Origin of the sequence: Sagittula sp. NFXS13 (assembly GCF_040148795.1) — a bacterium.
In the GTDB taxonomy this organism is placed as follows: Bacteria; Pseudomonadota; Alphaproteobacteria; order Rhodobacterales; family Rhodobacteraceae; genus Sagittula; species Sagittula marina.
This window is the reverse complement of record NZ_JAGEMH010000002.1, coordinates 565,596-677,537: the sequence shown is the minus strand read 5'-3', so window position 1 is coordinate 677,537 and position 111,942 is coordinate 565,596. Positions and strand designations below refer to the sequence as shown.

Sequence of the window (111,942 nt, the reverse complement as noted above, 5' to 3'; positions counted from 1 at the left end):
TGGATTTTCTCGGAAGCGACGCAATCAGTTTGGTGTGCAGCGCAGGACGCTTTTCGGACCCTTCCGGGTCGCCACTGTTGTGTAACGCAGACCTTTATACGGATCGGCGCAGGCCAACGAATTGTAATGCGCTGTGGCATATGGCTCGTAGGCTGTGAAACAGTTGGAATAGGTCGTGCGGCCCTGCTTGAAATTCTCGACGCAGCCGGTGGACGTCAGGTCCATTGGACGGCCCAATGTAGTGTGGCCAGCCGACGCCGCCGTGCCGAGCAGCGTTACTGCTATGGCGATACCACCCGAAATGCTAAAAATCTTCATATCAATCTCCAAAATGGGTTCGTATAAAAATAAAGCCCGATTCGGAGATTTCTGTCTTGGAAAAAGACCGACAGTCACAGAAAATTAACGCACTCTCGCCTTGGTCCCGGCGGCATTAGGCGCGAGGCCCATCGTTCAGGGGCAATGTTTGGCATTTGACCGGACGCGCCATTGCCTCGCAAGATCACATTAATCCGCGCCGCAACAAGTTCAGCCCAGCAACCAGCAATACAAACAAGGTCGCCCTACGAAAAGCGACTTGATCAATGCTGTCCTGGATACGCGTGCCGATCAACATCCCCAGCACGGCAGGGGGCAAGAGCGCGAGGCTGAACCAGACGGTGCGCCCATTCAACACGCCAGAGCCCGTGTGCGCCAGCGTCAGCGCCACCGCACCCAGACCGTAAATGACCCCCTGGACCCGCATCTGCTCACGTTTCTCTGTACCCAACGCGGTGAGATACGCCACCGTCGGCGGCCCCCAGACGCCGGACATACCACCGATGAACCCGGCAAAGGCGCCAATCCCGAGCTCCGCCCTCTTGCGGTTGCCCGGCGCGATGCGCAACTGCCAGCCGGCAAGCTGAGAACAGGCAAACAGAACGACCGGGCCGCCGATCAACACAAGCAGGGCAGAGGCGCTGAGCACGGCCACCAACTGAGCCGAGACCATCAGCATCACCAATACCACGCCCAAAAACAGACGGAAGCGCTTGACCGACCCCCAAGCCGCCGTGGCCCCTTGACGCAGGGCCTGCATCCCATTGGTGACAAGTGTCGGCAAAATCAGCCCCGCTAGTGCCAGTTCTGGTGGCAAAAAGGATGATAACCCCGAAATAAGGATCATCGGCATGGCGAAGCCCACCATCCCTTTGACGACCCCCGCCAGAAAACCGATGGCGAGGCTGGCGAAAAGCAGTGGCACACCCAGATCAGCAACCAACATATCCATGGCGAAGGCCTAACATGTGTCGAATTTCTGCGCTTGCAAAAAATCAATACGCAATAAATGAACACAAAGAGATGGCCTTTGGTATTTTTGTTGCGCTGCAGTTGCAAAGTGTATACGACCGGGGCCAACCTGAAAAAGGAGATGAGTCATGGCGCATGACGGACAAGACCTGGGCCTCGGTACTGTAATTATGCCCGATCTTCTGAAGACAACTGGCGCGGCTGTCGGTCCGGTGGAAACCGTGTTTGAGGCCGCCAAACAGCGCGTGCGTGCGTTGGTCACCGTTGATGGCCGCGTATCCTCCAAAGCGGTCGAAGACCATCAGACTGCCTCCCATGGTCTGGCTTGGTTCGCCACCTATGTCGAATCTCTGCGCCAGATGCAGGGCTGGGCCGAAAGGCTGCAGGCCGAAGGCACCTTTGGTGAGGTCGAACAGCTTTTGCATCAGATCGCGTTTGGCGAATACCTCGCGCAGATCATGGGCGGCATCCAGATGAACCAGGGCGAGATCATCCGTCTTGCGGATTTGGGCCTTACCCCGGCAGACGCACAGCCGCTGGCCGATGAGGCCATCGTGACACTGACGTTGAACGCCAACTCACCCGCCGCGCGCAGCCGTCTGGTTGCGCTGATGCAGGAACGCTCTGCCGAGATCACCGTCGGAAAGACAGGCCTCGACGAAGAGCTCGAGATGATCCGTGAGCAGTTCCGCCGCTATGCTGTCGACAAGGTCCTGCCCCATGCTCACGAATGGCACCTCAAGGATGAGCTCATCCCGATGGAGATCATCGAGGAATTGGCCGAAATGGGCGTCTTTGGCCTGACCATACCCGAAGAGCACGGTGGCTTTGGCCTGTCCAAAGCGTCGATGTGCGTTGTCTCTGAAGAATTGTCGCGCGGCTACATCGGTGTCGGGTCGCTGGGAACGCGTTCTGAAATCGCGGCAGAGTTGATCATCGCAGGCGGAACGGATGAGCAGAAAGCCAAATGGCTGCCCAAACTTGCCTCCGGTGAGATCCTCCCGACTGCAGTTTTCACCGAACCGAACACCGGGTCTGACCTCGGGTCCCTGCGGACACGCGCAGTCAAGGACGAGAACGGCGATTACCGCGTCACCGGAAACAAGACATGGATCACCCACGCCGCGCGTACACACATCATGACCCTACTGGCCCGCACAGATCCGTCGACCGACAACTACAAGGGCCTGTCGATGTTCATTGCGGAAAAGACCCCCGGTGACGATGCCAACCCCTTCCCCACAGAAGGTATGACCGGTGGAGAAATTGAGGTTCTGGGCTACCGCGGCATGAAGGAATACGAGCTTGGCTTCGACAACTTCAAGGTCAAGGGCGAAAATCTGTTGGGCGGTGAGGAAGGCAAGGGCTTCAAGCAATTGATGGAAACGTTTGAATCCGCGCGCATTCAAACCGCTGCCCGCGCCATTGGCGTGGCCCAGGCGGCAATGGACGTGGGCATGAGCTATGCGCAGGACCGCAAGCAATTTGGCAAGTCCTTGATTGATTTCCCGCGCGTGTCAGGGAAGCTGGCGATGATGGCCGTGGAGATCATGATAGCGCGCCAGCTTACCTACTATTCGGCCCGCGAGAAGGACGAAGGCCGCCGATGCGACTTGGAAGCAGGCATGGCAAAACTTCTGGGCGCGCGCGTGGCGTGGGCAGCTGCCGACAACGCTTTGCAAATCCACGGTGGCAACGGCTTTGCGCTGGAATACAGTGTGTCTCGCATTCTGTGCGACGCTCGCATTCTGAACATTTTTGAAGGCGCTGCTGAAATTCAGGCTCAGGTCATCGCCCGCCGCCTGCTGGCGTGATGGTGCAACCACCACGAATAGGTGGATGACCCGTGGTTTTGTGATGCGATCCGTTCAAGGGGTCGGAAGCACGCACTATGGAGCAAGATCATACTGCTAGCGCCAAGTTCACTCCCTCCCGGCACGCTCATGCGCAGCATGATCCCGGGAGGGGAAAGCGTAACGCGCGCATCTGAGCAAGGACAAGGGCATGAATCCGCGAGCCGTCGCGAAGGGGCGAAAGCGCGCAACGGTTGAAAACCTGAAGACCGGAGCAAGGAGCTGCGCTCCACAGCTTTCAAGGCGGCGGACATGCCAAAGCCACAGCGGATCAAGCGATATCTAGTGGGCTTGCTTACCCATTATTATCCCTTCGAGTCATCGCCAGCGGCAACAGCGCCGATCTCTAGCAGCGTTTGTTTACATCTGCGAAAGTCACCGGAACGGGCACCGTCTGCTCCCCGGATTCGCGCACCCAGACACCGTCCCAAACCACTTGGCCACCAGGCTCTTTTTTTGTTTTTGTCAGCGCTCGAAGAAAACGGCGCGGCTCCCTATGAACACACGCCGTTCCTGTTCTGTAAAATCGGGCGGATAGGCCGCGATGACGAGAGCGTCAGGCCAAGCCGTACTGCATCCGTGCTTCGCGGAAGGACAGCAGCTTTTGCTGCGCTTCGTCCCACAGGTGAAGCCGCGCTGTGGCGATGCTCTCACGAATTGTCATGCGCTGCGCCTCGGCCAGCTCTGCATGTTGACGGATGACCTCGGGCAAGCGGTAGAACGGAATCCGCGAGTACAGATGATGCACATGGTGGATCCCGATATTCCCCGACAGCCACCGCAACGGCTGCGGCAGCACATAGTGGGAGGATCCCTCCAGCGCCGCATGATGCAATTGCCAGTCCTCGTCGTTGACCCAATGGGTATCCTCGAACTGGTGCTGAACATAGAACAGCCACACGCCGATGGACGCCGCCACGATGCCCGTGGGCAACCATATCAACAGAACGGGCTGCCACCCCCCAAAGTACCAGATCGCGGCCACGATCAGCGCGATCATGACATTGGTGCCCATTGCGGAGACCCAATAGCGCCATCCAGAGCGCATCAACCATACTGGCAGCCGGTGTTGCAGCAGGAACATATAGGCTGGGCCGACCACAAACAGCACGATCGGATTACGATAAATGCGGTAGATCAGACGACCCATCGGACTGCGTGCGCGGTATTCTTCAACTGTCAGAGTGGTGACGTCGCCGATACCTCTTTGATCGAGATTGCCGTGATGTGAATGGTGGATGGCGTGAGTACGCTTCCAAACGTCATACGGTGTCAGTGTCAGCACCCCCAGAGCACGGCCAAGCCAGTCCTGCACGCTTCGATTCGGGAGGTAAGCCCCATGCCCACAGTCGTGCTGAATGATGAACAAACGTATCAGAAACATACCGTTCACTGCGGCCAGCGCCAAGGACAGCCAAGGGCTGATCGACAGCGCGGCCCAGGCAAGCGCCCAGATCCCCAGGAACGGGACCAAAGTGACCACCAGTTCAAAAATGCTACGACCAACGGAAGGGTCACGGTACTGGGCAAGGATCTTAAGCCAGTCGCGCGCCGAACGGGGTGTCATGGTGGTGTCTGTCATAAAGCCTGTCACTGCGTTGCGCCGACCCGAAGGCGGCATGTCATTGGCCTTGCCAGAAAACCCCTAAGAAAGCGCTCCGATCAGGCTGCATACAGCTACGTCCCACGGCGCTTTTTTTCAACATGTTTAACTGCGCATCAGAAAATTCCCGCCATAGCGGTACTAAGACACAGATTGCAACCGAGCGCTATCACGCAGGCTTCGCTTATTCAAGGTATAGCGCGTGTCAAAAGCTGGCAGAGAGGCCCGGCCGACGGCTTCGCGACGAGAGCATCAAAAACACGTTATGCCGTTAGCGCCTTGTCGGAGACGAATGCTGGCGCGCAGAAGTTCTCTTAAACTCCCAGCCGAACCGTCTTTAGAGCAGCTCAACGACACGCGGCAGCGCCAAGATAAATGCCATCCCGCCGGCCAGCGCGTAGGCGCCCACGTTTAGCACCGACAGCAACCAAATCCATAGAGCGCCACCGATGAACCGGGCTGCGATCTGGTTGGCGGTAAATATCAGCAAGACGCAGGTGATTTCTGCAGGCATGCGATAGACGCTGTCGGCCAGCGGACCCAATTGGATCAGCGCCGACAATAAAAGCGGCCATGCGAGGTTGATCCCCAGCACCCAGGCCCACCACGCCCGGCCACAGGGACGCACGCGGGGGCTGGTATGCTCGGTGTCAGCCACGCAACTGACCGCCGGTGGCCTTGGAGACCTTCTCGACAATTTTGGCGGCGACCGCCTCGATGTCCTTTTCCTTCAGCGTCTTGTCCGTCGGCTGCAGGCGCACTGTGATGGCAAGGGATTTTTTCCCCTCCCCCAGCGAACCACCGATGAATTCGTCAAAAACGCGTACTTCGGAAATCATCGCCTTGTCTGCGCCCTGTGCCGCGTTAACCAGCGTCAGCGCCTCCACATCGGCGTCCACGACGAAGGCAAAGTCACGCTCCACCGGCTGCAAGTCGTTCAGCACCAGCGCAGGCCGGGTCGCGCCCTTCTTTTTCGGCAGCGGAATGTCAGCGGGGTAGATGACGAACGCCACGGCAGGCCCCTTGATGTCCATTTCCGCCAGCACTTTGGGGTGCAGCTCGCCGAATGTGCCCAGCACCTTTTTCGGGCCAAGGCAGAAGCGTCCATGGCGCCCCGGGTGCCACCAGTCTTCGCCGCCGCGCATGATCTGCATCTTGGCCGGCGCGCCGATGGCCGCCAGCACCGCCTCTGCATCCGCTTTGGCGTCGTAGATATCTACAGATCGTGACGCGCCATGCACGTCCTTGGGACCGGAGCGGCCCACAAGAATACCTGCGATCATCAGGGACTGTTCTTCTGGCTCGCCGCCGTGGAAGGCCTGACCGATCTCGAACAGCGCCAGATCGGTGAACCCGCGCGCTTGGTTCCGCGCGGCGGCGCGCAACAGGCCGGGCAGCAATTGCGGACGCATATGCGACATGTCCGAGCTTATCGGATTCGCCAGCATGGTCGCATCGTCACCCCCGCCGAACAGCGTTGCCGCCTTTTGGTCAATGAAGCTGTAGGTGACGCATTCGTTGTAGCCCAGCGCGGCGGCGGTCCGGCGCGCTTGCTGCTCTCGCTTTTGCAAGGGCGACAGAATCGCCTTGGGCACGCCCGGCAGTTTGGGCAGCGGCTGCCCCTGCAGCTTGGTCAGGGAGGCGATGCGCGCCACCTCTTCGACCAGATCAGCCTCGCCCAGCACGTCGTGGCGCCATGACGGCACATGCGCCATGTTGCCTTCGAACCGGAAGCCAAGCGCCTCCAAGGATCGACGTTGCTCCGCCTCCGGGATATCCATGCCGACCAGCGAGATCACGCGAGCAGGTTTCAGTTCGTAGGCGCGCGAGGTGTCGGGCACCTCCCCTGCGACGACAACCTCGGACGCCTCTCCACCACAGAGATCGAGGATCATCTGTGTCGCATCGTCCAAGCCCTGCATGTTGTACTCGGGGTCGATGCCGCGCTCGTTACGGTAACGCGCATCGGAGTTGATCTTCAGCGCGCGACCGGTGTGGGCGATCTGGATGCGATCCCAGACGGCAGCTTCGAGGAAGACATTGGTGGTCGCTTCGGTGCAGCCTGTAGACAGGCCGCCCATGACGCCGCCGATAGATTCCACTCCATTGTCGTCGGAAATCACCACCTGCCCGCCGGGGAAGGTGTACTCCTTCTCGTCCAGCCCGGTGAGGGTCGCGCCCTCTGCCGCGCGATGGATTCGCAGGTTGCCGGTCACCTTGTCCGCATCAAAGACGTGCAGCGGACGGTTGCGGTCAAAGGTGAAGAAGTTGGTCACATCCACCAATGTCGAAATCGGGCGGAGGCCAATGGCGCGCAGGCGGTCCTGCAACCACTGCGGCGAAGGGCCGTTCTTGACGCCCTTGATAAGACGCCCTGCAAAGACCTCGCAGCCGTCGGTTTTCGCATCCTCGTCGATGGTGACGGCGATCGGGCACGCGCCCTGCCCCGTGATTGTCGCCTTTGCGAGCGGTTTCAACGTACCAAGGCCCCGCGCCGCAAGGTCACGGGCAATGCCGTGCACGCCAAGCGCGTCCTGACGGTTCGGCGTGATGGCGATCTCGATCATCGGATCGACCTTGGCGGGATCATTCTCCTCCAGCCAGTCGGTGAATTTCTGACCCACCTCGCCGGAGGGCAGCTCGATTATGCCGTTGTGCTCGTCCGACAGCTCCAGCTCCCGCTCGGAGGCCATCATGCCGTGGCTCTCGACGCCCCGAATGTTGCCAATCGACAGCGTCGTATCGATGCCGGGAACATAGTCGCCGGGCTTGGCCAGCACGACGGTGATGCCCTCACGCGCGTTTGGCGCGCCGCAGACGATCTGCTTTTCGCCCTCGTTGGTCATCACCTTGCAGACGCGCAGGCGGTCAGCATCGGGATGTTGTTCGGCATGGACAACCTTGGCCAGCGTAAAGCTCTTGAGCTTGTCGGCGGGATTCACCACCTCCTCGACCTCAAGGCCAAGGTCGGTGAGCGTCTCCGCGATCTCATCGACGGAGGCGGTGGTGTCCAGGTGTTCTTTCAGCCAGGAAAGCGTGAACTTCATGGATTGTCTCCAGTGTGGAGTTGGGCGCATCGATCTAGCATCGAATGCGCAAATTCAGGAAAATAGGGGCACGTCCACGAAGGCGAAAGAACATTGTTGAACAAAAACCAGATCGCAATTGCTAACGCGACCAGCCAACCCCAAGCTGATTTCTTTTGAGCGACAACTCTATGCCAAGACCAGCTCCATTTTCGCCCGTGATTGAGATTGGTGTCAGCCTCGTATTTTTCGCACCCCTTAACGGTAGCGAGAAAATTTGCGCCATCTTTAGTCGCCAATTTGCGGCGGACAAGACCGGCCTCTTCCATCTGATCCAAGTGATATTCCGTCACCTCATCAGCAACGTGATCTTCTTCATGATGGCTTCCTGCCCATGAGAACGGCACCCCAAGAGGATCACTCGAAGCTACCAGCAGAGCCAGTAACTCTCGCTCCTTTTGGGGTGAATAAGTCACCGGCTCAAACCGCCGTGCAGCGTCGGCACGTCGAGGCTTGCGAAACCGTAATGGCGCAGCCAGCGCAGGTCGCTGTCAAAGAAGGCGCGCAGGTCGGGGATGCCGTATTTCAGCATCGCGATGCGGTCGATGCCCATGCCGAAGGCAAAGCCCTGCCATTCGTTCGGATCGACGCCTGCGGCGGCCAGCACCTTGGGGTGCACCATGCCAGAGCCGAGCACTTCGAGCCAGCCATCGCCCTCGCCGATCTTCAACTGACCATCTACCCAGGAACACTGGATGTCGACCTCTGCCGACGGCTCGGTGAAGGGGAAGTGCGAGGCGCGGAACCGCGTCTTGATGCCGTCGATCTCGAAGAAGGCGGAGAAGAATTCCTCCAAAACCCACTTCAGGTTTGCCATGGAGATGTCCTTGTCGATGGCAAGGCCCTCGACCTGGTTGAACATCGGCGTGTGCGTCTGGTCGTAGTCGGCACGGTAAACACGGCCCGGCGCGATGATGCGGCAAGGCGCGCCGTGCTTTTCCATATAGCGGATTTGCACCGGCGAGGTGTGGGTGCGCAGCACATGCGGCGGGCGGTCGTCGCCCTCGGCGCGGTGCATGTAGAAGGTGTCCATCTCGGCGCGGGCCGGGTGGTGGCCGGGGATGTTCAGCGCGTCGAAGTTGTACCAGTCGGTGTCGATCTGCGGCCCTTCGGCCACGGCAAAGCCCATGTCCGCAAAGATCGCCGTAATTTCCTCGGTCACTTGGCTGATCGGGTGGATGGTGCCCTGACGCATGGCGCGCGTCGGCAGCGTCACGTCGAGCCATTCGCCCTTGAGGCGTTCGTTCAGCGCGGCATCGGCCAGACCGGCCTTCTTTGCGGCGAGCGCGGCGTTGATCTCATCCTTGAGCGCGTTGAGCGCAGGGCCAGCGGTCTGGCGTTCCTCGGGCGTCATCTTGCCCAGCTCGCGCATTTTCAGGCTGATCTCGCCCTTCTTGCCCACGGCCTGCACGCGCAGGTCCTCCAGCGTGCCCTCGTCAGAGGCGCCGGCGATGAGGTCGATATACTTGTTGCGCAGGTCGTCCATGAGCTTCCCCTCGGCTGTCGCGGCTGGGTTTAGAGGCGGCGGGGAGGCTTTGCAACAGGGGCGCTTGATCCTTGGGCGGCCTGCGCCATTTCGTAAGGCATGAAACAGCTTTTTGTAATCCTGGGTTTGACCCTGATGGCCGCCTGCGGGCGCGGTGTGCCGGACGCGGCGCGCGTGGTGGTGGCGGGCGACTCCGTCTTGGCGTGGAACCGGATCGAGGGCGCATCCGTCGCGGACGGCTTGCGTGCACGACTGGGCGAACCTGTGGGCGATGTCTCCCTGCCCCTTGCACAAGTGGCAGGCGGGCGCGGCGCGTTGAACATTCCCACGCAATTGGAAGGCGTCCAGGCGGACTGGATCGTGCTGAACGGCGGTGCAAACGATCTGGGGGTCGGCTGCGGCCGCGACGATACCGCGGCGGTGCTTGACCGGCTGATCTCAAGCGATGGCGCGCGCGGCGCGATTCCGGCGCTGGTGGCGGATCTGCGCGGACGTGGATCTCGGGTGATATGGGCGGACTACTACACGTCGCCGCGCTACGCGGGCACGCCCTGTGCTGCGTCCTATCAAGTTCTTGAGACTCGTCTCACTGTGATGGCTGCTCGGGACGATGGTGTGACCTTGGTCGATATGGAGGACGTCATTGCGCCATCCGAGTTGAACATGTTCGACACGGACCGCACGCACCCCTCGCCAGCCGGGTCTGACCGGATCGCCGGGTTGATCGCACGGGCTCTGCCGCCGCGCTGACGTTACCCCCCATCTAAATTAATAAAATGAGGGTGTCCGCAAATCGTGTCGGTCAGTTAAATGCAGTGACGCGCGCTTCTATAAGCGCTTCGAACAAAGCGCGGCATCGCCGGGCACCATTGACCTCATTGCGGCTCGAGCATTACGGCCTCGGTCAGCGACCGCGAGGATAGGGAGCTGTGGAGAGCCCCCGCATCATCTTCAGCCCTTTCGTCGTGTACTCCTCCCACTTGGGACGGAGCGGCGACGCGGCATTCTTCGGATTCGCGAAGTGACGAACCCATCCGCGAGAATCCTTGCGCGACTCCCGCTGGCAGATTTCGTCTGCCTCGATTATTCCCGAGAAACTCGCCGCCACGCTGCTGTTCCCGATGATCGAGAATACGAGTATCCGCGAGCGCCGGACCCTGCATTTTTCAAGCCGAAGTCGCCGCGAGCTTGCGCACCGACTGCGGCGCTGAGATGCCCAGCATATCCCGCAGCGCCACCATGAACAGGTCCGGACGATGAATGCGGCCAAGTGCGCTGCCAGCGCGGCCGAAATAGGTCTTCTTGCAACCTGAGCATTGGTAGCGCTGGATCCTGGACCGTGTGCGGCCCCATTTCTGGCGCCGCTCGTCGCTTCAGAAGGGGCACTTGCGTTCTTGTTGGTCCATGCCTCGATCTTCGAGATCACTTCCGTCTTGCGCCGGAGATTCCGAATCTTTGGTTGGGCCTCCTCGACCTGGGCCGAGTTCAGGCGATCAAGGGCGTCGAGAAAACGGCGAAAGTCATGGTGTAGCCAAGGGCATCCTCCGCGGAAAAAGCGGAGGGATAAAAGCCATTTGAAAAGATCTCGAAGCGCACCAACACGTTTTGCGGACACCCCAATAAAAAAAGGCCGCCCCAACGGGACGGCCCTGACAACATCGGGTTCAAAAGAGGCTTACGCCGCTTCCAACGCGCCTTTGGCTTGAGCAGCGATGGCGTTGAACGCATCGGGCTCGTGCACGGCCAGATCGGCCAAAACCTTACGGTCCACCTCGATACCAGCCTTGGCCAGACCGTTGATGAAGCGGGAATAGGTCATCTGATCGTCGAACGCACGGACAGCCGCGTTGATCCGCTGGATCCAAAGCGCGCGGAACTGGCGCTTGCGGTTCTTGCGGTCACGGGTCTTGTACTGGTTGGCCTTGTCGACGGCCTGCGCTGCCACCTTGAAGGTGTTCTTGCGGCGACCGTAGTAACCTTTGGCCTGATCCGTGATTTTCTTGTGGCGCGCGTGGGTGACGGTACCGCCTTTTACTCGGGACATATCGTATCTCCTCTAGCTGGCGATTAGCGATCGTAGGGCATAAAGCCCTTGATGATCTTGGCGTCGGGCGCCGAAAGAGTTGTCGTGCCGCGCGCGTCACGGATGAATTTCTTGTGGCGCTTGATCATGCCGTGGCGTTTGCCCGCCTGACCTGCCAGCACCTTACCAGTGCCGGTCACCTTGAAGCGCTTCTTGGCGCTCGACTTCGTCTTCATCTTGGGCATTTCGGATCTCCGTTCTTGGCGCGACTCGGCATGCCTAAGAAGGCCGGACGCGCGGTTAGAGCGGGCCGTATAGGTGGATGGCCGGCTTTTGTCCAGAGGAAAGCTGGGGGCGCCTAGCCCTACCCCATCATATTGCCGATGACCCGGTATAGCACATCGGGCAGCGCCGCGGGGCTGTACCCCCCGGCCATGCGCCAAGCAAAAGCGATCATTGCGCAGCCGCCGAACAGCAAGAGCGTGCCCACCACGGGCTTGTGCTGATCCGCCCAGGCCGCGATCAAGGCGGGAACGGCCAATGCCACAAACAGGGCGCCGACGACGAGGGTGGTATCTGCATCCATTGAGCGCTCTCCAGCTGGCTGTGGAAAACACTGCGCCAGACTCAAGGCAGAGGCAACTTTGCTGTGCGGTCAAGCGCTGCGAAGCTGGTCGGAGGAAACGGTTTCCGACCGGAAGTCAGCGATGCGCTGATTGATCTGGCCAACGGTTTCCTCGAAGGCCCGCACCTGCGTGTTAGCGGCCCCGACACCGGCGGCATTTGCCTGATTGGCCTGGTCGAGATGCCGCTGATTGGTGGCCACCTGCACGATTGCGTCACTTTGCTCCTGCGCGGCGGCGTCGATCCGCGCTACACTGTCAGACGCCTCACCAATACCCTGCACCAAGTCGGTCAATCGCGCGGTCAGCGCATCCGAACGTACATCAATGGCGGTCATGCCGGCGAGGATCGTCTTCACCACAGCAGCGACTTCGGCGGCGGATTTGGCACTTTGGTCCGCGAGGGCACGTACCTCTGTCGCCACGATGGAGAAGCCGCGCCCATGCTCGCCAGCGCGCGCCGCCTCTACCGACGCATTCAGCGCCAGAAGCTTGGTTTGCAGCGCAATCTGGTCGACCATATCAATGAAGCGGCGGATTTCTTCGGTTTTGGTCACCACGTCGCGCACGGACTCACGCGTTTGCGCCACCTCGTGGCGTGCATCTCTGGCGCGTGTGTTGGCCTCGGCCGTCTGAAGCGCTGCGCCTTTTGCATCATTGGCAGTAGCAGCGATCTGCGTCTCGAGCTGCGTCAGGGCCGCGCTGTTTTGCTCCAGCGCCGCAGCCTGCGTTTCGGCCCGATGACTGAGCGAGTCGAAAGTGCCCCGCAGCTCGGAAGAGGAGAACTCCAACGCCTGCGTATCCTCGCCGATCTGCGAAAACAGTCGATCCAAAAGTTGTTTTCTCTGCTCCTGCGCGCGCCGATCAAGATCTTCAAAGAAATAGCCCAAAGTGATGGTCGCGTCACACATGGCCGCCACCTGCACAATGCGCGTTGCTTCCTTCAAAGGCATGGGCAGCTTGGCTTGGGCGTCGATGACCAGGTCCACCAGCGTCGCCTGATAAAATGAATATCCAACCATGTAGGTTTGATAATCCGTGCCCATCCCGAGGATGTTTTGCACGATCCCCTCCTGAAGCCGAACATAGTCGGGACCAAAATCGCCCGAGAGGATCAGGCGCAATTTCTTCGTTTCAGTCTGCACCAACTCCTGAGGGAGATCCTCCGGAGCGATACCGAGTGCGACGGAATAGACCTGCCGGATGCCAGCATCGAACCCCGGCAAAATGAGCTCGACAATACCCCGCCCCTTGGAGCGCTGCGTTTCGGTCCAATAGCCCGTTATGGCCGCATGCATGAAAAACCCTTCCCTGCTCTCTGCAGGGAAGGGTGTAGTACAGATTTGCTAACGCAAGCTTGCCGCGCGGCGTATCACTCTGGATCTGTGCGGAAAATAAGTCGTTCGTCACAGGGCGCAACGCGTAGAATGTTCGTCGTGCCTGCCTGATTAAAGGGCACACCTGCGGTGACAACGATCTGGTCGTTTTCGGTCGCAAAGCCCAGCGCGCGGGCGGCACGGGCCGAATTCACAACAGCCTGTTTGAAGCGCTCCAATTCGCCGGCGATCACGCACTGCACGCCCCAGTGCAGCGTCAGACGGCGCGCGGTGCCGCGTTGCGGGGTCATGGCGATGATTGGGACTCGAGGACGTTCGCGTGAGGTCAGCGCAGCGGTTGTTCCCGATGACGTAAAGCAGCAGATCGCCTTGATGTCGGTGGTTTCGGCGATTTCGCGGGCGGCGGCAACGATCCCGTCAGCGATGGTGTGACGGGCCGCGCTGCGCGACGCCTCGATCACTTCACGGTAGGTCGGATCATTTTCGACGGACACAGCCACGTTGTGCATCGTGCTGACCGCTTCGATGGGATATTGGCCCGCCGCAGATTCTGCCGAAAGCATGACCGCGTCGGTGCCTTCGTAAATTGCCCCGGACACGTCCGATACCTCTGCCCGCGTCGGCATCGGGCTTTCGATCATCGATTCGAGCATCTGTGTCGCAACGATCACCGGCTTTGCAGCGGCGCGACACTTACGCACAAGACGCTTCTGGATCGGAGGGACGGAGTGCACGGGCAACTCAACGCCGAGGTCGCCGCGTGCAACCATGATGCCGTCAGAAGCCGCCAGAATCGCATCAAAGTGTTCCACGGCCGAAGGTTTCTCGATCTTGGCAAGGATAGCGGCGCGACCACCCGCCAATTCGCGGGCTTCCTCTACGTCCTCTGCGCGCTGCACAAAGGACAGCGCAAGCCAGTCGATGCCCAGCGCACAGGAGAATTCCAGATCCTTACGGTCCTTTTCCGACAGCGCCGCCAGCGGAAGCACCACGTCGGGCACGTTCACACCCTTACGGTTGGAAATGGTGCCACCGGCTTCGACCGTGCAATCGGCATGCTCTTTGGAGCAGTCCGTGACGCGCAGGCGAATTTTACCGTCGTTGACCAAAAGGTGCGAACCGGGTTCCAGCGCTGCGAAGATCTCAGGATGTGGCAGTTGCACACGCTTCTGGGTCCCCGGTGTCTCGTCAAGGTCGAGGCGGAAGCTCGTGCCCCATTCCAGCTCTTCCGAGCCGTTCTCGAACTCGCCCACCCGGAGTTTGGGTCCCTGGAGATCGGCGAGGATGCCGATCGGGCTGTCGAGATCTCTTTCCACCTGGCGAATGATCTTGTGACGTTCCTCGATTTCCTCATGCGTCCCATGCGACATGTTCAGACGGAACACATCTGCGCCCGCCTCGTGCAGGGCACGAATCATCTCGTAGGTGGAGGACGCAGGCCCCAGTGTGGCCACGATCTTTACATTGCGGTCGCGTTTCATCAGTCCCAGCCTTCCTGTCGTCGTTGGCGTCGCTTAAAATAGGCGCCGTCACAAACATGTTTCGGTGCGGTCGCCACTGCGCAAGGGCGTTACCGCTAACACGTCCAGCTTATCGCGTATTTCTTTGCAGCACGCAACGCAGGCGATGATTTTCTTCGTGCATTTTCATCTCGGCGCGCCTCGCCTAAATGTAAGGGGGCGGAGGTTACGACATTATGACTTATCAGCCATACACTGTTATGGGCGCAGAGCGCGACAGTCGGTTCCTGATCACATGCGATCACGCGACCAACGTGGTCCCGCCGGAACTTGGCGGCTCACTTGGCCTGCCAGAGGCCGACATGCTCCGCCATATCGCGTTTGATCCCGGCGCCGAGGGTGTGGCACGCGCACTGGCAGACACGCTTGGTGCCCCTGCAATCCTTTCAAATTTTTCGCGCCTGGTCATTGATCCGAACCGCGGCGAAGATGATCCCACGGTCCTGATGCGGCTATACGACGGGTCCGTCATTCCCGGCAATCGCCCATCGGACGGGGCAGAAAAGGCACGCCGCCTGAACGCCTATCACCGTCCCTACCATGATGCACTTGAACAGCTCGCCACACGTCGCAATGACACGGTGCTGGTGTCGGTCCACAGCTTCACACCGCAATTGCGAGGACGCCGCCCGCGTCCTTGGCACGTGGGCATTCTGCACGCTTGGGATGCGCGGTTATCGGACCCGCTGATTGCCGCCCTCGAACGCGAACGCGATATCGTCGTGGGCCGCAACGAACCCTACCCAGGCCACCTGCCCGGCGATTCCATGGATCGTCACGCCTTGAAACATGGTCGCCCGAACACGCTTATCGAGCTGCGCCAGGACATCATCGCAACCCCCGAACAGCAACAGGCGTGGGGCGACCGCCTTGCACCGCTGCTGGTCGAGGCCCTGACCAACGTCACAGACTGATCCATTGAAGGAGAACACCATGGACGACCAGACCCGCATCGAGCTGGAAGCTGCTGCCTTTCGCCGCCTGCAAAAACACCTGATGGAAGACCGTACTGATGTGCAGAACATCGACATGATGAACTTAACGGGCTTTTGCCGCAATTGTCTGAGCCGCTGGTATCAGGAGGCCGCCAATGAGCGCGGCATCGAGATGTCCAAAGATGAGGGCCGCGAGGCATTTTACGGCATGACCATGGACGAGTGGAAAGCCAACTATCAGACAGACGCAGGAGCCGATACGCAGAAAGCATTCGAGACTGCGTTCAAAGAAAACGTAACCGACAAGGGCTGAGACCTTCACACCGCTGGCCCTTCGTGTGCGCCTTTGCCTCACCGAAGATTAGCCCGGAAAGCGAATAGTGCGCATGGGAAGGGAGGCAGGCCTTTTACGTGCCATCGAACAGCAGTTGTTGGCCTGATGCGTTTTACTGCACATATCAAAAAGCGGATTGCCGCGGTGCTGCATTGGAGATTGGCGAAATCGACACCAATTCCATGGTCAACTGCGGCCCGCCATATGAGCCAGCCGGACAAAAGCCCGCTCCACCAATGCCATGGCCGGGGCCTTCTGGCCCGCCGAACGGAGCGTCAGGTCGGTGTCCATCAGCAGCGTCAGCGCGTCCTCGAGGCGCGCTGTGCTCCATTTCTGGGCTTGGCGTAGAACGCGGTCGCGGCGCGGGCCAAAGATCGGCGGACGCAGGCGCCCAATACCAGCCGCAGGCCCACCTGGCGCGGCGGACAGCGCGTACAGCGTCCGAAAGTGTCGCGCACCCATGATCATCAGCGTCACAGGCGCGACCCCCTGCCCCCCCAAGCGCTGCATCACCGGGGCAATCTCGCCGGTGCGGCCCTCGGCAACAATGTTGAACACGTCATCCATTGCGGCCTCGACTGACGCGGGGGCGTTCAGTTCAACCTCGTCGACAGACAGCGGGCTGTTGTCGCCCAGCTTGTAGAGCGCGATCTTCTCCAGCGTTTGGCGAAAATCTCCGGGCGTCAGCTCCCGACCCAAAACTTCCAAAGCGCCCATGGCGTCGCGCCCAACCTCGGCGATCCCGGCGCGCTTGAGCTCATCTTCGATCTCGGAGCGGGTCATCGGATTGGCATACAGCGCGGCAGCCAAGGCGGTGCGATGCCCCTCAAACGCCTTGCGCAACGAGGATTTCGCGGTCAGCGACCCGGCGGTGGCGATGATCGTCGCGTCGCCATCACGCCAATCCTGCAAAGCCGCCTTCATCGCGTCGGCGCATCCGTCAGTGGCTTCCTCGACCAGAACCGCGCGCGCACCGGGGAAGAAGCCAACTGCCTTTACAGCGTCGAGCAGCGCAGCCTTATCCTTGCGCAGATCGGCACCGTTCATCCGGGTAAAGCGCATCTCCGTCTCGCCTTCCGGCCCGATCAGGGCGGCGACCACCTGCTGGCGTTTCATCGCCACGCGCATCGTATCCTCGCCAAAGATCAGAAGGCCCGGCACCTTTGGATCGGGCTTGCGAAAGAAATCCTCGGCCGCGCGTCCGGCAAGTTTCATGGGATGGACCCGGCAGTGGGCACGTTGGAAACATGCAAGACGAGGTCGTCGATCACCTGATCGGCCAGAAGGGTCATCAAACGTTCCTGCGCATCGCGTTGCGCCGCACTCGTGGCGACGGTGGCCCCGGTGGTCGAATAGCCGGTAAAGGCATTGGTCCGCGCGTCGCGCACGACCTCACCCGTCGCCGTGTCGGTGAGGGTAAAGAACACGCGCCCGATCAAGCGTACCCGCGTCACAGAGCCGGCAGAGGTCGCGCCAATATCCTGATCGTCGGTCTGAACGCGCGTCGTCAGCCTGTAGGGCGCAGCCCCCCCGCCCCGTCCCATGCGCTCCTCGAACCGGCGGTTGAAAACGTATTGGGAATCATCGGTCGGCTCGGGCAGGTCAATGGCATTAACCAGCGCCGTCCCACCCCCTTGTGGCCCGTACACCGGGGTGAAACCGCAGGCCGCCACGCTGCCAATCAAGGCCAGCACGGCCGCGCGTCGGGTCATCCCCGCCGCGCGCCAGACTTTGTTATTCGTCTCAGACGACCACATTCACGATCCGCCCCGGCACCACGATCAGCTTTTTCGGTTGGCCCCCGTCGAGGGCCCTCACCACAGCTTCGTGCGCCAGCACCAGCTTTTCAACCTCTTCCTTTGGCATGTCCGCCGGCACGTCGATTTCGCCGCGCCGCTTGCCATTGACCTGAATAGGAAGCGTGACCGTATCCTCGACCAACATGGCCGCATCGGCCACAGGCCACGGCGCATTGGCGATCAGCCCTTCGCCACCCAGCAATTGCCAGATTTCTTCGGACAGGTGCGGGGTCATGGGGGACATCAGCTGCGCCAGCGTCTTGGCGGCAAAGCGCTTTGTCTCGCTCCCGGCACGGGATTTCGAAAGCGCGTTGGTGAAGCCGTAGAGCTTTGCAATCGCCGCGTTGAAGCCAAACGCCTCCACTCCCAGCGTTATGTCCTGAATAGCCTTGTGCGTTTCCTTGAGCAGCGCCGGGTCCTCACGTGTCTCTGGCACGTCGCCAGCTGCGATTTCGGAGGCGATGCGATACACGCGGGTGAGGTGTTTGCTCGCCGCCTCTGCGCCGGATGCGGTCCATTCGACATCCCGCTCGGGAGGCGAATCGGACAGCACGAACCAGCGCGCCGTATCCGCACCATAGGTGGCGATGATGTTCATGGGGTCGACGACGTTGTTCTTGGACTTCGACATCTTGGCCGAGGGGATGATCTCCACCTCGGTGCCATCAGCCAGGAAGCCTTTGCCATCCTTCAGCGCCACATCTTCGGGATAATGATAGACTGGGCGGCCTTCGGCAGTCTTGGTCTGATAGATCGCGTGGGTGACCATACCTTGTGTGAACAACGCGTTGAACGGCTCTGCCGCGCTGTCGGGCAGGTGGCCGGTCTTGATCATCGCGCGGGCGAAGAAGCGTGAATACAGCAAGTGCAGGATCGCGTGTTCAATGCCGCCGATGTATTGATCGACGTTCATCCAGTATTCGGCGTCGGCCTTGTCAGTCGGCGTTGCGGCGCGCGGCGCGGTGAAGCGGGCGAAATACCAGGACGAATCGACGAAGGTGTCCATCGTGTCGGTCTCACGCTTGGCGGGCGCACCGCAGGACGGGCAGTCGCAGTCGCGCCATGTGGGGTGGCGGTCCAGCGGGTTGCCCGGAATGTCGAAGGACACGTCATCGGGCAATTCAATCGGCAAGTTCTCTTTCTTCTCGGGCACCACGCCGCACTGATCACAATGCACGACCGGAATCGGGCACCCCCAGTAGCGCTGGCGGGACAGGCCCCAATCGCGCAGGCGGTACTTGGTCACGCCCTGGCCGACGCCGTTTTCCTCGCAGAAGTCCACGGCCGCATCGACAGCGGCCTCGCCGGTCTGCGCTTCCTGGCCTGCGAAACCGCGCAGGTAGCGCACGGTTTCCTGTTTGGCCGGAACATAGGCAGGGCCGCCGTCCTCTGGTGTGATGAACGTTCCCTCTTCGCCCATGGCCGGGACAAAGACGGTCCGCACCTCGAGGTCGTATTTGCGCGCAAAATCAAGGTCGCGCTGGTCATGCGCCGGGCAGCCAAAGATCGCGCCGGTGCCGTAATCCATCAAGATGAAGTTGGCGATGTAGACCGGCAGTTCCCACGCGGTGTCAAAGGGATGGCGCACACGGATGCCGGTGTCAAAGCCGAGCTTCTCGGCCTTTTCCAGCGCTTCCTCGGTCGTGCCGCCCTTGCGCATTTCTGCAACGGCAGCGGCCAGTTCGGGGTTGTCCTGCTCCAGCGCGCGGGTCAGCGGGTGATCCGGGCTCAAGCCAACGAAAGACGCGCCCATCAGCGTGTCGGGACGCGTGGTGTAAACGTCGATGCGGTCGAAATCCTCCGGGGCATCCACGGTTGAGAAGGCGAATTGCAGCCCGCGCGAGCGACCGATCCAGTTGGCCTGCATGGTCTTTACCTTGGCGGGCCACTCGTCCAGCCCGTCAAGCGCGTCCAGAAGCTCTCCGGACATGTCGGAGATCTTGAAGAACCACTGCGTGAGTTCCTTACGCTCCACCGCGGCACCGGAGCGCCAGCCACAACCGTCAATGACCTGTTCGTTGGCCAGAACGGTCATGTCCACCGGGTCCCAGTTCACCACGGCGTTCTTGCGATAGACCAGGCCTTCGGAGAGCATGTCGATGAAAAGTGCCTGTTGCTGGCCGTAATATTCCGGGTCGCAGGTCGCAAACATGCGCGTCCAGTCAAGACCAAAGCCCAGCGGCTTCATCTGCTCGACCATCGTGTCGATGTTGGAATAGGTCCACGCCTTGGGATGGCCGCCGGAGGCCATGGCGGCGTTTTCGGCGGGCATGCCAAAGGCGTCAAATCCCATGGGATGCAACACGTTATGGCCCGTGGACAACTTATATCGCGCGATCACGTCACCCATGGTGTAGTTGCGCACGTGGCCGATATGGATGCGCCCCGAAGGATAGGGGAACATCTCCAAAACGTAATATTTCGGCTTGTCTTGGTCGCGGGCGGCGACAAACGTTCCAGCCTGTTCCCAGGCCTGCTGCCATTTCGGTTCGATGCTGGCGGGGTCGTAACGCGACATGCGGGCCTCCGGAAGATTAACGGTGCGGGTATCGCGTCGGGTGATAGGTGTTGACGCGCAAATGGTCCAGAGGCCGCATGGCATTGCGGCTTGAAACTCGCGCTAGGTTCCCGTCATGCGGCGCGCCTTGCGCAGGATTGCCGTCTTGGTGTCGCGGACAAAGCCGTCGCGCAGACCAGATCGATTAAGGGCAAGGAAGACTTCCTCCAGCCCCAGATCCGGGCGGGCATTGGCGTGTTGGGGCGGCAGCCTTTCAGCCAGGTGCGCCAGATCGGCGGCGCGCAGGATCGGGAGCACAGGCTGAGCCGAGCAGTCCTCCAGCGCGGTTACGGAAACGGTGGCCTGCGGCACTGCGCTGCGCACGGCTGCAACCACGCGGTCGAGGTGCGCGGCTTCTGCCATCTCTTGCGCATAGACATCGGCGGAGGCCGTCAGCCGCGTGCTTCGTAGATTCTGCCACCAAAGACTGATGAGCCACGCCTCCGCCCCCCTCGTCGAGAAATGCAGGTGCACGTCAGCATTAAGCGCGGTGTGCGCGGCACGTGTCAGGGCGCCCATCAACTCAGGTGTACGGGTGTAATGTGTGATGCCCCGGCGCCCCGGTAGGGCTCCGGCAAGGTCTTCTGCCGAGATGATAAGCAGCGACGCCGCCTGCCCCAGCAAAGCGAACCGCTCCGTTGCCAGTCGCTCCACCTCGTCGAGCGGAACCTCCGGCGACACCGACACCTCGCGGCATATGTCACACAGGTCGGCCAGTTCGGCCTGAAGCGCCACGATGATCCCCTTCGGCAGATCCGGGCGCAGCGTTTCCAGTGCGAGTTGAACACTTTTCGTTCCGGTCTTGTGAAACCCGGGATGGATCAGAACACGCATCAGCTTTCCTTGCTTCTGATACTGGGAACCGTAGAGGGCTGCGGTGCGGGTGCAACCCCGGCGAGCTAATCGCGCGGGCATGTCTTGGCCTGTGCTGCCCCGCATGGCAGAACCGATGCATCCCATATCGTCGAGAGCCACCATGAAAATCCTGTTGATCCACCAGAACTTCCCCGGTCAGTACAAACATCTGGCTCCGGCACTGGTCAAGCAGGGACACGAGGTCGTGGCACTGACCTGCAAGGTGAAGGAGCCTCAGATCTGGCAGGGCGTTCGCATCGTCCCCTACAAGATCCAAGGCCAGAGCACGCCCAATGTTCACCCGTGGCTCGCAGATTTCGAAACCAAGCTGGTGCGCGCCACGTCGTGCTACCGCGGCGCCAAGGGGCTGAAGCAGCAGGGGTTCGAGCCGGATGTCATATGTGCTCACCACGGCTGGGGCGAATCCCTATTCCTCAAGGATGTCTGGCCGAATGCGCGTCTGGGCCTGTATTGCGAGTTGTATCACCTGACCGCGCATCCCTTCCTCAACTTCGACCCGGAGTTTCCCTCGAAGTCACCGGAAGCCGACATTCTGCGTATTCGCATGAAAAACATGAACAACCGTCTGCATGAGGAGATCATGGATGCGGGGCTTTCTCCGACCCGGTTTCAAGCCTCGACCTTTCCCGACCACTGGCAAAAACGCATAACCGTGGCGCATGACGGGGTCGATACCGAACTGGTCCGTCCCAACGCGGGCGCATCTTTGCAGATCGGTGATCTGACCCTGACACGGGATGATGAGGTCATCACCTTCATCAACCGTAACCTGGAGCCCTATCGCGGCTATCACATCTTCATGCGGGCCCTTCCCGCAATCCTCAAGGAACGTCCCAACGCCCAAGTGGTGATTCTGGGCGGAGATGAAACATCCTATGGGGCAAAGCCGCCCAAAGGGCAGACGTGGAAGCAGATCTTCATCGACGAGGTGCGGGGCCGCATCCCCACGCCGCATTGGAACCGCGTGCATTTCCTCGGGCGCGTCCCCTACGATCGGTTCCTAGCCATGATGCAGATCAGCACCGCGCATGTCTACCTGACCTACCCCTTCGTTTTATCGTGGTCATTGCTGGAGGCCATGAGCGCCGGATGCGCGATCCTCGCCAGCGACACCGCCCCCGTCAAAGAGGTCATGACCGAAGGAGAAAACGGCTTGATGGTCGATTTCTTTGACACGGAAGCATTGGTGGAACGCTTGGGCACCCTTCTGGACGATGCCGACCTGCGCAAACGCCTGGGAACGACGGCGAGAGAGTTCGTAAGGGAAAAATACGACCTCGCCGGTGTCTGTCTGCCTCAGCATCTGGAATGGGTGGCAGGCCTGGAGACGCTCGATCCTCGGCCGATCATGGACTGATCCTCAAACATGGTAACCGGACCGGCCTCCTGCTCACGCAGTCCGCCCTTTGTCACCGAAACCGCCGCTTACCCAGTCTCGCGTCGCAGCCGTTTTTGACCCAGTGGTCAGATCAAGTTACATGCGGACAGCAACGAGGCGACGATGTCCCGCCGCACCAGCGGGCGGAAAACGCGGCTCCACTCACACAACGCCCACCACCATAGGCAGACAGCCACGGGATGCCCGAAGTTGACGCAGTTCGGATAGCGGACGTGCAGATACTTCTGCTTGCTGCTCCTCAGGCGGCGCTCAACCCTGGAACCGCTTCGATAGCCTGCCGCGCCTCGGCGACGGGCTACTGAGGCGGCTATGTCTCAGAGGGCAGATTGCGCCAGTAGAACCAAGAGCCTCTCGTTATATACCGCGCTCAAAGGCGCGCGTCGCGTGCCCGGATCTGACGTGCGCGGGTCAGGATCGCATCCTCGATGGCCCGCACGGTCGAGGCAGAGGCCGGACCATTGGGTGTCAGCAGCGCCAGGTTCAAAGACCGCGCATCCAACGCCGGATCATTGATCAGAATCGTCGCTCGATAAGCGCGCCCCCCACCCGGAGGCGTTCCGTAGCCTGTGGTTATGACACCGGTAAACGGATCGACTGTTTCGATCGGCAGGAAATTCAGCACTTCGAGCGAGGCGTTCCACAGGTATTTGTTCACCTGCCCGACCTGCCCCTGATCGCCGCGCGACTTGAAGATATCCAACACCGACGATTTGGAGCGTCCCCGCGCGCCTTCACGATCCTTGATCTCTCCAAGGATCTCGTCGGACGACGGCGTTACAACCGGCTCACGCTCGGTCCGGTCCCCCATCATGCCACAGGACGCTGTCGCCGAAAGCGCCACGGCGATGCCGATCCCCAGCCATACCCGCGATGGCGCGCTGCGCTGTGTCATGTCGATATACTCCCACGAGAATGCCTGTTTCACCCTCATTACTGCGACCGCCCTCAACCGGCAACCCATCAGGTATCGGCAGTATTTTGCCAATTTCGCGCCGAAAACCCCTGCCACCCCCGAACCTTGTGGCAATCGTGCATCACAAAATCGGTTTGGGCGCGACGGCATTTCGGGCGGGTTGCAATGAAAGGGTCTGCGGGCGCATAGAAACGTCATCACAGCCGGCAACGGCTTGGTACGTGCCTTTGAACACATGAGGGAAACAATGAAAAACATCTTGCTCGCGTCCACCGCTCTGGTCGCATTCGCAGGCGCAGCGGCTGCTCAAGTCGAAGTGTCCGGCACCGCAGAAGTCGGTATCGTCGGTGGCGATTTCCGCTACGCAGGTACAGACGGCGACGGCGTCAGCCAGCTCTGGACCGATATCGAAATCGACTTCATCGCGACCGGTGAAGCAGACAACGGCCTGACCTTCGGTGCAGAAATCGATCTGGACGAAGCTGCAAACGGCAACGGCACCGATGATGGTGGCGCAACTTGGTTCGTCGCATTCGGCAACGCACGTCTCGACATGGGCGACACCGACGGCGCGGTTGACTGGGCTCTGCAAGAAGTTGCACTGGCCGGTGGCTCCATCGACGACGCTGAAACCGAGCACCTCGGTTACAACGGCAACTACGGCGCAGACGGCGACTACGACGGCCAGATCGCTCGTGTGACCTACACATACGGTGCTTTCGCAGCTGCTCTGTCGACCGAAATCGACGACGGTGGCGACTTCGACCCGATCTGGGGTGTTGGCTTCCAGTACAACGCTGACTTCGCTGGCACAGCAGTTGGCTTCGGCATCGGTTACCAGAAAGGCGACGAAGACAACTCTGACGCCACTCTGATCGCCGCTGGTCCCGCACTGGCTGCTGCAACTTCTCTCGAAGCTGCTTATGCCGCAGTAGACGACATCGAAGCCTACGAAGTTATCGCCGCGTCTGTTGACGTGACGCTGAACTCCGGCATCATGTTTGGCCTGAACTACGCAGAGTCCAAGTACGGCGACGCGGGTGTAGCTGGCGCCGGTGAGACCGAGCAGTACATGGGCGTTGGCATCGGCTACGAAATGAACGCTCTGGCAATCGGCCTGAACTACGGTGAGTACGACGACCGTTACGGCATCGACGGTCTGGAAACTTCCGGCTACGGCCTGGCAGTGGCATACGATCTGGGCGGCGGTCTTGCTGTTCAGGCGGGCTACGGCTTGTCCGAAGTTGAAGGCGGCGGCGACGACTACGACCGCGACAACTACTCCTTGGGTCTGGCAATGTCCTTCTAAGGACACCAGCCTCACGGCTTAAGGGAAGAGCGGGCGCTTGCGTCCGCTCTTTTCTTTTGATTCAAGCGCAGAGATCCCAAACAGGCACACCAGCATGACCCCGGCCCAGATCAAGGCGCAGTTCAACGAGGCTCAGGCCTGCATCCGCAATCAGAAGCCGGAACAGGCAGCCCGTCTTCTGCGCGCCCTGCTGATCCCCACCGCGCAGGCCCCGGAGGTCAATTACCAACTGGCCCGCGCGCTTGACCGCTTGGGCGACACGCAAGGCGCGGCTCGGGCGCTGCATGCCGCACTGCAAAAGCGTCCCGGCGATCCGGTCCTGTCCGACGCTGCCCTGCCGATCTTTACCCGTGCAGGTGACAGTCAGGCGGTTCTGGCGATCCACGACGCGCGTATCGCCGCCCAGCCGAACAAGATCGCCCCCCGCGCGGACAAGGCGACCTATCTGCAAAACATCGGTGAATTTGGAAAAGCGTCGATCATTCTGCGCCGCCTTGTCAAACGCCATCCCGATGAGACCGACCTCTACCGGCTGATCTTCTTTGCCGAAAAGGCGCGCAAGGGCGATCCGCTGATCCGCGAGATGAAACGCCTTTGGGCGCACCCGAAGCTCAACGATGCAGGGCGCATGGCGCTCGGTTTTACCTTGGCCAAGGTGCATGAGGACATCGGCGAACCCGATCAGGTCTTTGCCTATCTCAACGCTGCAAACGCCGCCCAAGCGCGCCAATACCGCCATGACCCGGATGCACGTCGCAGCCGCTGGGCCGCCTACAAGCAGGGTCAGCAGGCCCTTGATCTGACACCACGCGATGGCACGGCACCGATCCAGCCCATCTTTGTCACCGGCACGCCGCGCTCCGGCACGACGCTGGTGGAACAGATCCTGTCCGCACATTCGGCTGTCACCGCTGGCGGCGAACTGGCCCACGCCGAGCAGCTGGCCAATGCGGTCTTTGGCGGCAACCAGACCTTTGCCGATCTGTCCAAGGCTGCGCCCGAGGCTTTCACCGACTTCGCCGACAAATATGCCGTGTTGGTGCGCCGGGATACCGGCGTCGACAGTGGACGCGTCACCGACAAATCCATCCAGCTTCAGAACATCTATGGCCTGCTGGCGCACGCCCTGCCCGGCGCACGGTTTATCGTCGTGCATCGTGATCCGCGTGATGTGGCCCTGTCGATCTACAAGAACTTCTTCCGGCCCGGCGCCCACCGTTACGCCAACGACTTGGCCGCCATTGCCGACATGATACAAGCCTTTCGCGATCAGGTGACTTATTGGAAAACCCGCATGCCCGAGCGCATTCACGAGGTTCATTACGAGGATCTGGTGGCTGACCCGGAGCCGCAGACACACCTTCTGATCGCCGCCGCCGGATTGGACTGGGAGGAGGCCTGCCTTTCCCCGCACACGCAGACAAACCGGGTCAAAACCCTCAGCCTCGCGCAGGTGCGCCAGCCGATTCACACCGGGCGCCGGGATTCCTGGCGGCGATACGAGGCGGAACTGAAACCATTTATAGACGCATGGGGCGACCGGCCCTTCGACGCAAAGGAGTGGGACGCATGAGCTTGCAAGACATCGAAACCCGTGTAGCCAAAGCCTGTTCAGAGGCCGGGCGTGACCGCGGGGACGTAAATTTGATCGCCGTCAGCAAGGTACAACCGGCCGAGCGGGTGCAGGCCGTGCTGGACGAGGGCCATCGGCTCTATGGTGAAAACCGCGTGCAAGAGGCTCAAGACCGCTGGACGCCGTTCAAGGATCAATATGATGGTGTTTCGGTTCATCTGATCGGCCCGTTGCAAAGCAACAAGGCGCGCGTGGCGATGGAGTTTTTTGACGCCATCCATTCCGTTGACCGCCCCAAGCTCGCAAACACGATTGCCCGACTGGCCGACGAAATCGGGCGTTGCCCCGACCTGTTCTTGCAGGTCAACACCGGCGAAGAGGACCAAAAGGCCGGCGTTATGCCTTCCGAGGCGGACGGTTTCATAGCGGAGTGTCGCGCGCTGGATCTGCCTGTCAAAGGGCTGATGTGCATTCCCCCGGTGGATGAAACGCCGTCGCTGCATTTTGCCTTGCTTGCAAAAATCGCCGCTCGCAACGGTCTGACAGGTCTGTCCATGGGCATGAGCAGCGATTTCGAACAGGCCATCGCGCTGGGGGCCACACACATCCGCGTCGGCTCTGCAATCTTTGGCGAACGCGACTATGGCTAAGGTTCACTAACCTTCGACGCCAAGGCTGTTTGACAAAGCCGCTTTGGCGTCGGTCCAGATTGCGCCCACCATCAGTCCAGAATACGGTCGCGTCATGGCCATTCCGGTAGAGACATTTCATCTTGCATCGCGTGCCCAGGGCACCTTGCAAGCGCGCATCCAGCAGATGGTGGCGGACGGAATTCTGTCAGGACGCTTTCGGCGCGGTGAGAAACTGCCCTCCACCCGAGCCCTCGCGCGCCACCTCAATGTCAGCCGGATCACGGTGACACTCGCCTATACGGAGATGCTCGCCAACGATTACCTGACCTCGCGCGGGCGGTCAGGGTATTTCGTTTCCGACAACGCACCTGAGCCGCCTGATTTCGCCCCAACGCCGCAATCGCAGGACACCGTGAATTGGGATGAAATGCTCGCGCGGCGCTACACCGGAGGCCCTGCGTTCAACATGGGGCGGCCAGCGGATTGGGCGAGCTACAGCTTCCCCTTTATCTACGGGCAAACCGACCCGGCTTTGTTCGACCACGCCAACTGGCGGCTTTGCGCGACACAGGCCCTTGGGCAGCGGCATTTCAATGCACTTACCCAGGATCAATTCGACGCCGACGACCCTGAGCTGGTGCGCTTCATCGCGCATCATACCCTGCCACGGCGCGGCATCCTTGCAAGACCTGAGGAAATCCTGATCACGCTGGGGGCGCAGAACGCGCTCTGGCTGGCCACCCAGCTGTTGGCCGTCACGCGGGAGGTGGTGGTCGAAAACCCATGCTATCCGGCTCTCCGACAGCTCTTGGCGCACGCGGACGCGCAGGTCACACCGATTTCGGTGGATGATGATGGGCTGCCGCCAGAGACAATCCCCGATGGCACGCGCGTGATATTTACCACGCCGAGCCATCAATGCCCGACCTCCGCCACCCTGCCTTTGGTACGGCGGGAGGCATTGCTGCGGCGGGCCGCCGACCTCGACGCGGTGATTGTCGAAGACGATTACGAGTTCGAGATGGCCTATCTCAGCGCCCCCTCCCCCGCGCTCAAAAGCCTCGATGAGGACGGGCGCGTAATCTATGTCGGCAGCTTCTCCAAATCACTCTTTCCGGGGTTGAGGCTGGGCTATCTCGTCGGCTCCGCGGAGTTCATCCGCGAAGCGCGGGCGCTGCGGGCTTCCGTACTGCGTCATCCACCGGGCCACATCCAGCGCACTGCGGCGCATTTCCTGTCGCTTGGACATTATGATGCCTTGGTTCGGCGCATCGGGCGGGCTTTGGCTGCGCGGCGCGAAGTGATGGAACACGCCACCGCGCGCTACGGCCTGGAGGTCGCGGGCGAAGGCGCGCATGGAGGCTCCGGCCTGTGGATGCGCGCCCCAGAAGATCGGGACATGCGCGACGTCGCGCGGTCCTTGCAGTCACAAAGTGTTTTGATTGAACCGGGCACGGCCTTTTTTGCGGGCGACAAGCCACCCCATAACTTCTACCGGCTGGGGTACAGTTCGATACCAAGCGAACGAATCGAAGAGGGTATCGCCAGAATCGCCGCGGTCCTGAAAGCCTAGCAGCTTGTGCCAAGCCCGAGACGGCCAATGACGCAGCGCGCATCGTCGCAGTCGATGATGTGGCGCGGATGATTGCTGCCGCGATATTTACCCAAAGTCGACACGGCGTCGTACAAGGCCCAGCCGCGTGCCCGCCGCCAAAGGTCATCGCCCGCGCTCAGGGCGCTTTGAAAGCTGCCCATTTCAAGCTCTGGCACCCAGCGCCACGCCACGGCCACGTCCACAGCCGGGTCGCCGACAGCCACATGACCCCAATCGACCACGCCCGCCAGTTTTCCGTCGCGGACGATCATGTTGGAGGCTTTCAGATTTCCGTGCAGCCAGCGCATTTTTCGCGGCGGGGCCGCCTCCAAGGCGTTCATCCAAACCTCGCGCGACAGCGCCACATCCAGATCTTCACGCAGCGTTCCAATTTCGGTCAGCACAGTGTCGGTCAATTGGTGCAGCGGCACACCACGCATCCGGTTTTCCGGCCCGGCCGCCGGTCCACCCTTCAGCGACCGCTTCCACAGCGCACGCAGAAAACGCGCCAAAAGCGCCACCTCCTGCGACCAGTCCCTGACCGTGCTTTCCTGAGCTTCGGTGCCGCCGATCCAATCCAAAACGATGAAGGGCCAGTTAAACCGCGGCGTCGCTTCCCCCCGCAGACGAAGAGAAGGCATGGCCAGCGGCAAGCCCGAGAGATGCGGCAGCCACCGAGCCTCGCGTTCGATCAGGGAAACAGCGTCTGGATGGCGCGGCATACGCACCGCAAAATCTGACCCGACGCGATACATCGCGCGCTCGCCCTCGGCCTCTTCGACAGAGGTGATCTCTTGGCCGGCCCAATCGCCACCTTGCGCCTGCATCAGCGCTGCGACGAGCCGCTCGTCGGTAAGGATCACAACATCGTTCATTTGTCCTTCCTATGCCCCGTGAAACAAGGTTCTGCCAAGGCTGTCGCTACGTCAACCGCCCAACCTGCAAGCAAAAGACAAAAGCGGTTTATCCCTGCCAATGAATGCTCTAACTCCCAGCATATGCGGATCGTCAGAGACTACCAATATACACAAACCGGGGACCGTGGCGCCAGCGCGGCCATCGGGAATTTCGACGGGGTGCACCGGGGCCACCAACAGGTGATCGACCTCGCACGCCGCGCCATGCCAGATTCGCCGCTGGGCGTTCTGACGTTTGAACCCCATCCACGTGAGTATTTTGCCGCCAACGCGCCCGCTTTTCGACTGATGAGCGCAGAGGCCCGCGCCGCGCGTCTGGAAAAGCTTGGCGTCGATGTGCTTTATCAACTTAACTTCAACAAGTCGTTGGCCTCGCTCTCGCCACGAGACTTTGCAAGTCGCGTTATCTGCGAGGGCTTGGGCCTGCGAAATGTGGTGGTGGGCGCAGACTTCTGCTTTGGGCAGGGGCGCGCCGGAACCGTCGAAGATCTGAAGACCTTTGGCGCTGAAATGGGATTCGAGGTGACTGTGGCTGAACTCATGCAAACCGATGGGCTTGTGGTGTCCTCCACCGCGATCCGCGAAGCTCTGACCGAAGGACGCCCGCGCGACGCAGCCGAGTTGCTGGGCCACTGGCACCGGATCGAGGGCGAGGTGATCGGCGGCGAACAGCGCGGTCGAGAGCTGGGCTACCCCACGGCCAACATGTCCATCGAGGGACTGCATCCGCCAAAGTTCGGCGTCTACGCCGTTTTGGTGGATGTGCGCGACGGCCCCCACAAGGGAAGCTATCACGGTGCGGCCTCTATCGGCGTCCGCCCGATGTTCGACGGCGATGTGCCAAATATCGAAACCTTCCTGTTCGATTTCACCGGCGACCTTTACGGTGCCACCCTGTCGGTCGCTCTGGTCGATTACCTTCGCCCGGAGCTGAAATTCGACGGGCTGGATGCTCTGATCACCCAGATGGACGCAGATTGCGCCAAGGCGCGCGACATCTTGGAGGCGCTTTGACCGACCCCATCGCGCGCCCCGACCTTGCCCCTCGATTCTGGGAAAAAAAGCGACTCACTGACCTGTCCAAGGATGAGTGGGAGGCGCTGTGCGATGGCTGCGGCAAGTGCTGCATGAACAAGCTCGAAGACGAGGACACGGGTGAGGTCGCTTTGACCCGGATAGCCTGCCGCCTTTTCGACAACGAAAGCTGTCGCTGCGCGCAATACCCGATTCGCCATCAGTTCGTGCCGGAGTGCATCGTGCTCTCGCCGTCCAACATGGCGAAAAACCTCTATTGGATGCCGGAAACCTGCGCCTACAAGCTGCTTTGGAACGGCAACCCCCTGCCGAAATGGCACCCGCTCGAGACCGGCGATCCCGATAGCGTGTATCGCGCTGGTGTGTCGATGCAGGGCATGACGGTGCCGGAATTTGACGTCGACGATGACGACTGGGAAGACCATATCATCGACGAACCCCGCTAGCTTCAGGAGGCTCCCATGTATCTCGCGTCCGACAACACCGGCCCGGTCCACCCTCAGGTCATGCAGGCGCTGACAGAGGCAAACGAGGGATATGTTCACGGCTACGGCAACGATGTGCACACCGAAGCCGCCAAGTCCGCACTGCGCGACCTGTTCGAGGCTCCGGATGCAGAAGTTTTCCTCATGCCCGGGGGCACGGCGTCGAACGCACTGGCACTTGGGACATTGGTGCAACCCTATCAGGCGGTGTACTGTTCCGGCCTCGCGCATATCCATGTCGACGAATGTGGCGCGCCGGAATTCTACACCGGCGGGGCCAAGCTGGTCGGCGTGTGCGAGGGCGACAAAATCACGCCGGAGGCTCTGACCAAGGCTTTGACCTTTTGGAACACCGGCGATGTGCACCAGTTTGATCGGGGCGCGCTGTCGCTGACCAACACCACCGAACGCGGCAACATCTACACGCTTGATGAACTGACGGCACTGGCGACTTTGGCGCATGAAAACGGGCTGTTTGTGCATTTTGACGGCGCCCGCTTTGCCAATGCCTGCGCCATGCTGGGCTGCACTCCCGCAGAGATGTCGTGGAAAGCCGGCGCCGATGTGGCGGTCTTTGGCGGAACCAAGAATGGCTGTATGGGCGTCGAGGCAGTGATCTTTTTTGATCCTGACAAAGCACGCGGTCTGCCGTTCCGGCGGATGCGTTCGGGGCATTTACTGTCGAAACACCGCTATCTGGCGGCGCAGATGAACGGCTATCTCAAGGATGGCCTGTGGCTTGAACTGGCACAAAAGGCCAACGCCACATGTGCCAGGCTGGTGGACGGTCTTCGCGCGTTGGACGTTAAAGTCCTGACAGATACGCCTGCGAACCTGCTTTATTTTGAGATCCCCCTGCGCGCTCATGATGCCGTACAGGCGGCCGGTGCAATGTATTACGACATGCGCGCAGCGGATGCACAGCCCGAAGACATGACGCGTGGACGTCTGGTCGTCGATTGGGCGCTGGAGCACGCGCACGTTGACGAGTTCCTGCAAAAGCTGAAGGCGGCCCTGTAAGGAACCGCCTTCAGCCTCACGGAGCGTGAGAGAGAGTCTGTTGTCAGCTGATCAATTCAGCTGGAAGTGCAGTTCATAACTGCCATCGGTAAACGCACCGAAAAGATCCGGAATATCCGGATGGTCGACCGGCTCGCCGGAATAATCCGCCATCAGGTTTTGCTCTGACACATAGGCCACGTAAAAGCTCTGATCGTTTTCCGCGAGCAGGTGATAAAACGGCTGCCCTTTGGCGGGGCGAGCTTCTTCGGGAATGGATTCGTACCATTCCTCTGTGTTGCTGAATTCAGGGTCCACATCGAACACCACGCCGCGGAATGGGTGTTTGCGATGCCGAACGACCTGTCCCAGGTGATATTTTGCGCGCTTCTTCAGCATATGCTCCACCTTTGTCATACTCACCTTGTAGCCAAGCTTGGCCCCGGTTGTCCAACTATTGACACGGATTTGCCAGAAACACTCTGTGGAAAGCGACCGAACAGTCGTCTTCGCACACGAAACATTCCCTCCTCTCAGGCCATGGTGATCTCCCCGGCGGCTGACCGCCCTCCGCGTGAATTATCATTTCAAAGCGCCGCGTTTTCGGTTATTTTGATGATAATGAAAAAAATGTAATACGCGTGAGGCAGATGAGCAGATTCTTTCGCGCGCTGGTGATTCTACTTTTGGTGGCGTCTTGTGGAGGCGGCGGCGGCTCTGGCACGTCCCCCGACAACTTGGACAACGCCTGTTCGATTCTCCAGCAGCGCCCGACATACTACCGCGCCTTCAAGGCTGCAGAACGCCGTTGGGGCGTGCCTGTGCACGTCCAAATGGCAACGATCTATCAGGAATCGAAATTCGATTCCGATGCGCGCACACCATTGCGCTACTCGCTGGGGGTGATCCCCGTGGGTCGACAAAGCTCTGCCTTTGGCTACAGTCAGGCGTTGGACGGAACCTGGAAGGAATACCTCGTCTCGTCCACTGCGCGGCGTAACGCCAGACGCGATGACATTCGGGACGCCACCGATTTCATGGGGTGGTACATGAAGCAGTCGCATGACCAGCTGAATCTGCCGATGTGGGACGCCCGCAACCATTATCTTGCTTACCACGAAGGGCGCACAGGCTACCGTCGCGGATCTTACAACAGCAAGGCCTGGTTGCTTCGTGTCTCTTCCGAGGTTGGCGAACGCGCCGTGGTCTACAGCCAGCAATTGCGCAACTGCCGCCACGCGCGCTGATCAAATCGAGGGGATGGCCCAGCTGTCGCCCGGAGCCATGGCGCGGAACCTTTCAGGGGCCACGCTATGACGCTTCAGCCCCTCTGACAACGCATCACGGGGCGCTTCGCGCGCCTCGTCCGTCAATTGGATCGTGCCCCAATGGTGGCCGATCGCATGAGCCGCACCCAACATTTTGAACCCGCGCACGGCTTCGTCCGGGTTTTGGTGTTGGTCCTGCATGAACCAACGCGGCGCATACGCCCCGATAGGCAGAATCGCCAACCGCAACGGGCCGAAACGCTGCAGTCCTTGATATGGTCGCCCCTCATCAAAGCCAGTGTCGCCGATGAACAGCAGAGCGCCCACAGGCCCCGTCAGCACAAAGCCACCCCAAAGCGCCATGCTCCGGTCGCCCATGCCGCGGGCGGACCAATGTTGGCTAGGCACGCCATGAACCTGCAACGGACCGAAGTCCGTACTCTCCCCCCAATCAATCGCCTGCGTCTGCAGCCCCGTCGGCGCGATCAAGGTATCATTGCCCAGCAGTGTGATCACCTGTGGCGCGTGCACGGCCTGCACCCGGTGCAATGTGTCGATATCGAGATGGTCGTAGTGATTGTGTGACAGCAGAATCAGGTCGATGGGCGGCAGATCCGCAAACGCAATTCCCGGCGGCGCTGTCCGCGTTGGCCCTGCGAACCTCACCGGAGACGCCCTGTCCGACCAAAACGGATCTGTGAGAATGTTCAGACCCGCCATTTGAACCAACAGCGTCGCGTGCCCCACCATAGTGACGGTCAGATCATCGATTCGCGTGGCAGGTTTGGCGGGAGTAACTGCGACCTTCTCTGGCCAAGCGGCGGGCTTCGGCCCAAAGCGCCACCGCATCAAATCGCGAAACCCTTTCGGAGGCTTGCCTTCTGGATTGAAGAAACGAACCCCGTCAAAGTGATCGCTGACCGGCCCCTCATAATACGGATTTCGCCCGCGACGTCGGGTGGCCACTACCCCACCCCCCCCCCAATGCCAACGGTGGCGGCGAGGGTCTTGAACATGGTGCGACGGTTCATCGCGAACACTCCTGCATGAGATACTAAACAGGTAAGCCCGCCGGTCCTTGAGAACCAGCGGGCTTGGCAAATAGGATCCGGCGAAAGGCGACTAAAGGGGCGCCCTGCCGCTTTATCGGTTCAGCTCTGTATCAATCAGGAATTCGCTCGTCGGGATAGAAGCCTTTTCCAGCCCCCCCAGGACAACGGTGGTCTTGGTACCGTCACCATCGGTGATGATCCACTGACGCAATTCGACCGGGTTTCCGGTGAACTTCATCTGAATGGACCCGTACTCCGGGCGCTTTGGGTCCTGTGCGGTGACAGTCGTCGCGGTGCCATCATAGCCGTGCCCCGTCACCATACCTGCGCGTGCCAGATCGACGTTGCGCGCAAGAATAATCGACAGCGGTGTCTGGTTCAGCGGATAGGTCTCCGGGTTGCCACCCAGCTTGCGATCCATGACATAGACCGCACCAGAGGACACAAGCACCAGCCCGCGTTCTGGTGGATTGTAGTCGAAACGCGCCTTGCCAGGGCGCTTGATCCAGATTTCTCCAGTCGAGATCGTGCCGTCGGCATTGATCTGGGTGAAGGGGCTTTTAACGGTCTGAAGGGTGTTCAGGTACTGCGAAACCTGACCAAGCGACAGTTGCTGTGCCATTGCGGGCAGCGCGGCCAGGCTCAGGGCGATTGCAGCGAGAAACGTGCGGAACATACGGGTCCTTTCCGGTGTCTGTTGACCCACATATGGCATGGGCGGAACGGTCATGCGATATCCGAGGCCGTTCAATACGATATCAACAGCCAAACCCCGCCGATCAAGCCCGCGGCCCCCGCGATCAAACCGAGCGCCATCAAAAGTCCGTCACGCACTGTGATCGCCAAGCCCAGAAGCGCTATGGCGGACATCGGCATGAGAGAGGCGAAGGGTAAGATTTCAGTGGAAGGCACGGTCAGGCACAGCAAAACCACCATCACAGCTGCAACCCGGGGCGCGGGTCGACGTGTTAGGGCCGTCAGACGTTCTGAGGTGTGGCTATCCAGCCAACTGGCAACAGGACGCGCCTTCTGCGTCGCCTTGTGAATGCTATCGTTTTCGACGGATCGATTGCGGATCGCATGCGGCAGCCACAGGCTGTCCCGCCCCAAAGCCACCTGGACGGCAAATATCAGGATGGTTATGGCGAACAGCGTGGGCACACCCGGAACACCGCCAATTGGCGTTATCACCAATAGTGCCGGCAACAAGATCAAGGGGCCGAAACTGCGGTTGCCTATCTCGTCCATCGCACCGGCGACGGACACGGTGCTCTGTTGACCCGCGCGATCGTCGAGCCGATTCAGGATACTCTCCACCTTACCCGCGCACATTCCTGCCTCACATATTCGTATACAACTCCTTAACGCGTCGAACCCTGCCTTTGGTTCCCGTGTGGACCTAAAGGATGTCATGCATGGTACCACGCGAGCATCGCAATGCGAGACAGACCCACTTTATTGCGTTACAGTCAGCAAGATATGGTAGGATACGCCGTTGGACGATATTGCTCATCATCTTCCGAAAATGTCGCGGATCCTCCGCCAGAAGGTTCTTTTGTGGGCTGGCTATCGTGATGTTGAAGGTCTGCCGCCACGCCTGTCCCATCTGCCGCTGGAGGAATTTACGGGCATCGACCTGCCCGTAGCGATCAGCGAAGCGATCCGCACCGAAAAAGCGTCGGCGCCGACGGACTTTCAAACGATTTATCTGAATCCACAGCTGCGGATACTCAAGACCGGGGCGCGCGAGGGCGGCCTCCACTCCGAGATGCCGATCTCCCGCCCCGGCACCCGTAGCTTTTCGGCCTACATGAATGCCGTAAATCTAGGCCGCGCTCAATTTATCGAACTCACGCCTGAGCACGACGGCACCCAGTCTGCCCGCGTCCAAGCCCTGCTCGTTCCTCTGCGTGGCGACAATGGTGAGACCAATCATGTGCTGGGCATCTTTGATTTGTCTGAGCCACACACTTACGGATGAAGCGCACCGGCACATAAAAAGACCCGCATCGCAAGGGACGCGACGCGGGCCTTGTGTGCATTGCGCGAAAGGGATTACGCCTGCTCTGGCACCAGGATTTCGCGTTTACCCACGTGATTGGCGGCAGAGACGACGCTTTCGTCTTCCATCTGCTCCACCAGTCGCGCGGCCTTGTTGTAACCAATGCCAAGCTTGCGCTGGATGTACGATGTCGAGCATTTGCGATCCTTGATGACAATTGCCACCGCCTGATCGTAAAGCGCATCCTCGCCACCTGTGTTGCCACCGGTGTTCAGGCCCAGCACGGCGTCGATGTTGTCTGCCTTCTCCTCAGCCGGCCCTTCGACCACGCCACCGACATAATCGGGAGGACCGAACGCCTTGAGGTGGTTAACGATCTCCTCGACCTCTTCGTCCGAAACGAATGGACCGTGACAGCGCGTGATCTTTGCCCCGCCTGCCATGAACAGCATGTCACCCATGCCCAGCAGTTGCTCTGCGCCCATTTCCCCAAGGATCGTGCGCGAGTCGATTTTCGAGGTGACCTGAAACGAGATCCGGGTGGGAAAGTTCGCTTTGATCGTGCCGGTGATGACGTCCACGGACGGACGCTGCGTCGCCATGATCAGGTGGATGCCCGAGGCACGGGCCATCTGCGCCAGACGTTGAATGCAGGCTTCGATCTCCTTGCCCGCCACCATCATCAGGTCGGCCATCTCGTCGACGATGACCACGATGTAGGGCATTTTCTTGGGCTCGAATTCATCCGTCTCGAACACCGGCTCGCCGCTTTCCTCGTCAAAGCCCGTCTGAACGGTGCGCGAGAACATTTCGCCCTTGGACAACGCATCGGCCACACGACTGTTGTAGCCGTCGATGTTGCGAACGCCCATCTTTGACATCTTGCGATAGCGGTCTTCCATCTCCCCCACGACCCATTTCAGCGCCACAACGGCCTTCTTCGGGTCGGTCACAACGGGCGACAGCAGGTGCGGGATGCCGTCGTAAACCGACAGTTCCAACATCTTCGGGTCGATCATCACCAGACGCAGATCCTCGGGCGTCAGCTTGTACAGCAAGGACAGGATCATGGTGTTGATGGCCACAGATTTACCGGAACCGGTCGTCCCCGCGATCAGCAGGTGAGGCATCTTGGCCAGGTTGGCCACGACCGGATCACCGCCGATGTCCTTGCCCAGCGCCAGCGGCAGTTTCTGGTTTCCATCGCCGAAGTCGCGCCCGGCGAGGATCTCGCGGAAGCAGACCATCTCACGCTTGTCGTTGGGCAGTTCGATCCCGATGACCGAGCGCCCCGGCACAGTGGACACACGCGCGGACAAAGCCGACATCGAGCGCGCGATATCGTCGGACAGACCGATGACGCGGCTCGCCTTGAGGCCCGGCGCAGGTTCCAGTTCGTACATCGTGACCACAGGGCCGGGGCGGACAGAGACGATCTCCCCCTTCACGCCGTAGTCATCCAGCACGGATTCAAGCATACGCGCGTTTTCTTCCAGCGCTTCATCGGACAGGTGGTGGCGTTCGACAGCTTCCGGCGACATCAACAGATTGAGCGGCGGCAGTTCGTATTCAGTGTGTTTCTTCTCATCAAACGCGAGCGAGGGCTGGGCCTCCAGCTTGGCGCGCGTCGACAATTGCACCGGCTTTCGGATCGGTTGCTGCACGACCTTCTTGGCCTCGGGCATGAGATCGTGCGTTCCGTTGCCGCCACGCTGGATCGGCGGCGCAGAGCTGGACGACGCCGGGGCTGATGGCTCATCACCATACGTTTGCACCTCGTCATAATCGCCAGCGTCATAGTCGTCACCGTAATCGTCGAAATCCGTCATCTCGCCGTAGGCATCGTCCATGCCGGCATTGATGCGCGGCGAAGCGGGAGCAGGCATTTCTGCATAGGCGGTGGCGTCCGGACCATTGCGGGTCGGCGCGGCATCATATGTCGGAGCTTCATGCGCAAGGTCATCATACGGTGCGTCGTCAAAGGGCGCGTCGTAGGCATCGTCATAGACTGGAGCCGATGCCGCCTTGGCCGCAGGCGGCATGGTGGATACGGCAGCACCCACAGCTGGAGCCGTCAAACTGCGCACCGCATCCCGTGCCGTCACCGGCGGTTCCGGCGGAAGCGTTGCGGGGCCGGCGGTCAAAGGCGGCTCTGGCGGCAGGCCGTTGGTTCGCGGCGCAGGAGAGAAAATCAGCGGCTTGGGACCATGGCCGCGCCCACGCGTCAACGGCTTGGTCGGATCATCTCGACGGGCGGCGACAGGGGCGGCGTAGGGGTGCCGCGCCTTCACCGCATGGGCAATCTTGGCGCTGATCCGGTCAGGTTCCGGCGCATCCACATCGTGATCCATCAGGTTGTCCACCAATTCCGGCTGCGGCATGACTTGCGGCTCAGAGCGGCGCATCAAAGACGGCATACGGGACAGGAAACCGCCCTTCTCGGCCTTTTCCTCGGCGGCCGCAGCCTCGTACCGTGCCATCTCTTCGTCATCGAGCAGAGGCACGTCGAGGTCATCTTCCATTGCGCGCATCGGCGGCACGGCGCGCTGCACCCGCGGCGCAGCGACGGCCACATGATCTCGCGCAGCCTCGGCTTGCACGGTGCGATTTGCCCGGCGGTCCGCCTGCTTTTCTTGCAACTTGCGCGCCGCGCCCATCGCGCCAGACGCGCCAACCCCGGTCAGCCGCACGATCTGCGCATAGGTCATGATGACGCCCACCAGAAGGAAACGACCAAGGAACTTCAGCTCCGCCTTGGTGAAACCCAGCACGAAGATGCCAAGCCCAAGGATCGCCCCCCCCAGCATCAGCATCATGAACTTCAGGCCCGTCGCCGGGGACACGCCCAAACCGTCCAGGGCCGTCAGCGCGGAACCCATGACCATGTCGCCAAACAAACCGCCAAGGCCAAAGTGATGCGACCAGTCGTTGCCGTGCGGCAGGCCAGAGGCATAGACCGCACAGACAGCAATCCAGATCGGCGCAAAGATCAGGCAGCCAAAGGCACGCCCTTGCGCTTTGTTCATCGCGAACCGTGCGCCCCAAACCACCAAAACCGCAGCCAAGGCCCAGGCGCCAGTGCCCACAATCATGAACAGCGGGGCCGCAACAAAGGCCCCCAAGCGGCCCATCCAGTTTTCCGCCGGGGCGTCGGTGGCCGACAGCCAGCTGGGATCATCCGGCGAATAGGAGGCGATCATTGCCGCCGCCATCAGGCCCAGCAAGACCAGCACCAAGCCCACCAGTTCACGACCGCGCTTTTCCAGCACCTCCGTGGTGCCGGAATCGAGCAGAGGGTCGCGCCGCCGGTTCGTCTGGTTGACCTGATATGATGCCATTGTTCCGCCTCGTCTTTTTATCTTTATCAGTACAGGGTGTCCCGGATCAGGGTCAGCCCGTCCCGTGTCTCTTCCAGTGGGGCAACAATCGCCACGCGGATATAGCCCGCACCGGGATTGGTTTGCCCACTTATGTCCTTTGACAGGTAGGCCCCCGGCAGCACGCGCACGCCGGTCTCCTGCCACAGCCGCAGCGTTGCGGCCTCTCCGTCTTCGACTGGCAACCACAGGAACATGCCCGCCTGCGGGCTGAGATAGCCCGGCACATGCCCCAGTATCTCATCCGCCAGTTCGTATTTCTCCGCGTAAAGCGCGCGATTCTGCGTCACATGCGTTTCTTCGGCCCACAGCTTTTCGCTCGCCCGTTGGATCGGCAGCGGCACAGGGGCTCCTGCATAGGCGCGCAGCTGCTTCATCCGCGCGATGCTGTCCGGCCCGCCCGTTACGAAGCCAGAGCGCAGCCCCGGCAGGTTCGACCGTTTCGACAGCGAATGAAAGGACACAACGCGCTCCGGATCAGCGCCCATCGCCTTGGCCACCTCCAGCGCGCCCACAGGGGGCGTGTCGCGGTAGATCTCTGCGTAACACTCGTCCGCGAGGATCTGAAAATCATATTGTTCTGCCAGCCCGATGAGCCCGCGCCAATACGCCTCATCCGCCATCACGCCTTGCGGGTTTGCAGGGGAGCAAATGTAGACAGCAGCGGTGCGGTTCAGCACCTCCGGATCGACGGCCGCGAAGTCAGGCAAATGACCCGTCTCTGCGGTTGCCGGGACAAAGCGCGGCTCCGCCCCCACCGAGATCGCCGAGATCATGTAGACCTGATAGAACGGGTTCGGCATCAGCACCACGGGGCGCGCGCCGTTCTTGTGTTCCGGGATCAGCGCCATGCCGGCATTGTACAACCCCTCGCGCGACCCATTCAGCGCCATGACCTGCGTGTCCGGGTCAACCATCACGTCATAGCGACGATACAGCCAGTCACGGATCGCGCCGCGCAGCTCCGGCGTGCCTTCATTGGCGGGGTACTTCCCAAACTCATGCGCATGGGTCGCAATGGTCTCGGAGACCCATTGCGGAAAGGCGTGCTTTGGCTCGCCGATGCTCATGTGGCGTATATCACCACCGGGTTCATGCACGTCCAACAGGGCGCGCAGACGCGGGAATGCATATGCCGGTAGGTTCGAGAACCGTTCGGGGGACATGGGTCTAGCTCTGATCTGCCTCGTGCGGGGTCGTTGTTCGCCCCGCGATTGCCCGCAGGATACGGAACAAAGGGGGGCGCTGTCCACAATGATGACGCCGCAGAGAGGGCCTGTGGCGCGAAAGTCGCAATGGGATCGGTATCTTGCCGGAACCGAAGCTCAAGCTCCGCCTGTATCGCAGGCATTTTTGATAGGAGCCCAAAGGGATTCGCTCCCCGCTTCTGCCGCTTATGCCTTCAGCGCCGCCTCCGCAGCATGGGCCAGCCGCAGCAGGCGATGCTCTGCCATTGGCGGGGCCATCAGCGACACGCCACAGGACGGCACGCCCGTGGGGAGCGTCACAATCGCGCCGCCCAGAAGGTTACCGATGCGCGTGTTGCGCAGCGTGCGCAGGTTCTCGGTGACGTAATAATCGCCCTGCTCCATCAACTTGGCCTCTTTGGCGGGCAGGTTCGGCGCCGTCGGGCAAATCACAGCGTCAAAGCTGGCCGTCTTGGGCCACCATGCGCGCCGCACGTCCTCCAGATGCTGCCAAGCGGCCTTGTAGGTCGCCGCATCATGGGTGGCCCCGGATTCGAACCGCTCCCGAATCGGGGCGAACATGGCTTTGGGATTGGCCTTGATCGCCTCCCCCCATGTGGCCCAAGCCTCGACCGTATACAGCATCCCGCTGTCCCGGTGCGGGCCCTCGATCTGAGGAAAGCCCAGGTCCACAACTTCGGCCCCAGCGTCCCGGAGCCGCGCCACCGCATCGGCATAGGCGCGCGCCGGTGCCTCGTCCAGATCGTCCATCACCACGGTCTGCAACATTGCAAACCGTCGACCTTTCAGCGAGGCCCCGCGCAGATCCGGCGCGGGCTTGCCCTCCATCGCGGACAGCAACAGCGCCGCATCCTCGACCGAACGCGCCAGCGGCCCCACCGTGTCAAAGCTGGTGATCAATGGCACCGCGCCCTCCAGCGACAGCCGACCGGAGCTGGTTTTCAATCCCACAAGGTCGTTCCAGCAAGCAGGCAAACGCACTGATCCGCCCGTGTCCGACCCGACCCCCGCCGCCGCCAGCCCAAACGCCACAGAGGCTGCCGCGCCAGAGGACGACCCACCGGCGACCGCCTCCGCATCGTTCACACAAGGCGCAGTGGCTGTCACCGGGTTCAGACCAAGCCCCGAAAACGCCAGCTCCGACATATGTGTCTTGCCCAGACAAACCGTGCCCGCCAGCGTCGCGGCGCGCAGCACCTTTGCATCGCGGTCTGGCACACGCCTGGCGAGCAGGCCTGACCCAGCCTCCGTCACCACGCCGGCGGTGTCATACAAATCCTTCCAAGAGATCGGCACCCCGTCCAACGGATGCCGCCGCACACCGTCCTTGGCGCGCTTTGACGCGGCCAGAGCTTCCGCCATGGCGCGCTCTTCGGTCAGGCGCGCGTAGATCCGGTCGGACGCCGGCTCTGCCGCGATGGCGTCATAAAACCCTTGCGTCAGATCGACCGGATCGACCTCCCCCCGTCCGATGGCGCGGCCCATTTCTGCGGCGGTGGCTTTGGTCCAGTCGATCATCTCGGGCACTCCTTCTTTGCGCGCGACGCTAGCGCCACAAAGGCGCATGGACAATCCCGCGCGCGCGGCCATATTCAGCCCCATGAAACACGATCTGATCATCGTAGGCGGCGGCCTGAATGGCACCGCCCTCGCGTTGGCGGCGGCGCAATGCGGCCTCACCAGCGTGGTGCTGGACGCCCTGCCCGCCCCAACCCGGACGCAGGACGATTTCGACGGCCGCAGCTACGCGCTGGCTCTGTCCTCGCAACGCATGCTGGACAGGCTGGGTCTGTGGGACGGGCTCGAAGACGACGCTCAGCCCATGCTCCAGATCAAGGTATCCGACGGGCGCGTTGGCGATGCCCGCGTGTTCCTCGGGTTGCACTTCGACTCCGCCGAGATCGAAGAAGGCCCCATGGGGTATATGGTCGAGGATCGCTACCTGCGCCGTGCCCTGATGGATGCCATGGAACACAGCCCGCAGATCACAACCCACTCCGCCTGTCGGGTGATCGCCCAAGACACCGACCAAAACGGCGTCACCGTGACGCTGGAAGGCGGCGAGACCGTAAGCGCACGATTGCTTGTGGGCGCAGATGGGCGCAGCTCCGGCACCGCTCAGCGCGCAGGCATCCGACGCACCGGCTGGGGCTACGGTCAAACCGCCCTTGTCTGCGCAATAGCGCACGAAAAGCCGCATGAGGGCACAGCGCATCAACTGTTCATGCCAGCCGGACCATTGGCGATCCTGCCGCTGACCGGCAACCGCTCCTCCATCGTCTGGAGCGAGAAGCAAGACCGCGCCCAAGCCATCAATGATCTGAGCGAAGATGACTACCTCGCCGTCCTCCGCCCCCGTTTCGGCGACTTTCTCGGCGATATCGCCCTGGCAGGAACCCGTTTCACCTACCCGCTGGGCCTGACGCTCGCGAACAGCTTTATCGACACGCGTCTGGCGCTGGTGGGTGATGCGGCACATGGGATGCATCCCATCGCGGGCCAGGGGCTGAACGCCGGGCTGCGCGACGTGGCCGCGCTGGCGCATGTGCTGTCTCATGCGTCGCGTCGGGGCGAAGACATTGCCTCCGACTTCACTCTGGCCCGCTACCAGCAATGGCGGCGATGGGACACGGCGACGCTTGCGGCCAGCACGGACCTTTTCAACAGATTGTTTTCAAATGACAATCCGCTGCTCCGCGCGGCCCGCGACATCGGCATGGCTGCAATCAACGCCGCTCCCGGTCTCCGCCGCGGCTTCATTCGTGAAGCGGCCGGCCTCAACGGCGACCTCCCCGACTTGATGCGCTAGGGCCTCCCTGTCGTCGCGCCTACGGCACATCCACGGCCGCCGTGATCCAACTGACCAAGCAGCATGCAGCGGAGCTGGGTGACTATGACATCCGGGTGAGCTGTGCCGCGCCGGGGTCCGGTGCGCACCGAACTCGCCATGGCCGTCCACTATCGCCGCATACCACGACGCCCTGCTGCTGAACCGCTACGGATCATAACGCGAACTGGCCGGACCCAAGTGCTTCCTGTGCCCGGACAAAGCCGCATATATCACCGGTCAAGTGGTCGCAGTGGACGGCGGATATGCCTCGCCGGGCGTCGGCCTTCCGGAGCTGCGGTCATAACGTCTAGGCGTTCCAAGTACTTCGCTGGAAGGCCGGGGCAGCCCCTTCAGGGGCAAGATATGTCGCGCCGCAGGGCGTGCCCCTGAATTCCCGCAGACATGCATAGGGCGGGGAACTTCCCCGCCCTATGCAAACACTCAATCGTTAGATCACTTGATTCGCTGACCGTTTGCCAGCACGTGACCCTGATCGTTCACCAGAATGGTCGAAGTCGCCGTATCCGGCTCTGCCCCCGGTACGGTGAACATGCCCAGCATCATCCGAGCGCCCATTGCGTCTTGCTCCTGGACAAAGCCCATCTCGATCAGCTTGTCGATCACGCCATTCACGCCGGAAATGGTCAGATCAATCTGGCCCTCTGGGCGCGGCATCCCGTCAAAGGTTTCTGTATCGGTGTTGTCGAAGGTGAATTCACCCTCGCCAAGAATCTCAGCCCCGATGGCACGCACCACCAGATCTGTCAGGGTAACCTTGTTCAGTTCGCCGGGCAGTTCTTCACCTTCTTCCACAGCCTCCATCGCATCTTCGTCGATGATACTGACAAAGGGCGTGACCTCCGCCTCCAGGTTCGCGCCGATCGTCGCGGGATCACGCGGCAGCACGCCCTGCGGGTCAAAGATGCCCCACAGCATATCCGCCATCTCGAAATCAGACAGCAGCACCGACAGGCTTGCAGGAACCGGCTCTTCTGACGCCGCGAGCGGCATCTCGAAGGAGAACCCCGCCTCACCAAACTTACCCTCGATCGGGAACGGCATGTCCGGCACCATCATCGACACGCTCTGGCCCAGGGCGGACAGCACATAGACCATCTTTTCCTGTGACATGGCAAAGCCCAGTTCGCCACCGTCAGACGACAATTGCCCCGTCACACGATCCGACCCGTCCTGAAAGTCAAAGCTGGTCTCGCCGCCTTGATGCGTGATCGACGCATCGACCTCAAACCCCGAAGCCAGCATGGCAGGGGCGTCGGACATATCGGCCCCATCGGGCACCACCGTCGTCCCCTTCCCCGCGAGGCCCCGCAGCGTCCCGCTGAAAAGACCCTTGGTTTCATCATCTTCCGGCGCGGTGAAGGCGAAGTCATAGGTGATGTCGCCGTAAGTCATGTCCTGCGATACGCTGCGCAGACCGTCCTCTATGCTGACAACAGACGTCCCCGCCACAGGCCCCATGGAAAGCGATGTTTTCAGGGCCTCCTTCGGCAGAAGTTCGCCCTCGTCCGTCACGCTGTCCAACACCATCCGGATCTCTTCGGCCCGCGACTCGTAGGTCATCTCTTCCGGGGTGCCCGATGCGTTCACCAGCAGACCACTGTGCGACAGCGCCACCGCCACCACGGTTGGCGAAGCATCTTCGCCCTCGGGTGTGATGGTCACCTCCATCATGCCGCTTTCCGGCATCGTCATATCGACGGTACCATCGCCAACATCGGTGTAGATCATGTCCGGCAGCGTCACGACCATGGTGCCACCGTCCTCCGGCAGAGGCGCAGTATAGCTGATGTCAGACACCTCCAGCCCGTTGTCCGTGGCGGTCTCTGTCGCCGAAATCTCGTAACCGAAATCGGACAGGTAGGACTCGAGGTTGTTCCAGACCTCTTCACTCGTAACGTCCGCGAAGGACGGGCTGGCCATGGCGGAAAGCGCCAGAATGGAAACTGCGGAAACCCGTGTCATATCAATGTGCCTCTTTGGTACGTTCATAAAATTCTTGGCCGTAGTGTTGCAGGCCTGCCCTTGGGGTCAAGGGGCTGGATTCCATACTTAGTTGTCTTTACCAGTTTTGCGAGACGACCCAGCGCAAACGAGATGGAGCACGAGATGAGTCTGACAGGCAAAGTGGTTCTGATCACCGGAGCAAGCCGTGGCATAGGTGCACAAGCCGCCCGCGCCTTTGCCGCCGCGGGGGCCAAAGTCGCGCTGGTGGCGCGCGGCTCTGACGCTATCGCGGAACTGGCCGGGGAAATCGGCGCTTCTGCTGTTGCGATTCCCTGCGACATTTCGCGCTACTGGGAGATGGAGCAAGCCGTGGCCAACTGTGTGATCGCGCATGGCGGGCTGGACATCGTGGTGAACAACGCAGGTGTGATCGAACCCATCGCCCATCTGGCGGACGCCGACCCGGACGCATGGGGCACAGTGATCGACATCAACCTCAAGGGCGTGTTTCACGGTCTGCGCGCGGCGCTGCCCGGCATGTTGTCACAAGGCCACGGCACGGTTTTGACCATCGGCTCTGGCGCGGCGCATGGCCCGGTAGAGGCATGGTCGCATTACTGCGCCTCAAAGGCCGGCGCTTTTATGCTGACCAAGATGGCGCATAAGGAATATGGCGACAAAGGCATCCGCGCCATATCTCTCTCACCCGGCACTGTTGCGACCCAGATGCAAAAGGAAATCAAGGCGTCTGGCGTGAACCCCATCAGCCAACTGGACTGGTCCGACCACATCCCGCCGGAATGGGTGGCGCAGACACTGGTCTGGATGTGCGGCGCCGAGGCCGATGCCTATCTGGGCGACGAAATCTCTCTGCGGGATCCCGACGTCCGCGCCAAGGTTGGCCTTGCATGATCCGGCTGGACAAGGACGGTGACTATTGGACCGCCACCATCGACCGCCCGGAGAAGGCAAATTCGCTGACGCAGGACATGCTGGAGCAGCTTTGCCAGATCGCAGAGGACGCCCGAACCGCCCGCGTTCTGGTGTTGACGGGCACGGGCAAGGTCTTCTCCGCCGGGGCCGACCTTGATGCGGCCAAAGCTGGGCTTGCCACATCCCCCTTGTGGGAGCGATTGTCAGCCGCAATTGCACGCCATCGCGGTCTGACGATCTGCGCCCTTAACGGCACAGTTGCCGGTGGCGCAATGGGGATGTTCCTCGCCTGCGACCTGCGGCTGTCCGTCCCCAACGCCAAACTGTTCTATCCAGTGATGAAACTCGGCTTTCTGCCGCAGCCCTCCGACCCAAAACGCCTCGCTGCGCTTGCCGGTCCCAGCCGTGCCAAGATGATCTTCATGGGCGGTGCAAAAGTCACAGTCGAGGAGGCGCAGACCTGGGGCCTCATCGACCGCATCATCGACGATCCATTGGCCGAGGCGCGCTTGCTGGCAACCGACACGCTCGCCGCCACGTCAGACCACGCCGCGGGGATCAAAGCCCTGATTGGTTAACCGCTTCAACGCGCAGCAGCCACTCTGGGCTCCGTTGCCCACCGACAAAACGCCGCCCGCTACCGTGCTTTATAAATACTCCGGGGGCTGGGGGCTGGCCCCGCTTCGCATATCAAGGCAGCGAAACGCCATTCACCGTTTTCGCGCTTTGCGGATCAGTATGTCGCGCTTCACTTTGGACAGATGGTCGAAAAACATCTTGCCGTTCAGGTGATCCACCTGATGCTGCAATGACGTGGCCCAAAGCCCAACCAAGTCCTTTTCAACACGGGTTCCGGTCTCATCCAAATAGGCCACAGTCACCGCACGGGGGCGCGATATTTTGGACCAGACGCCCGGCAAATTGGGGCTGCCTTCCTCGTGCTCGCGCATGTGCACCGAGGCATGCAGAATCTCCGGGTTGGCCATGCGGATCGCCTGGCCGCGCGTATCCGATGCATCCACAACCGCCACACGCAGCATCACGCCGATCTGCGGCGCGGCAAGGCCGACCCCCGGCATGGCGTCCATCGTTTCGATCATATCATCCCAAAGCGTGCGGATCTCGTCCGTCACCTCGGAAACCGGGTCCGCCACCGATCGCAAGCGTTTGTCCGGCCATGCCACAAAGGGGCGAACAGTCACGTGCGCGCGCCCCATTCTGCCATGACATCTGCCAGTGACGCACTGTCGATGCGGTGAAAGTGCATTCTCCCGTCGAGGTGATCCGCCTCGTGCTGCGCGATGCGCGCCTCTGCGCCTGTCAGGATCAGTTCCTGCCGCTCGCCTTGCAGGTCGCTGAAACGCAGGCAGATATGCTCCACCCGCGGAACCGTCACCGACACACCCGGCATGGACAGGCAGCCCTCTTCGCCATCGACTTCCGGGCCGTCGAGCACTTCGATTTCCGGGTTCAGGCAGGCGAGCGGCGTCTTCTCCCCTGATTTCCAGCCCGCATCCATGACGAAAACTCGCGCGTCCACGCCGATCTGCGGCGCAGCCAACCCGCGGCCCTGCGTGTCATACATGGTGTCGAACAAATCCGCGACCAGTGCCGTCACATCATCAGAGACCGCCACCGGACGGCAGCGCAATTTCAGCGCCGCATCCGGCCATTTTACAATCGGGTGCACACTCATACAGAATCCCTCGCACGTTCTTTTTTCAGTTTGACCATCTTGCGGGTGATCATGTTGCGCTTCAGCGGCTTGAGATAATCGATAAAAAGCTTGCCATCGAGGTGGTCGATCTCGTGCTGTACGCAGGTGGCCCAGAGCCCGTCAAAGGTTTCGGTCTGCAAGACACCATTCACGTCGAGCCAGGCCACATCCACCACCTTCGGGCGCTCCACATCTGCATATTGGTCAGGAATAGACAGACACCCCTCCTCATAGACGTTCAGATCGTCCGAGGACGCAATCACTCGCGGATTGAACATCACCAGCGGTCGCGGCTCTTCGCCATTATCAGGCTTGGCACAATCCATCACGATCAGGCGGTCCATGACACCTATCTGCGGGGCGGCCAAGCCGATCCCCGGCGCATCGTACATGGTTTCCAGCATGTCGTCGGCCAGGACGCGCAGGTCGTCCGACAGGTCGGGCACCTCTGCACAGACCTTCTTCAGACGCGGGTCGGGGTGGATCAGGATCGAACGCTTCATCCGCACGATTTAGGCGCAGGCGCGATGAATCGCAATATCACGCAAGGGCACAAGCGCACCGTATTTCAGCTCAAATGGCCCGCGAGACGTCACAAAGCCCGCAAATTTTGGCCTTGCGCCTGCGCGCACCTCTTGGGAGGACTCTTACACCATCACAGGAGACCTTGCATGAGCCGCTTTGACGAAGAGATCGACCGCACTGGCACCCACTCGGCCAAGTGGGACATGATGGAGACGCTCTATAACGTGCCCGCGGATGACGGGCTGGCCATGTGGGTCGCCGACATGGACTTCCGCCCGCCGAATTGCGTTCAGGCTGCGGTGCAGAAAATGGCCGACCACGGCGTGTACGGCTACTACGGAGATGACAGCAGCTACCGCGAGGCGATCCGCTGGTGGATGGACACGCGCCACGGCTGGTCCATCGACACGGGTGCGATCTTTACCACACACGGTCTGGTGAATGGCACGGCCATGTGCCTCGAATCCTTCACGGCCCCCGGCGACGGCGTCGTTCTTTTCACACCTGTCTACCACGCTTTTGCCCGCGTCATTCAGGCCTCCGGTCGCAAGGTCGTGGAATGTGAAATGCCCGTGGTCGAAGGCCAGTACCGCATGGATTTCGACGCATGGGACGCACAGATGACCGGGTCGGAGACCATGCTGGTGCTCTGTTCGCCACACAACCCCGGTGGCCGCGTCTGGACCCGCGCCGAACTCGAAGGCGTCGCGGCATTCGCGAAGCGCCACGACCTTGTGCTTATCTCTGACGAGATTCACCACGATCTGGTCATGCCCGGCGCAACGCATACGCCCATGGCGCTGATCGAAGGCATTGCGGACCGTTTGGTGATGATGACCGCCACGACCAAGACCTTTAACATCGCTGGTGCGCACATCGGCAACGTCATCATCCATGACGAGGCTCTGCGGGCCAAATTCGCCGCGCGCATGGCTGGCTTTGGCATGTCGCCAAACTCCTTTGGATTGTTCATGGCAGAAGCGGCCTACTCCCCCGAAGGCGCGGCCTGGGTAGATGATTTGACCGATTATCTGGACGGAAACCGCCGTCTGTTTGACGAAGCAGTGAACGCCATCCCCGGCCTCGAAAGCATGTCCATGCAGTCCACCTATCTCGCATGGGTCGACTTCTCCGGCACCGGGATGCCGCGCGCGGACTACGTCAAGCGTGTCGAACAGGACGCCAAGATCGCGGCCAACCACGGGCCGACCTTTGGCAAAGGCGGGGAAAGCTTCTTGCGCTTCAACTTCGCGACACCGCGTGCGCGCGTCGAACAGGCGGTGCAACGGCTGCAACAGGCCTTCGGGGATCTGCAATGACCACGGCGCTGCTCGCCATCCTCGTCATCGCCGCGCTCGCGCTTTGGTCGTGGCGCACCCGCGGCGGCAGTCGCGGCATGAGCATGGGCGGCGGCGGGGCCGCCCGTCCGGCGAAAAAGAACTGCAAGTGGGTGCCGGATGGGGAGGCAAAGGGCCGTCTGCGCCCCTTCCGTTGCAAGACCTGCGGCGTCACGGCTTTTTCGCAGCATGAATCAGGTCCGGAGCTGTGCAAGCGCGGCCTGACCGACGGAAAGATGAACTAGGGTTTGGTGCGCGGCGGACGCCCTTTGTAGACTGGCAACCGCCAGCCAAAGGCCATGCTGCCCGCCCGCGCCACAAACGTCACCGCGGCACAGGCCAGACCCGCCTCTGCCGCGCCATAGTCTGAGACCAGAACCGTGGCCAGCCCGCCGAAAAACGCGCATGTCACATAGAGTTCGCCCTGTTTCAGGACCAATGGCAGCTCGTTTGCGACCACGTCGCGCATCAAGCCCCCCGCACAGCCTGTCACCACCCCCATGACCAACACGATGGGCGCAGGCTGTCCTTGGGCCACCGCAATTCCCGACCCAGCCGCGACAGCAACGGCCAGCGCCGCCGCATCCAGCCAAAGGATCGCGGAATAGCGGCTTTCCAGAAGATGCGCGGTGAAGAACACCAGCAGCGCCGCGCCACTTGCAACAGCCAGTATGGTTGGGTCCGCGATCCAGAAGATCGGATTGCGGTCCAGCATCAGATCGCGCAGCGTCCCACCCCCGACCGCCGTCAGGCAGGCCATGAAGACAAATCCCACAACGTCCAACTGCGCGCGGCTTGCCACCAGCGCGCCGGTCAGCGCAAAGATCAGAACGCTCGCGTAGTCGAGCAGGTTCAAAGCGGTCATGACACCTCCCCTCGTGCGGACCTGATATCTATCGACGCGAAAGACATCTCTCTTCCGGCGTATCCCGACGCGCGCTTATTTCTTGAACGGCGCCATGCCAGCCCGAGCCAGCTCATCCGCCTTTTCGTTTTCCGGGTGGCCGGCGTGCCCCTTCACCCATTGCCATGTCACATCATGGGTCGCTTGCGCCGCGTCCAACCGCTGCCACAGCTCAACATTCTTCACCGGCTTCTTGGCAGCGGTTTTCCAGCCGTTTTTCTTCCAGCCAAAGATCCAGCCGGTTACGCCATTCTTGACGTATTGGCTATCCGTCACCACAACGATTTTCGACGGGCGGCTGAGCGATTCCAGCGCGGAAATTGCCGCCATCAGTTCCATCTGGTTGTTGGTGGTATGCGCATCGCCGCCGTTCAGCTCACGCTCCTTGACGACCGCGCCGCCTTCTTTGGCTTGCATCAGCACGCCCCAGCCTCCGGGCCCCGGATTGCCGGAGCAAGCCCCGTCAGTATAGGCGTAAAGGTCGGGCATGGGTCACTCCTGCTGCGGTTTGCGAGCGGTCAGGGTGAACCAGCCCGCCACCACCCCGTCAAGCCCCTTGTCCGCACCTTCGCGAAGATCGCCGACGGACAAGCCCAGCGCCTCCAGCAGGCCGGTCATCTCGGTCACCGTATAATAGGTGTAGAAACGCCCCAACCGGTCGCGCGCAGCCCCACGACCCGTTTTCAGGCCGATGTGCATCAAGCCTCCGGGCTTTAACGCCAGATGCAGCCGCGCCAGATGACCCGGCATATCGTCACGCGGGGCATGCAACAGCGAAAAATTCGCCCAGATCCCGTCGTAGACATGAACCGCGTAAATCTCGTCAAAACTGGCCTGCCGAACCTGCAAGCCGGGCACGTTCCGCGCCTGCGCCACCATCCCGGCAGAGGCATCAACGGCATCGACCTCCAACCCCTCCGCCAGCATAGCCGCCGCCCAACTGCCCGGACCGCAGCCGAGGTCCAGAACCTTGGCGCCGTCAGGCAGCGCGTCGATGAAAGCGCGCAACGACGGGTCTGACGCGTGATCTTTGCCAAAGCTCTCTGCGTACTCCGCCGCGCGTGCGTCATAGACCGAAAGCGTTTCGCGATCGTTCACAGAACCACGCTCACGGCGAGGCAGGCCACCACCAATGTCGTCAGCAACACGCGCAGTTTCATCCACCACGCGGGCGCCAGCCCCCACCTGGCAAAGGCCGCGTCGATCATCAAAAGCCCTATGAACCCCACGATCAACGAAACGCCCGAGGCCTTTGTCCCGATCCCGGTCATGAAAAACGCCCAAAGCGCCGGGATGACCGACAACACATAGCCTGTCGTTGCCTGCTCGCCTGTCGCCTTTGTGGCAAAGCCCCAAAGCACGCCGGACATGAAGGCCAGGATGACGACCCCGTAATACAGCTGGACGTATGGCCCGGTGAAGCGACCGCCAAGTGTGCCAGCGCCCAGTCGCCCAATGCAGGCGATAACAACGTCAGCGCCCCCCAGACGAAGGGCAGAACGCCCGCAAGGCCAAGCAGCAAGGCAGAGCGTGGAATCTGTGTCATTGTGTGTCTCCGGTCCTTTAAGGATGACAGGGGCAGCCCGTCATCCACCTCGAACCATTGTAGCCGGGACATCTCCCAACGCCAGTGTCTGCCGGATGCGTCACTCGTGCGGGGGGTTACGGCCGGCCTGCATGATCTGGATTTCTTCAGGCCATTGCGACCTGATGTAGGCGAGCACATCCCAGATGTCGTCGTCGGACAAAGTGTCACCAAATCCGGGCATTCCGCTGGTGAAGTCGGTGACATTGAGCCGCTTCATCAGCTGTGCCCCACCGTATTTCACGTAGTCAAAATTCTGCGCATTGGAGTGATGCCATGTGTGGCCCGTTTCGTCATGCGGCGGCGCAGGCAAGCTGCCATCTGCATTGGGGATTTGCCAATCCGGCTGGCCTTCGAGCGCTGCACCATGGCACATAGCACAGCTCTCGGCATAGACGGCTTGCCCATTTTGCAGATCTCGCGCGTCAAGTTCATGGGTTGCGCAAGCAGGCCCCGCGACGCAAATCGCCGCGAGTGCAGCGATCCGCATCATTCCTTGTATTTGCTGTGGCATGCTTTGCAGGCGTCGCCCAACTGGCCCATTGCCGGGCCGAGATCAGCAGCGGCGGTGATCGTGATCCCTTCCGCAGTGGTTTGAAGCGCCTCTGCCTTGGTCACGAAGTCATCCCAGTTGTCCCAGATGGCTGGCAGCGCCTCGGATTCCGGGTCGGTTTCCTTTGGCTCGAACAACTCGGGCGCCGCCTCTGCCCGCGCAGCAACCGTATCCACTGCCGCCTGAGCGGCCATGGCGTCGAAATCCGTCTCGCCCTTGACCATCTTGCCCAGTGTTTTCATCGATGCGCCGATGTCGCTCATGGCGGCCATGCGCGCCTTGACGACCGGGTTTGCCACTTCTGAATGCGCCAATGTGGTCATGGAGGCAAAGCTGGTGGCGGTGATAAAGATCATGGAAAAAAGACGCATTTGGCAAACTCCGGGCTAATGACAATCAACCCTGACCCTACCTCAACCGTGACACTTGTCCAGTCACGACCCTGTGCCATCGAGCACGGCATGTGTCGCCAGAACCGGGCCGGTCCGAAAATAGCTCACGTCGTTGGTGAAAAGCGATTCAGGCACCAGACGGATCAGCCGCCCCGACGGCGCGTCGATCTGTGCGACCGTTTCAACGAACCATGGGTTCCATGTTTCAGGCGTGCCGAGGTAACGCGTCAGCAACCGCCGGAAGAGGGCCGCATCCATCGGCTCCACCGTGGCGCTGCCGCGCAGCCCCAGATGACGCAAAAGCCCGTCTTCGTTGTCGTAATCCACGATCTCGACACTGACGCGCGGGTCACTGGCCACCCTGCGCGCAGAACTGGCAGCTTCGTCGGACAACATCCAAAGCGCACCGCCCTCCCAGGAAAACCAGACCGGCGCCGTACGCGGCGCGCCTGTGTCGTCAAGCGTCGCCAGAAAGGCCATCAGAGGCTGAGAAAGCACCTCCTGCGGATCGAACGGGTGCGGCATCAGGCGGTCTCTCGCAGCACGCGCGGCACCTTGAACTCCACATTTTCCTGCGCCGTTTCCACCACCCTTTCGGACACGTCGAACCGGTCACGGAAGGCCTGCGTGACCTCCTCGATCAGCACTTCGGGCGCGGAGGCTCCGGCGGTAATGCCCACGGATCTGGCCCCCTCCAGCGCGCGCCAGTCAATGTCTTCGGCGCGCTGCACAAGCTGCGCATAGGCGCAGCCCGCCTTGCGCCCCACCTCCACCAACCGCCGAGAGTTCGACGAATTCGGTGCACCCACGACCATGAGGGCGTCAATCTTTGACGCGATGGCCTTTACCGCCTCCTGACGGTTTGTTGTGGCGTAGCAAATATCTTCCTTATGCGGGCCGACGATGGCAGGGAACCGCTTCTGCAACGCCGCCACGATGTCCGCCGTATCGTCCACAGACAAGGTTGTCTGCGTAACGAACGCCAGCCGCTCGGGGTCGCGCACCTCCACATGGGCGACGTCGTCAGGGGTCTCCACCAACAGCACTTCGCCTTGCGGCAGCTGGCCCATGGTACCGACCGTCTCCGGATGGCCCGCATGGCCGATCATGATCATCTGAAGCCCGTTTTCCGCGTGGCGGGCCGCTTCGATATGGACCTTGGACACCAACGGACAGGTGGCATCCACAAAGACCATTTCACGCTTCGCCGCCTCTGCCGGGACCGCCTTGGGCACCCCGTGGGCGGAGAAGATCACAGGACGGTCGTCAGGGCATTCTTCGAGCTCTTCGACAAAGACCGCGCCCTTTGCCCGCAGATCATCCACAACGTACTTGTTGTGCACGATCTCGTGGCGCACGTAGACAGGTGCCCCCCATTTTTCCAAGGCCATCTCGACGATCTTGATGGCGCGATCCACGCCAGCGCAAAACCCGCGCGGCGCGGCAAGGTATACGTCGAGGGGGCGCAGAGCAGTGTCGGTCATTACGGGTCTCCTTTGGCACTTCACCTAGTCACCCGGTGAGCATTCGTCCAGTGATCGACGGTGACGTCCGTCAGCGAAGGTGGTCAAACGCGCCCACGGTCGACATGCGCTAGAACATTCTGCTTTCGATACGACGCAGACATGACCTTTCGGCCATCATCACCCCAAGCAGCTAGCCGAGGATAAACGCCGCGCTCCATGCGAAGGCAATATATCTCACCGTCTTGGCAAATCCGACCAAAAGCACGAATTGCCACAATGGCGTGCGCATGATCCCTGCGGCCAGCGTAATCGCATCGCCCAGTGGCGCCCAAGACAATAACAATGACCACAAGCCCCATTTGGCATACCAGCGCTGCGCTTTATCCAGTTGTTCCTCGTTGGCGGGAAACCAGCGCTTGTGGCGGAAACGCTCCAGCCCCACGCCCATGCCGTAATTCACAACGGACCCAAGCGTATTGCCGATGCTGGCCACAACAACCAGCACCCACAGGGGCCACTGCCCGGTGGCTTGCAAACCGGCAAAGACGATTTCCGATTGAAATGGCAGAACAGTCGCAGCGCCGAAGGCAGCTACAAAAAGGCCGCCCAATCCAAGCGACGAGGCGGCCAAATCTGTCAGCATAATGACTGCATGTCCTATCGCCCCCGGTGATGGCGCGGCCCCATCCGCGCCGCCCTCGGGATGTGGCGTTTCAGGTCGAGGAAGCAACCTCGAAATTGCGTTCAACCGGCGTTTCGCGCGGCGGGCGTCCGATCACGTCGCGCAGTTCATCCAGCTCGATGAAGTTGTCTGCCTGACGGCGCAGTTCATCCGCAATCATCGGAGGCTGGCTGCGAATGGTGGACACCACCGATACGCGCACGCCCTGACGTTGCAACGATTCCACCAGCGGGCGGAAATCACCGTCGCCGGAGAACAGCACGATGTGATCGACACGTGGTGCCAGCTCCATCGCATCGACCGTAAGCTCGATATCCATGTTGCCTTTGACCTTCCGACGGCCTTGGCTGTCAGTGTACTCCTTCGCAGGCTTCGTCACCATGGTGAAGCCGTTGTAATGGAGCCAGTCGACCAGCGGGCGGATCGGCGAATACTCGTCATTTTCCAAAAGCGCTGTATAGTAAAAGGCGCGCACCATTTTGCCGCGTCGCGCGAATTCCTGCCGCAATAGCTTATAATCGATGTCGAAGCCGAGAGCCTTTGCCGCAGCGTATAGGTTCGACCCATCGATGAACAGCGCAAGCCGTTCGTCCTTGTAAAACATGAAAAGTCCTTTCTTTAAATTTGCCCGCGCAACAGATTGAGTGTGAGTGAGTGAGTGTTTGCAGGCGTAGGGCAGAAGAATAATGCTTTGAGCACGTATCGCAAGGCGGCGACATATCTCTTTAGAATAGATTGGGGGCATAATTGACACAAGAATACCTGATTGCATTAGGGTCTAACCTAGGGTCATCCGCTGGTGACCCGGCCCAGACGGTGCGCGCCGCACTTGACGCGATGCCAGCCAAGGGCATCACACCTCTGCGGGTAAGCCGACTTTATGCAACGCCCTGCTTTCCCGCCGGAAGCGGGCCTGACTACGTCAATGCCTGCTGCGCCGCCCGATTTGATCTGGATCGAACAGAAATTGCGACCTTCCTGCATAAGTTGCATGAAATTGAAGCTGATTTCGGACGAGCCCGGCTTCAGCGGTGGGGCAGTCGCACGCTTGATCTGGACCTGTTGGCCGTCGGCGATACAGTTTTGCCAGACCCGGAAACCTATGACACATGGCAGCGTTTGACACCGCGGGAGCAGACATGCCAAACCCCGGATCAGCTGATCCTGCCGCATCCCCGCTTGCAGGACCGCGCCTTTGTTCTCGTGCCGCTTCTGGATGTCGCCCCGACTTGGCAGCACCCCGTGCTGCGACAATCAACCGCAGGTCTATGTGCCGCCCTGCCCGATCATTTGCGGGCTGAACCAGTCGCATTGTGATGGCCCATCCCTTGTATCTCGGCCCGTCTCGCGGTAAGTGGGATTTTCTCGAGAAGAATCCACCATAGGATTGGAGCGTTCACATGGCCCGCGTGACGGTAGAAGATTGCGTCGATAAGGTTCCCAACCGGTTTGATCTGGTGATGCTCGCAGCGCACCGCGCCCGCGAAATCGCCTCCGGTGCGGCGATCACCGTCGACCGAGACAACGACAAGAACCCGGTTGTTGCCCTGCGTGAAATCGCTGAGGAAACCCAGTCCACCGACGAGCTCCGCGAACGCCTGATCGAGTCCAACCAGTCTCAGATCGAAGTGGACGAGCCGGAAGACGACGCGATGGCATTGCTCATGGGGGCAGAACAGGACAAACCTCAGGAAGACGATATGTCTGAGGAAAAGCTCCTGCGCGCTCTGATGGAAGCACAGGGCCAGAGCTGAGACCGGCAAAGGGTTGGAAGGATGAGGCAGCATGATCGCCGCTGATGATCTTGTTGCACTCGTTCGCAACTACAACCCGCGCACCAACGAAAAGCTGATCAAAGCGGCCTATGAATACGGGCGCGAGATGCATGATGGGCAACTCCGCAAGTCGGGGGAGCCTTATTTTACGCATCCCGTCGCCGTCGCCGCGATCCTGACCGAACAGCAGCTGGATGATGCCACCATCATCACGGCCTTGCTGCATGACACGATCGAAGACACCCGCTCCACCTACTCCGAGGTCACTGAAAAGTTCGGCAAGGACGTGGCGGAGTTGGTCGATGGTGTGACCAAGCTGACCAACCTCCAGCTTTCCAGTTCAGAGACCAAGCAGGCGGAAAACTTCCGCAAGCTGTTCATGGCCATGTCCAAGGATCTTCGCGTGATCCTTGTGAAGCTCGCCGACCGTCTGCACAACATGCGCACAATCAAGGCGATGAAGCCTGAAAAGCAGATGCAGAAAGCGCGCGAAACCATGGATATCTTCGCGCCTCTCGCCGGACGCATGGGGATGCAGTCCATGCGCGAAGAGCTCGAAGATCTGGCTTTCCGCGTCCTGAATCCGCAGGGCCGCGAATCAATCATCCGCCGCTTCATCACGCTGCAGAAGGAAACCGGGGATGTCATCCACCGGATCACCTCGGACATGCGCAAGGAACTGGAAAAGGCAGGCATCGACGCCGAAGTTTACGGGCGCGCGAAAAAGCCCTACTCGATCTGGCGCAAGATGCAGGAAAAGAAGATCGGGTTTTCCCGTCTTTCCGACATCTACGGCTTCCGCGTGATCACCCGGTCAGAGGCCGATTGTTACGCCGTGCTGGGGGCGATTCACCAGCGCTGGAAATCCGTCCCCGGCCGGTTCAAGGACTACATAAGCCAGCCGAAATCGAACGGCTACCGCTCCATCCACACGACCGTGTCGGGCCGCGACGGCAAGCGCGTCGAAGTGCAGATCCGGACCCGTGAAATGCACGAGGTCGCCGAAACCGGCGTCGCGGCCCATTGGTCTTACCGCGATGGTGCCCCCGCCGCGAACCGCTTTGCTGTCGATCCTGCCAAGTGGATCGCCCAGATGACGGAGCAATTCGATCAGGAAGAAGACCACGACGCCTTCTTGGAGGCCGTCAAGCTGGAAATGTACTCGGACAAGGTCTTCTGCTTCACGCCCAAGGGCGACGTTGTGAAGCTGCCCAAAGGGGCGACGCCTCTGGATTACGCCTATCAGATTCACACGCGCATCGGGTCCAAATGCGTCGGCGCGAAGGTGGACGGCATCCGCGTCCCGCTCTGGACCCGGCTGAAAAATGGCCAGTCGATCGAGATCATCACCGCCGAGGGGCAGGCCCCGCAGGCCACATGGCTCGACATCGCCACCACCGGCAAGGCCAAGACCGCGATCCGCCGCGCCCTGCGCGAGGCGAACAAGGAACGCTTTGCCAAGCTGGGAATGGAGCTGGCCCGCGCGGCCTTTGAATCCCATGGCAAGAAGGCCACCGACAAGGCGCTGGAAAAAGCCGCAACCACGCTGCGCCTTGGCGACGTGGAAACCTTGCTTGCGCGGCTTGGCAGCGCCGAACTGACCACGCGAGAGGTGGTGGAAACCGTCTACCCCAACCTTGTCATCGCTGCCGAAAACGAGGTGGAGATGAAGCGCGCCGTGGTCGGCCTTGGCGGTCAGGGGTTCGAACGCGCAACCTGCTGCCAACCGCTGCCCGGCGAACGCATCGTGGGCATCGTGCACCGCGGCAAAGGTGTCGCCGTGCACGCCATCGACTGCAGCTCTCTGGAGGAATACGAGGAACAGCCGGACCGCTGGCTCGACCTGCATTGGGCGGACGGAACGCATCCGGCGGTCTATTGCGTCTCCCTGGAAATGGTGCTGTCAAATGATGCCGGGGCGCTTGGGCGCATTTGCACATTGATTGGCGAGCGGAAGGCCAATATCTCGGACATGACCTTCAAGGATCGCAAACCAGATTTTTACCGGATTATGATGCAAGTGGACCTGCGTGACGCTGAACATCTGCATTCCGTGATCTCCTCGCTGGAGGCCGAAAGCATGGTGGCTTCGGTTGAGCGACGCCGTGATCCGGGTCTGGAAACCATGCCGGAGGCGGCGGAATAAAGGGCGACATTCGGTGTTTAAGCGACGCGACAGACGGCCGATCTGGCGGATCGGGCTCGAAGCGCTCTGGCCCAAGGGTGGCTGGGGGCGCGCAGCGCGTTACGTCCGTCTACGGCTTAACCGCCTTCCCGACCCGCCGCACCGCATTGCGCGCGGCATCTGGGCGGGGGTGTTCACCACGTTCACGCCGTTCTACGGGCTGCACTTCCTGACGGCAGCGATTATCTCTTTTGTCATGCGCGGCAACCTGTTGGCTGCGATCCTGGCCACGTTCTTTGGCAATCCGCTGACCTACGTGCCCATCGGCGTCGTGTCGATGAAAACCGGGTATTGGCTGCTGGATCTGAATAACTCTGACAATTTTACCCACCACCACGAAGGAGGCGGGCTGGTCACCAAATTCCTGAAGGCCGGCGATGATCTGTGGAGCAATCTTTGGGCGGTGCTCAGCGGCCATCAGGTCGACTGGACCAACCTGCGTATCTTTTATGACGAGGTGTTCTACCCCTATATGATCGGCGGGATCATTCCCGGCATCATTACGGCGACGATCTGCTATTATATCTCCTTGCCGATCATCACGGCTTTTCAAAACCGCCGCAAAGGGGCCATCGCCGCAAAGCTGGCCGAACTGAAAAAACGCAAGGCAGAAGGCCGCGCCCGCGAGGGTCGCTGATCTTGCGCAGCGCGCATGACGGAACGGCAATCACGCGCTTTTCTTTCCGTAACCGAAACGCTACCTTTTGATCAAAATCTGACCGCCCCGCGGAATGCAAGGGATCGAAAGCTATGACCGACTATGCTGGCCGCCTCCGTCTTGGCGTCAACATTGACCATGTTGCCACTGTCCGAAACGCCCGGGGGGGCGACTACCCCGACCCGATCCGGGCCGCCAAGCTAGCCGAAGACGCGGGTGCCGACGGGATCACCGCCCACCTGCGTGAGGACCGCCGCCATATCACCGACCCAGACATCGAACGGCTGATGGACGCGCTGACGGTTCCGCTGAACTTCGAAATGGCCGCCACCGACGAGATGCAAAAGATCGCCCTGCGGCACAAGCCGCACGCCGTCTGTATCGTTCCGGAAAAGCGCGAGGAGCGCACCACCGAGGGCGGACTGGAAGTCGCCAATGACGAAAACCGCCTGGCGCATTTCATCGGCCCCTTGCGCGAAGCGGGCTGCCGCGTGTCGATTTTCATCGCTGCGGACAAGCGTCAGATCGACGCCGCCCATCGCATCGGCGCGCAAGTGATCGAACTGCATACCGGTGGTTACTGCGACAGCTTTTCCGACGGGGATATGGAACTGCACGCCACCGAGCTGGAGAAAATGCGCGACATGGCCGCCTATGCCCACGGCCTTGGGCTGGAGGTCCACGCAGGCCACGGCCTGACCTATGAAACCGTCAAGCCTGTGGCCGCTTTTCCAGACGTGATGGAGCTGAACATCGGGCACTTCCTGATCGGCGAAGCGATTTTTCGCGGGCTGCAACCGGCTATCGCGGAAATGCGCCGCCTCATGGACGAGGCTCGCGCCTAAAGTGCCATGCGGGTCGCGCCGCAGACTGCTAGGCGCGACCGCCTTCGGAGGACAACATCATGGGCGACACGCCCAAGGTCTCCAGCGCCGCTTCCCATTTGTCGGTATCCGTGAGACCAAAGATCAACGACGGCGCCGCCTCACAGACGAGCCAGGCGTTCTCGGCAATTTCATGTTCCAATTGCCCCGGCCCCCAGCCCGCGTAGCCCAGCATCATCAGCCACTTCTCAGGCCCCTGCCCTTTGCCAAGATCCTCAAGCACATCGAGCGTCGCGGTCATGCTCAGATCATCCGTGACCTCCAGCGTTGTCACCGCAGAAGCGTAATCTGGCGAATGCAGCACAAAGCCGCGCCCCATCTCGACCGGGCCGCCGTAGCGCACAGGCAAAGCCCCCAGATCCGCGGTATTTTCGATATCGAGCTGCGTCAGCAACGCGCTCATGTCGATGTCTTGCGCCGGTTTGTTGATGATCAGGCCCATGGCGCCGTCGGCAGAATGATCACACAGCAACACCACGCCCCATTCGAATCGCGGATCTTCCATGCCCGGCATGGCGATCAATAGACGTCCGGTCAATTCGGTGGGTTTATCGGTGATTTCACCTGTCATGCGTGCCTCTTTTCCGCTCTTCGGTCCACCATGCGACAGCGACCTCTCATGTGCAAGAACGTGTCCTTCACGCCACCGCTGACAAGCCTCTCACCGCAAGGTGACTTCCATTTCAGCGCATTCCAGAGCATCTGATTGGATATGACAAAAATCTTTGCTGCCCTTCTGCTCTCTCTTCTACCGATGGCCAGTCAGGCCGAAAGCTTCGATGGCCAGGTTCGGGCAACTTTGCTGCCGGGCTGGCGGCTCTCCAATGGCGACCATGTGGCCGCCCTGCGGCTGGAGCTTGCAGACGGCTGGAAGACCTATTGGCGCAGTCCCGGAGATGCGGGTATTCCGCCCAGCTTCGATTGGAGCGGCTCGCGCAATCTGGACGATGTGACCGTGTCCTGGCCCAGCCCCGATGTGTTCTGGCAATCGGGGATGCGGTCGGTCGGCTACAAACACGAAGTGATTCTTCCGTTGCGGGTCGATCTGCGCAATGGCGCGCGGGATGCGCGGTTGAGCGGCACCATCGACATCGGGATATGCAAAGATGTCTGCCTGCCACAACGCCTGACGATCCAAGCCAATCTGCCCGCCGCCGCCCGCAAACCCGATGCGCGCATTGCCGCCGCGATGGCCGATCTGCCGTATCGGGCTGCCGACGCAGGCATCACGCGGGTGCACTGTCAGGTCTCTGCAGCCGAGCGTGGTCTTGGCCTGACCGTTGCGCTGGACATGCCCGGCGCCACCGGGCGCGAAGAGACTGTCATCGAATTCCCCGATCCCGAGCTTTGGGTGGCCGATCCCGAAACGTCGATCCAGAATGGTCAGCTGGTGTCACAAACCAGAGTGTCCCATACGTCACGCGCGGCTTTTGCGCTGGATCGCTCTGCCATGACGATCACCGTTCTGGGAGGTCCCATGCCGGTGGAGATTCGCGGCTGCCATTGACCCTTCAGCGCGGCGAGGGAGACGGGGTCACCCCGCCTTCCGGTCGCCCAATGCATTGCGCCGCCCTGCCGTCAGACCCCAGACCAACGCCACCAGCACATAAAGCCCCAGCGCCAGCGCGGCCGACCCTGCCAGGAACACACCCAACGCGGCCCCTGCCCCGCCGCCCCCGAGCATCGCAGGCAGGCTGCCCGTTGCCGCGACCCAGCCCAAGGTCGCCACAAGCCAGCCCAGCACCGCTGCGGTCCCTGCCAAAAGCACGCCGCGCACCGCGCCTGAGCGGAAACGCCAGCCCCGCTTGAGCGCCCCCCACGCCTTGCCCACATCGTGTTGCACCGCGACCAGCGACGGCACCACAAGCAAAACCAGCACCATGCCAAAGCCCAAACCGTAGACCAGCGTCACCACCGTCGGTTTCAGGAACTGCGCATCAGAGGAATTCTCGTACAGCAACGGCGCGAGGCCCAGAACCGTTGTCGCAGTGGTCAGGAACACCGCGCGCAAGCGGTCTGCCGCGCCGTCGATGATGGCGGGCACCAGTCCTCTATCCTTTGCGTATTCGTCGATCTGCGTCACCAATACGATCGAGTCGTTGATGATAATCCCAGTCATGCCCAGCAACCCCACCACCGTGAACATGCTCGCCGGAATATCCCAAAGCCAATGGCCGTAAATCGCGCCCACAAGTCCAAAGGGAATGATCGCCATCACCACCAACGGCCGCGTCCAGCTGGCAAACACCCACGCCAGCACGAGGTAGATCCCCAGAAGCACCATCAACAGCCCCAGTTGCGCATCCGCGAGGAATTCACTCTCCTGCTCCGACAGACCGGACAGGGCGTAGTCCACTTGCAGCCTGTTCGAGATGGCGGGAAGAATGGTATCTTCCAGCGCCTGCATGATCTCCGTGGCGCGGGCGGGATCATCCTCTGATATGTCCCCGGTGACAGAGATCAGCCGCACACCATTCTCGCGTCGCACGGTGCTGAAGCCTGTGCGCTGATCCACGCGGACAATGTCGGCCAACGGTACGTAGGCCCCCTCCGGCGTGCGCAGCATGGTGCGTTCGAGGAAATCCGCCGTCAGTTCCCCGTCGGGCAGTTCGACGCGTATTTCGGCAGAGCGCGGACCAACCGGGAAGGTCGCCGCTTCGATCCCGCCCAGACGATTGCGCAGAACCCGGCCCAACCCGTCGATGTCAAAGCCAAGCGCTTCGCCTTGCGGGGTCAATTCGAGGATCAGCTCAGCCTTGTCATAGGACAGGCTGTCCTCCACCGCCGAGACTTCGGGGAATTGTGTGACGGCGGCTTTGAGGTCTTCGGCGGCGGCCTTCAACGTGTCGGCATTTGCGCCCGAGAACTGCACATCCAGCGCATCGCCACCGGGACCCGATCGCCACCCCCGGAAGGAGATCGTTTCGACCTGCGGATGACGCCCGGCCCGTTCCTGAAGTTCGCCCACGAAGGCGAAGGAGGAATAGGGCCGCAGGTCTGCCTCGATCAGCTCGATGGAGATCGCGCCAAGCTGGTCGGCATCCTTGGTGTCGGCGCCCGCAAGGCTGGGACCGGAGTTTCCGCCAATTTCGGCAATCACATAGGACAAGGGATTGCGGCCGTAGCGTTCCTCATATTCGGCAGCCAACTCGTTGGTGGTCTGTTGCAGCAGGCGCAGCTGGGCGATGGTGTCGGCGCGTGTGGCGCTCGGCACCATGGCAAAGTTACCGGTGACCGAGGCACGCTCCGGCGCGTTGAAGAAACGCCATTGCACATCGCCGTTGATAAACAGCACCGCGATGCCCGCCAGAGCCACCACGGCCCCGGCCAGCACCACGTAGCGCGCGGCCACGACCAAGTGCATCAACGGGCGGAACAAGGCCTCCCGCACCCAGCGAAAGCCCCGGTTCACGGTGCGCGAGGCGCTGTCGATGCCCATGTCGGAAAGGCTGCGCAGCTCCATTGCGCGGCGTTCAGGGGCCATGCGCAACAGCCGCAACACCAACACCACGGCCACCAGAACCGCAAAGCCCAATGCGCCCATCCACCCCAGCCCGAAGAGCCCGGACCGGGCCGTCAGCGCCGAGGCATGCAACCCCTGGAGCCAAGCCGGACTGTCCCCAAAGCTGGCCCCGAAACTGGCCCATGAATTGTCCAGCGCGCCGGGCAGTGACAGTGCCCCAAGCACGATCAAACCGACCGCCAGCATGGTCACAAGCGTGTGGCCAAAAAGACCTGCCCCGGCACGCCATGCGCGAAACCCGGTCCGCTCCCTTGGGGTCAGAGCGTGGGCCATGTGGTTGGGCAGAATAAGAAAGCACTCCACCAGCGACGCCAGCAGCACCATGATCACCGTAAAGGGGATGTCGGAGATCATATTCCCAAACCGCCCACCGATTGCCGTCAGGCCGAAGAAAGCGATCACCGTCGTGAGAGTCGCGGAAAACACCGGCAGCGCCATGCGGTTGGCGGCGCGCTCCGCGGCCTCGAACGGGCCGTGACCGTTGCGCGACAGATGATCGGCGTGTTCCCCCACCACGATGGCGTCATCCACAACGATGCCCAGCGTGATGATCAACGCGAACAGCGATATCATGTTCAGCGTCAGCCCGCCCACATACATCAGCGCAATCGCCGCCAGCAGCGCCGTGGGAATGCCCAGCGCCACCCAAAAGGCCGTGCGCGTGTTCAGGAACAAAAACAGCAGTGCCACGACCAGCAACAAGCCCATCGACGCATTGTCGAGCAGGATATTCAGGCGCCCGGTGATCGCCTCGGATCGGGTGCGGATCAGATCAATGGTCACGCCGTCGGGCAAGGTGGCCTGATAAACCGCTGCGACCTCTTCGACCTGTTTCTGGATCGCGATGGCGTCGCCCCGGTCAGATCGGTCCACCCTTACGGAAATCGCCGAATTCTCTCCGACGAAATAGCTGCGTTCACGGTCCACGCCCTCTTGGCGCAAGCGGGCCACATCGCCGATGGTCAGCTTGGTGCCATCTGCCTGTGCGCGTAACGAAATGCCCGCAACATCCTCGGCGCTGCGCTTTTCGACACCGGTGCGCACCCGCGCTCCGGCACCGTCCACATCGCCCGCCGGGTCCGCGTTGACCTCTGCGGCGATGGCATCGGCGATCTGGGCCATGGTAACATCATGTTCGATCAAACTGGCAGAGGGGACCTCGACCACAACCTGCGGCGCGGCGACTCCCCGAATGGTGGAGCGTGTGACCCCCTCGGCAAAAAGGCGGACGACAAATTCATCCGCAAAGCGCGCCAGTTGGTCCACGCCCACAGGACCGGTGATGACCACATCTGTCACCCGGTCGCGCCACCCTCCGCGCCGCACCTCGGGCGTGTCCGCCTCCTCAGGCAAGCCGGTGATGCCGTCCACGGCCTGCTGCACCTCGTCTGCCGCGCGGCCCATGTCCCAGTTGGGCTCGAATTCCAGCTCGATGCTCGCACTGCCCTCGCGAGAGCGCGCCTCAGACGCGGCGACCCCTTCGACAGACAGCAGCGCCGGTTCCAGCACTTGCACGATTGCGGCGTCCACGTCCTCTGCCCCGGCACCGTCCCAGCGGACAGAGACATCGATTTCGTCACTGATGATATCCGGAAAAAACTGCGCCCGCATGTTTGGCGCAGCCAGAAGACCGGCAGCCAGCAGAATCACGAGGATCAGGTTCGACAGCGTAGGGTGCCGGGTGAAATACCCCAGGATGCCGCCCGCTGCCTTGGACAAGTCGCGTGCCATTGTCGTCTCTCCCATGCCCCCATGGGGGCGTGACGCGGGGGCGTTCAGCCGCCCATGCGTTCCTCGATCCGGGCCACCACATCGGCGGGCACGCGGTCCTGTTGCAATTGCGCAAGAACGCGCGTGCGCGCCTCCTCCGGCATACGGCTGTTGCCCTCGACAAAGGCCACAAGCGCGGCGCGACGTTCGGCGCTGAGCTCCAGCATTTGGTCTGTGGTGTCGGCGTCGGTCACGTTGGCGTCCTCTGCCCCTTCCGGGCGCAGTGCCTCGACCTTGATCCCCGCGCCCAACAAAGGCGTGCGCTGTGCCACGACCTCACGGCCTGCAAGATCCTCGGCGCGCACAAGCACCTCATCGCCTTGTCGGCGTTCCAGCGTCACGGGAACCACCTGCAACCGCCGGTCGTCGCCAAGCGCCAGCACCGCGCCATCCGCGCCCAGCGCGGTGGCAGGCAGACGGGCCACATTTTCAAGCGCCGGCTCCTTGGTCTGCACGGTCACAAAATCGCCCGGCTTGAATCCGCGCGCGGCGTCGAGCGTCGCAAACAACAGACGTCCGGTCTGCCCTTCGCCGACAGATGCACTTTCGCGCGACAGCGTGCCCGACGTGGTCAAACTGACGCCAAAGACATCCATAACAACCTGCACCGGCGCACCACGCAAGCGACCGTCCGCGCCGATCAGACGCGCGTACTGCGGGGTGGAAACGCGGAACGCCACTTCCAGTGCGGCCGGATCGACAAGCTGCGCCAGTTGCTCATTGGCGGAGACCAGACGCCCCGCGACAACGGTGACCTCGGTCAAGACGCCGTCGAAAGCGGCGCGGATTTCGGTGTCGTCAAGCCGCCGGCGGGCTTCGTCGCGAGCGATCTCTGCGCGACGTTGCGCCGTTGCGGCCTGGTCGATGCGCGCCTCGGCGGTAGCGACGGCCTGCCGGCGGGTCAGAACCGCCTGACGCGCCGTGGACAACGCCAGTTCTGCCGTCTCCACCGCAGCTTCAGTCCCCACGCGGCGTTCCAGCAAGTCCTGCGACCGGCGCAAAGCCCTGTCGCGCAGGGCCACCTGTTCTTCGGCAGCGGTCAACTCATCACGGGCAATGCCGATGGCACGCTGTGCCTCACGGCCTTCGGCCTGCGCGTCGAGCAGATCGCTTTCGGCCCGGTCCAGCGCCGACTGCGCATCCGCCGGATTGATCCGCCCCAGAAGCTGGCCTTCTGTGACCTCGCCGCCTTCGACGAACGCCGGATCAAGGTCCATCAAAGTGCCCCCTGCTGCGGCGCGCAGCTCCAGAGTGCGGGCGCTCTGCACCTCGCCAAAGACCGACAGGATGGGCACTTCCCGGCCCGGAGTGACCTGCACCGTGTTGACAGTGAACACACGTTCACGGGCGGCGCGTTCGCGCGGCTCCTCGTTGATGCGGGCCTGCACGGCCTCACGCACCATGATGCCCGCCCAAGCCAACATGCCGAGCGTTAAGGCAAAAAGAAACAGGCCCGTCAGGCTCTTTCGGAAAAAGCGCATGGGTCGCCTCCCTCGGCGGGCCGCCCATCGCAACCCGCACCACAGTCCATACTCCACAGATTGACCGCCGAACCAACCCGCAGACGTATCCATATGTTACGAGCTTACACGGCCCATCGGATCACTTCCGTCGCTGATGTTCATCGAGACGTGGGAAAATCTCGACAAAGTTGCAGGGCCGGTGCCGATAATCCAACTGCCACTTGAGTATCTCATCCCAGGCGTCCTTGCACGCACCCGTCGATCCGGGCAGCGCGAACAGGTAAGTGCCCAGCGCGACACCGCCCGTGGCGCGGCTTTGCACTGCGGACGTGCCTATTTTCGCATAAGACACCATGGTGAAGACGGTTCCGAAGGCGTCGATTTCTTTTTCATAGACGTCGCGATGCGCCTCTACCGTCACATCGCGCCCCGTCAGACCTGTGCCGCCGGTAGAAATCACTACGTCCACCTCCGGGTCGGCACACCATGCCCGCAAGCGATCGGCGATCACCGTGCGCTCGTCTTTCACGATTGCGCGATCTGCCAGCAAATGCCCCGCCTCAGTCAGGCGGGCGACCAGAGTGTCCCCGGATCGGTCATCCTCCAGCCCGCGTGTGTCACTGACCGTGAGAATCGCGATTCGGACAGGAATGAATGCCTTGCTTTCGTCGATGCGCGACATGGGCGGCCTCTTGGTTAGGGAGTGGGTGCCGCCACTTTCGGCAGCGCCCGTCCAGTGTCAAGCGGGCGCTCAGACCGCCAGTCGCAGCGCCAAGCCGCCGAACAGGGTCGCACAGGCGTAGCGCAAGCCGCGTTCGGTGCGCGTGCCGCCTCTCAAGTGATGTCGCAGGCGTCCGGCAAACTGTCCGACCAGACCGTTCACCACCAAACCGCCGAGGCTCATCATCGTGCCGAAAATCAGGAATTGCGGCAGAACAGCCCGGCTTGGGTCCACGAACTGCGGCACAAATGCCAACACAAACAGGATGAATTTCGGGTTGGTCATATTCACGACAAAGCCCTGTCGTGCCGCACGCGCGGGCGAAAGTGGCGGCGCATCCACGCCTGCCAGCGGCGTGTGCCACGTCTTCCAAGCGATCCACGCCAGATAGGCAGCGCCCGCCCAGCGGATCACGTCAAACGCGCCGGGCAAGGCCGCCACAAGCGCGCCAAGGCCCAAGCCCGCCAGAAGCACGTGAACGATTCCGCCCGACGCCACCCCGGCAGAGGCCGCCCAGCCACAGCGGGTGCCGCCTCGCAGGCCCTGGGCCATGCAAAACAGCATATCCGGGCCGGGTGTGATGTTCAGAGCAAGACCAACCGGCAAAAATGTCAGCAGCATCAATGGCTCAACAATCATGTCTGGTCTTTCAGGCGCGCCTTGAGCGACAGCAAATCGGTCCACGCCTCGCGCTTGGCCGCCGGATTGCGCAGCAGGTAGGCTGGATGGAACATGGGCAGCGCGGGCTTGCCGCAGGCTTCGGTCCATTGGCCACGCAGCCGGGTGATGCCACGTTTGCCAAGCAAAGCCTGACAGGAAATGTTACCCGCAATCACCAGAACATCCGGTGCCGCCAGCGCGATGTGACGCTCAAGAAACGGCTTCATCATGGCCATTTCCTCTGGCTTGGGGTCGCGGTTTTGCGGTGGCCGCCAAGGCATGACGTTGGTGATGTACACGGATTCGGTGCGGCTGAGGCCGATGGCCGACAGCATCCGATCCAGCAACTGGCCTGCCGCCCCCACAAAGGGCTTACCTTCACGGTCCTCATCGCGGCCCGGGGCCTCGCCAACGATCATCACACGCGCGCCCTGCACCCCGTCGCAAAAAACGAGGTTCCGGGCCCCGCGTTTCAGTTCGCAATGCTCAAAGGCCGCCATGGCCGCTTGCAAAGATGACAAGGTGCCCGCAGCCTGCGCCGCCGCAGTTGCCTCGGCCACGGGATCGACCTCGGGTTCCAGAATGGGCGTGGCCGCGCCGGACATGCCAGTGCCACCGCGTCGCCTTGCGGCGCGCGCTTCCTTTGCCACATCTTCGAGCGCGAAACGGTCCACAGGCGCATCACAGAGCACCTCTGCCACGCCCATTTCCATCTGCCATTCCAGCGCCGCGCGGGCGGCGTGCCAATCCAGTGCCGATTCCATGGCGCCCACTCTACGCCCCCTCGCGGCAAAGGAAAATCGCCCGCGGTTTGGCTTTGTAAAAAACCTCTTGGTCGAAAGGTTAACCACCGCGCTCTTGCGAGACGCCCGGCACCTGCCTAAACACGGCACCAACCACATCAGGGATGACCATGCGCTTCGACCATCGCCACCTTCTGGGGATCGAACCCCTGCGCCCCGACGAGATCACGACTCTTCTTGATCTGGCGGATCAATACGCCACCTACAACCGGGGCCGCGACAAGAACGCTCAGGCGCTGGCGGGCATGACCCAGATCAACATGTTCTTTGAGAACTCCACCCGTACGCAGGCCAGCTTTGAATTGGCGGGCAAGCGTCTGGGTGCGGATGTGATGAACATGGCGATGCAGGCGTCTTCGATCAAAAAGGGCGAGACGCTGATCGACACGGCATTGACCCTGAACGCGATGCACCCCGACCTTTTGGTGGTGCGTCATCCACATTCCGGCGCCGTCGACCTGCTGGCGCAAAAGGTGAATTGCGCCGTCCTGAACGCAGGCGATGGCCGACACGAACACCCGACACAGGCCTTGCTGGATGCGCTCACGATCCGCCGCGCCAAAGGTCGCCTGCATCGGTTGACCATCGCCATTTGCGGCGATGTGGCCCACAGCCGCGTGGCCCGGTCGAACCTTCTGCTGCTGCACAAGATGGAAAACCGTATCCGTCTGGTCGGCCCGCCGACCCTGATGCCCGCGGGAATCGACGCATTCGGGGCGGAGGTCTACGACGATATGCGCGAAGGCCTGCGCGACGCGGATGTGGTGATGATGCTCCGCCTGCAAAAGGAACGCATGGACGGCGGGTTCATCCCGTCGGAGCGGGAATATTACCACCGCTACGGGCTGGACGCCGAAAAGCTGTCCCATGCCAAGCCTGACGCCATCGTGATGCACCCTGGTCCGATGAACCGGGGTGTCGAGATCGACGGCACCATTGCCGACGACATCAATCGCTCGGTGATTCAGGATCAGGTGGAAATGGGCGTCGCGGTGCGGATGGCCGCCATGGATCTGCTGGCCCGCAACCTACGCGCCCGCCCGAAAACCGTCATGGTCTGACCTTTTTGCGCGGTGAACGTGATCGCTGCGCGTTTTTTATTTTCACACATTATTTTGGCTGAGGCCCCATGTCACAAATCGAGATCAACGGCTCCGACACCTCTACCGTGCATGTGCTGCACCTCGATTTGCCGCCCGAGGCGGTGGATCGGTTCACCACCATGGCCGGCACCGGTGAATGGCCGCTGAAATATGGCCTCGGCGCGACCCATCTGCGCCCCGCCTTCGTGGAAACCGTGGACCTGCGCGACCTTGGACCCATGCGCCTGTCGCAATACCTTACGGAAGCCTACGATGTCCCCTCTCGCGCGCTTGGCGAAGACAAAAGCCGCATCGACGCGCTCCGGGGCCATGCGGTGATCCTTCCGCCCCAAGCGTTCGAGGCCACCAGCCAGACGCTGCACGTTGCCAGCCCGCTGCGCCATGTGGGCAGCTACGCCATCACGGCCGCCCGCGGGCGTGGCGCGGCATTGCGAACCCCCTCCGCCAAAGGCGAAGGCAGTGGAGGCGCGCCCGTGGCAGGTCCGTCCTTCTCCCGCCCGCTGCTGTTCACACTGGTCGGCCTCGCGATCCTCATCGTGCTGGGCCTGTACTTTCTGTTGTAAAGGCCCGCGCCGTGACCACATTTCCCCCGGACCAGGCCACTTACATTCGAACCCATTGGATCATGGCCGCGCTGGCCATGGCGGGTGGCATGCTGATCCTCTGGCTGCTGGGCAACGCCCACATCTGGACCGGTGCCATCGGCGGTCTCGCGGCTGTCGCGGTGCGCGGCTGGTTTCTCAAGGATGAGGCCTTGGCCGAAGTCTGGAGCCTCTCTCCGACCGGCCTTGCGGGCCCCGGTGGGCGCGGTGTGGCGCTGGACGATATCGCAGAGGTCCGCACCGTGGGGGCGGCGGTTCAGGTCATCACCCACGATGGCAACAAACATCTGATTAAATTCCAACGCGATCCCGCTGCCACGCACGCGACCATCGTCTCCGCCTTGCCAGCACGCTGACACAGCCCTTGTTCACGGCAGACAACACCTTGGGGAAGCGTGGACAGAGCCCCTCTGCGCTTTCCCCACGCGGCGATATGGCATAGACGAAAAGAAACACACAAAGACTTGGCCCGCATGACCCAGACGCTCTTTACCAACGCCCGATTGATCGACCCCGAAGGTGATACCGACCAGATCGGCGCGCTGTTGGTGACCGACGGAAAAATCACCCGGATTATCCTGCAAGACGGCAACAGCGGCGACGCGCTGGCCGCACTGGATAAAACCGATGTCACCGTGATTGACTGCGCTGGCAAATGCCTCGCGCCCGGCATTGTCGATATCGGCGTGAAGGTGGGCGAGCCGGGCGAGCGTCACAAGGAATCCTTTGGCACCGCCGGTCAGGCCGCTGCCGCCGGGGGCGTGACCACCATGGTCACCCGTCCCGACACCAACCCGCCCATCGACACGCCCGAACAGCTCGACTTCATCCGCCGCCGTGCAACGGACGAAGCGCGGGTGAACGTCCGCCCCATGGCCGCGCTGACGAAGGGCCGCGAAGGCCGAGAGATGACGGAAATCGGCTTCCTCATGGATGCCGGCGCCGTGGCATTCACCGACTGCGACCACGTGGTGACCGACAACAAGGTTCTGTCGCGCGCCATGACCTATGCCCGCAGCCTTGGCGCATTGGTGATCGGCCATCCACAAGACCCCGGCTTGTCCAAAGGCGCGGCGGCGACCTCTGGAAAATTCGCCTCGCTGCGCGGACTGCCGTCGGTGTCGCCCATGGCGGAACGCATGGGCCTCGACCGGGACATCGCCCTCGTGGAAATGACCGGCGTGCGTTACCATGTCGATCAGCTGACCACGGCCCGCGCCCTGCCCGCGCTGGAGCGGGCGAAGGCGAATGGTTTCAAGGTCACGGCCGGCACTTCGATGCACCACCTGACGCTGAATGAAATGGACCTCGCGGACTATCGGACCTTCTTCAAAGTGAAGCCGCCGCTGCGCTCCGAGGACGACCGCAAAGCCATTGTAGAGGCCATCCGCTCTGGCCTGATCGACGTGATCGGCTCCTTTCACACGCCTCAGGACGAGGAATCAAAACGCCTTCCGTTCGAGGAAGCCGCCTCTGGTGCGGTCGGGCTGGAGACGATGCTGCCCGTGATCCTGCGCCTGTACCACGCAGAGGAGCTGTCCTTGCCCTGCCTGTTCAGAGCGCTGTCCTTTAACCCTGCCAAGCTGCTGGGCCTCGACTGTGGCCGTCTGAGCGAAGGCGCCCCCGCCGATCTGGTCCTGTTTGATCCGGACAAGCCTGTGGTGCTGGACCGTTTCAAGCTGCGCTCGAAATCCAAGAACACCCCATTTGACGGCGCGCGCCTGCAAGGCCGCGTGCTGGGCACATGGGTCTCGGGCGACCGAGTGTTCGCGGAGGGCCAGGCATGACCCTGCTGCTCTGGACCGTGTTGGGCTACCTGTTGGGGTCGATCCCGTTTGGCGTGCTCATCACACGCGCCATGAACCTTGGCGATCTGCGACAGATCGGTTCGGGCAACATCGGCGCGACCAACGTGCTGCGCACCGGCAACAAGCCCGCTGCGCTGGCGACTCTGCTGCTGGACGGTGGCAAGGGTGCGGTGGCCGTGCTTCTGGCGCGTTTCATCGCAGGCGACGACGGCGCGGCACAACTGGCCGGTCTCGCGGCCATGGCGGGCCATTGCTTCCCCGTCTGGCTGAAGTTCAAGGGCGGCAAAGGTGTGGCGACGTTCCTCGGCACCATGCTGGCGTTGGCCTGGCCGATCGGGCTGCTCTGCTGTGCGACGTGGCTGGTGGCGTTTTACCTGTCCAAGATTTCCTCGGTCGGTGCGATTGTCGCAGCAGCCTCCGTAGCGCCGTGGACACTGGTGCTGGGCCGGACGGACCTGACCATCGTCGCTTTGCTTTTGACGCTGATCGTGCTGTGGCGCCACAAGGACAACATCAATCGTCTGCGCGCCGGCACCGAACCCAAGGTTGGCAAGAAGAAAGCCTGAACCCCCGGTTGCGGCGCCAGACGCGGCAAACGGGGTCCAGCTCCTTCTACATCCCGGCGCTGACAAGACCCGTGTGCAGCGCCAAGGGCAGCACGGGCCCGTCAGTGAACCGACGACTGCGCAGATTGGTCACAAGTCGCCTTTGAGATGCGCGTCCAGATCGTTCAACCGATCCACGCCCCAGAACATCTCTCCGTCGTCGCAGACCCAGAAGGGCGCGCCGAATACACCGGCCTCGACCGCCTCTTCGAGATTGCGCACATAGGTCTCCGCACCCGACAGCATGCCGGTGAAGGTCAGCCCCCGGTCAAAGCCCGCGGCCTCCAGCGCGTCGCCCACGACGGCATCCTCGGCGATGTCCTTCTGCTCTGCCCAGCAGGCCCGCAGGAGGAAGAAGACCAGCGCTTGCAGGTCGCCCTCCCCGGTTTTGGCAAAGGCGTCCTGTGCCGCGATAATCGCGTAGGACGCGGGGGCCGGGTTGGTGGGAAAGAACATCGGCTTGGCGTGATACGGCAGGCCGGTCTTCTTGGATGTGCGGGCAAGCTCCTGAAAGCGGTAGGCCTGCCGCGACGGGTGGCGATCGCCCAAGGCCGTGCCGCCGGTCCGCTGGAACAGCGACATGATGTCGACCGGCTTGAACACCAGGTCAGCGCCATTCTGTTTCGCAATTTCCGCAACACGCGTTCCGGTAAAGTAACAAAACGGCGAGATCACCGATAGATAGTAGTCAATCCGCGCCATATGCCGCGCCCTCCTTTACCGTGCTGGTGCAGCACCCTAGGCCCGTGTTAACGGGTGCGCAACACGTCACGAATCCGTCATCTATCCTCTACGGAGCACGCTGCCCATGCCCACCGTCATTGAGCCGAAACTGATCGCCGGCAATGCCAACCGACCGCTGGCCGAAGCCATCGCCCGCCGCATGTCCTTGTACCGCGGAATGTCCGTCGGTCTGGTCGAGACCCGCGTCGAGCGCTTCAACGATCAGGAAATTTTTGTCGAGGTGTTCGAGAACGTGCGCGGCGAGGACATGTTCGTCATCCAGCCCACGTCGAACCCCGCCAACGACAACCTGATGGAACTGCTGATCATGGCCGACGCGCTGCGCCGGTCCTCTGCGTCACGCATCACCGCCGTGATCCCCTACTTCGGCTATGCCCGTCAGGACCGCCGCACCAAGGCCCGCACGCCCATCACCGCCAAGCTGGTGGCCAACATGATGGTCGAAGCAGGCATCGAACGCATCCTGACGCTGGACCTGCACGCGGCGCAAATCCAGGGCTTCTTCGACATTCCGGTGGACAACCTTTACGCCTCGCCGATCTTTGCGTTGGACATCCAGAACCAGTTCGACAACCTCGAAGACGTCATGGTGATCTCCCCCGACGTCGGCGGCGTGGCCCGCGCGCGCGAGTTGGCGAAGCGAATCAACGCCCCCCTCTCCATCGTCGACAAGCGCCGCGAAAAGCCCGGCGAGATTGCCGAGATGACCGTGATCGGCGACGTCACCGGCAAGAAATGCATTATTGTCGACGACATGTGTGACACGGCTGGCACGCTCTGCAAGGCAGCCGAAGTCATCATGGAGCACGGCGCAACCGAAGTGCACGCCTATATCTCGCACGGGGTCATGTCCGGCCCGGCGGTGGAACGGATCACCAATTCAGTCCTCAAGACGCTGGTGCTGACCGATTCGATCCAGCCCACAGGCCCGGTGTCCGACGCACCGAACATTCGCGTTCTGCCTACGGCACCGATGTTCGCGCAGTCGATCCTCAACATCTGGAACGGGACATCGGTGTCCTCCCTGTTCGAGACAGAGACACTCGGTCCAATCTACGAAGGCATTCTTTGAACGATTGCCGGAAAGCGAGATCATGCAACCCGGTCCTCGTGGCCGGGTTTTTTTCTGTCCAAGCGGCAGTCGGCTTAAACCTCTAGATCCCAATCGTCCTCGCTGGCGACCTCACCGATGGCGAGCCAGTTCATACGGATGCGCGCGACCTTTGTGTCGGCCCATGTGCGAAACACCAGTTCAAATCCGCGTTCGGTCACTTTGTCCGCTGCCACGTCAGCCCGTAAATTGGCACTGTTGTCCATATCCCACATCGACAGGCCAACCTGTACAACCGGGCGGGACCGAAATTGTTCGCTGAACTCGATGGGCTTGCGGCGTTCCCGTGTGCCTTCCCCAGTCCACATCTCGCCACCATCCAGAAAGTCGGCAAAGATGTCCTCGTTGCCCTGATCGACCCCCATGGTCGACGCGTGGAATTTGCGCATGACTGCTCTTTCGTCTTTTGCACCGGCTATACCCGCAATCTATCCGGGAATCACTCTGAAATCGTAACCTCGGCCGGCACGCCGCCGTTGGTGGCCCTGTCGAGCTGCATCGCCCCGACGGCATCCAATCCACCCAGCACTGCATCCACGGCGACAGTGGCCAGTATAATGCCCATAACACGGCTGATGACGCTCGCCCCGGTGGAGCCAAGGACACGCTTCAGACGCGCGCCCAAAAGCAGCAGACCCAGAGTCAGCGCCAACACAGCTGTCAGCAGAACGGCCGTCAACACCTGATCCGGGATCGAATGGGCGTGGTTGTCTGTGAGAACGACAATCGCCAGCATCGCCCCGGGCGACGCGATCGACGGCATGGCAAGGGGAAAGACCGCCCCCGCCAGGTGGCCTTTCTCGGCCTCCACGATTTCATGGTCGGGTTTGCTTTCGCCAAAGATCATGGTCAGAGCAAAGAGAAAAAGGATGATGCCGCCGGCAATCTGGAAAGAGCCAAAGCGTAGCCCCAGTGCCTCCAGCAGCAGCTGTCCGCCCACCAGGAAACCAAGCAAAACGATCCACGCCACCAACACCGCGCGGACGGCAAACTTCCAATGCAGCGCGGCAGGCACAGCGGCGGTGGCAAAGTAGAACACCGGAAGCGTACCGATAGGGTCGACCACAACGAAAAGCGTGACGAATTCGCGCAGCAGGCTCGTCCAGTCGAGGGCAAAGTCCATGGGGATCTCCGTGCGGTAGGGGCTTGCCGCCCATCTAGCCCGTCCCGTGACACAGTGGAACATCTGATTGCTGCGACAGAAAGTTCTCCGGCGAAGATGTGCACAGATGGGTCACTTTAGCCGGAGTATTAAGGTTATTTTTGCCGAAATGCAAAAAACCCCGCACCATGTGGCGCGGGGTTTTCCTGAAACGGTTTCAAGAACCCTTAAAGCGAGGGCTGCATAGGGTCGAGGCCGATGTGGGTCCCCACGGCGACCATGTCCTGCAGCAACTTGGCTGCGTCATCCACGGGGCCGGGCTCGTTCTCGAAGGTCACCTTGGTCTGCTTGTAGGCCTCATGTGCCTCTGCGACCAAAGCTTCGTAGGTCTTTTGATCCACGTCCGCTGCGGGCAACGCCTTTTCCGCCAAGACGGAAACGGTCTCGCCGATTTCAGCGAAACCGCCGGTCACGACAAATTTCTCGGTGCCTTTGTCGGTTTCGACGGTCAGCACACCGGGACGCAGGGTGGTGATGGTTGCAGCATGGTTCGGCATGGCGGTCAGGTCGCCTTCGGAACCGGGGATCTGCACCGACTTTGCCTGCGCCGACAGGAGCTTGCGCTCCGGCGAGACGAGGTCGAATTGCATCGTGTCTGCCATGTGAAACTCCTTTGGCGCGTCATGGTTGGCCAAGGCCCCCATGCGCAGGATGGTGAACGGCGGGGCCGAACGGGTCACACCCGTCCAGCCCCAACCGGATTAGGCAGCGTCCGAAGCCATTTTCTCGGCTTTGGCGATCACTTCCTCGATGCCGCCAACCATGTAGAAGGCGCCTTCGGGGAGGTGGTCGTATTCGCCGGCGACAACAGCCTTGAACGACTTGATGGTGTCTTCCAGCGGAACCTGAATACCGTCCGAGCCAGTGAACACTTTCGCAACGTCGAAGGGCTGAGACAGGAAACGCTGGATTTTACGGGCACGGGCCACGGTCAGCTTATCCTCTTCGGACAGTTCGTCCATCCCGAGGATGGCGATGATGTCCTGCAGGGATTTGTAACGCTGCAGGATCCCCTGAACGTCACGAGCCACCTGGTAGTGCTCCTCGCCAACGATCTGCGGGTCCATCAGACGCGAGTTCGAGTCGAGCGGGTCAACGGCCGGGTAGATGCCCAGCTCGGAGATCGCGCGGTTGAGAACCGTGGTTGCGTCCAGGTGGGCAAAGGTCGTTGCTGGCGCCGGGTCGGTAAGGTCGTCCGCGGGAACGTAGACGGCCTGGATCGACGTAATCGAGCCATTCTTGGTGGAGGTGATGCGTTCCTGCATCTGGCCCATGTCCGTCGCCAGTGTCGGCTGGTAGCCCACAGCGGAGGGGATACGACCCAGAAGTGCGGACACCTCGGAACCGGCCTGCGTGAAGCGGAAGATGTTGTCCACGAAGAACAGAACGTCGGAGCCGGAGCTGTCGCGGAACTGCTCGGCCAGCGTCAGGCCGGTCAGAGCAACACGTGCACGCGCACCCGGAGGCTCGTTCATCTGACCGTAAACCAGCGCCACCTGCGATTCGGACAGGTTGTCGGGCTTGATGACGTTGGATTCGATCATCTCGTGGTACAGGTCGTTGCCTTCACGGGTCCGCTCACCAACACCGGCGAACACGGAGTAGCCCGAGTGCACCTTTGCGATGTTGTTGATCAGTTCCATGATGAGAACGGTCTTGCCCACACCGGCGCCGCCGAACAGGCCGATCTTGCCGCCCTTGGAGTACGGCGCCAGCAGGTCGATGACCTTGATGCCTGTCTCGAGGACTTCGGATTCGGTGGACTGATCCTGGAACGCGGGCGCGTCGGCGTGGATCGGACGATATTCGTCAGCGTTGATCGGTTCACCTTCGTCCACGGGCTCGCCGATAACGTTCAGGATGCGACCCAGGGTAGCGGGGCCGACCGGCACGGAAATCGGAGCGCCGGTGTCGGACACTTCCTGACCACGAACGAGACCTTCGGTCGCGTCCATAGCAATGGTGCGGACCGTGTTCTCGCCAAGGTGCTGGGCCACTTCGAGGACCAGCTTCTTGCCGTTGTTGTCGGTGTTCAGCGCGTTAAGAATTGCCGGCAGGTGGCCGTCGAACTGGACGTCGACCACGGCGCCAATCACCTGAGTGATCTTGCCTAGTGCTGTCATTGGTTTCTCTCCGGGTTCCTTAGAGCGCCTCGGCGCCCGAAATGATTTCGATAAGCTCGTTGGTGATGACGGCCTGACGCGAGCGGTTATACTCGATGGTCAGCTGGTCGATCATGTCGCCCGCGTTGCGGGTGGCGTTGTCCATTGCCGACATGCGCGCGCCCTGTTCGGAGGCGGCATTTTCGAGCAACGCCGTGAAGATCTGCGTCGCCACACCACGGGGGAGCAGGTCAGCGAGGATCGCCTCTTCGTCGGGCTCGTAGTCGTACTGGCTGGTCTCCGCATCCGCCTGGCTCTCGTCAGTGGTCTCGTAGGATGCCGGGATGACCTGAAGGGCCGTCGGATCCTGAGAGATCACAGAGTTGAACTTGGCAAAGAAGATCGTCGCCACGTCGAACTCACCGTTGTCAAAGCGCGACAGGATGTCCTTCGCGATGTTCTGCGCGTCGCCATAGCCGAGACGCTTTACATCGGACAGATCCACGTGTCCCACGAAGAGGTCACTGTACTCACGCTTCAGCTGTTCACGGCCCTTCTTGCCGACTGTCAGGATCTTCACGGTTTTGCCCGCGCCCTTCAGTTCGGCAATCTTGGCCTTGGCCAGCTTGACGATGTTTGTGTTGAAGCCGCCGCACAGGCCGCGCTCGGCGGTCAGAACCACCAGCAGCTGCACGTCGTCCTTGCCGGTCCCCGCCAAAAGGCGGGGTGCCGTATCGCTATCGCCGACAGATGCGGCCAGGGACGCCATCACCGCGTTGAAGCGTTCCGCATAAGGGCGGGACGCTTCGGCCGCATCTTGGGCGCGGCGCAGTTTTGCAGCCGCGACCATCTGCATGGCCTTGGTGATCTTGCGGGTCGATTTGACCGACGCGATCCTGTTTTTGAGATCCTTGAGATTTGGCATCGGATGATCCTCTTACGAGAAGTCCGCTGCGTATTCGTCGAGAACCGCTTTCATCTTGTCAACCGGCTCGCCTTTCTTGAACTTGGGATCGTCTGTTTCAATCCAGTTCAGGAAATCGGCTTTCTTCGAACGCAGGAACTGTAGCAGGCCTTTTTCGAAACGGCCAACGTCGCCAACCGCAACCTTGTCGAGGTAGCCGTTTGTGCCGGCGAAGATGACGCAGACGATTTCCGCGTTGGTCAGCGGCGAATACTGCGGCTGTTTCATCAGCTCGGTCAGACGGGCGCCACGGTTCAGCAGCTGCTGGGTCGCGGCGTCGAGGTCGGAGCCGAACTGCGCGAACGCGGCCATTTCACGATACTGCGCGAGGGACAGCTTCACCGGGCCAGCCACGGAGGACATAGCGTCGGTCTGAGCGCTGGAACCCACACGAGACACGGACAGACCGGTGTTCACGGCAGGGCGAACGCCCTGATAGAACAGTTCGGTTTCCAGGAAGATCTGACCGTCGGTGATGGAGATCACGTTGGTCGGAATAAACGCGGACACGTCACCACCCTGGGTTTCGATGATCGGCAGAGCCGTCAGCGAACCGGAGCCGTTGTCTTCGTTCAGCTTGGCCGACCGTTCCAGCAGGCGCGAGTGGAGGTAGAAAACGTCGCCCGGGTATGCTTCACGGCCCGGCGGGCGGCGCAGCAGCAGGGACATCTGGCGGTAGGACACGGCCTGCTTGGACAGGTCATCATAGACGATGAGCGCGTGCTTGCCGTTGTCGCGGAAGTACTCGGCCATTGCGGTCGCGGCATAGGGTGCCAGGAACTGCATCGGGGCCGGGTCGGACGCTGTGGCGGCCACGACGATGGAGTAGTCGATCGCACCGGATTCTTCGAGCTTCTTCACCAGCTGCGCAACGGTCGAACGCTTCTGGCCGATGGCGACGTACACGCAGTACAGCTTGTCGTCGTCGGACGCGGCGGCGTCGTTGTAGGACTTCTGGTTCAGGATCGCGTCAAGGGCCACGGCGGTCTTGCCGGTCTGACGGTCGCCGATGATCAGCTCACGCTGGCCACGGCCGATCGGGATCATGGCGTCGACGGCCTTGAGGCCAGTCGCCATGGGCTCGTGCACGGATTTACGCGGGATGATGCCCGGCGCTTTGACGTCGGCGACGCGGCGCTCTTCGAATTCGATCGGGCCCTTGCCGTCCAGCGGGTTGCCGAGACCATCGACGACGCGACCCAGCAGGCCCTTGCCCGCGGGAACGTCCACGATGGAGTTCGTCCGCTTGACGGTGTCGCCTTCCTTGATGTCACGGTCAGAGCCGAAGATCACGATACCGACGTTGTCGGTTTCGAGGTTCAGCGCCATGCCCATGATGCCACCAGGAAATTCGACCATCTCGCCGGCCTGGATGTTATCGAGGCCATGGACACGGGCAATACCGTCCCCAACGCTCAGCACGCGACCCACTTCAGCAACTTCGGCGTCCTGGCCGAAGTTTTTGATCTGGTCCTTCAGGATCGCAGAAATCTCTGCAGCTTGGATACCCATTTATCCGACCTCTTTCATTGCATTCTGGAGGGAGTTGAGCTTCGAGCGGATCGACGTGTCGATCATTTTCGAGCCCACCATTACGATAAGACCACCGATGAGGGTTTCATCGACGGTAGCATTGATCTTAACGTCCTTGCCAACCTTCTCTTTTAGGGTCTGTGCAAGGTTTGCCGACTGTTCGTCGGTCAGCGGCTGCGCCGAGGTCACCTCTGCCGTCACTTCGCCCTTCTCTGCAGCGATCATCTCGCGCAGGCGACGCACCAAAGCGGGCACCACGAACAGGCGACGCTTGGAGGCCATGACCCCCAGCGCCCCTTTCAGCGCGTCGATCAAACCCATGGCATCGGCGATCTTGCCGATGGCCTGGCCCTGCTCCTCGCGGGAGTAGGCCGGGTTGACCAGGAGTTCACGCAGATCGGCACTTTCGTCCAAGGCGGCGCTCAGGTCGTTAAGGTTTTCTTCGAGACGCGGGAGATTGTTATTCTCCTTGGCGATCTCAAAGACGGCGGTGGCATACCGTTCGGCGATGCCGGAGGAAATCGAGCTGTCAGACACGTCCACCCTTCCGGTTTGCGGCCCCCGTCACGCTCCCGCCGAATGGCGAGGCGTCCGAAGGCATCTTTGCGCCCTGATTTTGGCCAAGGCAGGTAAATCGTGGCGGATGTAGCAGAGCCACCCGGACGTCGCAACATCCTTAGACATCTTGGCCGTGGGCGCTAAAGTTAACGATTTCATAAGGTTGCGTGATATGCGACCATCTGTGCCCAAAGATGATGCAATAAAAGCGCAGTTTTTAGCGTCTGGAGCGGCGATTCCGCGCAGGTCGTAGAGGCGAAAACCACACAGATTGCGGCTTCGTCCACGCGAAGCGCAGCGCTGAAACCGTCACCAAAACCACAAGTGCACCCTTCAGTTCAGTTTTTCAACCGGCTCTTTGGCAATTCGGCAGCAGAATTACCTGCGCGCCGCCGGGCGTCTGCCGGACAATTCCAGAGCACGATCTTGGCGCGACGCTGGCCCGAAACAACCGCACCGCACAAGGCCTCCTGAGCGCGTGAGCCTCCTGCGTGCCTGACCGGCAGACAGCAACACTCAGACCGGGCCTGCGACCTTGCCCGGTTTGGGGGCCAGCACGCCCAATGGATTGCGGACCCGACGGCGCTCGCCCAATCCCGCACGGGTGGGCGGGTAGCGCTTGGAAGCTTCCACCAGCATCACCCCCCCTGCAGTCACCGGGATCATTCGGCCCAGCTTTTCCCACATCGGCGCGGTCTTCATCCAAAAGCGTCGCCCCGACGGCGGTTGATACAGCACCGACAGCGCGCGTTCAGGCACGAAATCATGCTTCTTCAATTGGGTTTCCAACTGGCCGATCGAATAGGGGCGCCCATAGCCGAAGGGCGTCCAGTCCGCCCGCGCCCACAGACCCGACCGGTTGGGCAGCACAAACAGCGCCCGCCCCCCTGGCCCCAACACGCGATACGCTTCATCGAGCAGATCCGAGGGGCGTTCGGATGTTTCCAGACCATGCATCAGGATCAGACGGTCCACGTGGCCGGTTTCCAGCGGCCAAAGCGTCTCCTCGCTCAACACCGACACGTTGGGCATTCCCGCAGGCCAGGGCATCACCCCCTGCGGCGCAGGCATCAAGGCGGTCACCCGGCGCGCATCCTTCAGGTAGGGGCGCAGCAGCGGCACGGCAAAGCCATAGCCCACCATTGTCTGGCCCTGGACATCCTCGGGGCTCCAGCGGCGCAGCACCTCGTCGCGCACGATCCGTTGCGCCGCGCGCCCCAGCGCACTGCGGTAATAGAAATCGCGCAACGCCTGCACATCCAGGTGCATAGTCTCTCCAATCTCAACCGCAGTTGTGTCCCCGGGCAGGATCGTCCACCCTGTTCCCATCTTACAAAGCATTCAGGGAAACACCATGCCATTGGATATTGTAACCGTCCCCTGCCTCTCGGACAATTACGCCTACATCGTGAAGGGGCCGGATGGCATTGCCGTGATCGACGCGCCAGAGGCGGAACCGCTGATCGCTGCGCTCGACCAGCGCGGGTGGACACCGGACGTCATCATGATCACTCACCATCACCATGACCACGTGGGCGGCGTCGCACAACTGCGCGAGAAATACCGCTGCAAGGTCGCGGGCCCCGAGGCCGAAGCACACAAACTGCCCGAGCTGGACATGGCTCTGGAGCCAGGCACCTACGGTGGAGAAGGCGAAGGGCTGTGCGAAGTGATTGCCGTTCCGGGCCACACGCTGGGCCACGTCGCCTTCCACTATCCTCAGGCGGGATATGTCTTTACCGCCGACAGCCTGATGGCCTTTGGGTGCGGCCGCATTTTCGAGGGCACTCCGGAAATGATGTGGGACAGCCTGTCGACGCTGGCGGCGCTGAACCCGGACACCATTGTGTGTTCCGGGCACGAATACACCGCATCGAACGCAGCCTTCGCCCAGACTATTGACCCTGAGAACGACGCGCTTATCTCTAGGACACAGATGATCACCGCGGCCCGCGCCAAGGGGCAACCCACGGCGCAAGTGCCGCTTTCCCTCGAACTCCAGACGAATCCCTTCCTGCGTGCAGGTCAGCCTTTGGTCAAAAAGGCGATGAACATGCAGGATGCTACGGACCTCGAGGTCTTTACCGAGATCCGTGCCCGCAAGGACAAGTTCTGACCTGCTCCATCGGACAGATCCGGGACTTCCTGTCGCGCAGAGGCTGGTCAAATGCCAGCAAGCGCGATGCCCGAAGCGGCAGCAGGCCATGTTATTTGGCCCGATGTGACGGATGTGTGAAAAGAAAAAACTTGAAGCCGCGGATTAATCGACCAAACTTTAACCTAACGGGGCAATGCTGATCCCGATGGACAGCGCAGACAAGAGGAGCACAACGTGCCTTCATTCTCGAACACCCTTGAGCAGGCAATTCACTCGGCGCTGGCGTTGGCAAATTCGCGCAGCCACGAGTTCGCCACGCTCGAACACTTGCTGTTGGCGCTGGTCGACGAACCTGATGCCTCCCGCGTGCTGAAGGCGTGCTCGGTCGACACCGAGGACCTGCGCACCACGCTGGTGGAATTCATCGACGAAGATCTCGCCAATCTGGTCACAGACATCGAAGGGTCGGAAGCGGTTCCAACGGCCGCCTTCCAGCGCGTGATCCAGCGCGCGGCGATCCATGTTCAGTCTTCCGGCCGCACAGAGGTAACCGGTGCAAATGTGCTGGTGGCGATTTTTGCCGAGCGGGAATCGAACGCGGCTTATTTCCTGCAAGAACAGGACATGACCCGCTATGACGCGGTCAACTTCATCGCGCACGGCGTCGCCAAAAACCCTGCCTATGGTGAGCAGCGCCCCGTGCAAGGCGCGACTGATGCCGAGGAAGAGGCGCAAGCCTCCGAAGCATCGTCGTCTTCCTCCTCCGGCCAGGACAAGGAATCTGCATTGGCGAAATATTGCGTCGATCTGAATGTCAAAGCCGAAGAAGGCGACATTGATCCGCTGATCGGTCGTGACCACGAAGTCGAACGCTGCATCCAGGTGTTGTGCCGCCGTCGTAAGAACAACCCGCTTCTGGTGGGGGATCCCGGCGTGGGCAAAACGGCCATTGCAGAAGGTCTCGCACGCAAGATCATCGCCGGCGAAGTTCCCGATGTTCTGTCGAAAACCACGATTTTCTCGCTCGACATGGGCGCGCTTCTTGCCGGGACCCGGTATCGCGGCGACTTCGAAGAGCGCTTGAAAGCCGTTGTTCAGGAACTCGAGGATCACCCCGATTCCGTGCTCTTCATCGACGAGATCCACACCGTGATCGGCGCCGGCGCCACCTCTGGCGGGGCTATGGATGCTTCCAACCTGCTGAAGCCTGCCCTTCAGGGCGGCAAGCTGCGCACCATGGGCTCCACCACGTACAAGGAGTTCCGTCAGCATTTCGAGAAGGACCGCGCTCTGTCGCGTCGCTTCCAGAAAATCGACGTGAACGAGCCTTCTGTCGAAGACACAGTGAAAATCCTCAAGGGCCTGAAACCCTACTTTGAGGAACATCACTCGATCAAATACACCAACGACGCGATCAAGACCGCCGTCGAACTTTCGGCACGCTATATCAATGACCGAAAACTCCCCGACAAGGCGATCGACGTGATCGACGAAGCTGGCGCGGCACAGCATCTTGTCGCTCAGTCAAAGCGCCGTAAATCTATCGGCACCAAGGAGATCGAGGACGTGGTCGCCAAGATCGCCCGCATCCCTCCGAAAAACGTGTCGAAAGACGATGCTGAGGTTCTCAAGGATCTTGAAGCCTCGCTCAAGCGGGTGGTCTTCGGTCAGGACACCGCCATCACGGCGCTGTCGTCGGCAATCAAACTGGCCCGCGCCGGTCTGCGGGAGCCGGAAAAACCCATCGGCAACTATCTCTTCGCAGGTCCGACCGGCGTTGGTAAAACCGAGGTGGCGAAACAGCTTGCAGACCAGCTTGGCGTTGAACTCCTGCGCTTTGACATGTCCGAGTACATGGAGAAGCACGCCGTCTCTCGCCTGATCGGGGCGCCTCCGGGCTATGTTGGCTTTGACCAGGGCGGCCAGTTGACCGACGGCGTCGACCAGCACCCGCATTGCGTGCTGCTGCTGGATGAGATGGAGAAGGCGCACCCGGATGTGTACAACATCCTGCTTCAGGTCATGGACCATGGCTCGCTGACGGATCACAACGGCCGCACCGTCGATTTCCGCAACGTGATCCTGATCATGACCTCCAACGCGGGGGCCGCAGACATGGCAAAAGCGGCCATCGGCTTCGGTCGTGATCGGCGCGAAGGCGAGGACACCGCCGCGATCGAGCGCACCTTCACGCCTGAATTCCGCAACCGTCTGGACGCCGTCATCAGCTTCCAGCCGCTGCCGAAAAACACCATAATTCAGGTTGTCGAGAAGTTCGTCCTGCAGTTGGAGGCGCAGTTGCTGGACCGCAACGTGACGATTGAGCTGACGACACCGGCCGCGGAATGGCTGGCCGAGAAGGGCTACGACGACAAGATGGGCGCCCGCCCTCTGGGGCGTGTCATCCAGGAGCACATCAAGAAGCCTCTGGCAGAGGAACTGCTCTTCGGCAAACTGACCAAGGGCGGCATCGTCAAGGTCTCCGTCAAGGATGGCGAACTTGTGCTGTCCCTCGACGGACCGGACAAGCCCCGCCTCGGGTCCAAGAAGCCGCCGCTTCTGACCGCTGATTGATCGAAAGGGCGCCCCATGCGGGCGCCCTTTTCGCAACTCTCATGCGTCGTTTCCTCCTCTTTCTTCTCCTGCCCTTCCCCGCATTGGCGCAGCCCCAACTTGCGCTGCCGCTGGATTGCGAGATCGGAACGACCTGTCTCATCGAAGACTACGTCGACAACGATCCGCGCATCGGAGCACAACGTGATTTCGCCTGCGGTATCAACAGCCGTGACGGTCACAAGGGCACCGACATTGCCTTGCTGTCTTTCGACGCGCTGGGGACAGCGGTCACTGCCGCGGCACCGGGCACCGTCGTTCGCACCCGCGATAGCATGGCCGACGATCGGTTGATGAAAGGGGTGACCACCGAAACAGCCTGCGGGAATGCGGTCTTGGTTGACCACGGCGCAGGCTGGCAAACGATGTATTGTCACTTGGCGCTCGGCTCCGTCCGCGTCGCCCGCGGTCAATCCGTCGAGCGCGGAACACCCCTCGGCGCCGTCGGGCTGTCTGGCCAGACCAACCATCCTCACCTGCATTTCGGCGTTTCACACGACGGGGAAACCATTGATCCCTTTCGCCCTATGGCCACAGGCACCTGCGACGAAACGCCAACCGAAACGCTTTGGAGCGATCCGCCCAGCTACACACAGACCGGCCTCATAACCGCGGGCTTCTCAAACCACATCCCGAACCTCGATACGGTCCGGGACGGCTCCGCGCGCGTGACGCAGGCCACTGCCGACGCCCCAGTCGTGGTCTATGCCCATGCAGCATATGCGCAGCACGGGGATATTCTCAGACTGTCGGCCACGGGGCCGGATGGCCAGATTTTTGAACACGATCAGATCCTGAAGTCACCGCAGATCAGTATCTTGCGCGCCTATGGCCGCAAAGCGCCCGCCACCGGATGGCCATCGGGAGACTATCTGGGTGAAGCAACCTTGACCCGAAAAGGGAAAGTCATCGCGCACCGCTTCGCACATGTGACCGTCCCTTAGATCGGGTTCACCCGGCTGTCATTCAGCGTTCCGTCAGCTTCAATTCGATGCGCCGATTTTGGGCTCTCGCCTCTGCCGTGTCCGCCGGGTTGACCGGCTGGTACTGGCCAAAGCCATTCGCAGCCAAGCGGCTGGGCGGAATGCCATAACTGTTCACCATATCAAGCACCACGGCCCGCGCTCGGGCTTGGCTCAGGTCCCAGTTGTCCTCGAATTCACTGCCGAGACGCACGGGGATATCGTCGGTATGCCCGTCCACACGAATGATCCAGTCGATCCCATCCGGGATATCGCGGGCAATGTCGCGCAGGATATTCGCCACCTTGGAAATCTCCCGACGCCCAAGGGGGGACAGGTCGGCTGAGCCCAGTTCAAACAAGACCTCCGAAGAAAACACAAACCGGTCGCCTTCGATCCGGATGCCATCACGATCCGCCACGACATCCCGCAGACGCCCGAAAAATTCCGACCGAAACCGTTCCAGGTCAGCCTTTTCCGCTTCCAGTCGTTTGCGTTCTTCTTCCTCCAAACGGCGGCGCTCGCGCTCTTCTTGCGCCACCCGCGCCAGGGCCGTGTTCAACTCGGAGCCCAAGGACTCCAACTGGACCTGAGCCATGGCATCCCGCACCTTCGAGTCGTCCAACAAAGCCTGAAGCTGCCCAAGCTGACGGCGCAGCTCAGCCACATTGCGGTTCAAGGCCTCGACCTTCAACTGCGCCTCGCCTGCGCGCTCACGTGTTTGCGCCAATTCGTCCCGAGCGTCGGACAACAAGGCTTGCCGTTGCTCAGCCTCGGTCAGCGCCTCGTCCAGCCCTTGCTCCGCTGCGCGCTGCTTGGCCAACGCGGCTGCCAACCGATCGCGGGTGTCCTCAACCGAGGTTTCCGCCTCGAGACGCGCAGCCAAAGCCGCCGCAAGCCGTTCTTCCAGGCTGCGGCTGTCCGCCTGCTGGTCTTGCGCGCGGGCCTCTGCCTCCGCCAATTGCTGGCGCAGCGTGGTGATTTCGGCTTCCCGAGCACCGGCCCGTTCAGTCGCCTCCGCGAGATCCGCTTCCAATCGGACGCGTGCGCTGCGCAGGCTCTCCACCTCGTCCCGCGCGTCCGCACCGCCCAATTCTGCCAGTCGGGCCGACAGATCCTCGTTCTCCGCCGAGAGGCGATCAATGCGCGTGGCACGCTCTTCGAGACGGGCCAAGGCCCCCGCCAGCTCAGACTGCGTCTGCGCCACCTCGCCGCGCAGTTCGGCGATGTTTGCACTTTGCGCACCATCATTCGCCCGGGCGGCATCGGCCTGTGCACGCAGGCCAGCGGCCTCTGCCTTGGCCTCATCCAACGCCTCTTGCGCGGCGACCAAATCACCGCGGACCTCGGTCAAGGCATCGCGCAATCTGACGCCCTCGGCCTGCGCCGCCGTTAACGCATCACGGCGATCCGTTGCCGTTCCGCGCGCCGAGGCGAGGCTCGACACAAGCTCCGCATTACGCTGTTGCAGGCGTTGCAGTTCCGACTGTAGTGCCTCGCTGGTAACGATCCGCGACAGGGCATCCGCCAGTTTGGCCGACAGATCAGACAGTTGCGTCTCTCGGGTATCGGCATCCGCCTGCGCCGCAGCCAGATCCCGCTCGGTCTCGGTCAACGCACGGCGCTCTGCGGCCAGTGCCTCTTCGGCAGCGCGGCGGGCCTCCTGTTCAGCCAGCACATCATCGCGCAGGGCCGTCACGCGATCATCGGTTTGCGCGCCTGCCGCCAGCGCATCGGCCAGCCGCGCTTCGAGCGCATCGACCCGCGCCTGCAAGTTGGCCCCACGCTCTTCGCCATCCACCAGCGCCGCAGCCAGCCGCGCGTTCAGATCGTTTTCCGCCTGACGGGATGCGGCGAGCAACGTCAGCGTCTCTTCCGCCTCGGCGCGGGCCTCTTCCAAGGCGAGTGTCATCGCGGTCAACTCCGCGTCGGCGTTTTCAAGACGCGTCCGCAGGGCTTTGGCGGCTTCAGACTCGGCCAGACGCGTGGCCTCTTCCTCGGTCAGCGCCGCTTCCAAGTCATCCACTTGCCCGGTGAGCGCGCTCACCTGCTCTGTGGCCTCCGCGTTGCGGGACCGAAGGTCCGTGATCAACGCTTCCAAAGCTTCGCGGCGGCGGCTGGCCAAAGCGGCGGCTTCTGCCTGGGCATCAAGATCAGACCGCGCCGCCGTCAGGGCCGCCGTCAGATCATCCCGCTCGGAGGCCAGCTCATCGCGCGCCGCAGTCAAGTCTTCAACCGTGCCACGGGCCGTGTCCCGCTCGCTGATAAGCGCCGCAACGCGCTGATCAAAGTCAGAGATGCGGCCAGCCGCCTGTTCCAACTCCGCCGCCTGCTGGTCGCGGGTTGCGGTCAGCGACGCGATCAGATTTTGCGCTGCGTCCAGTTCTGTGTTGCGATCCCCAAGGCTCGCGGCCAGCGAATCCACGTCGGACGACAGTTCCGCGTTGCGGGTTTGCGCCACGCCCAGCGCCTCGGACAGTGCAAGCAATTCAGAGGACAGCGTATCCAGTTCGGTTTCCTGCCCGGTGATCGTCTCGTTCAGGACAAACTGGATCACCATGAAAATCGACAGAACGAAGGTCAGGACCAGCAGCAGTCCCGTCATCGCATCGACGAAGCCGGGCCAGATGTTGGCCTGAAACCGTGCGCCAGTGCGTCGGGACAAGGGCATCGCTTACTCGCTCCGGGGACGTGCGCCCCGTGATGTGCCAACAGCGCGCGTCAGGGCAGAGATATCCGTGCGCAATTCAGCCATGCTTTCCTGCCGGCCTGCGCTGATTTCTTCGAGGATGCGCAACATTTGCACGTCGATGGACCGCAGACGCATACGGCTTTCGGCGTCCAGCCCCTCCTGGCTTTCCTTGGTGCGGATCGCGTCGGCAAGTTGTTCCTGCCCTTCGGCCACCCGTGCCAGCGCGTGCGCAGATGGTGCCGTTGCCTCCATCCGTTCGGTCATGCGTTCGATGCTGTCGGCCAATTGCGCCAGCCGCATGTCGACCTCGGACCGGCTTTGCTCCGCTTCGGCAAAAAGGAACTGCATCCGTTCCATCTGATCGGCCATCTGGTCCAGAACAACGCCCGCGGCCCCAAGGTCGGGCCCTTCGGTGTCAGAGGAAAAGCCGATACGCGTGATGGTGGACAGCCATTCCTCAAGCTCGCGGTAAAAGCGGTTCTGCCCGTGGCCCGCGAACAACTCCAACAGGCCAACAACCAGTGAACTGGCGAGCCCCAGCAGCGAGGAGGCAAAGGCCACACCCATCCCGCCAAGCTGGTTTTCGAGACCGCTCATCAGCCGGCCAAAGACCTGCACACCGCTTTCGCCTTCTGACGGGGCAAGCGACTGAATGGTCTCCACCAGCGCAGGGACGGTGGTGGCAAGCCCATAGAACGTGCCCAGCAGACCCAGAAAGATCAGCAGGGAGACAATGTAGCGCGTGATTTCCCGCGCTTCGTCAATGCGTTGCGCCACAGATTCCAGAATGGAGCGCGTCGATGTGGTGTTGATCTGCATCCGCTTGTCGCGGCGCGACCCCAGCAGCGTCACCAAGGGGGCCAGCAGTGTCGGGGCAGCGGTGCGCACGCCCTGATCCCCGGTCGCGGTATAGCGTTCGATCCACCGCACCGAGGTCATCAGGCTGTAGACCTGCCAGAAACACGCAAGCACCCCGAGCACAAAGACCAGAATGATAAAGCCGTTGAGATAAGGGTTGGCCTGAAAAACGGGCAGCACACTGGGCGCGGCCAGCACAGCGCCGACAGCAGACATCGCCAAAACCGCCAGCATCAAGATGACCTGACGGACGGGATGGGAAAAATGGGGCTCGGCCTCGTACTGGGGCTGGACCATGTGGGACACCTGGTACCTGGTTCTATTGGCTCATGCGTAAGGGATTATTCCCGTGTCGCCAAGACCTTATGATCACCACAGCATATCCGCACCGACACAGGGCCCGTGTGTTGCGCAATAGTCAGAATTGCTCAACCAGAGGTCAATGTCTGAACCTGTCGCGTAAGCCACTGCAAGTCGGGATCCGGGATGCCAATCTCTTCGAGGTGGGCGGCGGTGTTGTACAGATATTCGGTGTTCGGCCCACGCCCTCCCACGGCTTTGGCGATCAGGCGGGCCTGCTCTTCCAGCGACAGGTCGCAATACTGCACATGGTGCGGGTCGATGACATAGGCCACGGCCTCAACCTGCCGCCCGTCAGACAGCGCCAGGGGCAGCATCTGTTCCACGTAGGCCGAGGAGATCAGCTCCCGTTCGCGCAAGTATTCCAGCGTTTCCGCCTCTGTGCCGGGGGCCGCGCGCAGGGCCAGGCCGTCACAGCTTGCGCTCTCCTGTGCGTCCAGCGCCAGCACCAGACCCGGCTCTTCCTCCGTGCCGCGATGGTGGATCGAATACATGCAAAAGCTGCGGGAGAACCCGTGCAACCGCGCCTGAACCCGCTCGGCCACCTCAAAGCCGGGGTTCCACAGCAGCGATGCATAGCCAAAGACCCAAAGCGTCATATCGTTCCCCTTTGCCCCGACTAGTGCCGGGCGTTTGATCCGTGTAAACGAAACCCCTGTAAACATGTGGCGCGAGCAAAGAAAAGGGGCGGGACGTGAAACGATACGTTGGTCTGGTGGTGGCAGCGGCCCTGCTCTGGGGCGGATACTGGGCGGTTCAGGCATGGACCCTGCGCAGCTCGATCGAAGATTGGTTCGAGGACCGCCGCCTTGATGGCTGGGTCGCGCAATACGATGACCTATCGGTGAACGGCTTCCCTTCACGGCTGGACGTCACCATCTCCGGGATCGACCTGCAAGATCCAGAGCACCAGACCGGCTGGCAGGCGCCTTTCCTGCAAATCCTTGGCCTGAGCTATCAGCGTGACCACGTGATCCTTGCCTTTGCCGACAGCCAGCAGGTGCTCTTGCCCGACGGCCCGGTGATGGTCACGTCCGACGGCCTGCGCGCGTCGCTGGTCAAAACGGATGACATCATCGAGCGTCTGAACATCGAAGCCGAGGTGCTGAACATCAACGGGCCCGCTGCCGAGGCCGCGCTGGCCGGGGTCTTGTTCAACTTCCACCATGTCGAGGGCACCGATTACCGGCTGGCCCTCTCCGCGCAAGGCGTCGCCACACCGGGCGGCGGCGGATCTGATGCCGTGGATGTGCAAGCGCTGTTGGGTTTCGACCACCCCTGGACGCTGGATGCCCTGAACAATGATCGGCCCCAGCCGCGCACGGTCACCTTGCGTCAGGCGTCCTATCACCACGAGGGGCTGGAGCTGGATGTGGCAGGCGACGTCACGGCGGATGAGGAAGGCCGGATGAGTGGCGAACTCACGGTGCGGGCCGTAAACTGGCAGGCGCTTTTGGAACAGGCGCGCGAGGCGGGCACCCTGCCCGATGCGCTGGCCGACACCCTGCGCGATGCGCTGTCTGTGGCGGCGAGCCTGTCGGGACGACGTGATACGCTGGATCTGCCGCTCACCTTCCGCCGCGGCGACATGTCTTTCGGCATGATCCCCCTGGGGGAGGCGCCACGGCTGCGTTTGCCGTGACGCGAAAGGTCTTCAGGCGACTTCCAGAACGGCTTTACCGCAGGAAGTTTCGCAGACGCCCGGATTGTCATCGAGGTTCAGCGCGGTGATCTTACCGTCCTCGACCACCATGGCGTAACGCTTGGACCGGTTGATCAGGCCCGCAGGCGGCGCGGAAAAATCCATGCCCATCGACTTGGTAAAGTTGGCTTCGCTGTCCGCAAGGAAGGTGATCCCTGCCTTGTCCGCGCCCGTGTGACGCGACCAGGAATCCATCACGAAGGGGTCGTTGACCGCGATGCAGATGATCTCATCGACGCCTTTTGCCGTGAACTCATCCTTCGTTTCGATGAAGGACGGCACATGCGCATTGGTGCAGGTGCCCGTGTAGGCGCCCGGCAGCGCAAAGATCACGATTTTGCGGCCCTTCGCCAGCGAGCCCAGCTCTACGGGTTCCGGTCCGTTGTCGCCAACGCGCAACAAAGTTGCCTCGGGGAGCATATCACCCTGTGAAATTGCCATTGTTCTGTCCCTTCATGGAATTGCGTTTCTCTGACACGCTACATAGTGTGCCCGCGACAAATACAAAGCTGGGAGGCGGGTGATGAGCAAGGTCGTTGTTGTGGGTGGTGGACAAGCGGCGGCATCGCTGGTGGCGCGTCTGCGCTCAAAAGGGTTCGACGGGCAGATCACGCTGATCGGCGAGGAGCCGGTGCCCCCCTACCAGCGCCCGCCCCTGTCCAAAGCCTACCTGATGGGCGACATGGAGGAAGAACGCCTCTACCTGCGCCCGCACAGCTACTACGCAGAACACGACATCGACCTGCACCTGAACGCCCATGTCAGCGGCATCGAACCAGAGACCAAAACCGTGATGGCCGAAGGTCAGGCCATTGCCTATGACCACCTCGCGCTGTGCACGGGATCGGTGCCACGTCGCCTGCCGGCGGCCATCGGCGGTGATCTGAACGGGCTGTACGAGGTCCGCACGCTCAAAGACGTGGACGCCATGTGCCCCTCCTGCGTGTCGGGCAAGAAGGTGCTCGTCGTTGGCGGTGGCTACATCGGGCTGGAGGCAGCCGCCGTCTGCGCCAAGCTCGGTCTGTCCGTGACACTGGTGGAGGCCGCAGACCGCATCCTGCAACGCGTCGCCGCCCCGGAGACTTCCGCCTGGTTCCGCGACCTGCACAAATCCCACGGCGTCGACCTGCGCGAAGGCACCGGCCTGAAACAGCTGCACGGCAACGACGACGGCCATGTGACCCAGGCCGAACTGGCGGACGGCAGCCTCGTGGACGTGGACATGGTGATCGTCGGTGTCGGCATCGCCCCCGCTCAGTCGCTGGCAGAAAGCGCCGGGCTGGAGATCCTCAACGGCATCGCCGTCAACACCCAAGGCCAGACCTCCGACCCATCCATCTGGGCGGCGGGGGATTGCGCCTCCTTCCCGCATGGCGAGGGCCGCATTCGCCTCGAAAGCGTTGGCAATGCCGTCGACATGGGCGAACTGGTGGCCGACAACATCATGGGCGCAGGCCGCGACTACGCAGCCAAGCCTTGGTTCTGGTCCGACCAATACGATGTCAAACTGCAAATCGCCGGGCTGAACACGGGCTATGACCGGGTTGTCGTCCGCACCACCGGCGAGGCTGTCTCGCATTGGTATTACGAAGGTGACAAGCTGCTCGCCGTGGATGCCATGAACGATGGCCGTGCCTATATGGTGGGCAAACGCCTGATCGACGCGGGCAAGTCCCCCGACCCGGACGCCGTGGCAAACCCGGATGTCGAGCTCAAGGCACTGTTGAAAGCGTGAGGATCATCGCCGGAGACTGGCGCGGACGGCGACTGGCCTCCGTCGGCAAGGGGGACCCGGGCGCGCATTTGCGCCCGACCACCGACCGTGTGCGCGAGTCGCTGTTCAACATGCTGGGCGGGGGACGCTTTGGCGACCCTTTCGACGGCGCGCGTGTGCTCGACCTTTTCGCAGGCACCGGTGCGCTGGGGCTGGAGGCGCTCTCGCGCGGCGCGCTCTCTGCCGTCTTCGTTGAGAAAGGCCGCGTCGGGCAAAAGCTGATCCGCGACAACATCGCCCTGCTTGGCTGCGCAGAGGACACCCGGCTGATCGGCGCGGACGCCCTGCGCCTGCCACCAGCGGACGCCCCCTGCTCGCTGATCTTCCTCGATCCACCCTATGGCAAATCCCTCGGCAACAAGGCCCTGAGCGCAGCTCGCGACCAGGGCTGGATCGCACCAGATGCGCTGATCGTGTTCGAGGAAAGCACCCCGCAACAGGCGCCCGAGGGCTTCACCGTCGAAGACACCCGCCGCTATGGCGACACCCATGTGACGGTGATGCGCGCCTGACGCCCGCACACCATGGCAACTCTTCGGCACGCCCTGACGTTATCCTGCAAATTCTCATCAGGAGCGCCGCCATGAAAGACCACCCCGACCAGCCCACCGCCGCCGAGACCGCCGTCATGAACGACCTCATCGACCGCGCCCGCGCAGAGGCCGACACCGGCGGCAAGGCTGGCATCGCCGCCGCAGTGATGCGCGGCGACACGCTTCTGGCACGCGGCATGAACGAGGTGCATCTGGATCACGACCCCACCCGGCATGCTGAAATCGTCGCCCTCTCCGCCGCGACCCGCGCGCTCAAGGATCCCAGCCTGGACGGCTGCACGCTGCTGACCACGCTGCAACCCTGCGAAATGTGTCTCGCGGCGATGCGTTTCGCCGGAATTGCCCGGGTGATTTATGCGGCGGGACGGCCTGACGTGCCCACCGACAAGTACTTTGCCTTCCCCGGGCTGCACATCGCCGACTTTCGCGAGGCGGATCATAAGGACTTTACCGCCATCGGCGGGCTGTGCGACCATCGAATCCTCGACATCTACGCCGCCAAGGACGACTGACGGCGCCCCTCAGCCGGAGCCTGCCCATGTCCCGTATCGCCACCATCGCCCTGTGCTGCCTGCCCCTCGTCGCCCAGGCGCAACCGATCACCGTGAGCGACTGCGACTGGCAGAGCAATGCGCAGAACATACCCGAACCGTGGGAGGCGCACAGCCGCACCTTCGCCAACGGGAACGTTCGCCTGACCATGCTGGACACCATCGAACCAGCCTTGGGGTGGGCGTGGCTCATGGTGCAGTCTCCTCCGGAACAAGACTGGGGCGGACGCCAGTGCAAATTGCTGGGGCTGGACGGCGCGGGCTTCGCCGGGATGAAGTTCGACACGCTCAACGCCGATTACGATCCCTCCGTGGGGCTGATGTTCTCGCTGCTGGTGGATGTCTTCAACCCGGCCACAGGTGACAGCGACACCCTCCCCCTGTGGTTCGCCCTCAACCAGTCCACCGGCGCCATCGACGCCAAATTGCGCCACGACTAAGTCTTGCGCCCGCCCACCAGCCCGCCTACCCAAGCATCATGATCCTCGGCATCGGAACAGACCTCGCAAACATCGACCGCATCGCCGGCACGCTTGAGCGGTTCGGCGACCGTTTCCGCAATCGTGTCTTCACCGATGTGGAACAGGCAAAGGCCGAACGCCGGGCCGATGTGGCCGGCACCTATGCGAAACGCTGGGCGGCCAAGGAAGCCTGCTCCAAGGCGCTTGGCACCGGGCTACGCATGGGGATCTCGTGGAAGGACATGGCCGTCAGCAACCTGCCCACCGGACAGCCGGTGATGCAGGTCACAGGCTGGGCCGCTGAACGCCTGGCAGAGATGACGCCGCCGGGGCATGACGCCATCATCCATGTCACCCTCACCGACGATCACCCGTGGGCGCAGGCCTTCGTCGTGATCGAAGCCCGCCCAATCACCGCGTAGGACGCGGCGCACCCCGCCCCCGGAACCTGTCGCCCCACGTACAGTTGACGGACCATCGCGATGTGCCGGGCGCTGCTGCCTTGACACGCCCCGCCCTGCGCCGCATCAAGCGCAGGCATAAGAACCAAGGGGCATTTCATGGCAACCGAAGAGAAAAAGGGCGGCATCGTCGAGACGATCAAAACCATCGTCTACGCACTCCTCATCGCAGGCATCTTCCGCACCTTCCTTTTCCAGCCCTTCTGGATCCCCTCCGGGTCGATGAAGGACACGCTGCTGATCGGGGATTTCCTCTTCGTCAACAAGATGGCCTACGGCTATTCCTACGCCTCCTGCCCGTCTGTCATCATCCCGCGCTTTGGCATCGACATCGACGCGCAGGATGTCTGTGGCTGGGCTGATGGCGACAACACGCGCCTGTTTGGCTCTGAGCCGAAGCGCGGCGATGTGGTTGTCTTCCGCCACCCCACGTCGGGCCGCGATTACATCAAACGCCTGATTGGTCTGCCGGGCGACAAGGTGCAGGTGCGCGATAGCATCCTGTATCTCAACGGCGAGCCGGTCGAGGTACAGCCCGCAGGCACGTTCGAGGAAATTCAAAAGCCACAAGGCCCGCAGGGTCTGCGTCCGCGCTGTGAAAACGGCCCCGTCGGAGAAGGCGGCACCTGCACCAAGACCCGGATGCTGGAAACCCTGCCGAACGGCGTGACCCACTCGATCCTCAACATCGACGACCAGTCCTCCGACCACACCGGCGTCTACGAAGTCCCCGCGGGCCATTTTTTCTTCATGGGCGACAACCGCGACAACTCCGCTGACAGCCGCATCTCCAACATGGTGGGTGGCGTCGGCATGGTGCCCTTCGAAAACATCGTGGGCCGCGCCGACCGCATCATGTTCTCTTCAGCCGGACGCTCCATGCTGTTCTTCTGGACATGGCGCAGCGACCGGTTCTTCAAGAAAGTCGAATAACCCCAGAACGCCCGGTCCCCGCGACCGGGCGTCGCGCTTTTTGTAGCGCCGCACCGCTGGACATCCCGACCCGAAGGGCGGAAAACACCGCCCTCAGATCATCATATGGCACGCGACCAGGGGCGTCCCGCTGCAGGGACGGTCCCGGCCGGGCGCCAAGGAGCCTCGCATGAAACTCTCGGCAGAGGTCAAGGCGCTCGAAGACCGCCTCGGCTATTCCTTCACCGACAAGGCACGCCTGCGCCGCGCGCTGACCCATTCCTCCATGTCCTCGCCCACGCGGCAGGACAACCAGCGCCTCGAATTTCTGGGCGACCGCGTGCTGGGCCTCGTGATGGCGGAGGCGCTTCTGGCCCATGACCGCACCGCCACCGAAGGCCAGCTTGCCCCGCGCTACAACGCGCTCGTGCGCAAGGAGACCTGCGCCGACGTGGCCCGCGAGCTGGGTCTGGGCGAAGCGTTGAAACTTGGCCGGTCCGAGCAGATGTCCGGCGGCCGCCGCAAGCAGGCCCTGCTGGGCGACGCCATGGAAGCGCTGATTGCCGCGGTCTATCTCGACGCCGGTTTCGAGGCCTCGCAAGACATGATCCTGCGCCTCTGGGGCGACCGGATAAAGGGCGTCGAAGAAGACGCAAAAGACGCCAAGACCGCGCTGCAGGAATGGGCGCAGGCCCGTAAGATGCCGCCACCCTCCTACGACACGATCGAACGCGCCGGCCCCGACCACGCGCCCGTCTTCACGATCGAAGTCCGCGTCGGCTCCGGCCAATCCGCCCAAGCCACCGCAGGCAGCAAACGTCAGGCCGAACAAGCCGCAGCCCGCGCTCTGCTCGATCAAGTGGGCTGACCCGCCGCCAGGCGCCCGTTATTTCGCGGCCACGTTGGTCTCGGCGCGTCTGGCGTTCTTTGCAGCTTGCTGCGCTTCAAATCGACGCCAGACGTGCATATGCCCTTTCTGACGCGCCGCTGCGAGCCATAGCTTCTTGCGTGCATCTTCTGTTTCCAGATCAGCGTAAACACCCGCCGAGTATTTGGGCCAATCCAATGCCAGCCCTTTCTTCACCAGCTCAGCAGACAAATCCCGCCCATCTGGTAGAAAGCACTTCGCGACAGTCCGGCCATGCGCGTCCTCATCAACAACCTCAGCGGTTATGATACGTCCCTTGCAAAACCCTTGCATGGATCGCTTTGCCCGAATGCCATAGGGGTGGTCCATTTCCGGCGCGTCGATCCCGAACAGGCGCAAGCGAACACCAGCAACATCGATGGTATCGCCATCCACCACCCAGGCTTTCCCCGTCAAGATACGTGCTGACCCGGCGGTGTCTTCCGGCCGGTTCGACAGCGGATCGGCCTCGTCCCGCGCAGCTTCTGCGCTGCGATCCGCAGCCATCGAGGTTTCGGCCGCCCGTCCGGAACGGATAGTGCTGTGATAACTGGGTATTCCCGGCGGGCGCTTATAAGGCTCCTTGGTCACTTCCTCTGCAAATCGAGCCCATTCTTCTTCCTGCAATCGTTTTTTTAGCTTGGCGCGGCGCCTCCAAAACGAAACAGCCACACCCAAAACAATTAAGACAACGAGGGTGCTCAATTCCAAATCCGTAGTCCGCCGACCACTCTTTCAACCACATCTACAGCTCACGGCAGATTTAAATCCTCCGGGTCGCAAACAGTCTCAATCGCGTATCTCCTTGCCGTGCATCGATATTCATGCAACGTCGTGGCGCCCGATACGAAAGCTTTGCAATGACTGACAACCTCCGCGGTGCGCTCTTCATGATCCTCGCCATGGTCGGCTTCGGGGTCGAGGACGCTTTCTTCAAAGCGGCCACCGCTCAGGGCACCTCGGCAGGCATGGCCACGGTGCAATTCGGGCTGACGGCCATGGTGCTTTACGCGTTGTATGCCCGACAGCAGGGCGTGCCGGTCTGGACCAGCGAGTACCTCAAAAAGCGGCTCTTGATCCGCACCGCCTTCGAGATCGTCGGGCGTCTGTTCTTTGCCCTGTCACTGGCCTACACGCCGCTGTCCACGACCTCTGCCATCCTGCAAGCCGCCCCGCTGGTGGTGATGCTCGGCGCGGGCCTGATACTGGGCGAAAAGATCGGACCGCGCCGCTGGGCGGCCATGGCCGTCGGCTTTGCCGGTGTGCTGTTGATCATTCGCCCCACGCCAGACGCGTTTCAGCCGAACGCGATCCTCGCCATCCTCGGCATGATCGGCTTTGCGGGCCGCGACCTCGCCACACGCACTGCGCCGATGCATGTGCATGCCGCGCAACTTGGCGTGCTGGGTTTTGCCGTCGTCACATGCGCCGGGATGGTCATCCTTGGGTTCGAGCCGGGTGCGCCCAGCCTGCCATCAGCAACAGCCGCCACGCTTCTCTGCGGCACAGCGCTTTCAGGCGTCTTGGGCTACACGGCGATGACCTGGGCGATGCGCACCGGCGAAGTCTCCGTCGTTGCGCCGTTCCGCTACGCCCGCCTTCTGGTCGCGCTGGTGTTGGCGTACACCCTGTTCAACGAGCGCCCCGATGTGCTGACCCTCGCCGGCGCAGCTCTGATCGTCGGGTCGGGCACCTACTCGCTGATCCGCGATGGGCGGCGGCGCTGACTTTATTTTCGTGGCTCACGCGCTTGTGACCGCTCCAAAACGGCTCTGCCGCCGGACTAGATCAAAATCCCTCAAATACGCCGAAAATCATCGCGTTCCCGATTCGGCCTAGTCGTGAAACAGTTAACATCCGACCGGATTTTCACGCCGAACCGGTCGGGACTCGCCTGAATATTTGGTTAATGCGCCCCGGTTAACGAACCGCACGCCGTACAGCAGACGCGGGAACGCCATTGTGCTATGGCGAAAGCTTGCAAAACCCGCTAGGGAGTTGCCTTCATCAGCCAGGACCAATGCCCCAGACATGACCACACGCGCCGGTTTCATCGCCCTGATCGGAGAGCCCAACGCAGGCAAATCCACTCTCACCAACCGCATGGTGGGGGCCAAGGTTTCCATTGTAACGCATAAGGTTCAGACCACCCGCGCCCGCATTCGCGGGGTCGCGATGGAGGGTGAAAGCCAGCTGATCTTCGTCGACACACCGGGCATGTTTCAGCCGCGCCGCCGCTTGGATCGCGCCATGGTGGCCGCCGCTTGGGGCGGGGCCGCCGATGCTGACATCGTGGTTTTGCTGGTCGAAGCACACCGCGGCATGACCGATGGCGTGCGCCGCATCCTCGAAGGACTGCAAGACATCCCGAAAGGTCGCAAAATTGCGCTTGCGATCAACAAGATAGACCGCGTCAAAGCCGAAGATCTGCTGCAGCTGTCAAAATCGCTCAACGAAGAGTTCACATTCCTGAACACCTTCATGATCTCCGCCGAGAAGGGTCACGGCGTCGATCATCTGCGCGAATGGATTGCGGCCGAACTGCCCGAAGGGCCTTGGCTCTATCCCGAGGATCAGATTGCCGATCTGCCCATGCGCATGATTGCCGCAGAAATGACGCGTGAAAAACTGACCCTGCGCCTGCATCAGGAACTGCCCTATCAGCTGACGGTCGAAACCGAGAGCTGGCAAGAGCGCGACGATGGCACGGCGCGTATTGACCAGGTTATCTACGTCGCCCGCGACGGCCACAAGGGCATCATCCTGGGCCACAAGGGTGAAACGATCAAAGCTATTTCCAAGGCCTCTCGCGAAGAACTCACTGAATTCCTTGGTAGAAAGGTGCACCTTTTCCTGCAGATCAAAGTCCGTGAAAACTGGCTTGAGGAAAAAGAGCGCTACTCGGAAATGGGACTGAATTTCAAGGACGGCAACGCCTGATCCAACGGCGCTCCTTCAGGCTTGGACATATCCCGGTGGCGGCGCTTCAGCGCAGGGGGCAAAGCCCCTTTCGCCTTCCATTTTCCAAAGGCACCGCATGACCCCGCGACTCACTTCTCGTTTTTGGATCGATGCCTATCTCACGCGGCTTCGCCTTCACGACATCCCTGCATTCGTCACCGCACACGGCGATGACAATGCCGGCGCGGTGCTGGTCAAGCTCGCGACACTGGACGGCAAAGCCAAAGCATTCACCCGCGGCTTCGATCTGCAGACAGGGGACCGACAGTGGACGACCCTGGCCGAAGGGGAAGAGCGCGACATCGATCAAACCATTTCAAAACAACGATCTTTTGATCCGGACCTCTGGGTGATCGAGGTCGAAGATCGCGCAGGTCGGCACCTTTTGGACGCGCCCGGTCTGGCTTGAGACGTCCGGCAGGCAAAGGTTAATCCCGGCTTGCCTCAGGTCGCACTTGGAAAGATCTGCCGCATCTGCGCCTCGTAGTGCGCCCAGCTCATGGTCGCCTTGTTTCCGGCGTATCCGTGGTAGTGCGACCGCCCCGAGGCGTTGGGCAAACCAGCCCAGATCTTTGCCACGTTGTTCATGAACGCGCGACGTGTCATCACGCCGTCCTGCATTGCCGACAGCCCAGCCTCCTCCAACAAGATATCTGCCAAGGCATCCTGCACCTGCGGCGAAAACCTCGTGGTGGGCCCCAGATGCGCCTTGCGCACAAGCCCGCGCAATGTCTTTGGAATGATCTGGTAGCGACCGATGGCATGGGGTTGTCCTGGCGTCGCGTCGATCCAGGCAAAAATCTCGCCCAAGGTCATCTGCGTCGGCGGCTTTGGTGTCTTTATCCGTGCACCATATTGCACCGCGTCATACTGCGCCGAACCAGCCTCCGCCGCCGCGATGAGGTCTCGCAGACGCGCCACAGGGCCGCTACCGCTCCGAACCGGCAAGATGCCTTGGACCCCGTCACGATCAGTTTTTCGCACTGGCCAAGGCGCGAACAAGGACGCTGCGGCCCGCCCGGCAAACAGGCTGGCCTGTGCGCCGTTGGGATCGACGCTTGCTTCAATCACGCTGGCCCCACCGTTCGATGAACTGATGATCGCCGTCGCCCCCCCTCCGATCAGAGGGCCCCGTGCAGAGATCAGCGCACCACGAGATTCCATGGAGATCGTCTGTGCGGGCAGCCCGCCTCCCATGACGAGGGCAAACAGGATCAACACCAGAGCAAGGACACTTCGCGCCATTGAGGGCCTCCTTTCTGAAGGGCATGCCCCGTGATGACACAGACCGGTTGAGAAACCCTTGCCCCCGCCCGTCGCAATCGCCAAATTCCGCAAATGGAATGGCGAGACACGGGCATATTGCTGGCGACGCGCAGGCATGGCGAGACCTCGCTGATCCTCGACGTCTTTACACCGACCCACGGGCGGCATGCGGGCATCGTGCGCGGTGGAACCTCACGAAAGATGGCGCCGCACCTACAGCCTGGCGCACAACTGGACCTGCGCTGGCGCGCCCGCCTGGAGGATCATATCGGCGCCTTCACCTTTGAACCGCAACGCTCGCGGGCGGCCAATGCACTCGGCGACCGATTGGCTCTTGCCGGGCTGAACGCGGTTGTCGCGCTGCTGCGGTTCTGCCTCCCCGAGCGGGTACCGCATGGCGCGCTTTACACCCGTTCGGAACAGTTGCTCGACCTACTGGGGCAGCCTGATCTTTGGCCGCTGGCCTACCTGCGATGGGAGCAGGCGCTGCTGGAGGAGATGGGCTTTGCGCTTGATCTGACCGTTTGCGCGGTGACGGGCCGGACCGAGGGGTTGGTTTATGTCTCTCCAAAATCCGGGCGAGCGGTCACGGCCGAAGGGGCGGGCAACTGGATCCACCATCTGCTGCCTCTGCCTCCCGTTTTGCTGGGCCAAGGATCTTCGGAGGACGCCGAGATTGCTGAAGCCCTTGTTACAACGGGATATTTCATGGAGCATCGCCTCGCGCCACAAATGGGGGACAAGCCCCTCCCCGAGGCGCGTGCCCGCCTGTTGGATCGCATTCGCGCTCGCGCCACAGCTTGAGGCAACCATTTGCCGCGCCGGTCGTTGGGACAGCAATACTGTCCTGAGGGAAATCAGATGAATTACGCCCGCTTTGCCGCCATGATCGTGGCATCCACGCTCATCATGTTCGGCCTGATGTATCTGAACACCTTCGCGCTGGAGCATGTCTTCTTCTCTGAGACACGTATTTACATGGCGCTTCTGATGGGCGGGGTCATGGCCGTGGTAATGATGGCCTTCATGGCGGACATGTACCCGAAACGAGCTGTCAATCTGGGGATCATGATCGCGGGTGTTGTGATCTTTGCGGTGTCGCTGTTTCTGGTGCGGTCTCAAATCACGATCCAAGGTGCAAGTTACATGCGTGCCATGATCCCGCATCATTCTATCGCCGTAATGACCTCCACCCGGGCCGAAATCACAGATGCACGTGTTGCAAAGCTCGCCGCAGGAATAGCAGATGCCCAACAAAAAGAGATTGCAGAGATGCGCGCGCTCATTGCCGATCTTGAGGCTGGACGCATCGAAACGGACGTCTACGTCGATCCCGAGCCGCAGGTCGGGAATATTCAAGCGGCGCTGAACAACACGTTGTTGTCGACACTTGATCCCAGTCCCATGACCCAGAGTGAAGCCGAGCAAGTGCTGGCGCAAAACGCCGAATGCACGTTTCAATACACCGGCAGCGACAATCCTGTGCTTTGGGCGACGACCCCGGAAGGCGCTGCGGCAATGAAGCTGAACGGTGTTCTTATTGCGCTGGACAGCACGGCACCGGGCCAATGGGCGGCCGATGGCGTGTCCATGACCGTCGAGGAGCTGCCGGGGCTGTCAATGCGCGCCAATGCGCGGCTCGACTTTGGTCTCGATCAGGGCTTGCAAGCGGGGTTTCTCGGCTTTTGGAATTGCTGAACTCGTGACAGACACGCCCTGTCGGGCGGCATCTTCGCCCCTTCCCTCGTCCTCTGGAAACCGTTAGGAATTTGGTCATGAAATGGAATATGCCCAATATACTGACGGCCTTGCGCCTGATCGCTGCACCCGGTGTGGCGTTGATGTTTTTGTATTTTTCGCGCCCATTGGCTGATTGGCTGGCGCTTTTGCTGTTTATGTCCGCCGCAATCACCGACTTTTTTGACGGCCATCTTGCCCGGATGTGGCAACAGGAAACCAAAATCGGCGCAATGCTCGACCCCATCGCGGACAAGGCCATGGTCGTCATCGCGCTGATGGTGCTTGTGGCCTACAATTCCTACACGCCATGGCTCGTGCTGCCGGCCACTGTAATCTTGTTCAGAGAGGTCTCTGTCTCTGGCCTGCGAGAGTACCTTGGCGACACCGCGGGGACATTGAAGGTAACGAAGCTCGCCAAGTGGAAGACCACCGTTCAAATGGTCGCCATCGCTGTCCTGTTCGGGCACGGCGTTTTTGAACATTACTTCGGCATTTCGATAATAGGTATGGATGCGGAGATCGTTCAAGGTGTGTTGAATGGCACGATCGAGGACACACAAGGGCTGGTTTGGAAGCACCTCGGCATGGTTTGGGCCGGCCCGGTTGGGATCGCCTTGCTATGGTTGGCAGCGGCTTTGACGTTGGTCACCGGCTTGGATTATTTCCGCAAAGCCGTTCCTTTCCTGAAGGAGGAAAGCTGATGCAAATCCTATATTTTGCATGGGTACGTGAACGGATCGGTCTGGCCAAGGAAACACTTGATACCCGGGCCGGTACGGTCATGGAGTTGGTCGATGAATTGCGCGCGCGGGAAGACCGCTATGCCGCCGCGTTCGAGGATCTGTCCGCCCTGCGCGTCGCTGTGGATCAGGATCTTGTGGATTTCGACGCGCCGTTGAACGGTGCCCGCGAAGTTGCGTTTTTCCCACCGATGACCGGGGGCTGAGATGCGGATTGTCGTTCAGGAGCAGCCATTTGATTATGGTGCCGAAGCCTCTGATTTTGCTGCTGGGCGTCATGACATGGGCGCGATTGTGACGTTCACCGGCGTTGTGCGCGACGTGGATGGCGGGCTGCACGCCATGGAGATCGAGCACTATCCCGGTATGACCGAAAAGGCGCTGGAAAAGATCGCATCAGAAGCGATGGAACGCTGGTCATTGGGCGACGCTTTGGTGATACACCGTTATGGACGCCTGGAAAAAGGTGAACAGATCATGATGGTCGCCACCGCCGCTCGTCATCGAAAAGACGCCTTTGATGCCGCCGAATTCCTGATGGATTATCTCAAAAGTCGTGCGCCTTTTTGGAAGAAGGAACACACTGGCGAGAGCGCCGGTTGGGTTGCTGCCCGCGACGAGGACGAGACCGCGCTTGATCGCTGGTAGGTGCCTCGACCGTTTTGCAAAATACAACAATTGGACTAACATTGATGGATGTTGCCGGGGACACAAACGTGGCCACGTATCAACCGTTTGCCATCATGGTCTTTGCGCGGGTTGCACAGGATTGGTAAGACAATCAGACCAAGGAGGCGCAGATGCCATTCGAGAAGGTGCATCCGGAAAAACTGTCAGCGACAGTTGTTCGTCAGATTGAAAAGCTGATCCTGCGCGGCATTCTGCGCCCCGGAGAACGCTTGCCGTCAGAACGTGAATTGTCAGAAAAGCTAGGCGTTTCAAGGCCTTCCCTAAGGGAGGCCGTGTCTGAGCTGCAAAACCGAGGCCTTTTGGAAAGCCGCGCCGGTGCGGGCATATACGTGACGGATGTACTGGGATCGGCGTTTTCAGAGGCACTGATCGGGCTGTTTGCCGGACATGACGAGGCCGTTTTTGACTACCTCAGCTTTCGCCGCGACATGGAAGGGCTGGCCGCACAGCGCGCCGCCGACCATGGCACGGAAACAGATCTGAAGGTCATCGCAGAGCTGATGGCCAAGATGGAAGCCGCCCACGGCAAACGCAATCCGGCAGAGGAAGCACGGCTGGACGCGGACTTTCACCTCGCAATTATCGAGGCATCTCATAACGTTATCATGCTCCACATGATGCGCAGCATGTATCAGTTGCTGCGCGAGGGTGTCTTTTACAATCGCCAGGTCATGTTCCGGCAGCGCAACACGCGAGAGCAGCTTCTGGAGCAGCACAAAGCCATCAATGTGGCATTGCAGGCGCGTGACGGCCGGGCCGCAAGAGTGGCCGTGGAGGCGCACTTGGGCTATGTCGAAGACGCCCTGACAGCGGACCGAAAAACCGCAAGAAATGAGTTAATTGCCCGTCAACGTTTGATGCGCGAGACCGAAAACAGGTAAAAAATCCGCATCAATCACCCGTTCTTAATACATCGAACGCATGCGTAAACGGCCCAGATTAACCATTTCGTAAGGTGAGTCCCGACCGGTTTGGCCGCACGATCCGGTCGTTTGTTAACCTTCACACATCCGGCCATCAAATACGTGTCCGAATCGTACTTTCGAACACACAAAAGCCGCCCACCTTTCGGTGCGCGGCCCCGTGTGGCGAAGCGCCGGATTCAGGCTTCGTCGGTCGGCTTGGCCTGCAATTGACCGTAGGCGGACGCGCCGATGGTCTGTTCGAGCTCAAGCTGAGTTTCGAGAAAGTCGATGTGACCTTCTTCGTCGGTGATGAGCTCTTCAAACAGGTTTTTGGACACATAGTCCCCAACCTTTTCACAATGCTGACGCGCCTCGATATACAGTGTGCGCGCCTCGTGTTCCGCGGCCAGATCGCTTTCCAGCGTCTCGCGAAGGGTCTCGCCAATGCGCAGCGCATCAAGCTTTTGCAAGTTCGGATGACCACCAAGGAAGATGATTCGCTCGATCAGTTTATCGGCGTGCTGCATCTCTTCGATGCTTTCTTCCCGCGACTTGGCAGCGACACGGCCAAAGCCCCAGTCTTCTTGCAGGCGGTAATGCAGCCAGTACTGGCTGACCGCGGTCAGTTCGCTGCGCAATGCAGCGTTGAGATATTCGATGACTTTTTCGTCGCCCTTCATGGTGCCCTCTCGTTTGCTATCAGGGTCCTCGCTAACGGCACGCCCGGCGAGCGAGCAATCCCTTGGCTGGGTTCCAGACTCGGGACTATGGCGCAGATCGCAAAGAAGGTCACGGAGGTTTAAGGGCGACCGGCCTTGAGCCGACGCTCTGCCGCTGGGGTCAGGACCGGAACGCCGAGACTGTCGTTGCGCTGCATCGTCTGCATGAAGAGCGGCAAACATCCACCACAGTCGGCTTTCTTGCCCAGGGCCCGATAGATCTTACCCGGTGTAATGATGGTGTCCGGATCGGCGGCGCGCATCCAATCCATGGCGGCATGGATGTCGCGGTCGGTGATCGCGTTGCAGTGACAAACCATCATGGGCGGATCTCCTCGGCATTGCCCCTGAAAGGTGACTAATATAGTTGGTCATGTCAATCCTGATTGTTTTACTCGGACAGATTGTGATCCGGGCCAGCCAAACGAAAGCCCCGGGCGCATCACTGCGTCCGGGGCTTGAGTGTCGGAAGGATCAGGCGTTGCCGCCTGACCCGAGCTACAGGACCTTAGCCTTTGGAGAATTCCGGGTACGCTTCCATGCCCATTTCCGCCATGTCGAGACCGGTGATCTCGTCTTCTTCGGAAACACGGATCCCCATGAGCATTTTCAGCAGGAACCAGACGATACCCGATGCGACAATCGTGAAGATCGCGACGATGAGGATCGAATAGAGCTGCACGCCGAGGTTCGCGTCACCATTGGTGAATACAACCGCGATGGTGCCGAAGATGCCGCAAAGCAGGTGAACCGGGATGGCACCAACCACGTCGTCGATCTTGAGCTTGTCGAGCAGCGGAACCGCGAAGACCACGATCGCACCACCAACCATACCGATCAGAGTTGCTGCGCCCAAAGAGGGGGTCAGCGGCTCTGCCGTGATGGAGACCAGACCGGCCAGCGCGCCGTTCAGGATCATGGTGAGATCAGGCTTTTTGTACAGGATCTGGGTCAGGATCAGCGCTGCAATCGCGCCACCGGCCGCTGCCGTGTTGGTGTTGGCAAAGATGCGGGACACGTCGGACACGTCACCCACGGTGCCCATGGCCAGCTGCGAACCACCGTTGAAGCCAAACCAGCCGAGCCACAGGATGAACGTACCGAGCGTCGCCAGCGACAGGTTGGAGCCGGGCATCGGGATGGTGCGGCCATCTTTGTACTTGCCGATACGCGGGCCGAGGATCAGGGCACCGGTCAAAGCCGCCCAGCCTCCAACGGAGTGCACAACGGTCGAGCCAGCGAAGTCAAGGAAGCCCATCTCGTCAAGGAAGCCGCCGCCCCATTTCCAGGACGCCTGAAGCGGGTAGATAAAGGCGGTCAGAACAACCACGAAGATCAGGAAGGGCCACAGCTTGATACGCTCGGCTACAGTACCGGACACGATGGACGCGGTGGTGGCACAGAACATCAGCTGGAAGAAGAAGTCAGACCCCGTGGATGCGTAGCCGTAATCGTCGGCACCATCACGGGCAACGCCAACCGCTTCGAGCACGCCCGGTCCCCAGACGCCGGACAGGATGCCGTCGACGGACCATGTGCCCAACGGGTACATCAGGTTGTAGCCGATCAGGTAGTAAAAGATCGCCGCCAGCGAGAACAGCGCGACGTTCTTGGTCAGCTGCATGGTGACGTTCTTGGACCGCACAAGGCCGGCCTCCAGCATGGCAAAGCCTGCCGCCATCCAGAACACAAGGAAGCCGCCAATCAGGAACAGCAGAGAGTTCAGGATAAAGATCGTATCTGTAGAAGCGTCAACGCCAGCCACGGCGGAGGCTTCCTCCTGGGCAAGCCCCAGGCTTGGCAGCGCCACCAATACTGTGGCTGCGGCAACGGAAGAGAAGAGTTTCATTCAATAAGTCCCCTTGGTGTCGCTAGGTTACAACGCGTCTGCGTCGGTTTCGCCGGTCCGCACGCGCACGGCTTGCTGCACGTCGAGAACGAAGACTTTACCGTCACCGATCTTGCCGGTCTGCGCTGTCGTCTTGATGGTTTCGACCACCTGCTCGGCCATGGCGGAGCTGACGACGATTTCCAGTTTGATCTTCGGCACGAAATTCACGGCATACTCTGCACCGCGGTAGATTTCGGTATGGCCGGATTGAGAGCCGAAGCCCTTAATTTCCGTAACCATCATGCCGCGCACGCCGATGCCCGTGAGCGCTTCACGCACCTCTTCGAGCTTGAACGGCTTGATCGTTGCAATGATCAGTTTCACCTTGTTCCCCTTCGGTCTTGGCGAGTTCCCTCGCAATGGCCCCTGAAGCAAAACGGCGAGTGCCGCTGAAAATGAAGGCTTTGAACAAATTCCCGCCCTTTTCGCGCGACCTATCGTCTAATTTTTGAGCGAAATTGAATTGTTGATGCAATTTTGGGCGAAACAAAAACGCGAGCAGGCAGCAGAGGTGGTCAACATTCCCTGACCAACCAAGTAGAGTCGCGCCAAGAAACGTCAGAGCAGGTCACCTTTTCCATGAGTTCATCGCGCAAGTCAGGCAAGCTGGTGGCGGATCGCCGATATTCCGGCAAAAGCCCCGGCCAGACACCCAAGAAGCCAGCAAAGAAAAAGAAGGCCCCCACACCGCGCCGCGCACCGCGCCGGCGGGGCCCTGTGGCGTGGATCCTTGGCTTCTTTGGCTGGATCATGCGAACGGTGTTGAAAATCACTGTCAGCGTGGCGGTTATCGTGGCCCTGTTGATCGGGTCATGGGTGCTTTACACGTCATCGACCCTGCCGGAGCTGAACACGCTGCTGGACGGGCGGGCGCGCGGGTCGGTGACGCTGATGGACCGCGACGGGCGCGTCTTTGCCCTGCGCGGCGACCAGTTCGGCGGTGCTGTCACGGCGACGTCGGTCAGTCCGCATCTGAAGAACGCTGTTGTCGCCACAGAGGACAAGCGGTTTTACAGCCACTTTGGTCTCAGCCCGCGGGGCATTGCCTCTGCGGTGCGCATCAACCTGTCCGAAGGGCGCGGGCCACTGTCCGGACACGGTGGGTCGACCATCACCCAGCAGACCGCGAAATTGCTGTGCCTTGGCCGCACGTTTGACCCGAAGGAATGGAAAAACGAGGCCGAATTCGTCGCCGATTGCCGTCAGGGCTCGCTGGAGCGAAAGATCAACGAGGCGATCTTTGCCATGGCGATGGAGGTGAAATATTCCAAGAATGACATTCTCTCCATTTACCTCAACCGCGCGTACATGGGGGGCGGCGCCTATGGGGCCGAGGCCGCAGCGCAGCGCTACTTTGGCAAACACGCCGCCGCGCTGAACCCTTCCGAGGGCGCCATGATTGCAGGCCTCCTGACGG

At 61.4% G+C, this 111,942-nt stretch carries 116 protein-coding genes and 2 pseudogenes (1 of these 118 cut by a window edge); 54 read left to right on the top strand and 64 right to left on the bottom strand.

Going from position 1 to position 111,942, the window contains the following annotated elements:
- Positions 1-24: 24 nt before the first annotated feature.
- Complete coding sequence (locus J4E08_RS07700) at positions 25-318, bottom strand: hypothetical protein (RefSeq protein WP_183962953.1); 294 nt, start codon at positions 316-318, stop codon at positions 25-27.
- Positions 319-502: 184 nt separating this feature from the next.
- Complete coding sequence (locus tag J4E08_RS07695; RefSeq protein WP_502949250.1) at positions 503-1,270, bottom strand: sulfite exporter TauE/SafE family protein; 768 nt, start codon at positions 1,268-1,270, stop codon at positions 503-505.
- A gap of 148 nt (positions 1,271-1,418) precedes the next feature.
- Between J4E08_RS07695 and J4E08_RS07690 the strand changes: the two genes are divergently transcribed.
- Positions 1,419-3,104: an acyl-CoA dehydrogenase family protein gene (locus J4E08_RS07690; RefSeq protein ID WP_349537968.1), complete on the top strand. Its 1,686-nt coding sequence runs from the start codon at positions 1,419-1,421 to the stop codon at positions 3,102-3,104.
- A 595-nt stretch (positions 3,105-3,699) separates the two neighbouring features.
- Here the strand turns inward: J4E08_RS07690 and J4E08_RS07685 are convergent.
- The 5 genes from J4E08_RS07685 to pheS all read right to left on the bottom strand — a co-directional run bounded on the left by J4E08_RS07685 (position 3,700) and on the right by pheS (position 9,318).
- A complete protein-coding gene (locus tag J4E08_RS07685) occupies positions 3,700-4,710 on the bottom strand; it encodes a fatty acid desaturase (protein WP_349537966.1) in 1,011 nt (336 codons plus the stop codon).
- 373 nt (positions 4,711-5,083) lie between these two features.
- Complete coding sequence (locus J4E08_RS07680; protein WP_349537965.1) at positions 5,084-5,404, bottom strand: hypothetical protein; 321 nt, start codon at positions 5,402-5,404, stop codon at positions 5,084-5,086.
- Complete coding sequence (gene pheT, locus J4E08_RS07675; RefSeq protein ID WP_349537964.1) at positions 5,397-7,793, bottom strand: phenylalanine--tRNA ligase subunit beta; 2,397 nt, start codon at positions 7,791-7,793, stop codon at positions 5,397-5,399. Before pheT ends, J4E08_RS07680 begins: the two co-directional genes overlap by 8 nt.
- Positions 7,790-8,248, bottom strand: a complete 459-nt coding sequence (locus tag J4E08_RS07670; protein ID WP_349537963.1) for a hypothetical protein — start codon at positions 8,246-8,248, stop codon at positions 7,790-7,792. Before J4E08_RS07670 ends, pheT begins: the two co-directional genes overlap by 4 nt.
- Entirely contained in the window at positions 8,245-9,318 is a 1,074-nt protein-coding gene (pheS, locus tag J4E08_RS07665; RefSeq protein WP_349537962.1) for a phenylalanine--tRNA ligase subunit alpha, read from the bottom strand. Before pheS ends, J4E08_RS07670 begins: the two co-directional genes overlap by 4 nt.
- 99 nt (positions 9,319-9,417) lie before the next feature.
- On the opposite strand from pheS, the gene J4E08_RS07660 reads away from it, so the two are divergent.
- A complete protein-coding gene (locus tag J4E08_RS07660) occupies positions 9,418-10,068 on the top strand; it encodes an SGNH/GDSL hydrolase family protein (RefSeq protein WP_349537961.1) in 651 nt (216 codons plus the stop codon).
- 296 nt (positions 10,069-10,364) lie between these two features.
- Positions 10,365-10,529 carry a hypothetical protein gene (locus J4E08_RS07655; RefSeq protein ID WP_349537960.1) on the top strand — a complete coding sequence of 55 codons (165 nt, stop codon included), beginning with the start codon at positions 10,365-10,367 and terminating at the stop codon, positions 10,527-10,529.
- A 464-nt stretch (positions 10,530-10,993) separates the two neighbouring features.
- On the opposite strand, the gene rplT is transcribed toward J4E08_RS07655, so the two are convergent.
- The 5 genes from rplT to pyk form a co-directional block, all read right to left on the bottom strand.
- Positions 10,994-11,362 (bottom strand): 50S ribosomal protein L20, encoded by a 369-nt coding sequence (rplT, locus tag J4E08_RS07650; protein WP_183962945.1) that lies wholly within the window; start codon positions 11,360-11,362, stop codon positions 10,994-10,996.
- 23 nt (positions 11,363-11,385) lie between these two features.
- Entirely contained in the window at positions 11,386-11,586 is a 201-nt protein-coding gene (rpmI, locus tag J4E08_RS07645; RefSeq protein WP_183962944.1) for a 50S ribosomal protein L35, read from the bottom strand.
- A 119-nt stretch (positions 11,587-11,705) separates the two neighbouring features.
- Positions 11,706-11,927, bottom strand: a complete 222-nt coding sequence (locus tag J4E08_RS07640) for a hypothetical protein (RefSeq protein WP_349537959.1) — start codon at positions 11,925-11,927, stop codon at positions 11,706-11,708.
- Positions 11,928-11,996: 69 nt separating this feature from the next.
- A complete protein-coding gene (locus J4E08_RS07635) occupies positions 11,997-13,262 on the bottom strand; it encodes a methyl-accepting chemotaxis protein (protein ID WP_349537958.1) in 1,266 nt (421 codons plus the stop codon).
- Between the two features lie 74 nt (positions 13,263-13,336).
- Complete coding sequence (gene pyk / locus J4E08_RS07630) at positions 13,337-14,782, bottom strand: pyruvate kinase (protein WP_183962941.1); 1,446 nt, start codon at positions 14,780-14,782, stop codon at positions 13,337-13,339.
- A gap of 215 nt (positions 14,783-14,997) precedes the next feature.
- Between pyk and J4E08_RS07625 the strand changes: the two genes are divergently transcribed.
- Together J4E08_RS07625 and J4E08_RS07620 are read left to right on the top strand one after the other, a co-directional pair.
- Entirely contained in the window at positions 14,998-15,735 is a 738-nt protein-coding gene (locus J4E08_RS07625) for an N-formylglutamate amidohydrolase (protein WP_349537957.1), read from the top strand.
- 19 nt (positions 15,736-15,754) lie between these two features.
- Entirely contained in the window at positions 15,755-16,069 is a 315-nt protein-coding gene (locus tag J4E08_RS07620; protein ID WP_183962939.1) for a DUF1244 domain-containing protein, read from the top strand.
- Between the two features lie 207 nt (positions 16,070-16,276).
- Here J4E08_RS07620 and holA read toward each other — a convergent pair whose 3' ends face one another.
- The 4 genes from holA to J4E08_RS07600 all read right to left on the bottom strand — a co-directional run bounded on the left by holA (position 16,277) and on the right by J4E08_RS07600 (position 21,280).
- Positions 16,277-17,305: a DNA polymerase III subunit delta gene (holA, locus tag J4E08_RS07615; RefSeq protein WP_349537956.1), complete on the bottom strand. Its 1,029-nt coding sequence runs from the start codon at positions 17,303-17,305 to the stop codon at positions 16,277-16,279.
- Positions 17,302-17,802, bottom strand: coding sequence for an LPS assembly lipoprotein LptE (gene lptE / locus J4E08_RS07610; protein WP_349537955.1), 501 nt, complete (start codon positions 17,800-17,802; stop codon positions 17,302-17,304). Before lptE ends, holA begins: the two co-directional genes overlap by 4 nt.
- Before the next feature lie 31 nt (positions 17,803-17,833).
- Complete coding sequence (gene leuS / locus J4E08_RS07605; RefSeq protein WP_349537954.1) at positions 17,834-20,407, bottom strand: leucine--tRNA ligase; 2,574 nt, start codon at positions 20,405-20,407, stop codon at positions 17,834-17,836.
- Between the two features lie 102 nt (positions 20,408-20,509).
- Complete coding sequence (locus J4E08_RS07600) at positions 20,510-21,280, bottom strand: hypothetical protein (protein ID WP_349537953.1); 771 nt, start codon at positions 21,278-21,280, stop codon at positions 20,510-20,512.
- 142 nt (positions 21,281-21,422) lie between these two features.
- Here J4E08_RS07600 and J4E08_RS07595 point away from each other — a divergent pair, with 142 nt between their 5' ends.
- Entirely contained in the window at positions 21,423-22,679 is a 1,257-nt protein-coding gene (locus J4E08_RS07595) for a glycosyltransferase (RefSeq protein ID WP_349537952.1), read from the top strand.
- Between the two features lie 409 nt (positions 22,680-23,088).
- On the opposite strand, the gene J4E08_RS07590 is transcribed toward J4E08_RS07595, so the two are convergent.
- Entirely contained in the window at positions 23,089-23,613 is a 525-nt protein-coding gene (locus tag J4E08_RS07590; protein WP_183962933.1) for a DUF3576 domain-containing protein, read from the bottom strand.
- A 268-nt stretch (positions 23,614-23,881) separates the two neighbouring features.
- Between J4E08_RS07590 and J4E08_RS07585 the strand changes: the two genes are divergently transcribed.
- From J4E08_RS07585 to pdxR, 4 genes are all read left to right on the top strand, one after another.
- The gene (locus J4E08_RS07585) at positions 23,882-24,943 is read left to right on the top strand and encodes a porin (RefSeq protein WP_349537951.1); all 1,062 of its coding nucleotides are present in this window, start codon (positions 23,882-23,884) and stop codon (positions 24,941-24,943) included.
- A 94-nt stretch (positions 24,944-25,037) separates the two neighbouring features.
- Positions 25,038-26,516: a tetratricopeptide repeat-containing sulfotransferase family protein gene (locus J4E08_RS07580; RefSeq protein ID WP_349537950.1), complete on the top strand. Its 1,479-nt coding sequence runs from the start codon at positions 25,038-25,040 to the stop codon at positions 26,514-26,516.
- Positions 26,513-27,166: a YggS family pyridoxal phosphate-dependent enzyme gene (locus tag J4E08_RS07575; RefSeq protein WP_349537949.1), complete on the top strand. Its 654-nt coding sequence runs from the start codon at positions 26,513-26,515 to the stop codon at positions 27,164-27,166. Before J4E08_RS07580 ends, J4E08_RS07575 begins: the two co-directional genes overlap by 4 nt.
- Positions 27,167-27,260: 94 nt before the next feature.
- Positions 27,261-28,721, top strand: coding sequence for a MocR-like pyridoxine biosynthesis transcription factor PdxR (gene pdxR, locus J4E08_RS07570; protein ID WP_349537948.1), 1,461 nt, complete (start codon positions 27,261-27,263; stop codon positions 28,719-28,721).
- Here pdxR and J4E08_RS07565 read toward each other — a convergent pair.
- Entirely contained in the window at positions 28,718-29,617 is a 900-nt protein-coding gene (locus tag J4E08_RS07565; protein WP_349537947.1) for a phosphotransferase, read from the bottom strand. The two genes, pdxR and J4E08_RS07565, sit on opposite strands and share 4 nt — an antisense overlap.
- A gap of 123 nt (positions 29,618-29,740) precedes the next feature.
- Between J4E08_RS07565 and J4E08_RS07560 the strand changes: the two genes are divergently transcribed.
- The 3 genes from J4E08_RS07560 to J4E08_RS07550 are packed head-to-tail and all read left to right on the top strand — an operon-like array spanning position 29,741 to position 32,199.
- On the top strand, positions 29,741-30,673 hold the full coding sequence (locus J4E08_RS07560) for a bifunctional riboflavin kinase/FAD synthetase (protein WP_349537946.1): 933 nt from the start codon (positions 29,741-29,743) through the stop codon (positions 30,671-30,673).
- A complete protein-coding gene (locus J4E08_RS07555; RefSeq protein WP_349537945.1) occupies positions 30,670-31,140 on the top strand; it encodes a YcgN family cysteine cluster protein in 471 nt (156 codons plus the stop codon). The genes J4E08_RS07560 and J4E08_RS07555 overlap by 4 nt, the downstream gene beginning before the upstream one ends.
- 15 nt (positions 31,141-31,155) lie before the next feature.
- Entirely contained in the window at positions 31,156-32,199 is a 1,044-nt protein-coding gene (locus J4E08_RS07550; protein WP_349537944.1) for a threonine aldolase family protein, read from the top strand.
- 51 nt (positions 32,200-32,250) lie between these two features.
- On the opposite strand, the gene hspQ is transcribed toward J4E08_RS07550, so the two are convergent.
- Positions 32,251-32,577, bottom strand: coding sequence for a heat shock protein HspQ (gene hspQ / locus J4E08_RS07545; protein WP_183962924.1), 327 nt, complete (start codon positions 32,575-32,577; stop codon positions 32,251-32,253).
- Between the two features lie 251 nt (positions 32,578-32,828).
- Between hspQ and J4E08_RS07540 the strand changes: the two genes are divergently transcribed.
- Complete coding sequence (locus tag J4E08_RS07540; protein ID WP_183962923.1) at positions 32,829-33,425, top strand: transglycosylase SLT domain-containing protein; 597 nt, start codon at positions 32,829-32,831, stop codon at positions 33,423-33,425.
- Here the strand turns inward: J4E08_RS07540 and J4E08_RS07535 are convergent, their stop codons facing one another.
- From J4E08_RS07535 to J4E08_RS07525, 3 genes are all read right to left on the bottom strand, one after another.
- Positions 33,426-34,295, bottom strand: coding sequence for an MBL fold metallo-hydrolase (locus J4E08_RS07535; protein WP_349537943.1), 870 nt, complete (start codon positions 34,293-34,295; stop codon positions 33,426-33,428).
- A 294-nt stretch (positions 34,296-34,589) separates the two neighbouring features.
- Positions 34,590-35,174, bottom strand: coding sequence for a LolA family protein (locus J4E08_RS07530; RefSeq protein ID WP_183962921.1), 585 nt, complete (start codon positions 35,172-35,174; stop codon positions 34,590-34,592).
- A gap of 71 nt (positions 35,175-35,245) precedes the next feature.
- Positions 35,246-35,815, bottom strand: a complete 570-nt coding sequence (locus J4E08_RS07525) for an exopolysaccharide biosynthesis protein (RefSeq protein WP_349537941.1) — start codon at positions 35,813-35,815, stop codon at positions 35,246-35,248.
- A gap of 178 nt (positions 35,816-35,993) precedes the next feature.
- Here J4E08_RS07525 and J4E08_RS07520 point away from each other — a divergent pair, with 178 nt between their 5' ends.
- Positions 35,994-36,479, top strand: coding sequence for a hypothetical protein (locus tag J4E08_RS07520; protein ID WP_349537940.1), 486 nt, complete (start codon positions 35,994-35,996; stop codon positions 36,477-36,479).
- 74 nt (positions 36,480-36,553) lie between these two features.
- Here J4E08_RS07520 and J4E08_RS07515 read toward each other — a convergent pair whose 3' ends face one another.
- The 3 genes from J4E08_RS07515 to J4E08_RS07505 form a co-directional block, all read right to left on the bottom strand.
- Positions 36,554-39,838, bottom strand: coding sequence for a DNA translocase FtsK (locus J4E08_RS07515; RefSeq protein WP_349537939.1), 3,285 nt, complete (start codon positions 39,836-39,838; stop codon positions 36,554-36,556).
- Positions 39,839-39,864: 26 nt separating this feature from the next.
- Entirely contained in the window at positions 39,865-41,043 is a 1,179-nt protein-coding gene (locus J4E08_RS07510) for an aminotransferase class I/II-fold pyridoxal phosphate-dependent enzyme (protein WP_183962917.1), read from the bottom strand.
- 228 nt (positions 41,044-41,271) lie between these two features.
- Positions 41,272-42,603, bottom strand: a complete 1,332-nt coding sequence (locus J4E08_RS07505; protein WP_349537938.1) for an amidase — start codon at positions 42,601-42,603, stop codon at positions 41,272-41,274.
- A gap of 46 nt (positions 42,604-42,649) precedes the next feature.
- Here J4E08_RS07505 and J4E08_RS07500 point away from each other — a divergent pair, with 46 nt between their 5' ends.
- Together J4E08_RS07500 and J4E08_RS07495 are read left to right on the top strand one after the other, a co-directional pair.
- On the top strand, positions 42,650-43,894 hold the full coding sequence (locus tag J4E08_RS07500) for a UbiH/UbiF/VisC/COQ6 family ubiquinone biosynthesis hydroxylase (protein WP_502949249.1): 1,245 nt from the start codon (positions 42,650-42,652) through the stop codon (positions 43,892-43,894).
- A gap of 11 nt (positions 43,895-43,905) precedes the next feature.
- Positions 43,906-44,219 (top strand): annotated as a pseudogene (locus J4E08_RS07495) (SDR family NAD(P)-dependent oxidoreductase); the annotation flags it as partial.
- A 149-nt stretch (positions 44,220-44,368) separates the two neighbouring features.
- Here J4E08_RS07495 and J4E08_RS07490 read toward each other — a convergent pair.
- The gene (locus tag J4E08_RS07490) at positions 44,369-45,898 is read right to left on the bottom strand and encodes a DUF2125 domain-containing protein (RefSeq protein ID WP_349537936.1); all 1,530 of its coding nucleotides are present in this window, start codon (positions 45,896-45,898) and stop codon (positions 44,369-44,371) included.
- 144 nt (positions 45,899-46,042) lie between these two features.
- Here J4E08_RS07490 and J4E08_RS07485 point away from each other — a divergent pair, with 144 nt between their 5' ends.
- The gene (locus J4E08_RS07485) at positions 46,043-46,792 is read left to right on the top strand and encodes an SDR family oxidoreductase (protein WP_349537935.1); all 750 of its coding nucleotides are present in this window, start codon (positions 46,043-46,045) and stop codon (positions 46,790-46,792) included.
- A complete protein-coding gene (locus tag J4E08_RS07480) occupies positions 46,789-47,391 on the top strand; it encodes an enoyl-CoA hydratase/isomerase family protein (protein WP_349537934.1) in 603 nt (200 codons plus the stop codon). The genes J4E08_RS07485 and J4E08_RS07480 overlap by 4 nt, the downstream gene beginning before the upstream one ends.
- 132 nt (positions 47,392-47,523) lie before the next feature.
- Here the strand turns inward: J4E08_RS07480 and def (J4E08_RS07475) are convergent, their stop codons facing one another.
- The 3 genes from def (J4E08_RS07475) to def (J4E08_RS07465) are packed head-to-tail and all read right to left on the bottom strand — an operon-like array spanning position 47,524 to position 49,033.
- Positions 47,524-48,015, bottom strand: a complete 492-nt coding sequence (gene def / locus J4E08_RS07475; protein ID WP_349537933.1) for a peptide deformylase — start codon at positions 48,013-48,015, stop codon at positions 47,524-47,526.
- Positions 48,012-48,509: a peptide deformylase gene (gene def, locus J4E08_RS07470; RefSeq protein ID WP_349537932.1), complete on the bottom strand. Its 498-nt coding sequence runs from the start codon at positions 48,507-48,509 to the stop codon at positions 48,012-48,014. The genes def (J4E08_RS07475) and def (J4E08_RS07470) overlap by 4 nt, the downstream gene beginning before the upstream one ends.
- A complete protein-coding gene (gene def, locus J4E08_RS07465) occupies positions 48,506-49,033 on the bottom strand; it encodes a peptide deformylase (RefSeq protein WP_183962909.1) in 528 nt (175 codons plus the stop codon). The genes def (J4E08_RS07470) and def (J4E08_RS07465) overlap by 4 nt, the downstream gene beginning before the upstream one ends.
- Before the next feature lie 168 nt (positions 49,034-49,201).
- Here def (J4E08_RS07465) and J4E08_RS07460 point away from each other — a divergent pair, with 168 nt between their 5' ends.
- Positions 49,202-50,374 carry a MalY/PatB family protein gene (locus J4E08_RS07460; RefSeq protein ID WP_349537931.1) on the top strand — a complete coding sequence of 391 codons (1,173 nt, stop codon included), beginning with the start codon at positions 49,202-49,204 and terminating at the stop codon, positions 50,372-50,374.
- On the top strand, positions 50,371-50,637 hold the full coding sequence (locus J4E08_RS07455) for a hypothetical protein (RefSeq protein WP_349537930.1): 267 nt from the start codon (positions 50,371-50,373) through the stop codon (positions 50,635-50,637). Before J4E08_RS07460 ends, J4E08_RS07455 begins: the two co-directional genes overlap by 4 nt.
- On the opposite strand, the gene J4E08_RS07450 is transcribed toward J4E08_RS07455, so the two are convergent.
- The 10 genes and pseudogenes from J4E08_RS07450 to J4E08_RS07405 form a co-directional block, all read right to left on the bottom strand.
- Entirely contained in the window at positions 50,634-51,257 is a 624-nt protein-coding gene (locus tag J4E08_RS07450) for a trimeric intracellular cation channel family protein (protein WP_183962906.1), read from the bottom strand. The genes J4E08_RS07455 and J4E08_RS07450 overlap by 4 nt on opposite strands.
- Before the next feature lie 75 nt (positions 51,258-51,332).
- Positions 51,333-51,785 carry a ribonuclease HI gene (gene rnhA, locus J4E08_RS07445; protein WP_183962905.1) on the bottom strand — a complete coding sequence of 151 codons (453 nt, stop codon included), beginning with the start codon at positions 51,783-51,785 and terminating at the stop codon, positions 51,333-51,335.
- Between the two features lie 3 nt (positions 51,786-51,788).
- Positions 51,789-52,394 carry a class I SAM-dependent methyltransferase gene (locus J4E08_RS07440; RefSeq protein ID WP_349537929.1) on the bottom strand — a complete coding sequence of 202 codons (606 nt, stop codon included), beginning with the start codon at positions 52,392-52,394 and terminating at the stop codon, positions 51,789-51,791.
- Positions 52,391-52,842 (bottom strand): annotated as a pseudogene (locus J4E08_RS07435) (DUF3429 domain-containing protein). Before J4E08_RS07435 ends, J4E08_RS07440 begins: the two are co-directional and overlap by 4 nt.
- Positions 52,843-52,942: 100 nt before the next feature.
- On the bottom strand, positions 52,943-53,374 hold the full coding sequence (locus tag J4E08_RS07430) for a c-type cytochrome (protein WP_349537928.1): 432 nt from the start codon (positions 53,372-53,374) through the stop codon (positions 52,943-52,945).
- Positions 53,371-53,805 (bottom strand): c-type cytochrome, encoded by a 435-nt coding sequence (locus tag J4E08_RS07425; RefSeq protein WP_349537927.1) that lies wholly within the window; start codon positions 53,803-53,805, stop codon positions 53,371-53,373. The genes J4E08_RS07430 and J4E08_RS07425 overlap by 4 nt, the downstream gene beginning before the upstream one ends.
- Positions 53,806-53,868: 63 nt before the next feature.
- Positions 53,869-54,351, bottom strand: coding sequence for a pyridoxamine 5'-phosphate oxidase family protein (locus J4E08_RS07420; RefSeq protein WP_183962900.1), 483 nt, complete (start codon positions 54,349-54,351; stop codon positions 53,869-53,871).
- Positions 54,351-55,310, bottom strand: coding sequence for a 4-hydroxy-3-methylbut-2-enyl diphosphate reductase (ispH, locus tag J4E08_RS07415; RefSeq protein WP_183962899.1), 960 nt, complete (start codon positions 55,308-55,310; stop codon positions 54,351-54,353). Before ispH ends, J4E08_RS07420 begins: the two co-directional genes overlap by 1 nt.
- A 172-nt stretch (positions 55,311-55,482) precedes the next feature.
- Positions 55,483-55,935, bottom strand: coding sequence for a YqaA family protein (locus J4E08_RS07410; RefSeq protein WP_183962898.1), 453 nt, complete (start codon positions 55,933-55,935; stop codon positions 55,483-55,485).
- A gap of 70 nt (positions 55,936-56,005) precedes the next feature.
- Entirely contained in the window at positions 56,006-56,578 is a 573-nt protein-coding gene (locus J4E08_RS07405; protein ID WP_183962897.1) for a LabA-like NYN domain-containing protein, read from the bottom strand.
- Between the two features lie 143 nt (positions 56,579-56,721).
- On the opposite strand from J4E08_RS07405, the gene folK reads away from it, so the two are divergent.
- The 5 genes from folK to J4E08_RS07380 all read left to right on the top strand — a co-directional run bounded on the left by folK (position 56,722) and on the right by J4E08_RS07380 (position 61,437).
- Complete coding sequence (gene folK, locus J4E08_RS07400; protein WP_349537926.1) at positions 56,722-57,291, top strand: 2-amino-4-hydroxy-6-hydroxymethyldihydropteridine diphosphokinase; 570 nt, start codon at positions 56,722-56,724, stop codon at positions 57,289-57,291.
- Positions 57,292-57,374: 83 nt separating this feature from the next.
- Positions 57,375-57,728: a DNA-directed RNA polymerase subunit omega gene (rpoZ, locus tag J4E08_RS07395; protein WP_183962895.1), complete on the top strand. Its 354-nt coding sequence runs from the start codon at positions 57,375-57,377 to the stop codon at positions 57,726-57,728.
- A gap of 31 nt (positions 57,729-57,759) precedes the next feature.
- The gene (locus tag J4E08_RS07390) at positions 57,760-59,895 is read left to right on the top strand and encodes a RelA/SpoT family protein (protein ID WP_349537925.1); all 2,136 of its coding nucleotides are present in this window, start codon (positions 57,760-57,762) and stop codon (positions 59,893-59,895) included.
- Between the two features lie 13 nt (positions 59,896-59,908).
- Complete coding sequence (locus J4E08_RS07385; RefSeq protein WP_183962893.1) at positions 59,909-60,571, top strand: DUF2062 domain-containing protein; 663 nt, start codon at positions 59,909-59,911, stop codon at positions 60,569-60,571.
- A gap of 113 nt (positions 60,572-60,684) precedes the next feature.
- Positions 60,685-61,437 carry a pyridoxine 5'-phosphate synthase gene (locus J4E08_RS07380; protein WP_349537924.1) on the top strand — a complete coding sequence of 251 codons (753 nt, stop codon included), beginning with the start codon at positions 60,685-60,687 and terminating at the stop codon, positions 61,435-61,437.
- 28 nt (positions 61,438-61,465) lie between these two features.
- Here J4E08_RS07380 and J4E08_RS07375 read toward each other — a convergent pair whose 3' ends face one another.
- Positions 61,466-62,047, bottom strand: coding sequence for a YqgE/AlgH family protein (locus J4E08_RS07375; protein ID WP_349537923.1), 582 nt, complete (start codon positions 62,045-62,047; stop codon positions 61,466-61,468).
- 141 nt (positions 62,048-62,188) lie between these two features.
- Here J4E08_RS07375 and J4E08_RS07370 point away from each other — a divergent pair, with 141 nt between their 5' ends.
- Positions 62,189-62,983, top strand: coding sequence for a protein-disulfide reductase DsbD domain-containing protein (locus J4E08_RS07370; protein WP_349537922.1), 795 nt, complete (start codon positions 62,189-62,191; stop codon positions 62,981-62,983).
- 27 nt (positions 62,984-63,010) lie between these two features.
- On the opposite strand, the gene J4E08_RS07365 is transcribed toward J4E08_RS07370, so the two are convergent.
- The 5 genes from J4E08_RS07365 to J4E08_RS07345 all read right to left on the bottom strand — a co-directional run bounded on the left by J4E08_RS07365 (position 63,011) and on the right by J4E08_RS07345 (position 70,377).
- On the bottom strand, positions 63,011-66,730 hold the full coding sequence (locus J4E08_RS07365) for an efflux RND transporter permease subunit (RefSeq protein WP_349537921.1): 3,720 nt from the start codon (positions 66,728-66,730) through the stop codon (positions 63,011-63,013).
- 44 nt (positions 66,731-66,774) lie between these two features.
- Entirely contained in the window at positions 66,775-68,250 is a 1,476-nt protein-coding gene (locus J4E08_RS07360) for an efflux RND transporter periplasmic adaptor subunit (RefSeq protein WP_349537920.1), read from the bottom strand.
- Between the two features lie 121 nt (positions 68,251-68,371).
- Complete coding sequence (moaB, locus tag J4E08_RS07355; RefSeq protein ID WP_349537919.1) at positions 68,372-68,914, bottom strand: molybdenum cofactor biosynthesis protein B; 543 nt, start codon at positions 68,912-68,914, stop codon at positions 68,372-68,374.
- Positions 68,915-68,983: 69 nt separating this feature from the next.
- On the bottom strand, positions 68,984-69,592 hold the full coding sequence (locus J4E08_RS07350; RefSeq protein WP_349537918.1) for a LysE family translocator: 609 nt from the start codon (positions 69,590-69,592) through the stop codon (positions 68,984-68,986).
- Positions 69,589-70,377 (bottom strand): uracil-DNA glycosylase, encoded by a 789-nt coding sequence (locus tag J4E08_RS07345; RefSeq protein ID WP_349537917.1) that lies wholly within the window; start codon positions 70,375-70,377, stop codon positions 69,589-69,591. Before J4E08_RS07345 ends, J4E08_RS07350 begins: the two co-directional genes overlap by 4 nt.
- Positions 70,378-70,526: 149 nt before the next feature.
- Here J4E08_RS07345 and J4E08_RS07340 point away from each other — a divergent pair, with 149 nt between their 5' ends.
- From J4E08_RS07340 to plsY, 5 genes are all read left to right on the top strand, one after another.
- On the top strand, positions 70,527-71,477 hold the full coding sequence (locus tag J4E08_RS07340; RefSeq protein ID WP_183962885.1) for an aspartate carbamoyltransferase catalytic subunit: 951 nt from the start codon (positions 70,527-70,529) through the stop codon (positions 71,475-71,477).
- 68 nt (positions 71,478-71,545) lie between these two features.
- The gene (locus J4E08_RS07335; RefSeq protein ID WP_349537916.1) at positions 71,546-72,082 is read left to right on the top strand and encodes an aspartate carbamoyltransferase catalytic subunit; all 537 of its coding nucleotides are present in this window, start codon (positions 71,546-71,548) and stop codon (positions 72,080-72,082) included.
- Positions 72,083-72,093: 11 nt separating this feature from the next.
- Positions 72,094-72,477 carry a hypothetical protein gene (locus tag J4E08_RS07330; protein ID WP_349537915.1) on the top strand — a complete coding sequence of 128 codons (384 nt, stop codon included), beginning with the start codon at positions 72,094-72,096 and terminating at the stop codon, positions 72,475-72,477.
- Positions 72,478-72,594: 117 nt separating this feature from the next.
- Positions 72,595-73,908: a dihydroorotase gene (gene pyrC / locus J4E08_RS07325; protein WP_349537914.1), complete on the top strand. Its 1,314-nt coding sequence runs from the start codon at positions 72,595-72,597 to the stop codon at positions 73,906-73,908.
- On the top strand, positions 73,905-74,495 hold the full coding sequence (plsY, locus tag J4E08_RS07320; protein ID WP_349537913.1) for a glycerol-3-phosphate 1-O-acyltransferase PlsY: 591 nt from the start codon (positions 73,905-73,907) through the stop codon (positions 74,493-74,495). Before pyrC ends, plsY begins: the two co-directional genes overlap by 4 nt.
- Positions 74,496-74,624: 129 nt before the next feature.
- Here plsY and J4E08_RS07315 read toward each other — a convergent pair whose 3' ends face one another.
- The gene (locus J4E08_RS07315; protein ID WP_349537912.1) at positions 74,625-75,236 is read right to left on the bottom strand and encodes a 2-hydroxychromene-2-carboxylate isomerase; all 612 of its coding nucleotides are present in this window, start codon (positions 75,234-75,236) and stop codon (positions 74,625-74,627) included.
- 106 nt (positions 75,237-75,342) lie between these two features.
- Between J4E08_RS07315 and J4E08_RS07310 the strand changes: the two genes are divergently transcribed.
- The gene (locus J4E08_RS07310) at positions 75,343-76,350 is read left to right on the top strand and encodes a ribose-phosphate pyrophosphokinase (RefSeq protein ID WP_349537911.1); all 1,008 of its coding nucleotides are present in this window, start codon (positions 75,343-75,345) and stop codon (positions 76,348-76,350) included.
- A gap of 74 nt (positions 76,351-76,424) precedes the next feature.
- On the opposite strand, the gene J4E08_RS07305 is transcribed toward J4E08_RS07310, so the two are convergent.
- The 8 genes from J4E08_RS07305 to J4E08_RS07270 all read right to left on the bottom strand — a co-directional run bounded on the left by J4E08_RS07305 (position 76,425) and on the right by J4E08_RS07270 (position 83,977).
- Entirely contained in the window at positions 76,425-76,778 is a 354-nt protein-coding gene (locus J4E08_RS07305) for an H-type lectin domain-containing protein (RefSeq protein WP_349537910.1), read from the bottom strand.
- 50 nt (positions 76,779-76,828) lie between these two features.
- Complete coding sequence (locus tag J4E08_RS07300) at positions 76,829-77,512, bottom strand: MarC family protein (RefSeq protein ID WP_183962877.1); 684 nt, start codon at positions 77,510-77,512, stop codon at positions 76,829-76,831.
- 206 nt (positions 77,513-77,718) lie between these two features.
- A complete protein-coding gene (locus J4E08_RS07295) occupies positions 77,719-78,153 on the bottom strand; it encodes a F0F1 ATP synthase subunit epsilon (RefSeq protein ID WP_183963012.1) in 435 nt (144 codons plus the stop codon).
- Between the two features lie 99 nt (positions 78,154-78,252).
- Complete coding sequence (gene atpD, locus J4E08_RS07290; RefSeq protein WP_183962876.1) at positions 78,253-79,674, bottom strand: F0F1 ATP synthase subunit beta; 1,422 nt, start codon at positions 79,672-79,674, stop codon at positions 78,253-78,255.
- Between the two features lie 19 nt (positions 79,675-79,693).
- Positions 79,694-80,578 (bottom strand): F0F1 ATP synthase subunit gamma, encoded by an 885-nt coding sequence (locus J4E08_RS07285; protein WP_183962875.1) that lies wholly within the window; start codon positions 80,576-80,578, stop codon positions 79,694-79,696.
- A gap of 12 nt (positions 80,579-80,590) precedes the next feature.
- Complete coding sequence (gene atpA / locus J4E08_RS07280; protein ID WP_183962874.1) at positions 80,591-82,129, bottom strand: F0F1 ATP synthase subunit alpha; 1,539 nt, start codon at positions 82,127-82,129, stop codon at positions 80,591-80,593.
- Complete coding sequence (locus J4E08_RS07275; RefSeq protein WP_183962873.1) at positions 82,130-82,693, bottom strand: F0F1 ATP synthase subunit delta; 564 nt, start codon at positions 82,691-82,693, stop codon at positions 82,130-82,132.
- A 531-nt stretch (positions 82,694-83,224) separates the two neighbouring features.
- Positions 83,225-83,977, bottom strand: a complete 753-nt coding sequence (locus J4E08_RS07270) for a class I SAM-dependent methyltransferase (protein ID WP_349537909.1) — start codon at positions 83,975-83,977, stop codon at positions 83,225-83,227.
- Positions 83,978-84,062: 85 nt separating this feature from the next.
- Between J4E08_RS07270 and gloB the strand changes: the two genes are divergently transcribed.
- From gloB to J4E08_RS07255, 3 genes are all read left to right on the top strand, one after another.
- Positions 84,063-84,824, top strand: a complete 762-nt coding sequence (gene gloB, locus J4E08_RS07265; protein WP_349537908.1) for a hydroxyacylglutathione hydrolase — start codon at positions 84,063-84,065, stop codon at positions 84,822-84,824.
- A 216-nt stretch (positions 84,825-85,040) separates the two neighbouring features.
- Positions 85,041-87,380, top strand: coding sequence for an ATP-dependent Clp protease ATP-binding subunit ClpA (gene clpA, locus J4E08_RS07260; protein WP_349537907.1), 2,340 nt, complete (start codon positions 85,041-85,043; stop codon positions 87,378-87,380).
- Positions 87,381-87,421: 41 nt separating this feature from the next.
- On the top strand, positions 87,422-88,363 hold the full coding sequence (locus tag J4E08_RS07255) for a M23 family metallopeptidase (RefSeq protein ID WP_349537906.1): 942 nt from the start codon (positions 87,422-87,424) through the stop codon (positions 88,361-88,363).
- A 22-nt stretch (positions 88,364-88,385) separates the two neighbouring features.
- Here J4E08_RS07255 and J4E08_RS07250 read toward each other — a convergent pair whose 3' ends face one another.
- The 3 genes from J4E08_RS07250 to J4E08_RS07240 all read right to left on the bottom strand — a co-directional run bounded on the left by J4E08_RS07250 (position 88,386) and on the right by J4E08_RS07240 (position 92,890).
- Positions 88,386-91,052, bottom strand: coding sequence for a peptidoglycan -binding protein (locus J4E08_RS07250; RefSeq protein ID WP_349537904.1), 2,667 nt, complete (start codon positions 91,050-91,052; stop codon positions 88,386-88,388).
- Positions 91,053-91,055: 3 nt separating this feature from the next.
- On the bottom strand, positions 91,056-92,228 hold the full coding sequence (locus tag J4E08_RS07245; protein WP_349537902.1) for a biopolymer transporter ExbB: 1,173 nt from the start codon (positions 92,226-92,228) through the stop codon (positions 91,056-91,058).
- Positions 92,229-92,359: 131 nt separating this feature from the next.
- Positions 92,360-92,890: a gamma-glutamylcyclotransferase gene (locus tag J4E08_RS07240; RefSeq protein WP_183962866.1), complete on the bottom strand. Its 531-nt coding sequence runs from the start codon at positions 92,888-92,890 to the stop codon at positions 92,360-92,362.
- A 95-nt stretch (positions 92,891-92,985) separates the two neighbouring features.
- On the opposite strand from J4E08_RS07240, the gene J4E08_RS07235 reads away from it, so the two are divergent.
- Complete coding sequence (locus J4E08_RS07235; protein ID WP_349537901.1) at positions 92,986-93,933, top strand: DUF2125 domain-containing protein; 948 nt, start codon at positions 92,986-92,988, stop codon at positions 93,931-93,933.
- Positions 93,934-93,945: 12 nt separating this feature from the next.
- Here J4E08_RS07235 and J4E08_RS07230 read toward each other — a convergent pair whose 3' ends face one another.
- Positions 93,946-94,434, bottom strand: coding sequence for a peroxiredoxin (locus tag J4E08_RS07230; protein WP_183962864.1), 489 nt, complete (start codon positions 94,432-94,434; stop codon positions 93,946-93,948).
- Between the two features lie 82 nt (positions 94,435-94,516).
- Here J4E08_RS07230 and J4E08_RS07225 point away from each other — a divergent pair, with 82 nt between their 5' ends.
- The 7 genes from J4E08_RS07225 to rnc all read left to right on the top strand — a co-directional run bounded on the left by J4E08_RS07225 (position 94,517) and on the right by rnc (position 99,574).
- Positions 94,517-95,728: an NAD(P)/FAD-dependent oxidoreductase gene (locus J4E08_RS07225; protein WP_349537900.1), complete on the top strand. Its 1,212-nt coding sequence runs from the start codon at positions 94,517-94,519 to the stop codon at positions 95,726-95,728.
- The gene (gene rsmD / locus J4E08_RS07220; RefSeq protein WP_349537899.1) at positions 95,725-96,279 is read left to right on the top strand and encodes a 16S rRNA (guanine(966)-N(2))-methyltransferase RsmD; all 555 of its coding nucleotides are present in this window, start codon (positions 95,725-95,727) and stop codon (positions 96,277-96,279) included. The genes J4E08_RS07225 and rsmD overlap by 4 nt, the downstream gene beginning before the upstream one ends.
- Positions 96,280-96,350: 71 nt before the next feature.
- Complete coding sequence (locus J4E08_RS07215) at positions 96,351-96,833, top strand: nucleoside deaminase (RefSeq protein ID WP_349537898.1); 483 nt, start codon at positions 96,351-96,353, stop codon at positions 96,831-96,833.
- A gap of 26 nt (positions 96,834-96,859) precedes the next feature.
- A complete protein-coding gene (locus J4E08_RS07210; RefSeq protein ID WP_349537896.1) occupies positions 96,860-97,312 on the top strand; it encodes a hypothetical protein in 453 nt (150 codons plus the stop codon).
- 38 nt (positions 97,313-97,350) lie between these two features.
- Positions 97,351-97,755 carry a holo-ACP synthase gene (acpS, locus tag J4E08_RS07205; protein ID WP_183962859.1) on the top strand — a complete coding sequence of 135 codons (405 nt, stop codon included), beginning with the start codon at positions 97,351-97,353 and terminating at the stop codon, positions 97,753-97,755.
- Between the two features lie 138 nt (positions 97,756-97,893).
- Positions 97,894-98,727 (top strand): signal peptidase I, encoded by an 834-nt coding sequence (gene lepB, locus J4E08_RS07200; RefSeq protein WP_183962858.1) that lies wholly within the window; start codon positions 97,894-97,896, stop codon positions 98,725-98,727.
- A 169-nt stretch (positions 98,728-98,896) separates the two neighbouring features.
- Entirely contained in the window at positions 98,897-99,574 is a 678-nt protein-coding gene (gene rnc / locus J4E08_RS07195) for a ribonuclease III (protein WP_349537895.1), read from the top strand.
- A gap of 18 nt (positions 99,575-99,592) precedes the next feature.
- Here the strand turns inward: rnc and J4E08_RS07190 are convergent, their stop codons facing one another.
- Positions 99,593-100,318: a thermonuclease family protein gene (locus J4E08_RS07190; RefSeq protein ID WP_349537894.1), complete on the bottom strand. Its 726-nt coding sequence runs from the start codon at positions 100,316-100,318 to the stop codon at positions 99,593-99,595.
- A 155-nt stretch (positions 100,319-100,473) separates the two neighbouring features.
- Here J4E08_RS07190 and J4E08_RS07185 point away from each other — a divergent pair, with 155 nt between their 5' ends.
- The 3 genes from J4E08_RS07185 (at position 100,474) to J4E08_RS07175 (ending at position 102,983) form a co-directional block, all read left to right on the top strand.
- Entirely contained in the window at positions 100,474-101,340 is an 867-nt protein-coding gene (locus J4E08_RS07185; RefSeq protein WP_349537893.1) for a DMT family transporter, read from the top strand.
- Between the two features lie 304 nt (positions 101,341-101,644).
- A complete protein-coding gene (gene era, locus J4E08_RS07180) occupies positions 101,645-102,553 on the top strand; it encodes a GTPase Era (RefSeq protein ID WP_349537892.1) in 909 nt (302 codons plus the stop codon).
- 97 nt (positions 102,554-102,650) lie between these two features.
- Positions 102,651-102,983, top strand: coding sequence for a DUF1491 family protein (locus J4E08_RS07175; RefSeq protein WP_349537891.1), 333 nt, complete (start codon positions 102,651-102,653; stop codon positions 102,981-102,983).
- Positions 102,984-103,018: 35 nt separating this feature from the next.
- Here the strand turns inward: J4E08_RS07175 and J4E08_RS07170 are convergent, their stop codons facing one another.
- Positions 103,019-103,819 (bottom strand): lysozyme family protein, encoded by an 801-nt coding sequence (locus J4E08_RS07170; protein WP_349537890.1) that lies wholly within the window; start codon positions 103,817-103,819, stop codon positions 103,019-103,021.
- Positions 103,820-103,912: 93 nt separating this feature from the next.
- Here J4E08_RS07170 and recO point away from each other — a divergent pair, with 93 nt between their 5' ends.
- The 6 genes from recO (at position 103,913) to J4E08_RS07140 (ending at position 107,891) form a co-directional block, all read left to right on the top strand.
- Entirely contained in the window at positions 103,913-104,644 is a 732-nt protein-coding gene (gene recO / locus J4E08_RS07165) for a DNA repair protein RecO (RefSeq protein WP_349537889.1), read from the top strand.
- 57 nt (positions 104,645-104,701) lie between these two features.
- On the top strand, positions 104,702-105,538 hold the full coding sequence (locus J4E08_RS07160) for a DUF305 domain-containing protein (RefSeq protein ID WP_349537888.1): 837 nt from the start codon (positions 104,702-104,704) through the stop codon (positions 105,536-105,538).
- Between the two features lie 77 nt (positions 105,539-105,615).
- The gene (gene pgsA / locus J4E08_RS07155) at positions 105,616-106,281 is read left to right on the top strand and encodes a CDP-diacylglycerol--glycerol-3-phosphate 3-phosphatidyltransferase (RefSeq protein WP_349537887.1); all 666 of its coding nucleotides are present in this window, start codon (positions 105,616-105,618) and stop codon (positions 106,279-106,281) included.
- Positions 106,281-106,526, top strand: a complete 246-nt coding sequence (gene moaD / locus J4E08_RS07150; protein WP_349537886.1) for a molybdopterin converting factor subunit 1 — start codon at positions 106,281-106,283, stop codon at positions 106,524-106,526. Before pgsA ends, moaD begins: the two co-directional genes overlap by 1 nt.
- A 1-nt stretch (position 106,527) precedes the next feature.
- Entirely contained in the window at positions 106,528-106,968 is a 441-nt protein-coding gene (locus J4E08_RS07145) for a molybdenum cofactor biosynthesis protein MoaE (RefSeq protein ID WP_349537885.1), read from the top strand.
- 152 nt (positions 106,969-107,120) lie between these two features.
- A complete protein-coding gene (locus tag J4E08_RS07140; RefSeq protein ID WP_349537884.1) occupies positions 107,121-107,891 on the top strand; it encodes a FadR/GntR family transcriptional regulator in 771 nt (256 codons plus the stop codon).
- A gap of 221 nt (positions 107,892-108,112) precedes the next feature.
- Here the strand turns inward: J4E08_RS07140 and bfr are convergent, their stop codons facing one another.
- From bfr to J4E08_RS07120, 4 genes are all read right to left on the bottom strand, one after another.
- Positions 108,113-108,595 (bottom strand): bacterioferritin, encoded by a 483-nt coding sequence (gene bfr / locus J4E08_RS07135; protein WP_183962846.1) that lies wholly within the window; start codon positions 108,593-108,595, stop codon positions 108,113-108,115.
- A 119-nt stretch (positions 108,596-108,714) separates the two neighbouring features.
- Positions 108,715-108,957: a (2Fe-2S)-binding protein gene (locus tag J4E08_RS07130; protein ID WP_349537883.1), complete on the bottom strand. Its 243-nt coding sequence runs from the start codon at positions 108,955-108,957 to the stop codon at positions 108,715-108,717.
- 185 nt (positions 108,958-109,142) lie between these two features.
- The gene (locus J4E08_RS07125; RefSeq protein ID WP_349537882.1) at positions 109,143-110,483 is read right to left on the bottom strand and encodes an ammonium transporter AmtB; all 1,341 of its coding nucleotides are present in this window, start codon (positions 110,481-110,483) and stop codon (positions 109,143-109,145) included.
- Positions 110,484-110,510: 27 nt separating this feature from the next.
- Positions 110,511-110,849 (bottom strand): P-II family nitrogen regulator, encoded by a 339-nt coding sequence (locus J4E08_RS07120; protein WP_183962843.1) that lies wholly within the window; start codon positions 110,847-110,849, stop codon positions 110,511-110,513.
- 255 nt (positions 110,850-111,104) lie between these two features.
- On the opposite strand from J4E08_RS07120, the gene J4E08_RS07115 reads away from it, so the two are divergent.
- Positions 111,105-111,942: the 5' portion of a transglycosylase domain-containing protein gene (locus tag J4E08_RS07115; protein WP_349537881.1), read on the top strand. 1,346 nt of this gene lie beyond the right edge of the window; 838 of the gene's 2,184 nt are visible here — the first part of the coding sequence; it begins with the start codon at positions 111,105-111,107; its stop codon lies beyond the right edge, outside the window.

What these genes read in the sequence shown, in the direction of transcription:
- J4E08_RS07700 (WP_183962953.1), bottom strand. Translation starts at nt 318, where the DNA reads ATGAAGATTTTTAGCATTTCGGGTGGTATCGCCATAGCAGTAACGCTG.
- J4E08_RS07695 (WP_502949250.1), bottom strand. Translation starts at nt 1,270, where the DNA reads ATGGATATGTTGGTTGCTGATCTGGGTGTGCCACTGCTTTTCGCCAGC.
- J4E08_RS07690 (WP_349537968.1), top strand. Translation starts at nt 1,419, where the DNA reads ATGGCGCATGACGGACAAGACCTGGGCCTCGGTACTGTAATTATGCCC.
- J4E08_RS07685 (WP_349537966.1), bottom strand. Translation starts at nt 4,710, where the DNA reads ATGACACCCCGTTCGGCGCGCGACTGGCTTAAGATCCTTGCCCAGTAC.
- pheT (WP_349537964.1), bottom strand. Translation starts at nt 7,793, where the DNA reads ATGAAGTTCACGCTTTCCTGGCTGAAAGAACACCTGGACACCACCGCC.
- pheS (WP_349537962.1), bottom strand. Translation starts at nt 9,318, where the DNA reads ATGGACGACCTGCGCAACAAGTATATCGACCTCATCGCCGGCGCCTCT.
- J4E08_RS07660 (WP_349537961.1), top strand. Translation starts at nt 9,418, where the DNA reads ATGAAACAGCTTTTTGTAATCCTGGGTTTGACCCTGATGGCCGCCTGC.
- rplT (WP_183962945.1), bottom strand. Translation starts at nt 11,362, where the DNA reads ATGTCCCGAGTAAAAGGCGGTACCGTCACCCACGCGCGCCACAAGAAA.
- rpmI (WP_183962944.1), bottom strand. Translation starts at nt 11,586, where the DNA reads ATGCCCAAGATGAAGACGAAGTCGAGCGCCAAGAAGCGCTTCAAGGTG.
- J4E08_RS07640 (WP_349537959.1), bottom strand. Translation starts at nt 11,927, where the DNA reads ATGGATGCAGATACCACCCTCGTCGTCGGCGCCCTGTTTGTGGCATTG.
- J4E08_RS07635 (WP_349537958.1), bottom strand. Translation starts at nt 13,262, where the DNA reads ATGCATGCGGCCATAACGGGCTATTGGACCGAAACGCAGCGCTCCAAG.
- pyk (WP_183962941.1), bottom strand. Translation starts at nt 14,782, where the DNA reads ATGAAACGCGACCGCAATGTAAAGATCGTGGCCACACTGGGGCCTGCG.
- J4E08_RS07625 (WP_349537957.1), top strand. Translation starts at nt 14,998, where the DNA reads ATGACTTATCAGCCATACACTGTTATGGGCGCAGAGCGCGACAGTCGG.
- J4E08_RS07620 (WP_183962939.1), top strand. Translation starts at nt 15,755, where the DNA reads ATGGACGACCAGACCCGCATCGAGCTGGAAGCTGCTGCCTTTCGCCGC.
- holA (WP_349537956.1), bottom strand. Translation starts at nt 17,305, where the DNA reads ATGAAACTTGCCGGACGCGCGGCCGAGGATTTCTTTCGCAAGCCCGAT.
- lptE (WP_349537955.1), bottom strand. Translation starts at nt 17,802, where the DNA reads ATGACCCGACGCGCGGCCGTGCTGGCCTTGATTGGCAGCGTGGCGGCC.
- leuS (WP_349537954.1), bottom strand. Translation starts at nt 20,407, where the DNA reads ATGTCGCGTTACGACCCCGCCAGCATCGAACCGAAATGGCAGCAGGCC.
- J4E08_RS07600 (WP_349537953.1), bottom strand. Translation starts at nt 21,280, where the DNA reads ATGCGTGTTCTGATCCATCCCGGGTTTCACAAGACCGGAACGAAAAGT.
- J4E08_RS07595 (WP_349537952.1), top strand. Translation starts at nt 21,423, where the DNA reads ATGAAAATCCTGTTGATCCACCAGAACTTCCCCGGTCAGTACAAACAT.
- J4E08_RS07590 (WP_183962933.1), bottom strand. Translation starts at nt 23,613, where the DNA reads ATGACACAGCGCAGCGCGCCATCGCGGGTATGGCTGGGGATCGGCATC.
- J4E08_RS07585 (WP_349537951.1), top strand. Translation starts at nt 23,882, where the DNA reads ATGAAAAACATCTTGCTCGCGTCCACCGCTCTGGTCGCATTCGCAGGC.
- J4E08_RS07580 (WP_349537950.1), top strand. Translation starts at nt 25,038, where the DNA reads ATGACCCCGGCCCAGATCAAGGCGCAGTTCAACGAGGCTCAGGCCTGC.
- J4E08_RS07575 (WP_349537949.1), top strand. Translation starts at nt 26,513, where the DNA reads ATGAGCTTGCAAGACATCGAAACCCGTGTAGCCAAAGCCTGTTCAGAG.
- pdxR (WP_349537948.1), top strand. Translation starts at nt 27,261, where the DNA reads ATGGCCATTCCGGTAGAGACATTTCATCTTGCATCGCGTGCCCAGGGC.
- J4E08_RS07565 (WP_349537947.1), bottom strand. Translation starts at nt 29,617, where the DNA reads ATGAACGATGTTGTGATCCTTACCGACGAGCGGCTCGTCGCAGCGCTG.
- J4E08_RS07560 (WP_349537946.1), top strand. Translation starts at nt 29,741, where the DNA reads ATGCGGATCGTCAGAGACTACCAATATACACAAACCGGGGACCGTGGC.
- J4E08_RS07550 (WP_349537944.1), top strand. Translation starts at nt 31,156, where the DNA reads ATGTATCTCGCGTCCGACAACACCGGCCCGGTCCACCCTCAGGTCATG.
- hspQ (WP_183962924.1), bottom strand. Translation starts at nt 32,577, where the DNA reads ATGCTGAAGAAGCGCGCAAAATATCACCTGGGACAGGTCGTTCGGCAT.
- J4E08_RS07540 (WP_183962923.1), top strand. Translation starts at nt 32,829, where the DNA reads ATGAGCAGATTCTTTCGCGCGCTGGTGATTCTACTTTTGGTGGCGTCT.
- J4E08_RS07535 (WP_349537943.1), bottom strand. Translation starts at nt 34,295, where the DNA reads ATGCGGTGGCGCTTTGGGCCGAAGCCCGCCGCTTGGCCAGAGAAGGTC.
- J4E08_RS07530 (WP_183962921.1), bottom strand. Translation starts at nt 35,174, where the DNA reads ATGTTCCGCACGTTTCTCGCTGCAATCGCCCTGAGCCTGGCCGCGCTG.
- J4E08_RS07515 (WP_349537939.1), bottom strand. Translation starts at nt 39,838, where the DNA reads ATGGCATCATATCAGGTCAACCAGACGAACCGGCGGCGCGACCCTCTG.
- J4E08_RS07510 (WP_183962917.1), bottom strand. Translation starts at nt 41,043, where the DNA reads ATGTCCCCCGAACGGTTCTCGAACCTACCGGCATATGCATTCCCGCGT.
- J4E08_RS07505 (WP_349537938.1), bottom strand. Translation starts at nt 42,603, where the DNA reads ATGATCGACTGGACCAAAGCCACCGCCGCAGAAATGGGCCGCGCCATC.
- J4E08_RS07500 (WP_502949249.1), top strand. Translation starts at nt 42,650, where the DNA reads ATGGACAATCCCGCGCGCGCGGCCATATTCAGCCCCATGAAACACGAT.
- J4E08_RS07490 (WP_349537936.1), bottom strand. Translation starts at nt 45,898, where the DNA reads ATGACACGGGTTTCCGCAGTTTCCATTCTGGCGCTTTCCGCCATGGCC.
- J4E08_RS07485 (WP_349537935.1), top strand. Translation starts at nt 46,043, where the DNA reads ATGAGTCTGACAGGCAAAGTGGTTCTGATCACCGGAGCAAGCCGTGGC.
- J4E08_RS07480 (WP_349537934.1), top strand. Translation starts at nt 46,789, where the DNA reads ATGATCCGGCTGGACAAGGACGGTGACTATTGGACCGCCACCATCGAC.
- def (WP_349537932.1), bottom strand. Translation starts at nt 48,509, where the DNA reads ATGAGTGTGCACCCGATTGTAAAATGGCCGGATGCGGCGCTGAAATTG.
- def (WP_183962909.1), bottom strand. Translation starts at nt 49,033, where the DNA reads ATGAAGCGTTCGATCCTGATCCACCCCGACCCGCGTCTGAAGAAGGTC.
- J4E08_RS07460 (WP_349537931.1), top strand. Translation starts at nt 49,202, where the DNA reads ATGAGCCGCTTTGACGAAGAGATCGACCGCACTGGCACCCACTCGGCC.
- J4E08_RS07455 (WP_349537930.1), top strand. Translation starts at nt 50,371, where the DNA reads ATGACCACGGCGCTGCTCGCCATCCTCGTCATCGCCGCGCTCGCGCTT.
- J4E08_RS07450 (WP_183962906.1), bottom strand. Translation starts at nt 51,257, where the DNA reads ATGACCGCTTTGAACCTGCTCGACTACGCGAGCGTTCTGATCTTTGCG.
- rnhA (WP_183962905.1), bottom strand. Translation starts at nt 51,785, where the DNA reads ATGCCCGACCTTTACGCCTATACTGACGGGGCTTGCTCCGGCAATCCG.
- J4E08_RS07430 (WP_349537928.1), bottom strand. Translation starts at nt 53,374, where the DNA reads ATGATGCGGATCGCTGCACTCGCGGCGATTTGCGTCGCGGGGCCTGCT.
- J4E08_RS07425 (WP_349537927.1), bottom strand. Translation starts at nt 53,805, where the DNA reads ATGCGTCTTTTTTCCATGATCTTTATCACCGCCACCAGCTTTGCCTCC.
- J4E08_RS07420 (WP_183962900.1), bottom strand. Translation starts at nt 54,351, where the DNA reads ATGCCGCACCCGTTCGATCCGCAGGAGGTGCTTTCTCAGCCTCTGATG.
- ispH (WP_183962899.1), bottom strand. Translation starts at nt 55,310, where the DNA reads ATGACCGACACTGCTCTGCGCCCCCTCGACGTATACCTTGCCGCGCCG.
- J4E08_RS07410 (WP_183962898.1), bottom strand. Translation starts at nt 55,935, where the DNA reads ATGCTGACAGATTTGGCCGCCTCGTCGCTTGGATTGGGCGGCCTTTTT.
- J4E08_RS07405 (WP_183962897.1), bottom strand. Translation starts at nt 56,578, where the DNA reads ATGTTTTACAAGGACGAACGGCTTGCGCTGTTCATCGATGGGTCGAAC.
- rpoZ (WP_183962895.1), top strand. Translation starts at nt 57,375, where the DNA reads ATGGCCCGCGTGACGGTAGAAGATTGCGTCGATAAGGTTCCCAACCGG.
- J4E08_RS07390 (WP_349537925.1), top strand. Translation starts at nt 57,760, where the DNA reads ATGATCGCCGCTGATGATCTTGTTGCACTCGTTCGCAACTACAACCCG.
- J4E08_RS07380 (WP_349537924.1), top strand. Translation starts at nt 60,685, where the DNA reads ATGACCGACTATGCTGGCCGCCTCCGTCTTGGCGTCAACATTGACCAT.
- J4E08_RS07375 (WP_349537923.1), bottom strand. Translation starts at nt 62,047, where the DNA reads ATGACAGGTGAAATCACCGATAAACCCACCGAATTGACCGGACGTCTA.
- J4E08_RS07370 (WP_349537922.1), top strand. Translation starts at nt 62,189, where the DNA reads ATGACAAAAATCTTTGCTGCCCTTCTGCTCTCTCTTCTACCGATGGCC.
- J4E08_RS07365 (WP_349537921.1), bottom strand. Translation starts at nt 66,730, where the DNA reads ATGGCACGCGACTTGTCCAAGGCAGCGGGCGGCATCCTGGGGTATTTC.
- J4E08_RS07360 (WP_349537920.1), bottom strand. Translation starts at nt 68,250, where the DNA reads ATGCGCTTTTTCCGAAAGAGCCTGACGGGCCTGTTTCTTTTTGCCTTA.
- moaB (WP_349537919.1), bottom strand. Translation starts at nt 68,914, where the DNA reads ATGTCGCGCATCGACGAAAGCAAGGCATTCATTCCTGTCCGAATCGCG.
- J4E08_RS07350 (WP_349537918.1), bottom strand. Translation starts at nt 69,592, where the DNA reads ATGATTGTTGAGCCATTGATGCTGCTGACATTTTTGCCGGTTGGTCTT.
- J4E08_RS07345 (WP_349537917.1), bottom strand. Translation starts at nt 70,377, where the DNA reads ATGGAATCGGCACTGGATTGGCACGCCGCCCGCGCGGCGCTGGAATGG.
- J4E08_RS07340 (WP_183962885.1), top strand. Translation starts at nt 70,527, where the DNA reads ATGCGCTTCGACCATCGCCACCTTCTGGGGATCGAACCCCTGCGCCCC.
- J4E08_RS07335 (WP_349537916.1), top strand. Translation starts at nt 71,546, where the DNA reads ATGTCACAAATCGAGATCAACGGCTCCGACACCTCTACCGTGCATGTG.
- pyrC (WP_349537914.1), top strand. Translation starts at nt 72,595, where the DNA reads ATGACCCAGACGCTCTTTACCAACGCCCGATTGATCGACCCCGAAGGT.
- plsY (WP_349537913.1), top strand. Translation starts at nt 73,905, where the DNA reads ATGACCCTGCTGCTCTGGACCGTGTTGGGCTACCTGTTGGGGTCGATC.
- J4E08_RS07315 (WP_349537912.1), bottom strand. Translation starts at nt 75,236, where the DNA reads ATGGCGCGGATTGACTACTATCTATCGGTGATCTCGCCGTTTTGTTAC.
- J4E08_RS07310 (WP_349537911.1), top strand. Translation starts at nt 75,343, where the DNA reads ATGCCCACCGTCATTGAGCCGAAACTGATCGCCGGCAATGCCAACCGA.
- J4E08_RS07305 (WP_349537910.1), bottom strand. Translation starts at nt 76,778, where the DNA reads ATGCGCAAATTCCACGCGTCGACCATGGGGGTCGATCAGGGCAACGAG.
- J4E08_RS07300 (WP_183962877.1), bottom strand. Translation starts at nt 77,512, where the DNA reads ATGGACTTTGCCCTCGACTGGACGAGCCTGCTGCGCGAATTCGTCACG.
- J4E08_RS07295 (WP_183963012.1), bottom strand. Translation starts at nt 78,153, where the DNA reads ATGGCAGACACGATGCAATTCGACCTCGTCTCGCCGGAGCGCAAGCTC.
- atpD (WP_183962876.1), bottom strand. Translation starts at nt 79,674, where the DNA reads ATGACAGCACTAGGCAAGATCACTCAGGTGATTGGCGCCGTGGTCGAC.
- J4E08_RS07285 (WP_183962875.1), bottom strand. Translation starts at nt 80,578, where the DNA reads ATGCCAAATCTCAAGGATCTCAAAAACAGGATCGCGTCGGTCAAATCG.
- atpA (WP_183962874.1), bottom strand. Translation starts at nt 82,129, where the DNA reads ATGGGTATCCAAGCTGCAGAGATTTCTGCGATCCTGAAGGACCAGATC.
- J4E08_RS07270 (WP_349537909.1), bottom strand. Translation starts at nt 83,977, where the DNA reads ATGCACCTGGATGTGCAGGCGTTGCGCGATTTCTATTACCGCAGTGCG.
- gloB (WP_349537908.1), top strand. Translation starts at nt 84,063, where the DNA reads ATGCCATTGGATATTGTAACCGTCCCCTGCCTCTCGGACAATTACGCC.
- J4E08_RS07255 (WP_349537906.1), top strand. Translation starts at nt 87,422, where the DNA reads ATGCGTCGTTTCCTCCTCTTTCTTCTCCTGCCCTTCCCCGCATTGGCG.
- J4E08_RS07250 (WP_349537904.1), bottom strand. Translation starts at nt 91,052, where the DNA reads ATGCCCTTGTCCCGACGCACTGGCGCACGGTTTCAGGCCAACATCTGG.
- J4E08_RS07245 (WP_349537902.1), bottom strand. Translation starts at nt 92,228, where the DNA reads ATGGTCCAGCCCCAGTACGAGGCCGAGCCCCATTTTTCCCATCCCGTC.
- J4E08_RS07240 (WP_183962866.1), bottom strand. Translation starts at nt 92,890, where the DNA reads ATGACGCTTTGGGTCTTTGGCTATGCATCGCTGCTGTGGAACCCCGGC.
- J4E08_RS07230 (WP_183962864.1), bottom strand. Translation starts at nt 94,434, where the DNA reads ATGGCAATTTCACAGGGTGATATGCTCCCCGAGGCAACTTTGTTGCGC.
- J4E08_RS07225 (WP_349537900.1), top strand. Translation starts at nt 94,517, where the DNA reads ATGAGCAAGGTCGTTGTTGTGGGTGGTGGACAAGCGGCGGCATCGCTG.
- J4E08_RS07215 (WP_349537898.1), top strand. Translation starts at nt 96,351, where the DNA reads ATGAAAGACCACCCCGACCAGCCCACCGCCGCCGAGACCGCCGTCATG.
- J4E08_RS07210 (WP_349537896.1), top strand. Translation starts at nt 96,860, where the DNA reads ATGTCCCGTATCGCCACCATCGCCCTGTGCTGCCTGCCCCTCGTCGCC.
- acpS (WP_183962859.1), top strand. Translation starts at nt 97,351, where the DNA reads ATGATCCTCGGCATCGGAACAGACCTCGCAAACATCGACCGCATCGCC.
- lepB (WP_183962858.1), top strand. Translation starts at nt 97,894, where the DNA reads ATGGCAACCGAAGAGAAAAAGGGCGGCATCGTCGAGACGATCAAAACC.
- rnc (WP_349537895.1), top strand. Translation starts at nt 98,897, where the DNA reads ATGAAACTCTCGGCAGAGGTCAAGGCGCTCGAAGACCGCCTCGGCTAT.
- J4E08_RS07185 (WP_349537893.1), top strand. Translation starts at nt 100,474, where the DNA reads ATGACTGACAACCTCCGCGGTGCGCTCTTCATGATCCTCGCCATGGTC.
- era (WP_349537892.1), top strand. Translation starts at nt 101,645, where the DNA reads ATGACCACACGCGCCGGTTTCATCGCCCTGATCGGAGAGCCCAACGCA.
- J4E08_RS07175 (WP_349537891.1), top strand. Translation starts at nt 102,651, where the DNA reads ATGACCCCGCGACTCACTTCTCGTTTTTGGATCGATGCCTATCTCACG.
- J4E08_RS07170 (WP_349537890.1), bottom strand. Translation starts at nt 103,819, where the DNA reads ATGGCGCGAAGTGTCCTTGCTCTGGTGTTGATCCTGTTTGCCCTCGTC.
- recO (WP_349537889.1), top strand. Translation starts at nt 103,913, where the DNA reads ATGGAATGGCGAGACACGGGCATATTGCTGGCGACGCGCAGGCATGGC.
- J4E08_RS07160 (WP_349537888.1), top strand. Translation starts at nt 104,702, where the DNA reads ATGAATTACGCCCGCTTTGCCGCCATGATCGTGGCATCCACGCTCATC.
- pgsA (WP_349537887.1), top strand. Translation starts at nt 105,616, where the DNA reads ATGAAATGGAATATGCCCAATATACTGACGGCCTTGCGCCTGATCGCT.
- moaD (WP_349537886.1), top strand. Translation starts at nt 106,281, where the DNA reads ATGCAAATCCTATATTTTGCATGGGTACGTGAACGGATCGGTCTGGCC.
- J4E08_RS07145 (WP_349537885.1), top strand. Translation starts at nt 106,528, where the DNA reads ATGCGGATTGTCGTTCAGGAGCAGCCATTTGATTATGGTGCCGAAGCC.
- J4E08_RS07140 (WP_349537884.1), top strand. Translation starts at nt 107,121, where the DNA reads ATGCCATTCGAGAAGGTGCATCCGGAAAAACTGTCAGCGACAGTTGTT.
- bfr (WP_183962846.1), bottom strand. Translation starts at nt 108,595, where the DNA reads ATGAAGGGCGACGAAAAAGTCATCGAATATCTCAACGCTGCATTGCGC.
- J4E08_RS07130 (WP_349537883.1), bottom strand. Translation starts at nt 108,957, where the DNA reads ATGATGGTTTGTCACTGCAACGCGATCACCGACCGCGACATCCATGCC.
- J4E08_RS07125 (WP_349537882.1), bottom strand. Translation starts at nt 110,483, where the DNA reads ATGAAACTCTTCTCTTCCGTTGCCGCAGCCACAGTATTGGTGGCGCTG.